106 protein-coding genes and 1 tRNA gene (2 of these 107 cut by a window edge) are annotated in these 115343 nt (G+C 71.7%); 66 read left to right on the top strand and 41 right to left on the bottom strand.

Annotated elements, in window-relative coordinates; translation table 11 throughout:
- On the bottom strand, positions 1-2094 hold the 5' portion of the coding sequence (locus FB391_RS16865) for a transglycosylase domain-containing protein (RefSeq protein WP_246093585.1). 402 nt of this gene lie to the left of the window's left edge; only the first 2094 of its 2496 coding nucleotides appear in the window; the start codon lies at positions 2092-2094; the stop codon falls past the left edge of the window.
- A 153-nt stretch (positions 2095-2247) separates the two neighbouring features.
- Between FB391_RS16865 and FB391_RS16860 the strand changes: the two genes are divergently transcribed.
- Positions 2248-2784 carry a VOC family protein gene (locus FB391_RS16860; protein WP_141896250.1) on the top strand — a complete coding sequence of 179 codons (537 nt, stop codon included), beginning with the start codon at positions 2248-2250 and terminating at the stop codon, positions 2782-2784.
- Positions 2785-2963: 179 nt separating this feature from the next.
- Complete coding sequence (locus FB391_RS16855) at positions 2964-4199, top strand: amidohydrolase (RefSeq protein WP_141896249.1); 1236 nt, start codon at positions 2964-2966, stop codon at positions 4197-4199.
- Positions 4200-4264: 65 nt separating this feature from the next.
- Here FB391_RS16855 and FB391_RS16850 read toward each other — a convergent pair whose 3' ends face one another.
- Positions 4265-5173 (bottom strand): LysR family transcriptional regulator, encoded by a 909-nt coding sequence (locus tag FB391_RS16850; RefSeq protein ID WP_141896248.1) that lies wholly within the window; start codon positions 5171-5173, stop codon positions 4265-4267.
- Positions 5174-5246: 73 nt separating this feature from the next.
- Between FB391_RS16850 and FB391_RS16845 the strand changes: the two genes are divergently transcribed.
- Positions 5247-6197, top strand: coding sequence for an EamA family transporter (locus tag FB391_RS16845; protein WP_246093584.1), 951 nt, complete (start codon positions 5247-5249; stop codon positions 6195-6197).
- A gap of 4 nt (positions 6198-6201) precedes the next feature.
- Here FB391_RS16845 and FB391_RS16840 read toward each other — a convergent pair whose 3' ends face one another.
- Complete coding sequence (locus FB391_RS16840; protein WP_185843145.1) at positions 6202-7500, bottom strand: MFS transporter; 1299 nt, start codon at positions 7498-7500, stop codon at positions 6202-6204.
- Between the two features lie 112 nt (positions 7501-7612).
- Between FB391_RS16840 and FB391_RS16835 the strand changes: the two genes are divergently transcribed.
- Positions 7613-8284, top strand: coding sequence for a FadR/GntR family transcriptional regulator (locus tag FB391_RS16835; RefSeq protein WP_141896246.1), 672 nt, complete (start codon positions 7613-7615; stop codon positions 8282-8284).
- 53 nt (positions 8285-8337) lie between these two features.
- On the opposite strand, the gene FB391_RS16830 is transcribed toward FB391_RS16835, so the two are convergent.
- Entirely contained in the window at positions 8338-9117 is a 780-nt protein-coding gene (locus tag FB391_RS16830) for an MBL fold metallo-hydrolase (RefSeq protein WP_141896245.1), read from the bottom strand.
- Between the two features lie 70 nt (positions 9118-9187).
- Here FB391_RS16830 and FB391_RS16825 point away from each other — a divergent pair, with 70 nt between their 5' ends.
- Complete coding sequence (locus tag FB391_RS16825) at positions 9188-10162, top strand: GlxA family transcriptional regulator (protein WP_141896244.1); 975 nt, start codon at positions 9188-9190, stop codon at positions 10160-10162.
- A gap of 110 nt (positions 10163-10272) precedes the next feature.
- Positions 10273-11145, top strand: coding sequence for an LLM class F420-dependent oxidoreductase (locus FB391_RS16820; RefSeq protein ID WP_141896243.1), 873 nt, complete (start codon positions 10273-10275; stop codon positions 11143-11145).
- A 420-nt stretch (positions 11146-11565) separates the two neighbouring features.
- Here the strand turns inward: FB391_RS16820 and FB391_RS16815 are convergent, their stop codons facing one another.
- Both FB391_RS16815 and FB391_RS16810 read right to left on the bottom strand, forming a co-directional pair.
- Positions 11566-13170: an amidohydrolase gene (locus tag FB391_RS16815; protein WP_141896242.1), complete on the bottom strand. Its 1605-nt coding sequence runs from the start codon at positions 13168-13170 to the stop codon at positions 11566-11568.
- Entirely contained in the window at positions 13167-14615 is a 1449-nt protein-coding gene (locus tag FB391_RS16810; RefSeq protein ID WP_246093583.1) for a purine-cytosine permease family protein, read from the bottom strand. Before FB391_RS16810 ends, FB391_RS16815 begins: the two co-directional genes overlap by 4 nt.
- A 138-nt stretch (positions 14616-14753) precedes the next feature.
- On the opposite strand from FB391_RS16810, the gene FB391_RS16805 reads away from it, so the two are divergent.
- Entirely contained in the window at positions 14754-15386 is a 633-nt protein-coding gene (locus FB391_RS16805) for a TetR/AcrR family transcriptional regulator (RefSeq protein ID WP_342778211.1), read from the top strand.
- 11 nt (positions 15387-15397) lie between these two features.
- Here FB391_RS16805 and FB391_RS16800 read toward each other — a convergent pair whose 3' ends face one another.
- Entirely contained in the window at positions 15398-16378 is a 981-nt protein-coding gene (locus FB391_RS16800; RefSeq protein WP_141896240.1) for a squalene cyclase, read from the bottom strand.
- Between the two features lie 193 nt (positions 16379-16571).
- Between FB391_RS16800 and FB391_RS16795 the strand changes: the two genes are divergently transcribed.
- Positions 16572-18098, top strand: a complete 1527-nt coding sequence (locus FB391_RS16795; protein WP_141896239.1) for an MATE family efflux transporter — start codon at positions 16572-16574, stop codon at positions 18096-18098.
- Between the two features lie 189 nt (positions 18099-18287).
- Here the strand turns inward: FB391_RS16795 and FB391_RS16790 are convergent, their stop codons facing one another.
- Complete coding sequence (locus FB391_RS16790) at positions 18288-18806, bottom strand: putative immunity protein (protein WP_141896238.1); 519 nt, start codon at positions 18804-18806, stop codon at positions 18288-18290.
- 99 nt (positions 18807-18905) lie between these two features.
- Here FB391_RS16790 and poxB point away from each other — a divergent pair, with 99 nt between their 5' ends.
- The 4 genes from poxB to FB391_RS16770 all read left to right on the top strand — a co-directional run bounded on the left by poxB (position 18906) and on the right by FB391_RS16770 (position 23533).
- Positions 18906-20639 carry a ubiquinone-dependent pyruvate dehydrogenase gene (gene poxB, locus FB391_RS16785; protein WP_141896237.1) on the top strand — a complete coding sequence of 578 codons (1734 nt, stop codon included), beginning with the start codon at positions 18906-18908 and terminating at the stop codon, positions 20637-20639.
- A 159-nt stretch (positions 20640-20798) separates the two neighbouring features.
- Positions 20799-21161, top strand: a complete 363-nt coding sequence (locus tag FB391_RS16780) for an ArsR/SmtB family transcription factor (RefSeq protein ID WP_185843144.1) — start codon at positions 20799-20801, stop codon at positions 21159-21161.
- Positions 21162-21331: 170 nt separating this feature from the next.
- A complete protein-coding gene (locus FB391_RS16775; RefSeq protein WP_141896337.1) occupies positions 21332-22276 on the top strand; it encodes a cation diffusion facilitator family transporter in 945 nt (314 codons plus the stop codon).
- A 9-nt stretch (positions 22277-22285) separates the two neighbouring features.
- Entirely contained in the window at positions 22286-23533 is a 1248-nt protein-coding gene (locus FB391_RS16770) for an alpha/beta fold hydrolase (protein WP_141896235.1), read from the top strand.
- 68 nt (positions 23534-23601) lie between these two features.
- Here FB391_RS16770 and FB391_RS16765 read toward each other — a convergent pair whose 3' ends face one another.
- The 4 genes from FB391_RS16765 to FB391_RS16750 all read right to left on the bottom strand — a co-directional run bounded on the left by FB391_RS16765 (position 23602) and on the right by FB391_RS16750 (position 28036).
- Positions 23602-24927: a DUF1254 domain-containing protein gene (locus FB391_RS16765; RefSeq protein WP_141896234.1), complete on the bottom strand. Its 1326-nt coding sequence runs from the start codon at positions 24925-24927 to the stop codon at positions 23602-23604.
- Complete coding sequence (locus FB391_RS16760) at positions 24927-26369, bottom strand: DUF1254 domain-containing protein (protein ID WP_141896233.1); 1443 nt, start codon at positions 26367-26369, stop codon at positions 24927-24929. Before FB391_RS16760 ends, FB391_RS16765 begins: the two co-directional genes overlap by 1 nt.
- A 67-nt stretch (positions 26370-26436) precedes the next feature.
- Positions 26437-27450 (bottom strand): acetylxylan esterase, encoded by a 1014-nt coding sequence (locus tag FB391_RS16755; RefSeq protein WP_141896232.1) that lies wholly within the window; start codon positions 27448-27450, stop codon positions 26437-26439.
- 103 nt (positions 27451-27553) lie between these two features.
- On the bottom strand, positions 27554-28036 hold the full coding sequence (locus tag FB391_RS16750) for an ATP-dependent endonuclease (protein WP_246093580.1): 483 nt from the start codon (positions 28034-28036) through the stop codon (positions 27554-27556).
- A 29-nt stretch (positions 28037-28065) separates the two neighbouring features.
- On the opposite strand from FB391_RS16750, the gene FB391_RS16745 reads away from it, so the two are divergent.
- The gene (locus tag FB391_RS16745) at positions 28066-28896 is read left to right on the top strand and encodes a MerR family transcriptional regulator (RefSeq protein WP_246093579.1); all 831 of its coding nucleotides are present in this window, start codon (positions 28066-28068) and stop codon (positions 28894-28896) included.
- Between the two features lie 57 nt (positions 28897-28953).
- Here the strand turns inward: FB391_RS16745 and FB391_RS16740 are convergent, their stop codons facing one another.
- A complete protein-coding gene (locus FB391_RS16740) occupies positions 28954-29133 on the bottom strand; it encodes a CsbD family protein (protein ID WP_141896230.1) in 180 nt (59 codons plus the stop codon).
- 148 nt (positions 29134-29281) lie between these two features.
- On the bottom strand, positions 29282-29968 hold the full coding sequence (locus FB391_RS16735) for a type 1 glutamine amidotransferase domain-containing protein (protein ID WP_141896229.1): 687 nt from the start codon (positions 29966-29968) through the stop codon (positions 29282-29284).
- A 114-nt stretch (positions 29969-30082) separates the two neighbouring features.
- Between FB391_RS16735 and FB391_RS16730 the strand changes: the two genes are divergently transcribed.
- Positions 30083-30982: a LysR family transcriptional regulator gene (locus FB391_RS16730; protein ID WP_141896228.1), complete on the top strand. Its 900-nt coding sequence runs from the start codon at positions 30083-30085 to the stop codon at positions 30980-30982.
- Between the two features lie 52 nt (positions 30983-31034).
- A complete protein-coding gene (locus FB391_RS16725) occupies positions 31035-31829 on the top strand; it encodes an alpha/beta fold hydrolase (protein ID WP_141896227.1) in 795 nt (264 codons plus the stop codon).
- Positions 31830-31851: 22 nt separating this feature from the next.
- Here FB391_RS16725 and FB391_RS16720 read toward each other — a convergent pair whose 3' ends face one another.
- Positions 31852-32289, bottom strand: a complete 438-nt coding sequence (locus tag FB391_RS16720; RefSeq protein ID WP_141896226.1) for a hypothetical protein — start codon at positions 32287-32289, stop codon at positions 31852-31854.
- A gap of 137 nt (positions 32290-32426) precedes the next feature.
- Here FB391_RS16720 and FB391_RS16715 point away from each other — a divergent pair, with 137 nt between their 5' ends.
- The 3 genes from FB391_RS16715 to FB391_RS16705 all read left to right on the top strand — a co-directional run bounded on the left by FB391_RS16715 (position 32427) and on the right by FB391_RS16705 (position 35024).
- On the top strand, positions 32427-33809 hold the full coding sequence (locus tag FB391_RS16715; protein WP_141896225.1) for a pyridoxal phosphate-dependent decarboxylase family protein: 1383 nt from the start codon (positions 32427-32429) through the stop codon (positions 33807-33809).
- A gap of 163 nt (positions 33810-33972) precedes the next feature.
- Entirely contained in the window at positions 33973-34674 is a 702-nt protein-coding gene (locus tag FB391_RS16710) for an acyl-CoA synthetase (protein WP_141896224.1), read from the top strand.
- Positions 34671-35024 (top strand): amino acid transporter, encoded by a 354-nt coding sequence (locus FB391_RS16705; protein ID WP_141896223.1) that lies wholly within the window; start codon positions 34671-34673, stop codon positions 35022-35024. The genes FB391_RS16710 and FB391_RS16705 overlap by 4 nt, the downstream gene beginning before the upstream one ends.
- Positions 35025-35264: 240 nt before the next feature.
- Here the strand turns inward: FB391_RS16705 and purB are convergent, their stop codons facing one another.
- Together purB and FB391_RS16695 are read right to left on the bottom strand one after the other, a co-directional pair.
- Positions 35265-36647 (bottom strand): adenylosuccinate lyase, encoded by a 1383-nt coding sequence (purB, locus tag FB391_RS16700; protein WP_141896222.1) that lies wholly within the window; start codon positions 36645-36647, stop codon positions 35265-35267.
- 44 nt (positions 36648-36691) lie between these two features.
- Entirely contained in the window at positions 36692-37198 is a 507-nt protein-coding gene (locus FB391_RS16695) for a low molecular weight protein-tyrosine-phosphatase (RefSeq protein WP_141896221.1), read from the bottom strand.
- Between the two features lie 168 nt (positions 37199-37366).
- On the opposite strand from FB391_RS16695, the gene FB391_RS16690 reads away from it, so the two are divergent.
- The 3 genes from FB391_RS16690 (at position 37367) to FB391_RS16680 (ending at position 42095) form a co-directional block, all read left to right on the top strand.
- Positions 37367-40024, top strand: a complete 2658-nt coding sequence (locus FB391_RS16690) for an ExeM/NucH family extracellular endonuclease (RefSeq protein ID WP_141896220.1) — start codon at positions 37367-37369, stop codon at positions 40022-40024.
- Positions 40025-40179: 155 nt separating this feature from the next.
- Complete coding sequence (locus FB391_RS16685) at positions 40180-40488, top strand: hypothetical protein (RefSeq protein WP_141896219.1); 309 nt, start codon at positions 40180-40182, stop codon at positions 40486-40488.
- Positions 40485-42095, top strand: a complete 1611-nt coding sequence (locus FB391_RS16680; protein ID WP_141896218.1) for a hypothetical protein — start codon at positions 40485-40487, stop codon at positions 42093-42095. Before FB391_RS16685 ends, FB391_RS16680 begins: the two co-directional genes overlap by 4 nt.
- A gap of 1 nt (position 42096) precedes the next feature.
- Here the strand turns inward: FB391_RS16680 and FB391_RS16675 are convergent, their stop codons facing one another.
- Positions 42097-42486 carry a phage holin family protein gene (locus tag FB391_RS16675; protein ID WP_141896217.1) on the bottom strand — a complete coding sequence of 130 codons (390 nt, stop codon included), beginning with the start codon at positions 42484-42486 and terminating at the stop codon, positions 42097-42099.
- Between the two features lie 122 nt (positions 42487-42608).
- Between FB391_RS16675 and FB391_RS16670 the strand changes: the two genes are divergently transcribed.
- The 4 genes from FB391_RS16670 to FB391_RS16655 are packed head-to-tail and all read left to right on the top strand — an operon-like array spanning position 42609 to position 47284.
- Positions 42609-43742, top strand: coding sequence for a histidinol-phosphate transaminase (locus tag FB391_RS16670; protein ID WP_141896216.1), 1134 nt, complete (start codon positions 42609-42611; stop codon positions 43740-43742).
- A 28-nt stretch (positions 43743-43770) separates the two neighbouring features.
- On the top strand, positions 43771-44928 hold the full coding sequence (locus tag FB391_RS16665; RefSeq protein WP_141896335.1) for a thiamine pyrophosphate-dependent enzyme: 1158 nt from the start codon (positions 43771-43773) through the stop codon (positions 44926-44928).
- Positions 44925-45908, top strand: coding sequence for an alpha-ketoacid dehydrogenase subunit beta (locus tag FB391_RS16660; RefSeq protein ID WP_141896215.1), 984 nt, complete (start codon positions 44925-44927; stop codon positions 45906-45908). The genes FB391_RS16665 and FB391_RS16660 overlap by 4 nt, the downstream gene beginning before the upstream one ends.
- A gap of 11 nt (positions 45909-45919) precedes the next feature.
- On the top strand, positions 45920-47284 hold the full coding sequence (locus tag FB391_RS16655) for a dihydrolipoamide acetyltransferase family protein (RefSeq protein WP_141896214.1): 1365 nt from the start codon (positions 45920-45922) through the stop codon (positions 47282-47284).
- Between the two features lie 7 nt (positions 47285-47291).
- On the opposite strand, the gene FB391_RS16650 is transcribed toward FB391_RS16655, so the two are convergent.
- Entirely contained in the window at positions 47292-47936 is a 645-nt protein-coding gene (locus FB391_RS16650) for a DUF2238 domain-containing protein (RefSeq protein WP_141896213.1), read from the bottom strand.
- Between the two features lie 67 nt (positions 47937-48003).
- Between FB391_RS16650 and FB391_RS16645 the strand changes: the two genes are divergently transcribed.
- The 9 genes from FB391_RS16645 (at position 48004) to FB391_RS16605 (ending at position 56303) form a co-directional block, all read left to right on the top strand.
- Entirely contained in the window at positions 48004-48999 is a 996-nt protein-coding gene (locus FB391_RS16645; protein WP_141896212.1) for a metal ABC transporter solute-binding protein, Zn/Mn family, read from the top strand.
- On the top strand, positions 48996-49832 hold the full coding sequence (locus FB391_RS16640; protein ID WP_141896334.1) for a metal ABC transporter ATP-binding protein: 837 nt from the start codon (positions 48996-48998) through the stop codon (positions 49830-49832). The genes FB391_RS16645 and FB391_RS16640 overlap by 4 nt, the downstream gene beginning before the upstream one ends.
- A 13-nt stretch (positions 49833-49845) precedes the next feature.
- The gene (locus tag FB391_RS16635; protein ID WP_141896211.1) at positions 49846-50709 is read left to right on the top strand and encodes a metal ABC transporter permease; all 864 of its coding nucleotides are present in this window, start codon (positions 49846-49848) and stop codon (positions 50707-50709) included.
- 45 nt (positions 50710-50754) lie between these two features.
- Positions 50755-51195: a Fur family transcriptional regulator gene (locus FB391_RS16630; RefSeq protein ID WP_141896210.1), complete on the top strand. Its 441-nt coding sequence runs from the start codon at positions 50755-50757 to the stop codon at positions 51193-51195.
- A complete protein-coding gene (locus FB391_RS16625; protein ID WP_141896209.1) occupies positions 51182-52240 on the top strand; it encodes a permease in 1059 nt (352 codons plus the stop codon). The genes FB391_RS16630 and FB391_RS16625 overlap by 14 nt, the downstream gene beginning before the upstream one ends.
- Entirely contained in the window at positions 52233-53129 is an 897-nt protein-coding gene (locus FB391_RS16620; protein ID WP_185843143.1) for a TIGR03943 family putative permease subunit, read from the top strand. The genes FB391_RS16625 and FB391_RS16620 overlap by 8 nt, the downstream gene beginning before the upstream one ends.
- Positions 53119-54555, top strand: coding sequence for a hypothetical protein (locus FB391_RS16615; protein WP_141896208.1), 1437 nt, complete (start codon positions 53119-53121; stop codon positions 54553-54555). The genes FB391_RS16620 and FB391_RS16615 overlap by 11 nt, the downstream gene beginning before the upstream one ends.
- Positions 54556-54609: 54 nt before the next feature.
- Positions 54610-55305, top strand: coding sequence for a DNA-3-methyladenine glycosylase (locus FB391_RS16610; RefSeq protein ID WP_141896207.1), 696 nt, complete (start codon positions 54610-54612; stop codon positions 55303-55305).
- A gap of 62 nt (positions 55306-55367) precedes the next feature.
- A complete protein-coding gene (locus FB391_RS16605) occupies positions 55368-56303 on the top strand; it encodes a hypothetical protein (RefSeq protein ID WP_141896206.1) in 936 nt (311 codons plus the stop codon).
- Positions 56304-56397: 94 nt separating this feature from the next.
- Here FB391_RS16605 and FB391_RS16600 read toward each other — a convergent pair whose 3' ends face one another.
- Complete coding sequence (locus FB391_RS16600; protein ID WP_141896205.1) at positions 56398-61482, bottom strand: SCO7613 C-terminal domain-containing membrane protein; 5085 nt, start codon at positions 61480-61482, stop codon at positions 56398-56400.
- 358 nt (positions 61483-61840) lie between these two features.
- Here FB391_RS16600 and rpmB point away from each other — a divergent pair, with 358 nt between their 5' ends.
- From rpmB to FB391_RS16580, 4 genes are all read left to right on the top strand, one after another.
- Positions 61841-62077 carry a 50S ribosomal protein L28 gene (gene rpmB / locus FB391_RS16595; protein WP_141896204.1) on the top strand — a complete coding sequence of 79 codons (237 nt, stop codon included), beginning with the start codon at positions 61841-61843 and terminating at the stop codon, positions 62075-62077.
- The gene (gene rpmG, locus FB391_RS16590; protein WP_018173550.1) at positions 62077-62247 is read left to right on the top strand and encodes a 50S ribosomal protein L33; all 171 of its coding nucleotides are present in this window, start codon (positions 62077-62079) and stop codon (positions 62245-62247) included. Before rpmB ends, rpmG begins: the two co-directional genes overlap by 1 nt.
- A 3-nt stretch (positions 62248-62250) precedes the next feature.
- Positions 62251-62556: a 30S ribosomal protein S14 gene (gene rpsN / locus FB391_RS16585; protein WP_141896203.1), complete on the top strand. Its 306-nt coding sequence runs from the start codon at positions 62251-62253 to the stop codon at positions 62554-62556.
- Positions 62557-62691: 135 nt separating this feature from the next.
- Positions 62692-63768 (top strand): alpha/beta hydrolase, encoded by a 1077-nt coding sequence (locus FB391_RS16580; RefSeq protein WP_141896202.1) that lies wholly within the window; start codon positions 62692-62694, stop codon positions 63766-63768.
- A gap of 23 nt (positions 63769-63791) precedes the next feature.
- Here the strand turns inward: FB391_RS16580 and FB391_RS16575 are convergent, their stop codons facing one another.
- Positions 63792-64628: an alpha/beta hydrolase gene (locus FB391_RS16575; RefSeq protein WP_141896201.1), complete on the bottom strand. Its 837-nt coding sequence runs from the start codon at positions 64626-64628 to the stop codon at positions 63792-63794.
- A 109-nt stretch (positions 64629-64737) separates the two neighbouring features.
- Here FB391_RS16575 and FB391_RS16570 point away from each other — a divergent pair, with 109 nt between their 5' ends.
- The gene (locus FB391_RS16570) at positions 64738-65331 is read left to right on the top strand and encodes a TetR/AcrR family transcriptional regulator (RefSeq protein ID WP_141896200.1); all 594 of its coding nucleotides are present in this window, start codon (positions 64738-64740) and stop codon (positions 65329-65331) included.
- A 114-nt stretch (positions 65332-65445) separates the two neighbouring features.
- Here the strand turns inward: FB391_RS16570 and FB391_RS16565 are convergent, their stop codons facing one another.
- Entirely contained in the window at positions 65446-67389 is a 1944-nt protein-coding gene (locus FB391_RS16565; protein WP_141896199.1) for a right-handed parallel beta-helix repeat-containing protein, read from the bottom strand.
- Positions 67390-67689: 300 nt separating this feature from the next.
- Here FB391_RS16565 and FB391_RS16560 point away from each other — a divergent pair, with 300 nt between their 5' ends.
- On the top strand, positions 67690-67977 hold the full coding sequence (locus tag FB391_RS16560) for an HU family DNA-binding protein (RefSeq protein ID WP_018173542.1): 288 nt from the start codon (positions 67690-67692) through the stop codon (positions 67975-67977).
- Between the two features lie 118 nt (positions 67978-68095).
- Positions 68096-70075, top strand: coding sequence for a bifunctional copper resistance protein CopD/cytochrome c oxidase assembly protein (locus FB391_RS16555; RefSeq protein ID WP_141896198.1), 1980 nt, complete (start codon positions 68096-68098; stop codon positions 70073-70075).
- Position 70076: 1 nt separating this feature from the next.
- On the opposite strand, the gene FB391_RS16550 is transcribed toward FB391_RS16555, so the two are convergent.
- Complete coding sequence (locus FB391_RS16550; protein WP_141896332.1) at positions 70077-71135, bottom strand: hypothetical protein; 1059 nt, start codon at positions 71133-71135, stop codon at positions 70077-70079.
- Positions 71136-71381: 246 nt separating this feature from the next.
- Positions 71382-71609, bottom strand: coding sequence for a hypothetical protein (locus tag FB391_RS16545; RefSeq protein ID WP_141896197.1), 228 nt, complete (start codon positions 71607-71609; stop codon positions 71382-71384).
- 110 nt (positions 71610-71719) lie between these two features.
- Between FB391_RS16545 and FB391_RS16540 the strand changes: the two genes are divergently transcribed.
- Both FB391_RS16540 and FB391_RS16535 read left to right on the top strand, forming a co-directional pair.
- Positions 71720-72820, top strand: a complete 1101-nt coding sequence (locus FB391_RS16540; protein WP_246093578.1) for a DUF4832 domain-containing protein — start codon at positions 71720-71722, stop codon at positions 72818-72820.
- A gap of 146 nt (positions 72821-72966) precedes the next feature.
- Positions 72967-74349: an ATP-dependent DNA helicase gene (locus tag FB391_RS16535; RefSeq protein ID WP_141896195.1), complete on the top strand. Its 1383-nt coding sequence runs from the start codon at positions 72967-72969 to the stop codon at positions 74347-74349.
- A gap of 6 nt (positions 74350-74355) precedes the next feature.
- Here FB391_RS16535 and FB391_RS16530 read toward each other — a convergent pair whose 3' ends face one another.
- Positions 74356-75009: a biliverdin-producing heme oxygenase gene (locus FB391_RS16530; RefSeq protein WP_141896194.1), complete on the bottom strand. Its 654-nt coding sequence runs from the start codon at positions 75007-75009 to the stop codon at positions 74356-74358.
- Positions 75010-75068: 59 nt separating this feature from the next.
- Positions 75069-75395, bottom strand: a complete 327-nt coding sequence (locus FB391_RS16525; protein ID WP_141896193.1) for a DUF2470 domain-containing protein — start codon at positions 75393-75395, stop codon at positions 75069-75071.
- A gap of 80 nt (positions 75396-75475) precedes the next feature.
- Here FB391_RS16525 and FB391_RS16520 point away from each other — a divergent pair, with 80 nt between their 5' ends.
- The 3 genes from FB391_RS16520 (at position 75476) to FB391_RS16510 (ending at position 78827) form a co-directional block, all read left to right on the top strand.
- Positions 75476-76747 (top strand): serine hydrolase domain-containing protein, encoded by a 1272-nt coding sequence (locus tag FB391_RS16520; protein ID WP_185843153.1) that lies wholly within the window; start codon positions 75476-75478, stop codon positions 76745-76747.
- Positions 76744-77643, top strand: coding sequence for an EamA family transporter (locus FB391_RS16515; protein WP_141896192.1), 900 nt, complete (start codon positions 76744-76746; stop codon positions 77641-77643). Before FB391_RS16520 ends, FB391_RS16515 begins: the two co-directional genes overlap by 4 nt.
- A gap of 200 nt (positions 77644-77843) precedes the next feature.
- The gene (locus tag FB391_RS16510) at positions 77844-78827 is read left to right on the top strand and encodes a Gfo/Idh/MocA family protein (RefSeq protein WP_141896191.1); all 984 of its coding nucleotides are present in this window, start codon (positions 77844-77846) and stop codon (positions 78825-78827) included.
- Between the two features lie 5 nt (positions 78828-78832).
- Here the strand turns inward: FB391_RS16510 and FB391_RS16505 are convergent, their stop codons facing one another.
- Positions 78833-79939 (bottom strand): substrate-binding domain-containing protein, encoded by a 1107-nt coding sequence (locus FB391_RS16505; RefSeq protein WP_141896190.1) that lies wholly within the window; start codon positions 79937-79939, stop codon positions 78833-78835.
- Positions 79939-82014, bottom strand: coding sequence for a heparinase II/III domain-containing protein (locus FB391_RS16500; protein WP_246093577.1), 2076 nt, complete (start codon positions 82012-82014; stop codon positions 79939-79941). Before FB391_RS16500 ends, FB391_RS16505 begins: the two co-directional genes overlap by 1 nt.
- Before the next feature lie 160 nt (positions 82015-82174).
- On the opposite strand from FB391_RS16500, the gene FB391_RS16495 reads away from it, so the two are divergent.
- The 13 genes from FB391_RS16495 (at position 82175) to FB391_RS16435 (ending at position 96524) form a co-directional block, all read left to right on the top strand.
- The gene (locus FB391_RS16495; protein WP_141896188.1) at positions 82175-84172 is read left to right on the top strand and encodes a DUF2264 domain-containing protein; all 1998 of its coding nucleotides are present in this window, start codon (positions 82175-82177) and stop codon (positions 84170-84172) included.
- A 50-nt stretch (positions 84173-84222) separates the two neighbouring features.
- Complete coding sequence (locus tag FB391_RS16490) at positions 84223-85530, top strand: ABC transporter substrate-binding protein (RefSeq protein WP_141896187.1); 1308 nt, start codon at positions 84223-84225, stop codon at positions 85528-85530.
- 139 nt (positions 85531-85669) lie between these two features.
- The gene (locus FB391_RS16485; RefSeq protein WP_141896186.1) at positions 85670-86602 is read left to right on the top strand and encodes a carbohydrate ABC transporter permease; all 933 of its coding nucleotides are present in this window, start codon (positions 85670-85672) and stop codon (positions 86600-86602) included.
- Positions 86602-87564 carry a carbohydrate ABC transporter permease gene (locus tag FB391_RS16480; protein WP_141896185.1) on the top strand — a complete coding sequence of 321 codons (963 nt, stop codon included), beginning with the start codon at positions 86602-86604 and terminating at the stop codon, positions 87562-87564. The genes FB391_RS16485 and FB391_RS16480 overlap by 1 nt, the downstream gene beginning before the upstream one ends.
- 4 nt (positions 87565-87568) lie before the next feature.
- Complete coding sequence (locus FB391_RS16475) at positions 87569-88276, top strand: ferredoxin-NADPH reductase (RefSeq protein ID WP_141896184.1); 708 nt, start codon at positions 87569-87571, stop codon at positions 88274-88276.
- A 43-nt stretch (positions 88277-88319) separates the two neighbouring features.
- A complete protein-coding gene (locus FB391_RS16470; RefSeq protein ID WP_141896183.1) occupies positions 88320-89504 on the top strand; it encodes a glycoside hydrolase family 88 protein in 1185 nt (394 codons plus the stop codon).
- Complete coding sequence (locus FB391_RS16465; RefSeq protein WP_141896182.1) at positions 89501-90388, top strand: fumarylacetoacetate hydrolase family protein; 888 nt, start codon at positions 89501-89503, stop codon at positions 90386-90388. Before FB391_RS16470 ends, FB391_RS16465 begins: the two co-directional genes overlap by 4 nt.
- On the top strand, positions 90385-91149 hold the full coding sequence (kduD, locus tag FB391_RS16460; protein WP_141896181.1) for a 2-dehydro-3-deoxy-D-gluconate 5-dehydrogenase KduD: 765 nt from the start codon (positions 90385-90387) through the stop codon (positions 91147-91149). Before FB391_RS16465 ends, kduD begins: the two co-directional genes overlap by 4 nt.
- Before the next feature lie 51 nt (positions 91150-91200).
- Complete coding sequence (gene kduI / locus FB391_RS16455) at positions 91201-92046, top strand: 5-dehydro-4-deoxy-D-glucuronate isomerase (RefSeq protein WP_141896180.1); 846 nt, start codon at positions 91201-91203, stop codon at positions 92044-92046.
- A 137-nt stretch (positions 92047-92183) separates the two neighbouring features.
- Entirely contained in the window at positions 92184-93086 is a 903-nt protein-coding gene (locus FB391_RS16450; protein ID WP_141896178.1) for a sugar kinase, read from the top strand.
- Between the two features lie 33 nt (positions 93087-93119).
- Positions 93120-93773: a bifunctional 4-hydroxy-2-oxoglutarate aldolase/2-dehydro-3-deoxy-phosphogluconate aldolase gene (locus FB391_RS16445; protein WP_141896176.1), complete on the top strand. Its 654-nt coding sequence runs from the start codon at positions 93120-93122 to the stop codon at positions 93771-93773.
- A 56-nt stretch (positions 93774-93829) separates the two neighbouring features.
- Positions 93830-95566, top strand: coding sequence for a glycoside hydrolase family 35 protein (locus FB391_RS16440; protein ID WP_141896330.1), 1737 nt, complete (start codon positions 93830-93832; stop codon positions 95564-95566).
- 130 nt (positions 95567-95696) lie between these two features.
- Entirely contained in the window at positions 95697-96524 is an 828-nt protein-coding gene (locus FB391_RS16435) for a carbohydrate kinase family protein (protein ID WP_342778209.1), read from the top strand.
- A gap of 87 nt (positions 96525-96611) precedes the next feature.
- On the opposite strand, the gene FB391_RS16430 is transcribed toward FB391_RS16435, so the two are convergent.
- Positions 96612-97151 (bottom strand): GrpB family protein, encoded by a 540-nt coding sequence (locus FB391_RS16430; protein ID WP_185843141.1) that lies wholly within the window; start codon positions 97149-97151, stop codon positions 96612-96614.
- Between the two features lie 30 nt (positions 97152-97181).
- Here FB391_RS16430 and FB391_RS16425 point away from each other — a divergent pair, with 30 nt between their 5' ends.
- The gene (locus tag FB391_RS16425; protein WP_141896171.1) at positions 97182-97781 is read left to right on the top strand and encodes a uridine kinase family protein; all 600 of its coding nucleotides are present in this window, start codon (positions 97182-97184) and stop codon (positions 97779-97781) included.
- Between the two features lie 12 nt (positions 97782-97793).
- On the opposite strand, the gene FB391_RS16420 is transcribed toward FB391_RS16425, so the two are convergent.
- Positions 97794-98153 carry a DUF4406 domain-containing protein gene (locus FB391_RS16420; protein WP_185843140.1) on the bottom strand — a complete coding sequence of 120 codons (360 nt, stop codon included), beginning with the start codon at positions 98151-98153 and terminating at the stop codon, positions 97794-97796.
- A gap of 65 nt (positions 98154-98218) precedes the next feature.
- Between FB391_RS16420 and FB391_RS16415 the strand changes: the two genes are divergently transcribed.
- On the top strand, positions 98219-98986 hold the full coding sequence (locus FB391_RS16415) for a DeoR/GlpR family DNA-binding transcription regulator (RefSeq protein WP_141896169.1): 768 nt from the start codon (positions 98219-98221) through the stop codon (positions 98984-98986).
- A gap of 47 nt (positions 98987-99033) precedes the next feature.
- The gene (locus tag FB391_RS16410; RefSeq protein WP_141896166.1) at positions 99034-99510 is read left to right on the top strand and encodes a hypothetical protein; all 477 of its coding nucleotides are present in this window, start codon (positions 99034-99036) and stop codon (positions 99508-99510) included.
- A gap of 5 nt (positions 99511-99515) precedes the next feature.
- On the opposite strand, the gene FB391_RS19810 is transcribed toward FB391_RS16410, so the two are convergent.
- Entirely contained in the window at positions 99516-101510 is a 1995-nt protein-coding gene (locus FB391_RS19810; protein ID WP_221886319.1) for an acyltransferase, read from the bottom strand.
- Positions 101511-101622: 112 nt separating this feature from the next.
- On the opposite strand from FB391_RS19810, the gene FB391_RS16395 reads away from it, so the two are divergent.
- Positions 101623-102051, top strand: coding sequence for a hypothetical protein (locus tag FB391_RS16395; protein ID WP_141896164.1), 429 nt, complete (start codon positions 101623-101625; stop codon positions 102049-102051).
- A 29-nt stretch (positions 102052-102080) separates the two neighbouring features.
- On the opposite strand, the gene FB391_RS16390 is transcribed toward FB391_RS16395, so the two are convergent.
- Both FB391_RS16390 and FB391_RS16385 read right to left on the bottom strand, forming a co-directional pair.
- A tRNA-Gly gene (locus FB391_RS16390) sits at positions 102081-102154 on the bottom strand.
- A 103-nt stretch (positions 102155-102257) separates the two neighbouring features.
- Complete coding sequence (locus tag FB391_RS16385; protein ID WP_185843139.1) at positions 102258-102848, bottom strand: HAD-IA family hydrolase; 591 nt, start codon at positions 102846-102848, stop codon at positions 102258-102260.
- Between the two features lie 157 nt (positions 102849-103005).
- On the opposite strand from FB391_RS16385, the gene dcd reads away from it, so the two are divergent.
- Positions 103006-103611, top strand: a complete 606-nt coding sequence (gene dcd, locus FB391_RS16380; RefSeq protein ID WP_141896160.1) for a dCTP deaminase — start codon at positions 103006-103008, stop codon at positions 103609-103611.
- Between the two features lie 24 nt (positions 103612-103635).
- Here dcd and FB391_RS16375 read toward each other — a convergent pair whose 3' ends face one another.
- Complete coding sequence (locus FB391_RS16375) at positions 103636-104532, bottom strand: fructosamine kinase family protein (RefSeq protein WP_141896159.1); 897 nt, start codon at positions 104530-104532, stop codon at positions 103636-103638.
- A gap of 280 nt (positions 104533-104812) precedes the next feature.
- Between FB391_RS16375 and FB391_RS16370 the strand changes: the two genes are divergently transcribed.
- Complete coding sequence (locus tag FB391_RS16370) at positions 104813-108751, top strand: metallophosphoesterase (RefSeq protein ID WP_141896158.1); 3939 nt, start codon at positions 104813-104815, stop codon at positions 108749-108751.
- A gap of 63 nt (positions 108752-108814) precedes the next feature.
- On the opposite strand, the gene FB391_RS16365 is transcribed toward FB391_RS16370, so the two are convergent.
- The gene (locus tag FB391_RS16365; protein WP_141896157.1) at positions 108815-109678 is read right to left on the bottom strand and encodes a hypothetical protein; all 864 of its coding nucleotides are present in this window, start codon (positions 109676-109678) and stop codon (positions 108815-108817) included.
- Positions 109679-109884: 206 nt separating this feature from the next.
- Here FB391_RS16365 and FB391_RS16360 point away from each other — a divergent pair, with 206 nt between their 5' ends.
- Positions 109885-110535 (top strand): PadR family transcriptional regulator, encoded by a 651-nt coding sequence (locus FB391_RS16360; RefSeq protein ID WP_141896156.1) that lies wholly within the window; start codon positions 109885-109887, stop codon positions 110533-110535.
- Between the two features lie 6 nt (positions 110536-110541).
- Here the strand turns inward: FB391_RS16360 and FB391_RS16355 are convergent, their stop codons facing one another.
- The 6 genes in view from FB391_RS16355 to FB391_RS16330 are tightly spaced (each overlapping or abutting the next) and all read right to left on the bottom strand, a layout consistent with a single transcriptional unit that may run on beyond the window.
- Positions 110542-111498 carry an NAD(P)/FAD-dependent oxidoreductase gene (locus FB391_RS16355; RefSeq protein ID WP_141896155.1) on the bottom strand — a complete coding sequence of 319 codons (957 nt, stop codon included), beginning with the start codon at positions 111496-111498 and terminating at the stop codon, positions 110542-110544.
- Entirely contained in the window at positions 111491-111820 is a 330-nt protein-coding gene (gene fdxA, locus FB391_RS16350) for a ferredoxin (protein WP_141896154.1), read from the bottom strand. Before fdxA ends, FB391_RS16355 begins: the two co-directional genes overlap by 8 nt.
- Positions 111817-113238 carry an FAD-dependent oxidoreductase gene (locus FB391_RS16345; protein ID WP_141896152.1) on the bottom strand — a complete coding sequence of 474 codons (1422 nt, stop codon included), beginning with the start codon at positions 113236-113238 and terminating at the stop codon, positions 111817-111819. Before FB391_RS16345 ends, fdxA begins: the two co-directional genes overlap by 4 nt.
- Positions 113235-114035, bottom strand: a complete 801-nt coding sequence (cobA, locus tag FB391_RS16340) for a uroporphyrinogen-III C-methyltransferase (RefSeq protein WP_141896150.1) — start codon at positions 114033-114035, stop codon at positions 113235-113237. The genes FB391_RS16345 and cobA overlap by 4 nt, the downstream gene beginning before the upstream one ends.
- Entirely contained in the window at positions 114032-114958 is a 927-nt protein-coding gene (locus FB391_RS16335; protein WP_141896148.1) for an ABC transporter permease, read from the bottom strand. The genes cobA and FB391_RS16335 overlap by 4 nt, the downstream gene beginning before the upstream one ends.
- On the bottom strand, positions 114948-115343 hold the final stretch of the coding sequence (locus FB391_RS16330; RefSeq protein ID WP_141896146.1) for an ABC transporter ATP-binding protein. The gene runs 486 nt beyond the window's last position; 396 of the gene's 882 nt are visible here — the last part of the coding sequence; its start codon lies off the right edge, out of view — the gene reads right to left on this strand; it ends in the stop codon at positions 114948-114950. The genes FB391_RS16335 and FB391_RS16330 overlap by 11 nt, the downstream gene beginning before the upstream one ends.

The raw sequence follows: 115343 nt of genomic DNA, 5'->3' as shown, positions 1-115343 counted from the left end.
CGGCGTGCCGTCGTTCGGGTTGCCCCCGGCGCCCGTGCCTCCGCTGCGGGTGACGCCCTGCAGCGCCAGCGCCGCGGCGGCCGCCACCCCCGGATCGACGACCTGCGTGCAGCGATCGCCGGGCACCGCGATCTCGGTGCCGTCGGCGTCGGTCACCCGCTCGATCACGCGCGGCACGCAGTAGACGCCGTTGTTCGCGATCGCGGCGTACGCCGACGCCAGCGCGACGGGCGCGATGTTGTTCGTGCCGATGATCGCCGCCGCGCCGTCGATGTCGACGGGCGTCCCGTCGCCGCGGGTCACGCCCAGGCGCGCGGTGACCTCCTCGATGTCGCAGAGGTCGAGCTGCTCCGCCATGCCGATGTACCCGCTGTTGAGGGATTGAGCGGTGAACTGCAGCGGTGTGCCGGTGTAGCCCGGCACGCCGCCGAAGTTGCGGACGATGTGCTTCTCCTGGTTGATCCACGGGCCCTCGCACCGGTCGGCCATGCGCGGGATCATCCGCAGAGTGCCGTTGACGCTCTGCGTGAGGGTGTGCCCCTTCTCGAGCCAGTCGACGAGGGTGAACAGCTTGAAGGTCGATCCCGTCGGGAAGCCCTTCGAGGCGCCGTGCACGAGATCACCCGCGTAGACGAGCGACGTGTACGCCGGGTTGGTGGCGGCGAGGTCGCGATCCTCGGTGAAGAGGTTGTTCTGGCTGATCGCCAGGATGCGTCCGGTGGCCGCTTCGATGCTGACGCTCGCGGCGCCGAAGTCCATGCCTCCCACCGACTGGGGGACGTAGCGCTGCATCGCGTCCTGCGAGACACTCTGCAGCCGCCAGTCGAGCGTCGTGTAGATGTTGAGGCCGTCGCGGGTGAGTGAGCGCTGACGGTCCTGGGCAGTCTCGCCGAAGGTGCTCGCATAGTCGGGGTCCGAGCGCACCGTGTTCACCACGTACTGGCAGAAGAACGGTGCGCCGGTCGCCGCGCATCCGGTGAGCGCCGGCTGCAGCACCGGGACGATCGGCTCGAGGGCCGCGGCCACGTACTGCTCCTCGGTGATGCGCCCGTCTTCTCGCATCCGGTCCAGCACGTACAGCTGGCGCCCCTTGGTGGCACTGTAGCCATCCGCCGCGGCGAGGTACTGCTCCTGCGTGATCGCTCCCTTGGCGAGCAGCGTGTCCAGCGCCGCGAGCGTGCCGGGGGTGACGTCCTCGACCGAGCCGTCGGCAGCCTTGTTGAAGGCCGCCCCGTCGGCACCCGGGATCGAACCTCCGGGCCGGTCGATGCGGAACGTGTTCGGGTTCTGCACGATCCCCGCCAAGGTCGCCGCCTGCCCGAGCGTGAGCTGTGCGGCGGTGGTGCTGAAGTAGTAGCGCGCGGCGGCCTCGATGCCGTACGTCGTCCCGCCGAAGTTGGCGATGTTCAGGTAGCCCAGCAGGATGTCGTTCTTCGAGTACTCCTGCTCGACCGCGACGGCGTAGCGGATCTCCTGCAGCTTGCGCTGATATCCGTCGACGCCGCTCGCGTCCGTCGCGTCGAGCCAGCACGCGCGCAGCACCTCGTCGCGCGTGGCGGTGTCGGTGGCGGCGGCATCCCGCTCGCACCGCTGCACCAGCACGTTCTTGACGTACTGCTGGCTGATCGAGGAGCCGCCCTGGGTCTGCCCGCCCTGGACGTTGCTGATGAGCGCCCGCGTCGTGCCGAGGATGTCGACGCCGCCGTGCTCGTAGAAGCGCGGGTCCTCGGACGCCAGGATCGCGTCGTACATGACGACCGAGACCTGGTCGAACGAGACCGGAACGCGGTTCTGGTCGTAGAACGAGGTCAGCTCGACGTCCTGTCCGGTCTGCGGATCCCGCGCGTAGATCGTCGTGGGCAGCATGAGCCGATCGATCTCGAGGTAGCTCGGCATGCTGTCGAACAGCGAGACGGCGGTGCTCGCCGCGGTGCCCGAGATCGCGATGGCCGGCGCCAGGGGCGCCACGATCAGGACCCCCGCGATCGCACTGAGCCCCAGCAGCCCGATGATGCCGCCGAGCACCCCGGCGACCGTGCGCCGGGTCCGCGGTATCGACGCGACCGGCGAAGAGACCTCTGATGGTTGCTTCACGGCGGCTACCTACCTGCTGAGCCCAGGATGACAGACGTCCGGTCCGACCGCGAGAGGGTGCGACCGTGACGCGTTCGACGGGTGCGTCGCGGATGAGGACACGCGGTGTCCGGGATGCCTCCTACCGTCGTCTCATCGACGAGAGGAGCCGCCATGGCCACGACTGGATCCGCTACTCCCCAGGGCTACACGACGGTCGCACCGTGGGTCGTCACCGACGACACCGGAGCCCTGCTCGACTTCGTCTCGGCGGCTTTCGGCGGGGAGGAGCTCGCCCGTGTGCGCACCGAGGACGGCTCCATCGGTCACGCCGAGACCCGCATCGGCGACACGGTCGTGCTGGCGTTCGACCGGCGCCCGGAGTGGCCGGTCATGCCGAGCCTGCTGCGCGTCTGGGTGCCCGACGCGGACGAGGCGTTCGCCCGGGCGCTCGATCGCGGGGCGAGTGTGGTGACCGCGCTCGGCGACAACGCCTTCGGTCAGCGCGGCGGTCGCCTGAAGGACCCGTTCGGCAACATCTGGTGGGTCACCCAGCAGGTCGAGACGGTGCCCGAGGACGTCATGTGGCAGCGCCTGCGGCAGCCGGCCCACGCCGAGAACATGCGCTACGCGCAGGAGTCCCTCGACGCCGAGCTCAGCGGGTCGACGGTCGGGCGCAGCAGCGCGCCGCGGCAGACGGCGACGGACTGAGCGGCCCTCCGCCGAGCGTCGTCCGCAGCCAGCCGAGGATGGCAGCTGAAGCCTCGGGGTCGAGACGTCTGCCATCGGCGTTGCTGCCTGGAGAGGATCGCCGTCGGCGCGCACGTCGATCTGCGCGTCCTCCCGCACGACGCCGCTCCCGTCTCGGGTGCAGGCGTAGTTTGGAGGGCATGGCTCGCATCCTCGCCGTCACCGGCGGCTACGTCGTCCCTGTCAGCTCCGACCCCATCGAGAACGGCACCGTGATCGTGACCGACGGGCGGATCAGCGCCGTCGGCGGATCCGACACCCCGGTGCCCGACGGCGCCGAGGTCGTCGACGCATCCGGCAGCTGGGTGGTGCCCGGCTTCGTGGAGTCGCACGGGCACATCGGGGTGCACGAGGAGGGCGAGGGCTGGTCGGGCAACGACACGAACGAGATGACCGACCCGAACGGGTCGCGCTTCCGTGCCCTGGACGGCATCGACATCGAGGAGGAGGGCTTCCGCGACGCCCTCCGCGGCGGCGTCACGACGGCCGTGATCAAGCCCGGCTCGGGCAACCCGATCGGCGGCCGCACGGTCGCGATCAAGACGTGGGGCGGCCGCACGGTCGACGAGCAGATCCTCGCCGCCGACGTGTCGGTCAAGTCCGCGCTCGGCGAGAACCCGAAGCGCGTGTGGGGCGACAAGGGCAAGACGCCGCAGACCCGGCTGGGTGTGGCATCCGTCCTCCGCGACGCGTTCGCGGCGGCCCAGGCCTATGCCGAGAAGCGGGACGCGGCGGCCGAGAAGGGCGAGCCCTTCGAGCGCGACCTCGGCAAAGAGACGCTGGCCGCGGTGCTCGCGGGCGACCTGCTGTGGGACCAGCACTGCCACCGCCACGACGACATCGCCACGGCCATCCGCATCGCGGAGGAGTTCGGCTACACGCTCGTGGTGAACCACGGCACCGAGGCGCACAAGATCGCCGACGTGCTGGCCGAGAAGCAGATCCCGGTGATCTTCGGACCGCTGCTCACCTCGCGTTCGAAGGTCGAGCTGCGCGACCGCGCCATCGGCAACCTGGCGCTCATCGCCGAGGCCGGCGTCAAGGTCGCGATCACGACGGACCACCCCGTGGTGCCGATCGACCAGATCCGCCTGCAGGCGATCCTCGCGGTGCGCGACGGGCTCCCCGCGACGACCGCGCTCGAGGCGCTCACCGCGAACCCGGCCGACATCCTGCGCCTGAACGACCGTGTCGGCGCGCTCGACGTCGGCCGCGACGGAGACGTCGTGGTGTGGTCGGGCGACCCGCTCGCCGTCGACTCGCGCGTGCAGCGCGTCTTCATCGAGGGTCGCTCGGTCTACGAGCCCGCCGCCGACGGCTCGGGCTCGCGCACGGTCGAGCGCTGGGAGCGCTTCGGCCGCACCGCCTGGAACTGATGCAGACACGGACGGAGGGGGTGGATGCCGGGCCCCGGCATCCACCCCCTCCGTCGTGTCCGCAGTCACATGTCGTGCGCGTGCGCGGCGAAGGCGTCGAGGGCGGTGCGCAGGGCGGGCGAGTCCTCCTGCGAGCGGCGGTGGACCGCCAGGACGTCGCGGGTCGAGGCGGGCCCGGCGGTGGGGATCGCGACGAGGTCGGGCCCGAGGTCGCGGCGCCCCAGCCGGGGCACCAGGGCGACCGCGAGGCCGGCGCGGGCGAGCTCGACATGGTTCTCGAACTCCATCGACTCGTGCACGATGCGCGGCGCGTTGGGAACGCCGTCGAAGAGCCGCCGCAGCCACTGACGGCAGATGGTGGCTTCGAACGTGGCTACCCAGCGCTCCCCGGCGAGCTCTTCGGGATGCAGCTCGTGGCGGTCCGCGAGCGGGTGATCCCGCGGCAGGATGACATCGGCCACGTCGGTGAACAGGGGCGTCGAGACGAGGTGGTCGGGCATCGCGAGAGCGACACCGCCCCAGCGGTGCACGATGCCGAGGTCGCGTTGACCCGACGCGACGAGCGCGATGGTCTCCCATGGCTCGCTCTCGCGCAGCGGCAGGGTGAGCGCGGGGTGGCGCTCGGCGAGGTCGCTCAGCACGGGGATGACGAGCCCGCGCACCACGGTCGAGAACGCGGCGATGCGGATCTCACCGGTGATGCGGTCCTCGTCCCCGGCGAGCTGCAGGTCGGCGCGCAGGCGCTCGAGGTCGGCGAGGATCGGCGTGGAGGCGACCACGAGGCGCGTGCCCGCCTCGGTGAGGATGACGCCGCGCCCCGCACGCTCGAGGAGCGCGATGCCGGTCTCGCGTTCGAGTCGCTTCACCTGCTGCGAGACGGCGGAGGGCGTGTAGCCGAGGGCGGTCGCGGCGGCGACGACGCTGCCCTGCGTGGCCACGGCGCGGAGCGAGACCACCGCTTCGAGATCGATCATGAAGCAAAGCTACAAGATTCCATGAGAAAAGGGTTGCTTGTGCTTCATCGATGGTCGCGGTGAAGTGGAAGACATGAATCGGCGTGACATGGTGCTGGCGGCGGCCGTCGCCACTTTCTGGGGCTTCAACTTCGTCGTCATCGACTGGGGCATGGACGGCATCCCACCCCTGCTGTTCGTGGCGATCCGCTTCGCGGTGGTCGCGCTCGCCGCCGTCGTGGTACCGCGGCCGCGGACCACCTGGCGGACGATCATCGGCGTCGGCCTCTTCATGAGCCTCGGGCAGTTCGGGCTGCTGTACACGTCGATGGCGCTGGGGCTGCAGCCGGGCCTTGCGGCACTCGTGCTGCAGGCGCAGGCGGTGTTCACGATCCTCATCGCCGCGGCGGTGCTGCGTGAGCGGCCGACGGCGGCGCAGCTGATCGGTGTCGGCCTCGGCATCGTGGGGCTGTCGATCGTGGCGGCCGGCCGCGGCGGCGACGCTCCCGCACTCGCCGTGGCGCTGGCGCTCGCCGCCGCGTTCTCGTGGGGCATCGGCAACGTGATCTCGCGGCGGGCCGGCACGGTCACCGGGCAGGGAAGGCTCGGTTCGCTGTCGCTCACGGTGTGGTCGGCGATCGTCGTCCCGATCCCCGCACTCGGGCTGTCCTTCGCGGTGGAGGGCTCCAATGCGATCGTCGCCGGCCTCGCGGCGTTCGGCTGGCAGTCGGCCCTGTCGACGCTGTACACGGCGGGTCTGTGCACGATCATCGGCTACTCGATCTGGAACGCGCTGCTCGCCCGCAACCCCTCCGCCGCGGTGGTGCCGTGGACGCTCCTCGCCCCTGTCGTGGCCATGGCGTCCGCCGCCCTGCTGCTCGGGCAGATCCCCACGCCGGCCGAGGTGGTCGGGGGCGTCCTCCTCGTCGGTGGCGTGCTCGTCACGGGGCTGCGCAGCCGGCGGCGGGCGTCCGGCGCATCGGTGGCGCCGGTGCCCGCCCCGGTGCCCGCGCCGGCGCCCGCCCCCACGCTGCGCGGCGGGTGAGAGGTCACACCCGCGACCCGGATGCCTCGGGCGCGGCGGCTGCAGGGGTCGAGGCATCCACATCCTCCCCGAGGTCGGTGCGCTCCCGGAGGAACAGCGAGCACACCAGGGCGGCGGCGATGACCGCCGCGATCACGACGAAGACCGCGCGTGGATCGACGGCGTCCGCGAGCACGCCGAGCAGAGGCGTGAGCAGGCCGCCGAGAGCGGTCGCCATGCCGAGGGTGACGCCGCTCGCGGTTCCGAGATGGCGCGGCAGGTACGCGTGCGACAGCGTCACATGCAGGGCGAACGGCAGGAAGAGCGCCCATCCGAGCACCCCCGCGAGCACGATCGCGGTGACGTCGGTGGCCGCGAAGACATAGCCGACCGCCGCCGCCGTCGCGAGCGCGTAGCCCAGCACGATGACGCGGATGCGGCCGAACCGGTCGGCGAAGAACCCGCCCACGAGCGTGCCGAGCGCCGCCGCCGCCGAGAACACCGTGAGGGCGACGTTGCCGACGTCGGTCGTGGTGCGGAAGCGGTCGATCACATCCAGGGCGACGAACGACCGCGCCCCGACGTACGCCACCGACCACAGGCTCACGATCAGCAGCAGCCACGCGAACCTCGACCACAGGTCGCGAGGACCGGGAGTGGATGCCGCCGCCGCCGTCTCTACGGAGCCCGCAGCGCTTGCGGAGGTCTCGGAGCCCGCAGCGCTTGCGGAGGTCGAGGCCCCGGTGGGCCGAAGCGCCGCGCGTCGGTTGAGCACGAGGTAGACGGCTGCGACCGCGATCGTCGGGATCAGCAGCAGCGGCGTGGCCCGAAGTCCGAGGATGCCGACGGTGACCCCGACCCCGATGGGCGCGATCGCGGCGCCCACGTTGCCGCCGACCGAGAAGATGCTCATCGAGCGGTTGGTGCCGCCCCCCGCCTCTTTCGCGGCGACCGTGGCGGCCGGGTGGTATGCGGCGACGCCGAGCCCCGACAGCGAGAACACGATCCACGTGAGCCAGTAGTTCGCCGAGGTGAGGCCGGCGACTGCGATGCCGAGCGCCGCGACGGCGAGGCCCACCACGATCAGCGGACGCAGGGCGAAGCGGTCGGTGAGCCAGCCGAACACGGGCTGGAAGACGCTCGACAGCGAGGTCGCGGCGAGGGTCAGCCCGGCGACCGCCGCATAGTCGTAGTGCTGCTCGAGCACGAAGTACGGCAGCAGTGCTGCCGCGGCGCCCGTCTGGAAGTCGTTCATCAGATGCGTGCCCACGAGCGACCAGAAGAGGGCGCGACGCGGCGACGGGACGGAAGAGGCGGAAACCATGGCGGCCACCTTACTCCTCAGACAAGTTGATAAGTCAAGTCCGCTGGACAGGTCTCCCGGATATGCTGTGCAGGGGTTGCCCCGCTGCCCGTCCGACAACCGGAGGTTGAGAATGGCCGCGATCGTCCACCGTGCGCCGCTCGCCGCGCAGGCAGCGGAGATCCTGCTCGGCCGCATCCGCGCCGGCGAGTTCGCGCTCGGGCAGCGTCTGCCGGGCGAGACGACCCTCGCCGCACAGCTCGGCGTCGGGCGCTCGACGATCCGCGAGGCCGTCCGCGAGCTCGCCGGCAGGGGCGTGCTCGACTCCCGCCAGGGTGCGGGGGTGTTCGTCACGGCGCTCGACGTGGCCGACGACTGGGACACCGTGCTGCGCCGCGCCTCCATCACCACCGTCATCGAGGCGCGCATCGCGATCGAAGCAGAGGCCGCCGCCCTGGCGGCCGAACGCCGAACCCCCGCCCAGCTGCGCGGGCTGCGCGCGGCGCTCGCCGCCCGTGCGTCCGCCGACCCCGCACCCGAGCCGCACGTCGACGTCGATATGGCACTGCACCGGCTGATCGTGGCGGCGTCGGGCAACGAAGTGCTGGTCGAGCTGTTCGACGGCTTCGTCCCGCGCGTGCGCTCGGCGATGGTCGACATGCTCAAGATCCGCCCGACGGCGTCGCACGAGGCGGATCAGGCGGCGCACGCCGCCGTCGTCGACGCCATCGCGGCGCGTGATGCCCGCGCCGCCGCCGAGCTCACCCGCGCGCACTTGAACACGCTGAAGTTCGCGTTCGCCTGACACGGCTGAGAGGGAGTGGATGCCTCGGCCCGAGGCATCCACTCGCTTGCGGTCTACGCGACCGTCAGCCGCTCGCCCCGCACCGGGACCCGCAGGCGCCCACCCTGGCCGGCGTAGCCGAACACCCGCTCGAGGCGCTCGAGCGTCTCGCTGAAGTGCGCCCACCCCTCGCCGTGCACCGGGACGATGAGCGCATCGCCGAGCGCCTCGGCCGCCTGCAGTGCGGTGTGGGCGTTGAGCGTCACATCCGTGTCGCCGAAGCGGCCGGGGTTGGCGGCGCCGACGAAGAGCACCGCCACGTCGATGGGCGCGAATCGTGCGGCGATCTCGCGCACGAGGGCGACCGAGGCGTTGTCGCCCGAGACGTACAGGGTGGGCTCGCCGGCGGCGCGCAGTACGAAGCCGGTCACCACGCCGCTCAGCGCCTCGGCGCCCTCGGGTCCGTGCAGGGCGGGCACGGCGGTGATCTCGACGGCGCCGACGGCGGTCGTCTGCCACGGCTCGAGGCCGACGACGCCGGGGATGCGGCCTGCGGCGTCGGGGGTCGACAGGACCGTGGGAACGCGCTCGAGCAGGGCCCGACCGGCGTGGTCGAGGTTGTCGAAGTGCTGGTCGTGCGAGAGCAGCACCACATCGACGGCGCCCAGCGCCTCGACGGGGACAGCCGGTCCGGTGAGCTTGTGCAGCACGACGGGACCGTCGTAGTCCTGGGGCTCGTCGAACGTCGGGTCGGTCAGGAACGACAGCCCGGCGTAGTCGAACTGCAGCGTGGGGCCGCCGACGAGCAGCGCGGACAGCGTGGTCGTGGGGGTTTCGGTCGTCGTTTCGGTCATGACCCGATGCTCGCGCGGCGCGCGCCACGGCAACAGTGGCCCGAAGGCAGTAATTCGCTAAGATCGGGCCATGCCGGATGCCGCTCCTCTGCGCTGCGTGGCGGTGCTCGCGTTCGAGGGCATCAGCCCGTTCCACCTGTCGGTGCCGACGCTCGTGTTCGCCGCCGCCGGGCTCGACAGCGCCGATCCCCTGTACGACGTGGTGGTGTGCGCCGAGGAGCCGGGCTCGCTCATGAGCGGGGCCGGCTACCGCATCGCCGTCGACGCCGGGCTGGAGGCCTTCGCATCGGCCGACATGATCGTGCTGCCCAGCTGGCGGCAGGGCCGCGCGCCGTCCGGCGCACTGCTCGACGCCGTGCGCGCGGCTCACGCGCGTGGAGCGCGGATCGTCGGGCTGTGTCTCGGCGGGTTCGTCGTCGCCGCCAGCGGCATCGCCGACGACCGCGAGGTGGTCACGCACTGGGCGGCGGCCGATCGGCTGGCCGCCGAGCATCCCGCCGTGCACGTTCGCCGCGACGTGCTCTGGCTCGACCATGGCGACGTCATCACGTCGGCAGGCGTCGCGGCGGCACTCGACTGCTGTCTGCACATCGCGCGCCTCGACCACGGCGCCGCTGCCGCCAACACGCTCGCCCGAGCGTTGGTGCTCGCGCCGCATCGCAGCGGCTCGCAGGCCCAGTACATCCCGGTGCCGCTGGCGGATCCGGTCGGTGGCGAACCCATCGAAGAGGCGATGGCGTGGGCGCGGGCCCGCCTGGCCGAACCGCTCGAGCTCGACACCTGGGCGGCGGCCGTGCACCTGTCGCGCCGCACGTTCACGCGCCGCTTCCGTGAACGGACAGCGACGAGCCCGCAGCAGTGGCTGCTCACCCAGCGCCTCGATCACGCGCGGCTGTTGCTCGAGACCGACGACACCCCCGTCGAGCTGGTCGCCGAGCAGTCCGGCTTCGGCAGCGCCGTGACGCTCCGCCACCACTTCGCGCGCCGCCTGGGGGTGAGCCCCGCGGCGCACCGCGCGCAGTTCCGCGGTCGCGCGCACGTGTGACGCGCCCGGTGCGCCGGCCGGCCGGTCGCGGGCAGTCCACTCACGATCCTCTGGCGTGAATGACCCTGCGAAGTCCTGGATCGCCCCGATCAGGAGCAGAGTAGAGGTCGATGGCCCCTCCAGAATCCTCTGATCCCTCGACGCCGATCGCGCGCGACCGCCCCATCCGCATCGGGGTGCAGCTCAAACCCCAGCACGCGACCGCCCATCGGCTCCGCGAGGCGCTGGTCGCGGCGGAAGATCTGGGCGCCGACGTGGTCTTCACGTGGGACCACTTCTTCCCCCTCTCGGGCGACCCGGACGGTGCGCACTTCGAGGCGTGGACGATGCTGGCCGCCTGGGCGGAACGCAGCGATCGGGTCGAGCTGGGCGTGCTCGTGAGTTCGACGGGCTATCGGAATCCGAACCTGCTCGCCGACATGGCCCGGACGGTCGACCACATCAGCGATCGCGGTCAGGGTGGCCGCTTGATCCTGGGCATCGGAGCCGGTTGGGCCGAGCGGGACTACGACGAGTACGGGTACGCGTTCGGGTCCGCCGGAGACCGCCTGCGGCAGCTGGATGCCGACCTCACGACGATCCGTCGTCGCTGGGACGTGCTGACGCCGCCTCCGACGCGACGGATCCCCGTGCTGATCGGGGGCGGCGGTGAGAAGGTGACCCTGAAGATCGCCGCGCGGCACGCCGACATCTGGCACGGGTTCGGGGATGCCGAGACCATCGCCCACAAGCACCTCGTGCTCGACGACTGGTGCCGACGCGTCGGACGGGACCCCGCCGACATCGAGCGCTCGGCCGGAGTCAGCCCGAAGCCCGGAAGGTATCCGGAGGACCTCGACGACTACCCCGCCCACGCCGAACGGCTGTTCGAGGTCGGCACCCGGCTGTTCACGGTCGGGGTCGAGGCTCCGCGATGGGACCTCGGACCCGTTCGGGATCTCGTCGCATGGCGCGACAGCCGCAACGCGGCCGGTGGCGCCTGAGGACCTGCGGGCGCGCCCCCGCCTGTCCGCGCCAACACGCCCCTCTCCGCCATGCCCATGCCCTCCTCCCCACGCCGATGCCCTGGGCTGCGCGACCATGCCCTTTCCACCGCGACCGCACCCGTTCCGACGCGACCATGCCATTTCCTGCGTGACCGTGCCATTTGCTGCGTGGCCATGCCCCGCTCGACAAGAGCATGGTCGACGGCGGGAGGGCATGCTCGGGCGTGAAGGGACATGGTCGAGCGGAACCGGGCATGCTCGCGCGGGAAGGGGCATGGTCGGCGCTGGAAGGGGCATGGTCGGCGCTGGAAGGGGCACGGTCGGCGCCGGGAAGGCATGGGCGGCGGCGCCGGCAGGGCCGGCGGGGGTGGAGTGGATGCCGGGGGCCCGGCATCCACTCGCCCGAGGTCTGTGCGGCTAGGCCTGGTGGACCGTCCGGCCCGCCACCACCGTGCGGACCACCCTCGTCTCGAGCAGCTCGTCGGGGTCGGCGGCGAAGATGTCGCGGTCGAGCACGATGAAGTCGGCGCTCAGCCCCGCGGCGATGCGGCCGTACGCGCCCTCCGCACGGCTCGCCCAGGCGGCGTCGCGCGTCGCATGCTCGATCGCGGTCAGGAGCGGCAGCGCGTAGGCCGGCACGTTCGCGGGCAGCGACGGGTCCAGCGCCGAGCGGCGGGTCGCGGCGATGAACATGTTCGGCAGCGGCGCGTGGGGCGACGTCGGCGAGTCGGTGCCGAACACGAGCGGGGCGCCGGCGTCGGTCATCTCGGGCCACGGGAAGCCGCGGTCGACCCGGTCGTCGCCGAGCATCGCGCGCCAGTTCTCCTGGATCGCGGGATCGGCGTGCACGGGCTGCATGCTCGCGGTGATGCCGAGCGTGGCGAGGCGGTCGATGTCGGCGCGCTCCACGACCTCGAGGTGCTCGATGCGGTGGCGGCGCTCGCGCGGGCCGTTGACGGCGATCGCGTGCTCGACCGCCGAGATCGCGATGCGCACGGCCTCGTCGCCGATGGCGTGCATCGCGACCTGGAGGCCTGCGGCGTCCGCGGCGGCGACGACCGGGGCAAGCTCCTCGAGGCTCCACACCGGGTCGGGGGCGCTGCCGTCGGAGTACGGATGGCCGACCGCCGCCGTGCAGCCGTCGACCGTGCCGTCGATCATGACCTTGATGCCGACGACGCGCAGCCACTCGGACGTGTGCGCGGCGGCGAGGTCAGCAGCGCGCGCGACCTGCGCGACGTTGTGCGCCTCGTCTCCGGTCGGCTGCACGCGCCAATGCCCGGCGATGTGCGCGGTCAGGGCGCCCGCCCGTTCGGCGCGCACCATGGCGGCCAGGTCGGCCTCGTCCAGGCCCATGTCGGTCGCCGCCGTGACGCCGGTCTCGGCGTAGCCGCGCAGGGCGGCCGCCAGGGCCGCATCGCGATCGTCGTCGGTCGTGAAGCCGGCGAGGACCGGCTGCACCAGCAGGTGCATGGCGGTCTCGTCGACGAGCCCCGACGCGCGCCCGTCGGGGTCGCGGTGCACCATGCCGCCCGCAGGATCGGCGGTGTCGTCGTCGATGCCCACCTCGGCGAGAGCGGCGGTGTTGAGCCAGATCGAGTGGAAGTCGTACGCGTCCGCGTACACCGGACGGTCGGCGACGACCGCGTCCAGCAGCTGCCGCGTCGGTCGCCCGCCGACGGCGGCGTGCTGCCACCCCTGCGCACGGATCCGCGGGGTGTCGGGGTGCGCCGCGGCGAACGCGCCGATGCGGCGCTGGATCTCGTCGAGGGTCGTGGCGCCCCACAGGTCGACCTGCCCTGCCGCCTCGCCGGTGCCGACGATATGAGCGTGACCGTCGACGAACCCCGGCAGCACGGTGGCGCCCCCGAGGTCTACCTCTGCGGCGTCCGCACCGGCGATGCGCCGCGCGGTGGCGTCGTCGCCGACGTAGGCGACGAGGCCGTCCCGGACGACGAGGGCGCCGGCCCACCGGCGGGCATCGGCCGTGAAGACGTGGGCGTTCGTGTACAGGGTCGTCATGGCCGACCGTCCTTTCCGAGCGGGGTGCGCAGCAGCGCCGCATAGATGAGCACCGAGACCAGCATCCCGGCGGGGACCGACAGGTCGATGTAGCCGAGGGCGGCCGAGACGGGGCCCGTCCACACCGTGGTCGACAGGCACGCCGCCGTCGCGATGCCGCCGAGGAGCACCGCCGCCACGCCGGGGACGCTCCAGCCGCCGCTGTACCAGAACCGGCCGCGGCGGTCCTCGTCGAACAGCTCTTCACCGTCGTACCGGTTGCGGCGCAGCACGACGTCGGTGACGAAGACGGCCATCGTCGGCGCCGACACGATGACGAGGAACTGCAGCATCAGGTTGACGGCATCCAGCAGGCTCGTCGACAGCGCGAGGTAGATCGTGAGCGCCGTTCCGATGACGCCGACGACGATCGCCGCCGGGATGCGGCGCAGCGGGATGCCGATCGCCTGCAGCGCCATGCTCGAGGTGTACGTCGTCATGCCGTTGAGGGCGACGGTGTTGACGATGACGCCGATCACGAGGACGGGTCCGAGCCAGCCGGGCAGGATGCCCAGCAGAGCGGATTCGATGCCGGCATCCATCCCGCCCAGGACGACGGTCGCCAGCAGCACGCCCACGAACGTGAAGACCATGCCGGGCAGGGCGCCGCCGAGTGCCGTCGCGGCGATGATGTGCGACGGCTTCGTCGACCGCGGCAGGTACCGGGCGATGTCGGGGCTGTTGATGTACGAGATCGGCCCCGACGCGATGAGCGTGAACCCGATCGTGATCGACGACCACAGCGCCACCCCCGAGAGCGGCTCGGCCGCCTGGTACGCCCAGTCCACCTGCGGCAGGATGAACGCGGTCACGGTCACGAAGATGACGGCCAGGACGATGGCGAGCCACGAGTAGACGCGCAGGATCAGCGCGTGCCCGTACACGGCGACGAGCACCGTGAGCGCCGAGATGACGAGGGTCACCGCGATCGGCACGACGACGGGATCGGTGAGCCCCATGCCGGCGAGCAGGTCGGCGCCGAGGAACGACGAGGCCAGCCAGTTGAGCGCCAGGAACACGGCGCCGATGAGCCAGCCGGTGAACGCGACGACCGGCTTGTTGCCGATGATGCCGTAGATGGCGCGTGTGATGACCGAGCCCGATGTGCCCGCGGCGGGTCCGCTGATGGCGATGATGCCGGGGAACACCCACATGAGCGAACCGGCGACGACGACGAGCATGGCCTGCCAGAGCTCCAGCCCCAGCAGGACGAGCGTCGCGCCGACGGTGAAGTTCAGGATGCTGACGCTCGGCGCCGCCCAGACGAAGAAGAGGTCGCGGGCGCGTCCGTGCCGCTCCTCCGCCCCGATCAGCTCGATCCCGCGGGTCTCGGGCTGGGTTGCGGCATCCACGAATCCGTCTGCGGGAGTCGGTGGGGCCTTGGTGGTCGGTGCTTCGTGTGACACGGGGGTCCTCTCGGGGCGGCAGGACGTCGTCGTCGTTCGCCGGCGGCTTCGTTGCTTCGGGAAGTGATGAGTGGATGCCAGTCCTATTGGCCGCGGGGCCAATAGACTATTGGTCACACATCCAATAACATGACGGGCATGGTGTCAAGCGGTTCAGAGCGGCGGATCCGCAAGCGCCCCGAGGAGCGGCGCGAAGAGATCCTCGGCGCCGCCGCGGCCATCGCGCTCGCCGAGGGGCTGGAGCGCGTCACCCTGCGTGCCGTCGCCGACCGGCTCGGCGTGCGCCCCGGGCTCATCACCCACTACTTCCCTGCCGCAGAGGACCTCGTGGCCGCCGCGTTCGCCCGTGCCGCCGCCGGCGAGCGCGAGCAGCTGTTCGCCGGCGAGGGCGACCCGCTCGCGCGCCTGCGGCGATTCGTCGAGGTGATCGGAGGCGACCAGTCGCGCGACCTGTCGCGGCTCTGGCTGAACGCGCGGCACCTGTCGCGCTTCAGTCCCGTGCTCGATGCCGCCGTGATCGAGCAGGAGGCGCGCAACGACGACGGCATCGTCGCGCTCATCGAGGACGGGGTGAGGGCCGGCGTGTTCACCGCCGACGACGCGCTCCGCGCCGGCGTGCGGATCCTGATGGCGGTCGACGGCCAGAGCGCCTACGTCAACAACACCCGCGAGGCGGGTGGCGCGGCCTACCGGGATTTCGTGGCAGAGACCGCCGAATGGACCCTGGGGCTGCGCCCCGGCACGCTCACGCCGGCACGCGGCGAGCGCTGATCCGCGCTCGCTCAGCGACCGGTCGCGGCATCCCACCACTCCAGCACGCGGGTGCCCGACAGCGTGAGCCAGCGGGATGCCTCGCCCTCGGCCGCATCCACGTCGAACCACGTGCGACCGGGCAGCGGCGCCGTCTGCAGCCACGTGCCGTCGGGCTGCCGGGCGTCGCGGACGACCTCGACCGCCTCGGCCAGTCGCGGATCGGGCGGCGTGCCTTCGAGCAGTGACACGTCGCGGAAGTGGTCGAGCGCGTACAGCGCGCTGTAGCGGTGGCGGTTCGGGTGCACGAACCGCGTCACGAAGTCGCCCACGACCTCACCCGTGCTCGCGCGGAACATCAGCCGCCGCGACAGCAGGTACTCCTCACCGCCGTGCCGTGCCTCGCGCATGCTGGTGTCGCCCGTGATCCGCTCGTACGCGAGGATGCCGCGCGCCGCGTTGAGCGTCGAGTGGAACGACGAGCGCACCGAGTCGCCCTCTTCGGCCTCGCAGTTCCAGCCGCCGTCGGCCAGGCGGTGCGCCGGGAACCACTCGACGAGCCGGGACACGTCGGCGCCCAGCCAGGCGCCGCTGGCGAGCGTGTAGGAGTTGATGCAGACGTCGACCTCGCCGCCCCAGTACGGCATGTCGTCGTACTCCCAGCGGCTGTGCGCGGCGATGCGCTCGGCGGTGTCGCCGAGCACGGCGGCGTCGACGCCCCACTCGCGCAGGTCGCGCAGCGACCACGTGGTCGCCACCCACGGCTGGCCCGGCTCCTTCGCCTCTGCGGTGTCGAAGAACGCCGTGCCGCCGGGGAAGAACGCGCCGCCCGCCCACTGCCCGTCGGGATCCTGCCTGGCCAGGAGCGCGGCGCCGAACCCCTCGGTGGGCACCCGCGCCCGTGTCGCCTGCCACACCTCCGGCGGTGCGCCCGCGACATCGCGCTCGACCTGCCAGCGCAGCGCGGGGTCGGAGTCGAGCAGCCATTCCAGCACCTGCGGTTCGACGGCCATGCGCGGCAGGCTACGCCGCTCCTCCGACACGCGGAACCCGGGCCGTCGTCGGGCCCCGGCCGCCGGCATCCACCCCGCCGTTTTGCGCAAAGCACAAGATTCGTCCAGACAAGTCCGAATCGATTCGATAGTATGATCGGCAGCCGTTTTCCGGCCCTTCCGTCTTCGCCGTCTCCCTCGAGAGTTCGCCTTCATGTCCACCGCCCTGACGACGGGCCGCCCCTGGCGCGTCATCGTCCTGTTCGCCGTGCCCCTGCTCATCGGCAACGTCGTCCAGCAGCTGTACCAGTTCGTCGACGCCGTCGTCGTCGGACGCCATCTCGGCGTCGACGCGCTCGCCGCCGTCGGCGCGACCGGCAGCATGCTGTTCCTGCTGCTCGGCTTCGCGTGGGGCCTGACGTCGGGCTTCGCGATCCCGACCGCGCAGGCGTTCGGCGCCCGCGACTACGCCGCCGTCCGCCGCTCGGTCGCCGCCGGCACGATCCTCACCGCCGTGTGCACCGTGCTGATCACCGTGGGCGCGCCGCTGCTCGCGGGTCCGTTGCTCTCGCTGCTGCAGACGCCGGCCGAGCTCATGGACGACGCGATCGTCTTCGCGCAGATCAGCTTCCTCGGCGCGGGCGCCATGATGTTCTTCAACTACCTGTCGGCGATCATCCGCGCGATCGGCGACTCGCGGACGCCGCTGGTGTTCCTCACGCTCGCGTGCGGCCTGAACGTGGTGCTCGTGATCCTCATGGTCGGCACCTTCGGCTGGGGCGTCGGCGGTGCGGCCCTGGCGACCGTCGTGTCGCAGGCGATCTCGGTGCTGCTGTGCCTGGAGTTCGTGCGCCGTCGCGTTCCGGTGCTGCACCTTCATCGCCAGGACTGGCGGGTCAGCCGCGCCGACCTCGCCGAGCACCTGCGACTCGGCCTGCCCATGGGCTTCCAGGCCTCGATCATCGCGATCGGCACGCTGTCGGTGCAGGTGGCACTCAACGAGCTGGGCGCCGAGGCGGTCGCCGCCTACACCTCGGCCTCGCGCGTGGACGGCCTGGCCGTCGCGCTGCTGCAGTCGCTGGGGCTCGCCGTGTCGATGTTCGTCGCGCAGAACCACGGCGGGGGACGCCCGGACCGCATCCGCAAGGGCGTGACCCAGGCGACCTGGATCTCGCTGGCCGCGGCCCTCGTGCTCGGCGCGCTGCTCATCGCCTTCGGCGCGCACCTCGTGCAGCTGTTCGTCGGCGACGCCGCGACCGAGGTCATCGACCTCGCCGCCCAGATGCTCGCGATCAACGGCGCGACCTACTGGATCCTCGCCGTGCTGTTCGTGCTGCGCGGCGCGCTGCAGGGACTCGGGCACACGCTCATCCCCACGGTCACCGGGGTGATCGAGCTCGTCATGCGCGTGGCGGCCGCCGTGGTGCTGGGAGCGATCTTCGGCTTCATCGGCGTCGCGGCGAGCAACCCGCTGGCCTGGCTCGGCGCGGTGGTCGTGCTCATCCCCGCGTACGTGGCGGCCCATCGCAAGCTCGCGCACGAGCCGATCACCCCCGCCGTCGCCACCCCGACGACGCCGATCGCGATCGTGGGCCCGACCGACGGCTCGATGGTGGTGGATGCCGTCGTCACGGCGCCGATCGTGCTGCCGACCGCCGCGCAGACGGCGAGCCCGACGCCGCCGCGTCGGCGCCGCCGCTTCCCGGTGCGCCGCCCGCGCGACCGCACTCCTCGGGCCTGATCCGCGCCCCCGAGCCCGTGTCTCGTCGAGACGGGGGATTCGCGCCGAGACCGAGGGCGACGCCCCGCGTCTTGCGGTGAATCCCTTGCGTCGACGCAGAGATCCCCGGTTTCGGCGAGTGGATGCCGGATCCCGGTCTCGGCGGCGTCGACCCCGTCTCACCACGGCGGCCGTGGCCGCCGGCATCCGTCAGTCGTCGAAGACGTTCCAGCAGATGGGGCTGCGCAAACGCTGGTCGTCGAGCACGAGCTCGCGGATCGCGTCGGGCAGCTGGGCGCGCTGCCAGTCCCGCTCGTGCCGGCGCGCCGCGTCGGCCTCGGTCTCGGGTGCGGATGCCGCCACCGCCCTGATCGCGTAGGCCGCGGCGCCGAGCTCGTGCGCGGGGACGTGGGCGACGGCCACGGCCTGGCCGGCGGCCAGCGCGACGAACCGCGCGGGATCGGGCAGTCCCTTGCCGGCGGCGTTCGCGACGAACGCGCGCTGGTGCGCCTCGCGCATCGGGACCTCGCCGCGGATCCACGCGCGGCTGAGCTCGAGCGTGTCGGTGAGCACGGGGTCGCCGGGCCGCTCGGCCTCGAAGAGCGGCAGCACGTGCTCCACGCACGCGATCGCCCACTCCGCCAGCAGGTGGTGGTCGGCATCGGTGAGCGTGCCACCCCTCCGGACGGTGATGAACCGGGGGTCGCGGACGGCGGGGAGGATCGGCATCCCCTCATCATGCCGTTCCGGCCCCCCGGCAACCCGTGCACCTTGCGCCTGCGGGCGCCCGCTGATTCGCTGAAGGGAGACCCCGGACGAGGAGCGAGAATGGCCACCAGCATTGCGGACGTGTTCGTGCAGACCCTCGTGGATGCCGGTGTCACGAGGGTGTGGGGGCTGCCGGGGGACTCGCTCAACGCCTTCACCGACGCGCTGCGGCGAGACGGACGCCTGCGCTGGCTGCACATGCGGCACGAGGAGTCCGCGGCGTTCGCCGCGGGTGCCGAGGCCGAGATCACGGGCGAGCTGGCCGTCGTCGCCGGCAGCTGCGGTCCGGGCAATCTGCACTTCATCAACGGCCTGTTCGACGCGCAGCGCTCGCGCGTGCCGGTGCTGGCGATCGCGTCGCACATCCCGTCGGCCGAGATCGGCAGCGGGTACTTCCAAGAGACGCATCCGCAGGAGCTGTTCCGCGAGTGCAGCGTCTACTGCGAGATGATCTCGGACCCGTCGCAGATGCCGTGGGTGCTCGAGATCGCGATGCGCGCAGCGGTCGAGAAGCGCGGGGTGGCGGTGGTCGTCGTGCCCGGCGACGTGTTCTTCGCGGATGCCCCGTCCCGCCGCCCCTCGGCGCCGATCCGCGCCGCACAGCCCTCGGTCGTGCCGAGTGACGCAGAGCTGCGGGCGGCCGCTGACATCCTCGACGGCGCAGGGCGCGTCACGATCCTCGCCGGCGCCGGCGTCGCCGGCGCCCACGACGAGGTGCTGGCGCTGGCCGAGCGGCTGCAGGCGCCGATCGTGCACGCCTTCCGCGGCAAGGAGCACATCGAGTACGACAACCCGTACGACGTCGGCATGACCGGCCTGCTCGGCTTCGCCTCGGGCTACCGCGCCATGGAGAAGTGCGACGCGCTGCTCATGCTCGGCACGGACTTCCCGTACCGGCAGTTCTACCCGTCGAAGGCGAAGATCGTGCAGGTCGATCTGCGCGGCGAGCAGCTCGGCCGGCGCACGCCGATCGACCTCGGGCTCGTCGGAGACGTCGGCGTGACGGCATCCGCTCTGCTGTCGTATCTGCGCGGCGACCGCGACGACGGGCACCTGCGCGACGCCGTCTCGCACTACCGCAAGACCCGCAAGGATCTCGACGACCTGGCCGTCGACGACGGCAAGCAGCCGCTGCACCCGCAGTTCGTGGCGCGGCTGCTCGACCAGCTCGCCGACGACGACGCCGTCTTCACGGCCGACGTCGGCGAACCGGTCGTCTGGGCCGCCCGCTACCTCTCGATGACGAAGGAGCGCCGCCTGCTCGGATCGTTCACCCACGGCTCGATGGCGAACGCCATGCCGCAGGCGCTCGGCGCGCAGGCGGTCGATCGCGATCGCCAGGTGATCGCACTGTCGGGCGACGGCGGGATCGCGATGCTGCTGGGCGACCTGCTGTCGATCCGGCAGAACGACCTGCCGATCAAGGTCATCGTGTTCAACAACTCGGCCCTGGGCTTCGTCGAGGTCGAGATGAAGGCGGCGGGGATCGTGAACTTCGGCACGACGCTGGACAACCCCGACTTCGCCGCCGTCGCGACGGCGATGGGGCTCACCGGCATCCGCGTCGAGCGCGGCGACGAACTGGAGCCCGCGCTGCGGCGTGCGCTGCAGGTGCCGGGACCGGTGCTGGTGGACGTGAAGGTGGCGCGTCAGGAGCTGTCGATCCCGCCCGCCATCACCGCGGCGCAGGCGAAGGGCTTCACCCTGTGGGCCCTGCGCACGGTGCTGTCGGGTCGCGGCGACGAACTGCTCGACCTGGCCGATACGAACCTGTGGCGCCGCCTCTTCGGCTGACGTCGCTCGTGCTCTCGTGAGGCCGGGGATTCTGGCTGAGACCGCGGGCGCCGTGCCCCGGCTCAGCCGGAACGCCGGGGCTCGGCGGCGTGGTCCTCGGTCTCGCGACGCGGTGCGGCCGGTCGCGGGCGATGAGGAGGCTTGCTAACGTATTTGCGTATGAGCGCAGATACGCAGGGTTGCGGCTACTCGGTGGACAGCACGTACGTCGAACTCGCCGTCGAGGTCTTCGCGATGCTCGCGGATGCGACCCGTGTGCGCATCGTCCTCGCGCTGCAGGATGCCGGCGAGCTGTCGGTCAACCACCTCGCCGACATCGTCGACAAGTCCCCGGCCGCCGTGTCGCAGCATCTCGCGAAACTGCGCCTGGCGCGCATCGTGTCGACCCGGCAGGAGGGGCAGCGCGTCTTCTACCGCCTCGAGAACGAGCACGCATCGCGCCTGGTCGCCGATGCGATCTACCAGGCCGAGCACTCCCTCGGCGGCATCCCCCGGCACCACCACACCCGCGGCGGGTCGTGACCGCCGCGACGACGGGTCGTCACGGGCACGACGACCACGGGCACGACGACCACGGGCACGACGACGGGCACGGAGACCACGGGCACGACCACGGGCACGACCACCCCCATCCCCACGATCACCACGACGGTCACGGGCACGCGCATCACCACGCGGGCGGGCTGCGCGGTGTGCTGCACGAGGTGTTCGTTCCGCACTCGCACGACGCTGCCGACGCGATCGACGACGCCATGGAGGCGAACGCGGCCGGCATCCGGGCGCTCAAGACCAGCCTCGTCATCCTGCTCGCGACCACCGTGCTGCAGGCGATCGTGGTGGCCTTCAGCGGTTCGGTGGCGCTGCTGGCGGATACGGTCCACAACCTGTCGGACGCGCTGACGGCGGTGCCGCTGTGGATCGCGTTCGTGCTGGGCCGGCGGGCGGCATCCCGTCGCTACACCTACGGCCTCGGCCGCGCCGAAGACCGCGCGGGACTGTTCATCGTCTTCGTGGTGGCGCTGTCGGCGGTCGTCGCGGCCTGGCAGGCGATCGACAGGATGCTGCACCCTCAGCCGCTCGACCACCTCGGGTGGGTGATCGCCGCGGGCGTCATCGGGTTCGCGGGCAACGAGGCCGTGGCGGTGTACCGCATCCGCGTGGGCAGGCGCATCGGGTCGGCGGCGCTCGTGGCGGACGGCGTCCACGCCCGCACCGACGGGTTCACGTCGCTCGCGGTCGTCGTGGGCGGGATCGGCGTACTGCTCGGCTTCCCGCTCGCCGACCCGATCGTGGGGCTGGTCATCGCCGCCGCGATCTTCGTGCTGCTGATCGGCACCGTGCGCAGCGTCGGCCGGCGGCTCCTCGACGGCGTCGAGCCCGAACTCGTCGACCGCGCCGAGCACGCCCTGGAGCACGTCGACGGCATCGAGCGCATCGACCGGCTGCGGCTGCGCTGGGTCGGGCATCGCCTGCAGGGGGACGCCCTGGTCGCGGGTCGTCGCGGCACCGACGCCGACGCGGTGGCGCTCGCCGCCGAGGCCAGCGTGCGGACCCACCTGCGCAACGTCGACGACTTCACCGTGACGGTGCGCTCTGCCCGTGATGCGAACGCGGAGCGCGTCGGGAGCACCCCCTAGGCTCGCAACATGTCTGTGACGACGCGCCGCCTCCAGGATCTGACCGTCCACGACCACACCCTCGAGGTGCCGCTGGTGTGGGCCGACCCGGACGACGGGCGCACGATCGACGTGCACGCCGCGGTCGTGGCGCGCGAGGGCGGCGAGGATCTGCCGTACCTGGTGTTCCTGCAGGGTGGGCCGGGCCACGAGGCGCCGCGTCCGTTCCATGCTCCGGCCGCGCCGTCCTGGCTCGACGCGGCGCTCGAGCACCACCGGGTCGTGCTGCTCGATCAGCGCGGTACCGGCCTGTCCACGCCCGTCGGCGACGCCGACCTCGAGCGCGGCACCGAAGCGCTCGCCGAGCACATCACGCACCTGCGGGCCGACAGCATCGTGCGCGATGCCGAGGCGGTGCGCCAGGAGCTCGGCGCCGGCACGTGGAGCGTGCTGGGCCAGTCGTTCGGCGGGTTCACGGCGCTGTCGTATCTGTCGACGGATGCCTCGTCCCTTGAGCACGTGTACCTCACCGGCGGGCTGAGCGCGGTGGGGCGGCATCCCGACGACGTCTACGCCCTCACCTACGCGAAGCTGCGCGACGCGTCGGAGCGGTACTACCGCCGCTTTCCGGAGCATCGCGACGCGGTGCGGCGCCTCGTCGACCTGGCGGCAGAGGGGGCGCTCGTCCTGCCCGACGGCGAGGTCGTCTCGCCGTCGCGGCTCCGATCGATCGGGCATCTTCTCGGCTCGAACGACGGCTGGCAGACCCTGTGGGCACTGCTGGAGCTCCCGCCGCACTCCAACGCGTTCCGCTACGACCTCGCCGCCGCGATGCCGTACGACGCGCGCAACCCGCTGTACTTCGTGTTCCACGAGTCGAGCTACGCCGACGGACACGCCACCCGCTGGTCGGCCGAGCGCAGCGAGCCCGAGGACTTCCGTGCTGACCCGACGCTGCTCACCGGCGAGCACGTGCGTCGCGAATGGCTCGACACGGTGCCCGGGCTGCAGCCGTGGCGCGACGTGACCCTGGCGCTCGCCGACCACGAGTGGCCGCGGGTCTACGACGAGCAGGCGCTGCTGGCCTCGGGTGCGCACGGCGCGGCCGCCGTCTACGTCAACGATCTCTACGTGCCGTTCGAGTACTCGATGCAGACCGCCGCCCTCCTCCCCGGCGTCACGCCGTGGATCACGAGCGAGCACGAGCACAACGGCCTGCGGGCCGGAGACGTGCTGTCCCGGCTCATCGACATCGCCCACGGCCGCGCGGTGCGCTGATTCCGCGAGACCGAGGAGCAGCTCACGATTCCGGCGTGTGCGTCCACAACGCGGGCCGTCAGTCGGCCTCAGCCGTCCATCCGGGTGATGGGCGGAGGAGCATACGAGCCGTCGAGCACCGCGTCGCCCGGCATGTACATGCGCAGGATCGGCCGGAAGGCGCCCGCGGGCGCGGGCAGCCAGTTGGCGGCGGCCTGCGCATCCGATGGCCGCGTGCGAGCGATGCGGATGGTGAGACCGCCATCGCCATCGGTCATGGTCCCGGGCGTGCGATCGCCCACCGAGTAGCGGTCGATCTCGTTGTCGACGAGGTAGAACTCCGGCAGCGAGTACATCGTGACCGACCAGAACGCACCGACCGGCGGAGGTGGCGACAGCCGCAGTTCGTACTCGCGCTCGCCGGTGAGTGGCTGCCCGTCGGCATCCTGGAACGTCATGACGTAAGCGGCCTCATACCCGTGGTTGCCCCACAGCCCGGCCTTGGCGGCGACGGCGCGCGCGCCGATCCTCCGCTCCGGGTCGGCGATCTTCCAGGCCGCGTCGTCCTTCGCGCCCACCTCGAAGAAGTCGAGGTTGTAGTCGAACGCGTGGAGCGTCTGCGACCACGCGCCGGGCGTCGCCCCCGCGGCGGCACCGGCCATCGCCTGCGCGATGATGCCTTCGCCGCCGCGCGCGCCCGCGCGCAGGGCTTCCTGCTGATCTTCCGGCAGCCGGCTCACGGGCACGTCGCCGGTCAGGCCGAGCGGCGCGAACGACGCCTGCAGCGCCTCGTCGCGCGCCGCGGGCGGGAACGCCTGCGACCACAGGCGGTACTTCTCCCAGAAGTCGAGCACGTCCTCGCCCTGTGGCGCGGCGTCCGGGATGCCGGCGGCCACCGCGTCCGGGTTCACCGGTGTGAGGGTCGTGGCGTCCTGCAGGGCATGGACGGCCGGAAGGTCCTCGACGCCGGCGCAGGACCAACGGCCCACGATCGAGACGACGCGGGTCGGGGCGTGGATGACGGTCAGGCCGCCGGAATCCCCCTCCCATCCCGGCGCGACGATCAGGAACTCGCCCGCCGCGTCGCCGGTGCCGCGCGTGCCCACATATGCGAAGTTGTCGGTCCACGCGTCGACGAACTGCAGCACGTAGTAGCGGTCGGATGCCGGCACCGAGAGTCGCACCGGTCCGACGCCCAGATCCAGCGACGCCATCGAGTACACCGTGTCGTTGTTGATGGACACGAAGGTGTCGGCCGCCGAGGCGAGCGATCGCGCGTGAGAGAACGCGTTGAAAGCTGCCTGCGGATTCGCGCCGACCCCGGTGGTCGTATAGCGCACGACCTGCTCGAGGTCGAAGACGAGCGGGAAGCCGTAGAGATAGGCCCGTGCGGCGAGTGTGCTGAGGTCGGTCATCACGCCTCCTTCTGGATCTCGGGCAGCCGCCAGGTCTTGTCGAACCAGGACTCCAGCGGGCCGTACAGCCGGAACATCGGGAAGAAGGCCTTGCCGGGGATCGTGGGGATCCAGTTGGACTCCCTGCCCGCGGGCGCCGCGGGCCCGAACCACACCACGTGCGACCCGTCCTCCTCGGCATGCACCTCGCCCCCGAGGCTCGACAGCGCCGGGTAGGGCGTCGACTGCAGCAGCGAGCGCGTCTGGGTGTCGTACAGGTCCACCGACCAGAAGTTCTTGGCCGGCGCGTCGGCGGGGATGCGCAGCGAGTACGTCGAAGACCCCTCGAGCACGTGGCCGTCGGCGTCCTCTGCGGTGTACGCATAGGCCGATCCGGCGCCGACCTGCGCGTGCGCCATCGCCGGCGTGATCACCGTCGCGAAGTAGTGGAACTGCGTGCGGGCGTCGAGGTTACGGGCGCCGCCCTGCAGGAATTCGTAGCTGCCGCCGACGAACGCGTTCTTCCACGAGTTGCCCTCCCAGAAGAAGGCCTCGGGATCCCGCGGCCTGTAGACGAGGGCGCGGGCGATGGCCGCGCCGATGCGGGCGGCGTCGTCGAGGATGCCGCGCAGCCGGTCGTCCGGGGCGAACGGCGTGCCGTGCGCGATGCCGACGGCGGCCAGCGTGCCGGCGCGCTCGGGGTCGAGCGCCGAGACGGGCTCCTCGGCGACGAGCTGCGCGATCTCTTCGAAGAACGTGAAGTCGTTGGCGTGGACCGTGTTCTGCAGCACGTCGGCGATGTTCACGAAGGTGTTCTCACGTGGGGCGTCGGCCTCGGCCAGCGGATAGATGCGGGTCTGCTTCATCGCCGGCACGCCGCCGAGGGTGCGCAGCACGACCCAGTTCGCGTACGTCGGCGACTCGAACGTGTAGTACCCGTCGGGGCGCTCGCCGTCGTAGCCCGGCGGCAGGAACAGGTACTTGCCGCCCGCGCCACGGTCGGGACCGGGGATGCCCATGTCGGTGACGTAGCGGAACCAGAAGTCGTCTATCACGCACAGCGACTGCGGCGGCGCTTCGATGACCGTCGGGCCCCACGCCTTCAGGTCGAGGAACGTCGTGCCGTAGGTCGTCTCGGTGTTGGGCGTCAGGTAGAGGCCGCCCGAGTTCGCCCGCGGATCGGTGAACCCGATGATGTCGGGCGACGTCACGCCCGCCGTCCGCAGTCCGCGGCGCATCGCGACGAGTGAGGCACCCGGCACCGCGGTGAGGAACGCATCGATGCCGCGCAGCAGATCGAGCGCGTCATAGATCGACTGCACGGACTCCGCTCGCGGCACGCCGTCGAAGAACTCGAGGTCACCGAACGGCGTCTTCAGCAGGTCCGGTGTCGAGAGGTGGGTCACCTCCTCCGCGAGCTGCTCCTTCGTCAGTCCTGCACCCGGCGCTCCGTCGATGGCCATGCGTGTCCCTTCGTCCCCATGCGAATCCCGCCGCGCGTTCGCGCGCCGGACGTCTGCACGCAGTCTTTCAGGCGCGGGTCTGCGCCGCGGCGAGGCTGGCCGCGATGTGCGCCCGGGTCGCAGCCGCCGCGGCGGCGACCACGCGCAGCATGCCCGGGTACTCCGCGTGACCGGCGGGCAGCACCTCGAGTTCGAGCCGTGCGCCCGTGCCCGCGGCCTCCGCCTGCGCCACGGCGTTGGCGACCGCGAACTGTCCCGGCGCGGGCACGTTCGCGTCCCACAGGGCAGCCTCGACGCGGACGGGCACCCGGGCGAAGGTCGCGGCCGTCGACGCGTCGAACAGCCGCAGGACCTCGCGCGCTTCGGGGTGCGCCGCGACGTACCGCCGCAGGGGCTCGCCGCTGCCCGCGCACGGCACCTGGAGCCGGATGTCGTACTGGCCGAAGCTCGGCACGACGAGCGTCGCACCGGCGACGCGGTCGTCCCACGGAAAGGCGAGCGCGCCGACCCCACCGCCGAAGCTCTCGCCGACGACATAGAGCGGCACGTCGCCCGCGAGCTCGACGAGCACGTCGCCGGCGGTCCACAGGTCGACGGCGCACCGGCCGATCGCGTACGTCTCGGCGTCGCCGATGCCGTGCAGCACGTGGCGCTCGGACGTCGCCGGCGCCCCGATCCCGACGTTGAGCGCTCCGAGCCCGCGCGCCACCGGAAAGATGACGGCCGCATCGGCGGGCACGCGTGAGAAGTCGGGGGCGTCGCGGCCGCCGTACCCATGACTGTGGACCACGCCGACCCGAGCGGGCCCGGTCGCCGGCATCCCGAGCCAGCCTCGCAGCCGCAGCCCGTCGACCGTCGAGAACGCGACCTCGGACACCTCGTGCGCCCCGCGCCGCCCGAGCGGTGTGACCGCGGGCGCCGCGGCGACGGCAGCTGCCTCGCGGCGCCAGCGCCGCCACGTGTCGGCGAAACCCGGCGGCGGGGGCACCGGCGCGACCGTTCGCAGCGCCTCGAGGTCGTACCCGTAGGTGCCGTCGATGGGTGCGCCCGGGAACCATTCGTCGTACGGCGGCGTGATCACGGCTTCCTCCCGTTCGGCGTGCTCGCCTTCGACTCTGGCATCCCGGCCGCCGCACGCGCATCCGCCGGTTCGCTCGCGCGCGTGCGATGACCGTCGCGCAGAGTCACAGTGCTGCGAGCAGTCCGGCGAGCGGCGGCGGCACTCGGTCGAGCGGCACCGCCTCGGCCAGCAGCCGGGCGTAACGGGCCTTGTTGCCGCTGCGGCCGCCGAAGAACCGGGCGAGCTGGGCCTCGGGCGGTCGACCGCGCTGGAACGGCTGCTGCTGCAGACTCCGGAACGACCCCAGCTCACCCTGCGCGGCGATCACCGCCTCGACGCCCGCGACCCCCAGCACGCGCACGAACTCACCCTCCAGGTCGGGGTCGCACACGAACACCGTGTCGAGCACGCGCTCGAAGTCGGCGCGCTCGCCGACGTCGACCAGGCCGATGAGCCGCTCACCGGCCGAGGCCAGGGCCGCGCGGCGCGCACCCTTCGACCCGCCGACGACACGGACGGCCGGCATCCCGATCCCCATCCGGGCGGCGAGGGTCTCGAGGGCGACACGGTCGCTCTCGCCCTCGACCAGCACGACCACGGGCCTCACAGGGACATTGTTCCCTTGACCCTCACACTGTGTCATCGTCGAGCGTGGTCCTCACCATGTACACCATCGGACAGTTCGCCGCCCTCGGACGCGTCAGCGTGCGGATGCTGCGGCACTACGACGCGATCGGCCTGCTCGTGCCCGCCGACGTCGACGAGCGCACCGGCTACCGCCGCTACTCGCCGCAGCAGCTGTCGCCGCTGCTGCGGATCGCGCAGCTGCGCGACCTCGGCTGCCCGCTCGACGACGCCCTCGACGTGCTGCGCGCCGACGACGAGACGGCTGCGCTGCGGCGCGTGCTGGAACGCCGCCGGGCCGATCTCGTCGCGAGCGTCGCCGCCGACACCGCACGCCTGGCGCGCCTGGACGAACAGCTCCGGCACCTCGAAGGAGAAACAGAGATGACCACCATCGAATACCGCCGCATCGAACCCGTGACGGTCTACGCCGCCTCGGCGGTGGCGGCCGGGAGCGAGAACGTGCCCGCCGCCGTCGACGAAGTGCTTCCGGGACTGCACGACGCGCTCGAGTCCACGGGTGTCGCCTACCGTGAGCCCGGCATCTTCTGGTACGAGCCGATCGCCGACACCGACGACCTGCGGGTGTGGGTCTCGTGGATCGCCGACGGCGATCCCGTCCAGAACGCCGCCTGGCAGGTGGTGGAGCTGCCGGCCGTCGAACGTGCCGCCGTCACCACGTACCGCGGTGAGATGAGCGGCATCGGGGCGGCGTGGGGTTCATTCATGCAGGCTGTCGTCGCCGACGGGGCCGAATTCGCCGGCCCCTGCCGCGAGGTGTACCTCGAAGCGGAGGGACCGCAGTCGACCTGGGTCACGGAGCTGCAGCAGCCCGTCGTCTGAAGCGGACACGACGATGCCCGGGGGACCTCGCTGAACCCCGGGCACCGTCGCGGCAGATCACCGATCGTCGGTGAGCGCGTCCTTCACGTCGTCGCCGGCCTTCTTGACCTTGGCGCTGGCCTGGTCGGCCACGCCCTCAGCCTGCAGACGCTCGTTGTCGGTCGCGTCTCCGACCGCCTCCTTCGTCTTGCCCTTCATGTCTTCCATGTTGTGCTTGATGTCGTCTCCCAGACCCATGATGGATCTCCCTTCGTGTGGCGGATTCGATCCAGCGATCCAGCGGCGGGCGGGTGGCCCGACGCGATTCGCGTGAACACGACGTTAGGCACGATGCCGCAAAGCATCAGGAGGGTTGTCAGGGCTTACCGGTTGTGTTAGCGGAGGTTCAGCGGGCGGCCAGAGCCTCGACGAGACGCGCGGCGGTCGCGACGCTCGACTGCGGATTCTGCCCGCTGACCAGGGTGCCGTCGCGCACGACCTCCACCGACCACGGCGCCGCCGGCGCGATGACGGCGCCCAGTTCGGCCAGGCGCGACGCCACGAGGTACGGCGCACCTGCGCCCAGCCCGCCCTCGCGCTCCTCGTCGTCCGTGAACACCGCGAGCCGCCGGCCCACGAACGCGAACGACCCGTCCGCGCGCACCGCGCTGAGCAGGCCTGCCGGCCCGTGGCACAGCACGCCGACCACGGCGTCGCGGTCCGCGGCGTCCACGAGCAGCCGACCGAGGTCGGGGTCGACGGCGAGATCGACCATGGGGCCGTGGCCGCCCGGCAGCACGATCGCGTCGTACTCCCCCTCGCGGACCTCGGCGAGTGCGCGGGGGCGCGCGAGCAGGCCGTCGATCCCGGCGAGGTAGGCGCGCAGCGCGTCGGCGGACTCCCCGGTGAGGCTGCCCGGGTCGACGGGCGGCCGCACGCCGCCCGGTGTGGCGATGGTCACGTCGTGGCCGGCCGCGACCAGCCCGCGGTGCAGTTCGACGAGCTCCTCCGCCCAGAATCCGGTCGGGTGCGACGTGCCGTCGGCCAGTCCGATCGCGTCGGCGCCGGTGACCGCCATGAGTACGTGTGCCATGTCTCCTCCTGTTCCACGGCTCGCGCGAGCCGCTGATCGGAGGAACGAGGCATCCATCGCGTTCATTTCGTAGGCTGTCATCCAGTCATAGATTTCTTGATGGGTGGATGCCGCATGCAAGAGCTCGACCTGCTTCACACGTTCCTCGAGGTGCACCGTGCCGGCTCGATCACGGCCGCCGCCGCCCGGCTGGGTGTCAGCCAGCCCGCGGTCAGCGAGCGGATCGCGCGCCTGGAGTCCGAGCTCGGCGTGGCGCTGCTCGTCCGGTCGGCGCGGGGCGTGACGCCCACCGAGGCGGGCGACGCGCTCGCCGCCCGCGTGTCCGAGCCGGTCGACCGGCTGCGGGACGTCTGGGCGGCCCCGGTGGCGGTGCCCGCAGAGCCCGTCCGCATCGGCGGCGCGAGCGACGTCACGGCGGCGCGGATCATTCCGGCTCTCGCGCCCCTCGCGCAGGCGGATGTGCGGATCGTGTTCACCCTCGGCCTCGCGCACGACCTGCTGCGGCTGCTGGTCGCGGGCGAACTCGACGTCGTCGTGTCGTCGGTGCGGGCGCCGATGCGCGGCATCCGCTACCGCGGACTCGTCGACGAGGAGTTCGTGCTGGTCGGCGCGCCGGCCGCCGCGCGCTCGATCGATCCGGTGAGGTTCGCGGCGGACCCCGCCGCCGCGCTCCAGCACCTGTCGCTCGTCGCCTACGACGCGGACCTGTCGATCGTGCGGAGGTACTGGCGCAGCCGGTTCGGGCACCGCCCGTCCAATCCCGTCTCGATGGTCGTGCCCGACCTGCGGGGCGTGCTGGCGGCCGTCGTCGCCGGCGCGGGCATCTCGGCGCTGCCCCGCTATCTGGCGCAGCCGGCCGTCGACGCCGGTGCCGTCGTCGTGCTCCACCGGCCCGAAGAGGCGACGATCAACACGCTGCACCTGGCGATCCGGACAGGCGAGCCGCCTTCGTCCGGCGCCGCCCGCGTCATCGATGCGCTCGTCGACCGGGCGCGGGAGTGGGACGTCTTCTGACTCCACGTGGTGCGTGATGTCGGGGACGGGCGGGCGGGAGCAGAATGGCGGCATGGATGTCGTCGCACCGATCCTGCGCACCGAGATGCCCCATCCGAGCTACATCATGTCGGCGGAGGGCTACCAGATCGCGACCTACTCGTGGGGTGAGCCGGATGCCGACACCGTGCTGGCGGTGCACGGCTTCGCGTCCAGCTGCCGCGACAACTGGGTCGAGACCGGCTGGGTGCGCGCCCTCACCGGCGCCGGCTACCGCGTGATCGGGGTCGACCAGCGCGGCCACGGCCTGAGCGACAAGCCGCACGACGCCGAGGCCTACTCGATGGCCGCGTTCGTGGCCGATCTGATCGTCGTGCTCGACACGTACCTCGTCGACGATGTGCGCTACCTCGGCTACTCGCTCGGGGCGCGCGTGGGCTGGCAGCTCGCGGTCGACGCACCGGAGCACGTCGGGCGCGCGGTTCTCGGCGGCATCCCGGACGGACGTCCGCTGGGCAGGCTGCGCATCGAACAGGCCCGTGCGTACGCCGAGCAGGGCACCCCCGTCGAGGATCCCGTGACGCAGAACTACGTGCGCCTCGCCGAGCGCGTGCATGACAACGACCTGCGTGCGCTCATCGGGCTCGCCGAGGGCATGCGGTTCGGCGACGCCGATCCCGACCCCGAGCGCCCGCCGGTGCAGCCGGTGCTGTTCGCCACCGGATCGGAGGACGCCATCCTGGAGCGGTCGCGTGCGCTGGCCGCGACCGCCCCGAACGGCACCTTCCTCGAGATCCCCGGGCGGCACCACTTCAATGCGCCGGGGTCGCGCGCGTTCCGGGACGCGGCTCTGGAGTTCTTCGCCTGAGTCGCTTCCTCGAGGCCGGCCCTCAGGAGGCGGCGGTCTTCACCAGATCGCGGAACTTGGCCTCGATGTCGGCGTTCCAGGCGAGGACGGCGTAGCTGACGGGCCACACGTCGCCGTCGTCGAGGTGCGCAGGGTCGTCGAAGCTGATCGTGCCGTACCGGGTCTTGAACTTGCTGGCCGGCTGGTAGAACACCACGACCTTGCCGTCGGCGTTGGCGAAGGCGACGAAGCCGTAGAACGTCCGCGGCATGAGCTCCGGCGCCACGTCGAGCACGATCTCGCGGAACTCCTCGGCGATCTGCTTGTCGAGGCCATCGAGCTTGTCGATCGCCTCCTGGATCTGCTTCAGCCCCGCCTCGCGGTTCTTGCCCGCCTTCGCCTGCTCGCGCAGCTCCTTCGCGCGCTGCTTGACGGCCTCGCGCTCGATCTCGGACAGGGTCTCGGATGCCTTCTCGGCCATGATCCACTCCTTCACGCTCGGGGCGCTGTGCGCCTGATGTCCCTCACGCTACGGGCCGCGGGATCGGCTCGCTTCTCCATTCCTGCCCGATCGCCTAGCGTGATCTGCAGCCCGTCACCGTCGACCGAGGAGCCGCCATGCCTGCGACGCCGCCCGACCACATGCACGCGATCTCGTCCGACACCGAGCGCGCCGTCGACGACGTGCTGGACTACGCCCGTCGGCGCGCCCTCTACCAGGACGTGCCGCTCGACAAGCCGATGACCCCGCGCGACCTGGAGCGACTGGCCTCCGGCTCGATCACCGCCGGCGGCATCGGCGCGCGCCGCGCCATCGCCCTCTTCGAGAACGTCCTGGCACCGGCGTGCATCTCGACCGACCACCCGGGCTACCTGTCGTTCATCCCCTCGGCGCCCAGCAAGGCGTCGCTCGCGTTTGACGTCGTCGTGTCGGCATCCGCTGTCTACGGAGGATCGTGGATGGAGGGCGCCGGCGCCGTGTTCGCCGAGAACGAGGTGCTGCACTGGCTCGCGCGGGAGTTCGGGATGCCGGCGGCCGCGGGCGGCGTGTTCGTCCAGGGCGGCACGATCGGCAACCTGTCGGCGCTCGTGACCGCCCGCGACGCCGCGCGCCGCCGGGCGGCGTCCGACGGACGGCAGGCGCCCGCGCGCTGGATCGTGGTGTGCAGCGCCGAGGCGCATTCGTCGATCGCGTCGGCCGCGGCCGTCATGGACGTCGACGTCGCGACGGCCGAGGTGGATGCCGACGGGCGACTGCGCGGCGAGGCTGTCGCCCGTGTGCTCGACGAGCACGGCGCCGCCGTGTTCGCGGTCGTGGCGACGGCGGGCACCACGAACTTCGGCATCGTCGACGACATCGCGGGCATCGCCGAGGCCGCCCGGGAGCGGAACGTGTGGTTCCACGTCGACGGCGCTTACGGGCTCGCGGCCATGCTGGTGCCCGAGCTGCGCCCGGCGTTCGACGGGGTGGGCCTCGCCGACTCGCTCATCGTCGACCCGCACAAGTGGCTGTTCGCGCCGTTCGACGCGTGCGCCCTGCTGTACCGCGACCCCGAGCTGGCGCTCGGCGCCCACACGCAGAAGGCCGAGTACCTCGACACCCTCACCGGCAAGCCGGACTGGAATCCGTCCGACCTCGCCATCCAGCTCACCCGTCGGGCCCGCGGTCTGCCGCTGTGGTTCTCGCTCGCGACGCACGGCACCGATCAGTACCGCGCCTCGATCGCGCACGGCGTGGAGCTCGCCCGCCGCATCGCCGACGAGATCGAGGCCCGCGACGGGCTGTCGCTCGTGCGGGACCCGCAGCTGTCGGTCGTGGTGTTCCGCCGGGACGGCTGGAGCCTCGCCGACTACGAGGCATGGTCGGCGAAGCTGCTCGACGACCAGCAGGGCTTCGTCGTGCCGAGCTCGCACCGCGGCGAACCGGTGCTGCGGTTCGCGATCATCTCGCCGCTCACGACCTTCGAGCTGCTGACCGGGATCCTCGACACGCTGGAGTGACCGTCCCCACGCCCCCTCCAGTCGCCGCTGGCGCGTCGGCTGGAGCCTCCGGGCGCGTGGGCCCAGCCGGCGGCCCGGCACCCGGGAGGCTCGGAGGTCGCGCACACGTAGACTGGAGGCATCCGCTTCCCAGTTCTGGGAACCCGCCGCTCGCAGGATCACCGTGACCACAGCCGAATCCCGCACGTTCGACGTGCGCCATGTGCAGCTCGCCCGTGCCGCGTTCGCGGCCATCGCGGCGCTCATGATCACGTTCTCGTCGGATCACTCCGCGGCAGTCGGCGCCGCCGTGTTCAGCGGCTTCGCGATCGCGACGGCGTTCGTGCACCTGCTCGCGGTGTGGCTGGTCTATCCGGCGGGGCGGCGCTGGCCGTCGCTCGCCCTCGGCATCGTCACGATCGTGGCGGGCATGGCGAGCGGGCTGTTCCCGCTGCGCACCGTCACCGGCTACTTCGTCATCGTGATCGCGTGGGCCCTCGCCAGCGGCATCCTCGAGCTCGTCGCCGGCTGGCGCGGCCTCTCGACGCGCACTGCGCGACGCGAGATCGTCCCCGGCGTCGCCGACGCGCGCCCGATCGTTCCCGCCGGACCCCGCACCGAGAGCCGTGACGCGGTCGTCGTCGGCGCCGTCACCATCGTGCTCGGGCTCGCGCTGCTGTTCGTGCAGCCCGCGTACGCGCTCACCTATCGCCTGGACGAGGCGGGTGTCACCGGGACGCTCACCGGCATCATCATCGGCGTCGGACTGTTCGGCGGCTACGCCGCGATCGTCGCCGTCTACCTCGGCATCGCGGGCTTCTCGCCGCGCGTCGCCGCGCCTGCGCCCACGAGCGCCCCGCAGGCAGACCGGAAGGACTCCCTGTGAGCCACGAAAGCCCCACCCGCCGCGACCTCCTCAAGCCCCTGCAGCTGCTGGGCATGGCTTTCGGCGCCGCGCTGTTCGCCGGCGTCGTGACCCTCGTCTCGATGGGGTTCTTCCAGCAGCGGTCGCCCGACCAGGCGTCGCACGCCGTGATCACCGCGCTCGTCATCGCCGGTGTGAGCTTCATCGCCGTGCTGCTGATCGTGTCACTGCTGCTGCTGGCGGTCGACCCGGCGCAGATCACCAAGCAGATCGACAAGCCCGTGCTGCTTCCGGACGAGCCCGCCGCGGGCGAGAAGGCCGCGACGGAGGAGAAGCCGGGCGACGCGGCATCCCCCGACACGAAGGCCTGACCGACACCGGATCCGCTCCCGCAAGGCCGGGCCGCTCCGGCCCGCACCGACACGCACGGCGTTGCCGAGAACGGCGGGTTGCGCAGAGCCCGTTGTCGTCTGCACATTCGTGGCGAGTCGCCGCGAATGACCAGTGTGGTGCGCGGGTCTTGGCGACTCGCCGGATCGGCGCACCGCACTGCACCGCAACCGCGACCGGCCGCGGCAGACGGAACGCCCGACCGCGGCCGCCGTGCGGGGTCAGCCCAGTTCGTCGACCAGCTTCGAGGCGAGTCCGTCGTACGTCGCGGGCGTGAGGGCCAGCAGGCGCTCCTTGGCGTCGTCGCCGATGTCGAGGCCGCGCACGAACTCGGCGAGCTCGGCGGCGCCGACCCGGCGGCCGCGCGTGAGGTCCTTCAGCAGGGCGTAGGGGTCGCTGATCTGCGAGCGGCCCGCGGCGATCTCGGCGCGCACGACGGTCTGGATGGCCTCGGCGAGCACCTCCCAGTTGCCGTCGAGGTCGTCGCGCAGCACGCTCTCGGCCAGCGAGATCTCGCCGAGGCCGCGCTGCAGGTTGTCGAGCGCGAGCAGCGAGTGCCCGAACGCGACGCCGATGTTGCGCTGCGTGGTCGAGTCCGTCAGGTCGCGCTGGAGCCTCGAGGTCACGAGCGTCTGTGACAGCGTCGCGAACAGGCCGCCGGCGATCTCGAGGTTGGCCTCGGCGTTCTCGAACCGGATCGGGTTGATCTTGTGCGGCATCGTCGACGAGCCCGTGGCGCCCGCCACCGGGATCTGCGTGAAGTACCCGATCGAGATGTAGGTCCAGATGTCGGTCGCGAGGTTGTGGAGGATGCCGCCCGCGTGCCGCGCGCGGTCGTACAGCTCGACCTGCCAGTCGTGCGACTCGATCTGCGTCGTGAGGATGTTGAAGTCGAGCCCCAGCCCCTCGATGAACTCTCGCGAGACCGCCGGCCAGTCGACGTCCGGGGCGGCCGACAGATGTGCCGACCACGTGCCCGTGGCGCCCGAGAACTTCGCGAGGTACTCGCCTCTCTCGATCTGGTCGGCGACGCGGTTCAGGCGCCACGCGAAGACGGCGAGCTCCTTGCCCATCGTCGAGGGGGTGGCCGGCTGACCGTGTGTGCGCGACAGCATGGCGGCGTCGCGGTGCTTCACGGCCAGGGCCGACAGCGTCGCGGTCACCTCACGGAGCTTCGGCAGCCACACGCGCTCGACGGCGCGGCGCACCGTCAGCGCGTACGAGGTCGAGTTGATGTCCTCGCTGGTGCACGCGAAGTGGGTGAGCTCGGCGACGGCGTCGAGTCCGAGCGCCGAGAGCCGGTCGCGCACGAGGTACTCGACGGCCTTGACGTCGTGACGGGTCACCGCCTCTTTGTCGGCCAGCCAGTCGATCTCGGCCTGCCCGAACTCGCGGTACAGGGCGCGCAGCTTCGCCTTGTCGTCGTCGGACAGCGGCGACGTGCCGAACAGCGAGCGGTCGGTGAGCGCGATCAGCCACTCGACCTCGACCTCGACGCGTGCGCGGTTCAGACCCGCCTCGGAGAGGAACTCGCCGAGCTGGCCGACGGTCGCGCGGTAGCGCCCGTCGAGGGGGCTGAGGGGCTGCGGAGGAAGAGAGGTCACGGTGGCTCCCGTCGATGTCGTCGAAGACGTCGCGGCACCCCCGGTCAGGACACCGGGCGGATCGCGGGTTCGAGTTGCCGGAAGAGCGACCGGCTCGCGCTTTCGATCATACCGAGCACCTCGTCGAACATCCCGGGCCCCGCATAGTACGGATCGGGGACGTCCAGGGTGTGCGACGACGGATCGAACGACATCAGCAGTGCGATCTTGTCGGCGTCGGCCTCGTTGCGCGCCCAGCCGCGGAGGATCCGCTCGTGGCTGCGGTCGAGAGCGACCACCAGGTCGCTGCGGGCGAAGTCGGAGTGCGTGAACTGCCGCGCGCGGTGGTGCGATCCGTCGTAGCCGGCGCGCGCGAGGGCGTCGATGGTGCGCTGGTCGGCGCGCTCGCCGACGTGCCAGTCGCCGGTCCCGGCACTCGTCGACGCGACGCGCGGACCCAGGCCGGCGGCATCCGCGAATCCCCGGAAGACCACATCGGCCATCGGCGAACGACAGATGTTGCCGGTGCACACGAACACGACACGGAAGGGTGCCACGTCGCCGGCGGTCATGGCCTCCATTCTGGACCGAGACGACACCGAACGTTAAGGGTTCGTGTCCCTGAGGTCTTCCGGTGAGGGATGCCTCGGACATAGCTTGTCTCGTGGCGGGGAGGCGACCGGCTTGCCCGTGAACTCCCAGCGCGGTCCACCGACCGCCCGATCTCATGTGGAGGTCCTGTGTCCCATTCGCCCCGCAGACTCGTCGCCGCGCTCGCGGCGCTGACGCTCGGCGCCGCCGGCGCCGTCGCCGTGGTCGCACCCGCGGCCGCGGCATCCGGCGATCTGCTCATCAGCGAGTACGTCGAAGGCTCCGGCTTCAACAAGGCCGTCGAGGTCTACAACCCGTCGACGTCGACGGTGGATCTCGCCGCGGCGGGCTACTCGCTGCGCGTGTATTTCAACGGCGCCACCGCGTTCACCAGCATCGCCCTGACGGGCATGGTGGCCGCAGGCGACGTGTTCGTCCTCACCCAGGCCACCAGCGGGTCGAACGTCGTCTCGGCAGACCTCCTGGCCCGAGCCGATCAGTCGACGACCGTCAGCCTCTTCAACGGCGACGATGCGGTCGCCCTGGTCAAGGGCAGCACGGTGGTCGACGTCTTCGGGCAGATCGGGGTCGACCCGGGCACGGCGTGGGGAACCGGTGACACCAGCACGGTCAACCACACGCTGCGCCGCCAGCCCTCGGTCGCCGTCGGCGACGCCGACGGGTCCAACGCCTTCGATCCGTCGCTCGAGTGGGCCGGGTTCGCGCAGGACACGTTCGACGGGCTCGGATTCCCCGGCCTCGGAACCGGCCCGGGCACCGACCCCGATCCCGACCCCGTAGCCGACTGCGCGGCCACGCCGGTGACCATCGGGTCCGTGCAGGGATCGGGTGCGGCCACGCCCGTCGCGGGCCGGGACGTGCTCATCGAGGGCGTCGTCGTGGGCGACTTCCAGCAGGGCGGCTTCGCCGGCTTCTACGTGCAGGATGCCGGCGACGGCGATCCCGCCACGTCCGACGGCATCTTCGTCTACGCGCCGGACGGCCCCGACGTCCAGGTCGGCCAGTCGGTGAGCGTCGCGGGAGCGGCCAAGGAGTTCAGCGGTCTCACCGAGGTGGAGGCGGCGGACGTCGAGATCTGCGCCAGCGGTGTGACGCTTCCCGAGCCGACGCCGTTCACGCTCCCGGCATCCGACGCCCAGCGCGAAGCGCTCGAGGGCATGTACGTGACGCTCCCGCAGCAGCTGACCATCGGCGAGACGTTCGAGTTCGGCCGCTTCGGCACGGTCACTCTCACCGACGGACGCCAGGACACGCCGACCGCCGTGGTGGAGCCGGGGGCCGACGCGAACGCGCTCGCGGCCGCGAACATCGCGGGGAGCATCATCCTCGATGACGGCCGCAGCACCCAGAACCCCGACCCGGCGATCCACCCGGACGGGCAGGTGTTCACGCTCGACCACACCTTCCGCACCGGCGACCTCGTGCAGAACGCGACCGGCATCCTCGACTACCGCTTCGGCTGGAACGTGCAGCCCACGCAGGGCGCGGACTTCACGGTCGCCAACGCGCGGCCCGAGGTGCCCGAGGTCGGCGGCGACGTGAGGATCTCGAGCTTCAACGTGCTGAACTACTTCGAGACGATCGACCCGACGCCCGAGAACTCGGACGACGACAGCTACACCCGCGGCGCCGACTCGGACGAGGAGTTCCAGCGCCAGCAGGACAAGATCGTCTCTGCGCTCGCCGCGATCGACGCCGACGTCTTCGGGCTGCTCGAGATCGAGAACAACGGGCACGCCGTCCAGACGCTGGCCGACGCGCTCAACGCGAAGGTCGGCGCAGGCACCTACGTGCCCGTCACGACCGGCGTCATCGGCTCCGACGCCATCGCGACCGCGCTCATCTACAAGCCGTCGGCGGTGACGCCGGTGGGCGGCTTCCAGCTCATGACGAGCGCCGTGGACCCGACCTGGCTCGACAACCGCAACCGCCCGGGGCTCACCCAGCGGTTCGCGTCGACCGAGACCGGCGAGGAGTTCGTGGTGTCGGTGAACCACCTGAAGTCGAAGGGCTCGGCGTGCAGCGAGAGCCCCGACCTCAAGGACGGTCAGGGCAACTGCAGCGCGACCCGCACCGCGGCCGCGAAGGCGCTCACGACGTGGCTGAACGAGACGGTGGCCCCCGACGGGCGCGCCATCGTGATCGGCGACCTCAACTCGTACGACCACGAGGACTCGATCGACGCGTTCGTGAACGGCGGCTTCACCGATCTCGAGAAGCAGTTCGGCGGTGAGCACGCGTACTCGTACGTGTTCGACGGCCAGTCGGGGTACCTCGACTATGCGCTCGCGCAGCCCGCGCTCGCCGCGGATGTGACGGGCGCCGAGGCGTGGCACATCAACGCCGACGAGCCGAGCCTGATCGACTACGACATGTCGTTCAAGGCCGACGCGCAGGACGCCCTGTGGGCACCCGACCCCTACCGCTCGAGCGACCACGACCCGGTGATCGTCGGCCTCCGGCTGACGCCGCCGGATGTGACGCCGCCGACGATCGAGGTGACCGCCGACCGGTCGGTCATCATGCCGCCGAACAAGAAGGCCACGACGGTGAACTTCTCGGTGGATGCCGCCGACGAGAGCGCCGGTGACGTCCAGGTCGCGCTCACCGACGTCGAGGTGACGGGCGGCGGCTCGTGGACGCAGACCGGCGACCGCACGGTCGAGGTCACGGCCGTGAACGGCGCGGTCTACCGCTTCACGTGGACGGCGACGGACGCGGCGGGCAACACCGCGACCGACACGGTCACGGTCGTGGTGGGCAAGAAGGGCCAGATGGCCGTGTGATCCCGCGGCCGGGGCGATCGCTCCGGCCGCCGCGACGGAGGCGTCGCACCCCGGTGGGGTGCGGCGCCTCCTCCACATGTGCGCGCGGGCGCGGTCCGTCCCCAGATGGCCGGATGCGCAGGCCGCGCCGGCCCCGCACGGACGACGATGAAGCGGTGACACCCTACGCGGCCGGGGACCCGGCATCCCTTCAGCTGGCCATCGTGACGCGCGAGCTCTCACACCTCGTCGAGCGGCTCGAGGATGCCGCGGTCCTCGCCCGCCGCCTGTCGGGCGAGACCGCCTGGCACGCGAAGGCGGCCACGGCGTTCCACGAGCGCGCCGACGAGTGGGCGGTGGTCGTCGCGGCGCTGCCGGGGCTCGCCGAGGCGGCCTGCCGGGCGGCCGCGCACGCGCGTGACCGGGCCGCGTTCGTCGAGTCGGCGCGTGCAGTGTCGCTGCAGGTCGCCGGGAGCCGGCCATGACCGCGGGCGGGGCCGACGGGCCCGGGGCGCCGCCCGAGGGCCCCGCGTCGACGGTCGACGGGTGGCGCGACCCCGCGAACGCCTGGCGCGACCCGGCGACCGCCTGGCAGGGCGACGGCGCCCCGCCACGGAGCTCGGGACCCGAAGGACTCGTCTCGCTCATCAGCGACAACTGGCCGCGAGCCGACGCCGGCCTGCAGATCACCGGCGGCGGGGCGATCGCGGTCGACACCGACACGCTGCGCACGACCGCGACCGCCTTCACCATGGCCGAGGCCGAGCTGAGCGCGATCGACCTGCGCCTGGGCGCGCTGCAGAACATGCTGCTGGGGACGTGGCACGACACGGGCGAGGTGGTGGCGGCCGCCTCTGCGCTCGGCACGCGTCTGCGTGAGACGCAGGCCGAGGCCACGGGGATCGCCGAAGCGCTGCGGGAGGCGGCGGCGGTGTACGAGGTCGTCGAGCTCGACACGGCGCTGCGAGCCGCCGTGGCCGCGGGCGACGCCGATGCCGTCGCGCGGCTGGACGCCCGCCGCACCGACCTGCTCTCGCGGTACCCCGAAGCGGGCGGACGTGCCGTGCTGGCCGCCTTCGACCGCGGCATCATGTGGCCGGGCGAGCTCGTGCGCCAGGGCACGCAGTGGGGCGTCGGCGTCGGAGGAACCTTCAGCGAGCCCGGCGCGGTGTGGGGCGGACTCGTCGTCGGACTCGGGGCCGTCGGTGGCACCGCGCTGGTCGGCATCGCCGGGACCGGGCTCGTGAGCCGGGATGCGCGCCTCACGGGGACGGCGGGACCGGTGACCGTGACGGCGGTGGCGCCGGAGGGCATGAGCGGCACCCGGTCGGGCGTCGCGCCCGGTGCCGCCGCCGCAGGTGGGGCCGGCCAGGCAGCGCCGACCTCCTGGCGACCGCCCGCTGCCGTCGCGCCGCGGAGTCTTGCGGCGGCGGCATCCCGGATCCCCGGCGACGGCGCAGCCCGTGTGCGCGTCGAGAAGTACACGATGGCCGACGGCTCGACGCAGTTCGCGCTGTACATCGCAGGGATGCAGTCAAGCGATGTGGCCGGCGGTGACGACCCGTGGGACAACGAGTCGAACCTGCAGCTGTACTCCGGGCAGATGTCGGACTCGTATGTCGCCACCCAGGCCGCGCTCGCCGCCGCGGGCGCTGAGGCGGGTGATGCGGTCCACGTGGTGGCGTTCTCGCAGGGCGCGATGATCGGCTCGCATCTGGCCGTCGAGGGCGGGTACGACGTCCAGACGCTGGTCTCGCTCGGGTCGCCGGTCGAGGCCGATGTGGGCGCGGGCACACTGAGCGTCGCGATCCGCCACACCGACGACCCCGTCGCGGGGCTGGCCGGCGGCGGGGCGATGGACGGCGTGGGCGCCCCTGGCAGCTTCGTGGCCGAGCGGGTCTACGACCCCGCCACCGCCGCCGAGGATGCCACGCTGCCCGCGCACCGTCTGACCGCGTACGCCGAGACGGCGGCGCTCGTCGACGCGTCGGGCGACCCGCGGGTCGCGGGGGTGCAGGCGGTGTTCGACGACCTCGGCCGGGCGGCGTCGGTCGAGGTCAGCGAGTACGCCGCGGTCCGCGGCGGGGGCTGAGTCAGTCCTTCTTGGGGCGCAGGATGATGCCGAAGATCCAGTTGATGAGCGAGATGATGATCGCCGCGACGACGCCCCACCAGAAGTCCTCGACGCGCAGGCCCCAGTTCCACCAGTGCGTCAGCCACGCAGTGAACCACAGCAGGAACGCGTTGATGAGGAGGCCGATCAGCCCGAGCGTGAGGATGTAGATCGGGAAGGCGAGCACCTTGATGACAGTGCCGATGATCGTGTTCACCAGCGCGAAGATGAGCGCGACGACGAGGAGCGTCAGCACCAGCTGGAGCGTGCCGCCCGGAGGAAACGGCACGACGGTGACCTGGAGCGCCGGGATCAGAGTGACCACCCAGATCGCGAACGCGTTGACGACGATGCGGATGAGGAAGCCCATAGTCCGGCCAGTCTTCCACGGCGCGGCGCGCGCGGCGAGAGCAACCCCCGTGATGCCGTCGATCCAGCTTCGGACGGTCGCGGCGTCCCGGGCGTCGCAGCTCGACCCTCTCGACGATGCCGATGGTTCGTAGACTGGGCGGCGTGACCGACGCGCCTGACTTCCCCGTTCGCGTGCGCCCCGAGGTCGCCGCGCTTCCCCCGTACAAGCAGGGCAAGCAGGCCGGCGCCGAGGCGTTCAAGCTCTCCAGCAACGAGAACCCGTTCGACCCGCTGCCGGGGGTCCTCGGACGCGTGCAGGCCGCGACGGCGCTGAACCGCTACCCCGACGCGACCGCCGCGCGGCTGCGCGAGCGGCTCGGCGAGCGGTACGGCGTGGGTGCCGACGGCGTGCACATCGGCGCGGGGAGCGTGTCGATCCTCGCGCAGCTGGTGCAGGCGACCGCCGGGCCGGGCGACGAGGTCATGTACGCGTGGCGCTCGTTCGAGGCCTACCCGTGGCTGGCGGTGGTGGCCGGGGCGAACGCCGTGCAGGTGCCCCTCGCCGCGGGCGCGCGGCACGACCTCGACGCGATGGCCGCCGCCGTCACCGACCGCACCCGCGCGATCATCGTGTGCAGCCCCAACAACCCCACCGGCCCGATCGTCACGCAGGCCGAGTTCGACGCCTTCATCGCCGAGGTGCCCTCCGACATCCTGGTGATCCTCGACGAGGCATACGCCGAGTTCGTGACCGACCCCGACGCGGTGCACGGCGAGACGGTGCTCGCGAGCGGTGCCCACCCCAACGTCGTCGTGCTGCGCACCTTCTCGAAGGCGTACGGCCTGGCGGGGCTGCGCGTCGGCTATGCCGTCGGCCACCCCCGCATCCTCGACGCCGCGCGCAGCACCGCGATCCCGCTGTCGGTCACGGCGTTCGGCGAAGAGGCGGCGCTGGCGAGCCTCGAGGTCGAAGAGGAGCTGCTCGAGCGCGTCGGCGTCATCGCCGACCGTCGCGACCGCCTCGCCGCCGCGCTGCGCGAAGCCGGCTGGGACGTGCCGGTGGCGCAGGGCAACTTCGTGTGGCTCCCCGCCGGCGACGAGACGCTCGCCATCGCGGGGGCGTTCGAAGAGGCGGGACTGATCGTCCGTCCGTTCGCCGGTGACGGCATCCGGATCTCCGTCGGCGAAGAGGAGTCTGTCGATAAGGTCCTACGGATCGCGGCATCCGTTGTGAAGGACCTCCCAGAAGGCCACGCGGGGCGCGGGCTAGCGTAGAACGGTGACCCCGCCTGAAGACTCGGTGCTGACCGACGCCACGGCAACGGGCGCCGGTGCTGCTGACACCGACGCCCCCGTCGTCCGCTTCCTCGAAGCGGACGGGACCTTCGCGCCCACCCCCGCCGCCGAGCCGTACCGCGATGCCGTCGACGGACTCGCCGACGCCGATCTCGAGACGTTCTACCGCGACATGGCGGTCATCCGCGCGTTCGACGTGCAGGCGACCAATCTGCAGCGGCAGGGACAGCTCGCGCTGTGGCCCCCGAGCTACGGGCAGGAGGCGGCCCAGGTCGGCTCTGCCCGTGCCGCCCGCCCGCAGGACCACATCTTCCCCTCGTACCGCGAACACGTCGTGACGAAGATCCGCGGCGTCGACCCGATCGACATCATCCGGGTCATGCGCGGTCTGACGCACGGCGGCTGGGATCCGACCGACCCGAAGAACGGCAACACGCACATCTACACCCTCGTGCTCGGTTCGCAGACGCTGCACGCCACGGGCTACGGCATGGGACTCGTGTTCGACGGACGATGCGGCACCGGCGACCCCGAGCGCGACGAGGCCGTCGTCGTCTACTACGGCGACGGCGCCTCGAGCCAGGGCGATGTGCACGAGGCGATGGTGTTCGCGGCCAGCTATCGCACACCCGAGGTGTTCTTCCTGCAGAACAACCAGTGGGCGATCTCGGTGCCGGTCGCGACGCAGTCGCGCTCGCCGCTGTACAAGCGCGGCGAGGGCTACGGCATGCCGAGCATCCGCATCGACGGCAACGACGTGCTGGCCAGCTGGGCCGTCACGCGCGCCGCGCTCGACGAGGCTCGCGCGGGCGAGGGCCCGCGCGCCATCGAGGCGATGACGTACCGCCTGGGCGCGCACACGACGAGCGACGATCCCACGAAGTACCGCACCTCCGACGAGGAGGAGTCGTGGCGCCGCCGTGACCCGATCGCCCGCATGGAGGCGTTCCTGCGCGGCCGCGGTGCGTCCGACGCGTTCTTCGCGGATGTGGATGCCGAGGCCCAGGCTCTCGCGTCCGACATCCGCGAGCGCACGAACGCGCTGGACGGCCTCGAGGCCGACACGATGTTCGCGCACGCGTACTCCGAGGAGCACCCGCTGATCGAGCAGCAGCGTCAGTGGCTCGCCGCGTACGAGGCATCCTTCGAGGGAGGCCACGCATGACGGGCATCGAGACCCTCCCGCTCAGCCGGGCGATCAACGCGGGGCTGCGCGACGCCCTGGCCGGCAGCGATCGCGTGCTGCTGATGGGCGAGGACATCGGCCGCCTCGGCGGTGTGTTCCGCGTCACCGAAGGGCTGCAGGCCGAGTTCGGCGACCGGCGCGTCCTCGACACGCCGCTGGCGGAGTCGGGGCTCGTGGGCACCGCGATCGGCCTGGCCATGGCGGGCTTCCGTCCGGTGGTCGAGATCCAGTTCGACGGCTTCGTGTTCCCCGCCTTCGACCAGATCACGACGCAGCTGGCCAAACTCACCAACCGGCACGAGGGCGCGCTGCAGATGCCCGTCGTGATCCGCATCCCCTACGGCGGGCACATCGGCGCCGTCGAGCACCACCAGGAGAGCCCCGAGGCGTACTTCACGCACACCCCCGGGCTGCGGGTCGTCAGTCCGTCGACGCCGAACGACGGCTACTGGATGATCCAGGACGCCATCGCCTCGCCCGACCCGGTGATCTTCCTCGAGCCCAAGGCGAAGTACTGGATGAAGGGCGAGGTCGACACGAGCGCCCGCGCCCTGCCGCTGCACGCGTCGCGGGTCGTCCGCCGCGGCACCGACGTCACCCTCGTCGGCCACGGCGCCATGGTGACGACGATGCTGCAGGCCGCCGCGCTCGCCGAGGCGGAGGGCACCAGCATCGAGGTCGTCGACCTGCGTTCGCTGTCGCCCATCGACTACGGCCCGATCCTGGAGTCGGTGCGCCGCACCGGCCGGATGGTCTACGCGCAGGAGGCCCAGGGCTTCACCTCGCTGGGGTCCGAGGTCGCCGCGACCGTCATGGAGCAGGCGTTCTACGCGCTGGAGGCCCCGGTGCTGCGCGTGTCGGGCTTCGACGTGCCCTTCCCCCCGGCCAAGCTCGAAGGCGTCTACCTGCCCGACGCCGACCGCATCCTCGAGGCCGTCGACCGGTCCCTCGCCTACTGATCGGAGCTCGCATGAGCACGCAGACATTCGTCCTCCCCGACGTCGGTGAAGGACTCACCGAGGCCGAGATCGTCCAGTGGCGCGTCGCGCCGGGCGACGCCGTGGCCGTCAACGACGTGCTGGTCGAGATCGAGACTGCGAAGTCGCTCGTCGAGCTGCCGTCGCCGTTCGCGGGCACGGTCGGCGAGCTGCTCGCCGCCGAGGGCGACACCGTCGACGTGGGCGCCCCGATCATCACGATCGCCTCCGGTGCGGTGGTGGATGCCTCGTCCCCGGCGACCGTCGGCCAGTCCGAGCACGGCGCACCGGCCGAGCCCGCCGACGCCGGCGAAGGCGCGGTGCTGGTGGGATACGGAACCGGCGGGCACGTCCAGTCGCGTCGTCGCAAGCCGGCGGCGCCGGCCGAGGAGCGGGTGGCGGCATCCGTCGGGGTCGTCGCCAAGCCTCCGATCCGCAAGCTCGCGCGCGACCTCGGGGTCGAGCTCGCCGCCGTCACCCCCAGCGGGCCGGCCGGCGAAGTGACGCGCGACGACGTCGTCAAGCACGCGTCGCAGGCGAGCGTGTTCCGCAACATCGAGACGCCCGAGTGGGGCGACGTGCGCGAAGAGACGATCCCCGCGCCGGCACGCGTGGCCCCCGTGGTCGCGCCGTCCGCGCCCGCGCCCGATGCCGCGGGCCGCGAAGAGACCATCGCCGTCAAGGGCGTGCGCAAGGCCACCTCGTCGGCCATGGTGCAGTCGGCGTACTCGGCGCCCCACGTGTCGGTGTGGACCGACGTCGACGCCACGCGCACGATGGAACTCGTCAAGCGGCTGAAGGCCTCGCCGGACTTCGCCGACATCCGCGTCTCTCCGCTGCTGATCATGGCGCGCGCCGTGATCTGGGCGGCCCGTCGCACGCCGATGGTGAACGCGGCGTGGGTCGACGCCGAGGGCGGCGCCGAGATCCGCGTGCGCCGTTACGTGAACCTCGGCATCGCGGCGGCCACGCCCCGCGGGCTGCTGGTGCCGAACATCAAGGACGCGCAGGACCTGTCGATGCGCGAGCTCGCCCGGGCGCTCGAGAAGCTCACGCTGACGGCGCGCGAGGGCAGGACCAGCCCCGCCGACCAGCAGGGCGGCACCATCACGATCACGAACATCGGCGTGTTCGGGATGGACGCCGGCACGCCGATCATCAACCCCGGCGAGTCGGGCATCGTCGCGCTCGGAACGATCCGGCAGAAGCCGTGGGTCGTCGACGGGGAGGTGCGTCCGCGGTTCGTGACCACGGTCGCGGGCTCGTTCGACCACCGCGTGATCGACGGCGACGGCATGTCGCGGTTCATCGCCGACGTCGCGTCGATCCTCGAAGAGCCCGCGCTGCTGCTGGACTGACACCCGCTCAGCGCGCGGTCGGGGCTTCGTCCGCCTCGGCCGTGCGGCGGGTGGCGCGAAGAAGGGATGCCGGCGCCACCGTGCGCGGACGCCGCAGGACGAGCAGCAGGGCGATGGCGAACAAGCCGCCGAGACTGCCCGCCATGATGTCGCCCATCGTGTCGACGAGGCTGTCCAGCTGGGCCTTCGTGCCGAGGATGTGGTCGCTCGCGAACTCGCAGATCTCCCATGCCGCGGCGAAGGCCATCGGCGTCAGCTGGATGACGAGCAGCCCGAACCAGGTCGGCAGCGCGACCTCGAGCTGCTCCTCGACGCGCCGCAGCCACAGCATGCCGAGCCAGGCGAGTAGGACGCCCGAGTCGAAGTGGATGAGGGTGTCCCAGTCCGCGATCACCCAGTACACGTGCAGCGCGCTGCCCAGGAAGGGCCCCGCGACGAGGAAGATCAGATAGTGCAGCTGCAGCGCCCGCGGGAGTGTCGTGCGGAACAGCAGCTCCGCCGCCGCCGGCGCCCACATCGACAGTGCGAGCAGCACCGTCAGCAGCACCTCGACCTGCAGGCCTGCCGCCGCGAGCACGACCGCCAGCACGATCGAGCCCACCTGGAACGGCAGCGCCAGGAGCAGGGATCCGCGGACGGCCTTCAGACGCACGGCCCGACCCTAGCAGTCGGGGTCTGACCGATTTGAGAATGATTCTCAATAGCTTTAGGGTCGATGTATGACCTCGAAGCGACACGCGACGACCCTGCTCGCCCTGGCTGCGGCATCCACCCTCGTCCTGGCCGGGTGCGCCAGCGCGGCGCCCGCGGCCGACGACGGGCGGATCCGCGTCGTGGCGTCGACGAACGTCTACGGTCAGATCGCCTCAGAGGTCGGCGGCGACCTCGTCGACGTCACCTCGATCGTGACGAACGCCTCGCAGGACCCGCACTCGTTCGAGCCCAGCGCGCGCGACCAGCTGGCCGTGTCGAAGGCCGACCTGCTGATCGAGAACGGCGGCGGCTACGACGCATTCCTCGATGCGCTGATCGAATCCAGCGGCACCGAGGCCCCCGTCGTCACCGCGGTCGAGCACTCGCACGCGTGGGAGGACGCCACGGGAGAGGCGCACGACGAGAGCGACGAGGAGGGCGGCGCGACCGAAGCGGCCCATGACGACGAGCACGATCATGACCACGACCACGTCGAGGGGTTCAACGAGCACGTCTGGTACGACCCCCACACCGTCGCGCACGTCGCCGAGGCGATCGCGGAAGAGCTCGCCGCGCTGAGCCCCGACGACGCCGACACGTTCACCGCCAACGCCGAGGCGTTCGCGGGAGAGATCGGCGGCCTGGAGGCCTCGCTCGCGGAGATCGCCGCCGCGCACGAGGGCGAGCAGGTGTTCGTCACCGAGCCGGTCCCGGTCTACCTCATCGAGGCGGCGGGGCTCGTCAACGCGACGCCGGAAGCGTTCAGCGAAGCGGTCGAAGAGGGACAGGACGTGCCGCCGGCGACCCTGCTGGAGTCGCAGCAGCTGATCCGCGGCGGCGGCGTGAGCCTCGTGATCATCAACGAGCAGACCGGCGGCGCCGAGACGCAAGCGGTCGTCGACGAGGCCGACGGGCTCGGCATCCCGGTGATAGCGTTTTCTGAAACGCTCCCCGAGGGGGAGACTTACATCTCGTGGATGCAGGCGAACATCGAGGCGATCAGCTCGGCGCTGCAGGCGTGACGCCCGGCGCACGCGGCTCGGAGCGCCCGGTCATCCTGAGCATCCGGGATGCCGCCCTGCAGCGCGGCCCGCGCGAACTGTGGTCCGGACTCGACCTCGACGTCCACGCCGGCGAGCTCGTGGCCGTGCTGGGCCCGAGCGGATCGGGCAAGACCACGCTGCTGCGCGCCATCCTCGGTCTGGAGCCGCTCTCGCGCGGCAGCATCGAGGTGGGCGGCGCCCCGGTCGCGCACCGCGGCAACCGGCGCATCGGCTACATCCCGCAGGCCCGGCCGCTGCCGCGCGACACCTCGCTGCGCGGCCGCGACCTCGTGACGCTCGGCGTCGACGGCCACCGCTTCGGCCTGCCGCTCCCGCGACGCGGTGACCGCGCCCGCGTCGACGCGCTCATCGAGGCGGTCGGCGCACAGGGCTTCGCCGAGCGGCCGGTCGGCGAGCTGTCGGGCGGAGAGCAGCAGCGACTGCGCGCCGGGCAGGCCCTGGCCGACGATCCGCCGCTGCTGCTGTGCGACGAGCCGCTGACGAGCCTCGATCTCGCCAACCAGCAGGCCGTCATCGGTCTCATCGACCGCCATCGGCGCGAGCGCGGGGCGGCCGTGCTCCTCGTCACGCACGACATCAATCCGCTCCTCGGCAAGGTCGACCGCATCCTGTACATCGCGAACGGGCGCTTCACGCTGGGCACGCCCCAAGAGGTGCTGCGCTCGGACGTCCTCACCGCTCTGTACGGCGCGCACGTGTTCGTGCTGCGCGCGGGCGACCGGCTCGTGGTGGTCGGCGCACCGGACGCCGAGGCATCCCATCACCATCACGAGGGCGAGGCGCACGCGTGAACGAGGTGATCTCGTGAACTGGAACGACATCGCCGACGCCATGTTCGGCGGACTGCCGTACTACGGCGAGATCCTGGCGCTCGTGTCGAACTCGGTGTGGGCCGGTGCGGTGCTGGGGCTCGTCGGCGGGCTCGTCGGCGTCTTCGTCATGCAGCGCGACATGGCGTTCGCCGTGCACGGCATCAGCGAGCTCTCGTTCGCGGGCGCCGCGGCCGCGCTCCTCATCGGCGTCGACGTCGTCACCGGCTCGATCGTCGGCTCGATCCTCGCCGCCGCGATCATCGGGCTGCTCGGCGCCAAGGCGCGCGATCGCAACTCGATCATCGGCGTGCTGATGCCGTTCGGGCTGGGCCTGGGCATCCTGTTCCTGTCGCTCTACGACGGCCGGAGCGCCAACCGGTTCAGCCTGCTGACCGGCCAGATCGTGTCGGTGCAGACGGGGCAGCTGGGCTGGCTCATCGCGATCAGCGCCGTCGTGCTGCTGGGGCTCCTGCTCATCTGGCGACCGCTGCGGTTCGACTCGCTCGACCCGCAGTCGGCGGCCGCGCGCGGGGTGCCCACCACGGCGGTGTCGCTCCTGTTCATGCTGCTGCTGGGGCTCATCGTCGCCGTTGCGGTCCACATCATCGGAGCCCTGCTCGTCATGGCGCTCCTGGTGACGCCCGCCGCCGCGGCGATGCGCGTCGCCTCGGGGCCGCTGTCGGTCCCGTTGCTGTCGGCCCTGTTCGGCTTCGTGTCGGCGGTCGGCGGCATCCTCCTCGCCATCATGGGCACCCTCCCGGTGAGCCCGTACATCACGACGATCTCGTTCGCGATCTATGTCGTGTGCCGCCTCGTCGGCGCCCGGCGCGGCCGCGTCACGCGGGCGGCCGCCTAGCCCGTGCCCGGCTCGCGCACAGGGGCCCCGGGTAGACTCGCCGGCATGGTCCAGCGCAACACGTGGCAGCGCGAACGCGTGCGCGAAGCGCTGACGGACGCCCGAGGATTCGTCAGCGCACAGTCGCTGCACGCGACCCTCCGCGACGAGAACACGGGCATCGGCCTGGCCACCGTGTACCGCGCGCTCGCGGGCCTCGCCGCGCAGGGCGAGGCCGATTCGCTGCAGAGCCCCGAGGGCGAGGCGCTCTACCGCGCCTGTGTCAGCGCCGGACACCACCACCACCTCATCTGCCGCTCGTGCGGACTGACGGTCGAGATCGAGGCCACCGACGTCGAGCAGTGGGCGCGCGCCACCGCGGAGCGCCACGGCTTCCGCGACGCCGAGCACGTCGTCGACATCTTCGGGCTGTGCGCCCAGTGCGCGGCAGTGCGCGGTGCCGCCACCGCCGACGACCCGCGCACCGAGAAGCGTGACGCGCACTGATCCGACGCAGCGCACGGCGGCCTCGCGCTACGAGCCTGCCACTGCGCGCCTCGGCCCGTCGCCGCAGGCCCGTGCCCTGCTGTGGCTGGGGGTGGGCCTCGCCGTCGTCGCCGGCCTGTTCCTGATCGACTGGCTGGCGCCGACGCTGTTCCCGGCATCCCTGCCCACCCGCGCGCAGGACGGCCTCACCCTCGCGATCAGCGTGCTCATCGAGTCGCTGCCGTTCGTGGCGCTGGGCGTGGTGCTGTCGATCGTCGTGCAGGTGTGGGTGCCGCCCGGCGTCATCGAGCGATGGATGCCGCGCCGGGCGTGGGCCCGTCGCGCCGTGCTGTCGCTGCTCGGCATGATCGTGCCGGTGTGCGAGTGCGGCAACGTGCCGTTCGCGCGCGGCCTTCTCATGCGCGGATTCTCGGTGCCAGAGACGCTGACATTCCTCATCGCGGCGCCGATCGTCAACCCCATCGTCATCATCACGACGCACCAGGCGTTCGGGTTCAGCGACGGCATCCTCATCGCGCGCATCCTCGGCGGGTATGCGATCGCCAACCTCATCGGATGGCTCTACTCGCGGCATCCCTCGCCCGACGCGCTGCTGACCGACCGGTTCCGCGACACCTGCGAGCTCGTGGTGCACGAGCCGGGCGGCAAGTGGCGTCGCACGATCGCGCAGTTCGTCATCGAGCTGCGCGCCGTCATGCCCGCCCTGATCATCGGCTCGGCCCTCGCCGGAGCGGTGCAGGTGCTCATCCCGCGCGAGGCGCTCGTGGCCATCGGCTCGAACCCGGCGCTGTCGATCGTCGCGATGATGCTGCTCGCGATGGTGGTCTCGATCTGCTCGAACGTCGATGCGTTCTTCGCGCTGTCGTTCGCCTCGACCTTCACCCCGGGCTCGATCGTCGCGTTCCTGCTGGTCGGGCCGCTCGTGGACGTGAAGATGTTGGCGCTGCTGCGCACCACCTTCACGTGGCGCACGCTCGGCGGCATCGTGGCGGTCGTCGTGCTGTCGGCGTTCGCGATCGGAGCGGCGGTGAACCTCCTTGCGTAAGTCGGGGTACATCGGCACGCGGTGGCTGGGTGTCGGGCTCGCCGCCGTGCTCGCCGTCGTCACCGTGGGACTCGCGGCGACGGGCCGGCTCGGTCTCTACATCAACCCCGACTCGGCCTGGTTCGCCGTGTCGATGTCGGTGTTCCTGCTGCTCGGGGCGGTCGCGTCGTTCGCGCTGCCGCTCGGTGCCGAGTCCGACCACGGCCACGATCACGGCGACGGCCGTGCGCACGCGGACGGGCGCGCGCACGAACCTCGCAGAATCGCGCCGAGCTCGCAGGAATCCGCCGAGAACCTGCGAAGTACGCGCGCTTCTGCGAAGTCTGTGAGCGGCAGCGGGCACGACCGCGACAGCGACCACGACCACGCCCACGAGCACCCGCGGCACCCGCTCGCTTTCGCCGCGACCGTGGCCGGCGGGGTCGCGGCGTCCGGTGTCGTCGTGCTGACGCTCGTGCTGCCGCCCGCGTCGCTGAGCGCCGAGCTCGCGATGTCGCGCGACGTGGGGGCGACGCCGCTGTTCGGCGGGGCCGACACGATCCAGCTGGCCTCGACGGGCGACACGTCCTCGTTCGGCGTGGGCGAGTGGGCCACGGCGTTCGCGACGGCGACCAATCCCGACGCGTTCGACGGCGACCCCGTCCAGCTCACCGGGTTCGTCACGCCTGGCGCCGACGGCGGCTTCGACCTCACGCGCCTCGTGATCACGCACTGCGTCATCGACGCGCAGCCCGCGAGCCTGCCGGTGGTCGCCGCGTCGGACGTGCCCGACACCGGCCAGTGGGTCACGATCACCGGCACCGTCCGCTCGTCGTCCGACGGCCGGCTCGTGGTCGACGCCGCGAAGGTCGACGAGATCGCGGAGCCCGAGGACCCGTATGAGTACTGAGCAGCCGACGCGTCGCGCCCGCACGCAGCGTCGGCGCGGCCGCACCTTCGCCGCGGGCTTCGGGATCGTGCTGGGCCTCCTGGCGGTGCTCGGGCTTGCCGGCGCGGCCGCGTCGGTGGCGCAGGGCCCCCGCGTGACGGACGTCTTCGTCGATCCTGCGGCGGCGGCCGCGGCATCCGGATCCCGTCTCATCGTGACCACGACGCAGTCGCTCGCCGACGTCGATCCGTCGCAGGTGACCGTGAGCCCCGAGACGCCGTTCCAGGTCGACACGTCGGGACGCAGCGTCGGGGTGCGGTTCACGCTGCCGCTCTGGGACGACACCGAGTACACGGTCCGCATCGCCGATGTCGCCTCTCTCGGAGGCGGGCCGACGGCGACCCTCACCCAGACGTTCCGCACGCCGAAGTCCGAGGTGTACCTGCTGCAGCGCGACGGTGACGGCGCGGACGGCAACGGCGGCGACCTCATCTACCGCACCGACCTCAGCGGGCAGGAGGCCGTGCCGATCTTCCGCCACGAGCACATCGAGGACTTCCGCGCCACGGCGTCGCATCTCGTCGTGTCGGTGCGCACGGACGACGACCAGGCGGGTCTGATCGTCACCGACCTCGACGGTGAGAACCCGCACCAGCTGCCCTTGCCCGGGGACGGGTTCGTGTCGAATCTGCAGAGCGCCGACCGGGGCGAGCGGATCGGCTACACGTTCTCGGACGCGCAGCTGACCGCGGACTCGGGACGCGAGAGCCGCCTGTACACGGCCTCGCTCGGCGATCCCGCCGCCGACCCGGTGCCGATCCAGGTGAAGGGCGCCGATCCGCGGGTCGCGGAGTGGCGCTTCGTGCCCGACACCGACAGCATCCTGCTGCTGTCGTTCGACGGCTCGCTGCTGCTGACCGGGTCCGGCGGTTCGGATGAGGCGACCGCCCTGGGCGTCGCCCTCGGTCTGGACGGCATCGCCCGCGGTTCGAACGAGGCCGTGGTGGACCGCGCCGATCACGCGGCGGTCATCGACCTCAGCGACGCGAGCGAGCAGGAGCTCGTCGCGCCCGAGCAGGACCTCGGCGGCACGACGTCGGTCACCCCGCTGCCGGATGGCTCGACGATCCGCACCGCCGCCGTGCTCGACGCCGACGGCATCCCCACCGGCCGCACCTCGGTGGCGCTCGTGGCCGCGGACGGGGCGACCCGCCTGCTCACCGAGATCGAAGACACGGATGCCGCCCTGCAGGTGTGCGTGTCGCCCAGTGCCCGCTACGTCGCGGTGCAGGTGGCGCCGGACGCCGTCACGAACGCGTACGACACGTACCAGCTGCCCCTCCCCGAACGCCCCGAGACCCGCGTGCTCGAGATCGCCGACGGTGCGCAGGTCGTGGCGCTCAAGGGCTCGTCGATCTCGTGGTGCCAGGTGCCGCCCGCCGCGTGACCCCACCGCGGGGTCGCCGGTTTCCGTGTCGTGCCCCCGACGTAGACTCGCGGCATGGCGCAGGAGAGGTGGCGGGCGGCGACGCGCGCCGACCTCGAGGCGCTTCCTGCGGAAGTCGCGCCGCGGCTGCTGGGCGCGCGTCTGACCACCGTGGTCGGCGGTGAGACGGTCGTCCTGCGGATCACCGAGGTCGAGGCCTATCACGGGCGCGGCACCGGGGCCGTACCGGACCCGGGCTCCCACGCGCGCATGGGTCCGACGGCCCGCAACGCCACGATGTGGGGCAAGCCGGGGCACCTGTACGTCTACCTCAGCCACGGCATCCACTCGTGCGTGAACGTCGTGTGCGCACCCGACGGCCTCGCCGGAGGTTGTCTGCTGCGCGCCGGCGAGGTGATCGAGGGCGTGGATGCCGCCTTCCGGCGCCGCCCTGCCGCCCGGACCGAGCGGGACCTGGCGCGAGGACCCGGGCGCTTCGGGGATGCGGCCGGCTTGCGGCATCCCCTCCACGACGGCATCGACGCGATCACCGGAGCTCCGTGGCACGGCGCGCAGGCGCAGCTGGACCTGCTCGCCGAGCCGCTGACCGACATCGCGGCCGGACCACGGGTGGGGGTCGCCGGCGTGGCGGGCACCGAGGTGTTCCCGTGGCGGTTCTGGGTGCCCGGCGACCCGACCGTGTCGCCCTTCCGCTGGGGCCGCGGCGCACGCGAGGTCGCCGAGGGCGGCGCGTTCCCATCGCATTCTTAGGTTCCGCTGATCCGGCACATGAGCACCGTCCCTAGCGTCATGGCGCGAGAGGAAGGAGCCGCATGGCGCAGGTCAAAGTGGACAGGAGCCTGCTGGAGGGCATGACCAAGCGCGAACGCCAGGCGTTCGTGCGCGAGCTGGCCCGCCAGGAGCGGGAACGACAGGCTCGGCAGCGACGGCAGCGGCGCATCGCGGCATGGTCGGCGGCAGGCGGCGTCGTGGTGCTGGCGATCGCCGGCGGGATCACGGCAGGCGTCGTCTCGGCGAGCAACGCCGCAGCCGCCGAGGCGGCGAAAGAGGCCGAGGCTGCCGCCGACGCGGCGCGTGGTCCGGTGAACATGCTGACCGACGGGCTGCTGCTCAAGGCCGCGGGTGACGGATCGACTGTGACGCCCGTCAGCACCGGAGCACTCGAGGGCGGCGCGACACCCACCACGAGCGCATCCGAGGTCACGACGACCGGCGTGCTCGACGTGCAGCTGTACGTCGATCCGACGTCGGCCGATGCCGCGGGGTTCTGGGCGGCGAACGGCGCAGCGATCCAGAGTGCCCTCACCGCCGGCGACCTGACGCTCGAGCTGCACCCGATCGCGCAGACCGGCAGCGCGGACGCGCTCGCCGCGGTCGACGCCTTCGGCTGCTTCGCCGCGCTGCAGCCGGATGCCGCGCTCGCCGCCTGGAATGCGATGCTCCAGGTGACCATCGACGGCGCAGCGGCGGGCACGACCCTCACGGAGGGCGACCTCACGGGCGTCATGACGACGGCCGGCGCGACGGACGACGTCGTGGACTGCGTCGGCGACGACACCTACGCGCAGTGGGCGGATGCCGCGAGCACGCGCGCGACGACCTCGATCCCCTATGCGACCGAGGCCACCGCGGCCACGTCCGGTGTCACCGTCGTCGCCGCAGGCTCGGTGTACACGGGCTCTCTCGAGGATGCCGCCGCGCTGTCGTCGTTCTTCACCGACGCCCTGTCGGGAGCGACCACCGGCTGACCGGGCCCTCGGGTGTCACGACGCGCGGCATCCCCCGAGCGGAAGCCGCGTGTCGTGACACCCGAAACCCGCGGGAGCACCCGGGCTCGGGCGCTCAGCGCAGCGACGTCACGGCGGTGATCGCCGCACGCAGCTGCTGGATGCGCCGCTCGTAGCGTGCCGCGATGAAGATGAGCACGGCACCGCCGATGCCCAGCCACAGCCACCAGGGCACGGCCACGTACGAGGTCGAGATCCACGGCCACAGCTGGGCGACGCCGTGCACCAGCACCACCGCCGACCCGATGATGAGAGGCGCCTGCAGCTTGAGCACGGCGCCGGCCACCACGAGCGAGACGGCCACCACGCCGAGCGCGACGACGCGCCACAGTTCGGTGTCGCCGACGAAGTCGTACATCAGCGAGGGGAGCAGCAGGAGCGCGAGCCACGGCCCGATCGTCGGCCACGTGCGGGACGCGGGCCGCAGCCGCAGCGTGCGGACGCCGTAGGCGAGTCCGCCGACAGCCGCGGGCACGGTCACGACCTCGACCGGGTCGACGCCGAAGACGAAGAACGCGAACGCGCCGAACACCGCCGCGGTCACGGCCGCGACGACGGCGAGCAGCGGCCCCAGCCGATCGCGTCGCACCGCACCCGCGTACGCGGCGGCGCTCAGCAGCGACATGGCGAGGGCCGCTCGCAGGTCATCGAAGTCCGACGCCGCGGCGAGCAGATACGACTCGGCGACCGCGAACAGCACGCTCGTCACGGCGAGGCCCGTTCCGACGGCGAGCGAGACGACGCGGGCCGGGGTGGCGCGCAGCGCCGCGAGGGCGACGGCGGCGGTGATCGCGGCGCCGACGATCACCCAGAGGTCCGCCTCGAAGCCCGGCTCGTACGCGACGGCGACGAAGCGCAGCCAGCACGCGATCGCGACCAGTGCGACACCGCCCACCGCGAGCACGGCTCCGAGTCGCGCCCAACGGCGAAGCCCGAGCGCGGCCGCCCCCGCCACACCGCCGGCGCCGGCGAGTGCCACGGTCACCGCCGCAGAGATGACGTCCTCGGCGCCGTCCTGCACGAGTGCGAGGGCCACGAGGGCGATCCCTGCGGCGCTGACCGCGGCCGCGGCCCGAGCCTCAGGCAGCCTCACCGCCGTCGCGGTGAGGATCACCGCGACGACCACGGCTCCGGTGGCTGCGACGATCGCCGCTGCGTCGGCCGCGGCGAACCTGGGATCGTAGAGCGCGCGCAGACCCATCGCGAGCGCCGCCGCCGACAGGATGATCGCCGACGGCACGCGCACGCGCCACTCATCGGGGATCGGCGTCGCCGCGATAGCAGCGGCGAGGATCAGCCCGATGCCGATGAGCAGCCACACGCGCGCAGGCTCGGGGGCCGCGAGCAGGCTCGGCAGCGTGGCGAGCACGAGCGCGGCCGCCCACACCCATTGTTCGCCCGCCGGCCAGGCGCTGCCGGCGCGACGTCGGCGCAGCACCGCGAGCACCGCGCCCGCGGCGACGGCGGCGGCGATCGGGAGCGTCACGAACTCGATCTCGCGCGTTCCACCCACGAGCACGGCGACCACGGCGACCAGCAGCGCGGCACCGAGCGAGGTCCAGCGGGTGGCGCGCCCGAACGGCGCCCGCCCGACCGCGGCGGATGCCACGTGCGCGGCCAGCAGCAGGGTCAGTGCGACCGCCACGACGCCCCCGTCGTCGAGGGATCCGAGTACGGCCACCGATGCCAGACCGAGAACGATGGGCGGGATCGCGACGGCGTACCCGAGGGACGACGCGCGTGCGGGGCGGGCGAGCGACAGCCCCAGGCCGGACGCGTAGGCGACAGCCGCGAACAGCGCGAGCCACGCGACCCGCCCGCTCGAGGCATCCGGTTCCCACGCCGTCGCGCGGTCGACGGCGACGATGCCCACCGCGGCCACCGCGACGATCGCGCCGACCACGGACGGCGGACGGATGACGCGCAGGGGCGTGAGCGCGAGCGCCAGGCAGATGGCGGCCGCGACGACCGCCGTGATCGTCGCGCGCGACACCGGCTCGGCGTCGGACCCCGCGCCGAACAAGAGGGGTGAGACGCGGTCGGCCAGCACGGGGATCACCAGACCCGCGAGCAGGCCCGCGCCGATCGCGACGCTCGCCTCGGTGCGCCGGCGCAGCCGCACGAGCACCGCCGCGAACGCCACGAGGGCCGAGGCAGCAGGGACGGTGTAGGACTCGGGCGTGAACGCGACGGCCGGCGTGCCGTCGCCGAGCCACGTCCACCAGGCCGCGCACGCCGCGATGACGGCCGGCCACACCAGCAGGCGCCGCGGCGCCGTCGTCAGCGCGACCCCCTCGCGCCGCGTCGCGAACATGTCGTCGGCCGGGCCTGCGGCGGGCGCGATCCACCCGCGGGTGAGGGATGCCGCACTCCACGCCACCGCGGCCAGTGCGAGCAGCGCCCACACGAGGTCGGCGCCGATCCCCCACGCGACACACGCGCCGGTGGCGAGCGCGCCGAGGTCGGCGGCCGTGCGCGGCCGCACCTGCCGGAGCGGTGCCGGCGCGGGGGCCGTGGTCTGCGCAGTCACCGACGCAGCGGGTCCCGCCGCCCCGCCGGCGGCGGGAGCCGACGGCCGCAGCAGCGCGACGAGGCCGCCGGCCAAGACGACGAGCACCGGTCCCGCCACGAGGACGAGCGTCGCCCAGCCCTCGTCGCTCGCGCCCGCCATGTCGAGCGCGGCGTGGGCGATCGCCGCGAGTGCCGGCGCTGCGAAGAGCGCGGCCACCGCCACCGCGAGGCCTCGCAGGCGGGAGCGGCCGACGACGATGAGGGCGAGGAGCGCCGCCAGCGCGACGCCCCGGATGAGCGCCAGCACGGGCTCGCCGATCGTCGCGAGGAGGGCGGTGGTGGCGGCATCCGTGGCGACGTCGTCGGCCCCGGCGACCAGGATCCACACGAGAGTGAGAGCGATCAGGGAGTAGCCGGCGATCGCCAGGCCGACACGGCTCGCGGCGTCGAGAGGCGCGAACGCCGCGACCGCGAGCGTCGCGACGGCGAGCCACTGCAGCAGCGCAAGGGCGACCGGGGGGCCCGAGCCCGACAATCCCGTCGCCGCGCCCAGTGCTGCGGGCGCGATGACGGCGGCGACGATGCCGACGCCCACGGGTGCCAGGGCGAGCACGACGGCGAGCGGCCCGTCGGCGCGCCGGGCCAGGCGCAGCGCGACCGGGTACAGGAGCGCGACCGTGACGGCGCCGACCCACAGCCACAGGACCGCCGTCCCCGCGGCGAACCCGGCGACGGCCGCGATCGCGCCGGCCGCGCTCCATCCTTCGACGGCGCCGCGACCCGAACCCGACCGGATGCCGCGCCCGGCCGCGAGGACGGCCGCAGCGGCCGCGACGGCCGCCGTTCCGACGAGCACGGCGGGAACCGACGTGTATGCCGCCGCGGTCAGAAGCATCACGGTGATCACCAGGGCGCGGATGTCGCGCAGCACCGGCCGCGCGAGCGTGGGCGCCGCGAACAGCAGGCCGCCCAGGATCGCGGCCGATGCCAGTGGGAGGAACGGCGCATCGGGCGCCGCGGAGGTCACGGCGACGGCATCCGTCCGCCAGAGCGTCCACCCGGCCGAGATCGCAGCGATCGCGGCCTCGGACCACATCACGAGGGCGGCCGCGAGCGAGCCGACCGCGACGACGGCGGCCACGACCGCCGCCGGAAGCAGGCTCCGAGACGCCCGGCGTGCGCGCACCAGATCGAGGCCGACCGCGACGATCGCGGCGAGCACCGGCGCGACGAGCAGCCACAGGACCGGCTCGTCCACGCGCCAGGCGAGCTGCCATCCGGCGACGCCCACCGCCGCTGCCGCGACGCCCGACGCGACGCCCGACACGATGCGCGCGCCCGGCAGCGCCTCGACGCCGCCACGCGGACGTGCGCACCAGGCATGAGCGGCCCCGACCACGCCGACGAGCGCACTCGACCACACCACCACTGCGGCGGCGTCGCCGGTCGCGACGGCGGTCGTCACGACCGCGGCGATCAGCGACGTCACCCCCGCCAGTGCGAGCACCAGACGCTCGGGTTCGCCGGCGGCGCCGCGGCGGGCGGACGAGAACGGCGCGGGGAGCGCATGGGCGAGTCCGCCGGCGGCGGCGCCGATCAGACCCGCGGTCAGTGCTTCGCCGGCGGGTGCGTCCAGCAGGCCGCCGACGAGGAAGCCGACGCCCGCCGGCAGGGCAAGAGAGGCGGCGAGGTCCGGCCCTCGCAGTCCCGACAGCCGAGCCCACGCGCGGCAGACGACGGCCACCGCGAGTGCGGCGATCCCGGTGTAGACGGCGGCGTCCGTCGCGGCCGTGCCGAACAGGTCGTTCGCTCGCACGGCCCACGCATCCAATGCGATCAAGCCCACCCCGAGAGCGCCGATCCCCTCGGCGGTCGCGCCGAGGTCGCGACGGCGCAACCACGACGCCAGCACGATCGTCGCGAGAGTGATGCCGCCGATGATGAGCGCCCGCACCGCGATCCCCGCGACGAACCACGCCAGCAGCAGGAAGAACACCGCCGCGATCCCGACGAGCGAGACGCCCACGATGAGCAGAAGCACCGGGACGGTGAGCCGGCGACGAGGAGCGGCAGCAGCCGCCGTGGCCGCGGCTGCAGGCGGGCCCGGCCGCCACGGCACGTCGGCCGGCGCCGGCAGAGGCGCCGAAGCCGGTGCCGCCTCGGCGGCCGCCTCCGGAGCCGGCGCCGCAGACGCGACCGGCGCGGCCACCGGGACGGGGACCGGCGGACTCTCACGCAGAGGCGCCTCGACGCCCGGACCCGTCGCACCTTCGGGCGCGATGCTCGGCGTCCCGGCGGGCGCGGCCACGACGGCCGCAGCGAGTGACGCCGCCGGCTCCGGGAAGGGGACCTGGACCGGCGCGAACCCACGGGCGGCGGCATCCGTCACCCCCGCAAGATCCGGCGACAGGCGGATCTCATCGATCAGTCGCTGGCGCGACAGCTCGGTGTCGAGCAGACGCTGACCGAGCGCCAGCACCAGCGGCGCCCGCGCGTCCGTGAGGAAGAACCCGCACGCGGGGCAGGTCGGGGCGGTGACGACAGAGAAGCACGACGGGCAGCGGTGGGCGTCGGCGAAGTCGTACGGCGACGACGGCCATATCCGGGCGGTGGCGCGCGGCTCGGTCATCTCGGTCCTCTCTCGTGCGGAGTGAGCAACATGGTCCCATCGCGCGAGCCGGCGCCAGAAAAGTTGTCAACAACGGCAACGGAGAGGGGATGCCGGCGGCCGTCGTTTGGATGACGTCCCCAGAGCCATTCCTGCCCGGGAATATGCGCTGACCGGGGGTTCGCTGCACCCGAGAAGTGCTGCCGTCAAGGTGGACACGCCGTGCGTGCTAGACTGACTCTTCGTCTGCGCGCACTCCAGCACGCAGTTCGCATCCCACACCAGATCCGGGCCTTCGCGGGCCGGTTCGAACGCGGGGTGCAGACAAGGGATCTTGGGTGAGGCCGTCCGGCCTCACGGTACTAAAGGAGACATCACCATGGCAGCAGTGTGCCAGGTGACTGGAGCAGTTCCCGGCTTCGGTCACAACATCTCGCACTCGCACCGCCGGACGAAGCGCCGCTTCGACCCGAACGTGCAGAAGAAGACCTACTACGTTCCGTCGCTGGGTCGCAACATCAAGCTCAACGTCTCGGCCAAGGGCATCAAGGTCATCGACGCCCGCGGCATCGAGGCGGTCGTGCGTGACCTTCAGGCGAAGGGTGTGAAGCTCTAATGGCCAAGAAGGCACAGGACGTCCGTCCGATCATCAAGCTGCGTTCGACCGCCGGCACGGGGTACACCTACGTGACGCGCAAGAACCGCCGCAACAACCCCGACCGCATCGTGCTGAAGAAGTACGACCCGGTCATCCGCAAGCACGTCGATTTCCGAGAGGAGCGTTGATCCATGGCTAAGAAGAGCAAGATCGCGCGCAACAAGCAGCGCCAGGAGGTTGTCGACCGCTACGCCGCGAAGCGCCTCGAGCTGAAGAAGGCGCTCGTTTCGCCGTCCTCGACCGACGAAGAGCGCGAAGCCGCTCGCGTCGGCCTGCAGAAGCTGCCCCGCAACGCGTCGCCGGTCCGCCTGCGTTCGCGTGACGTCATCGACGGCCGCCCCCGCGGTGTCCTCACGAAGTTCGGCATCTCGCGTGTCCGCTTCCGTGACATGGCGCACCGTGGCGAGCTGCCCGGCGTGACCAAGTCGAGCTGGTAAGCCAGCACACAGACAAGCACTGTCGAGCTGGTAAGCCGACAGCTTTCACAGAAGGCCCGGAGTTCCTCGGAACTCCGGGCCTTCGTGCGTTGTCAACCTCGTGCGCGGCGGATGCGCGGGCGAGAGGATGGCGGCATGCGCCTCGACCCGTTCTTCGACGAGCGCCTGCGCGTGCACCGCAAGTACATGTTCGACCAGGCCGTCGGCGTGCTGCGGACGCGCGTCTCGGCGCTGTGGCCGTTCGCCCGCACGGTGGTCCCGGCGGCGGCGGCGCCCAAACCGCCGACGAAGGCCGACAAGGCTCTCGGGCCCCATGCGCGCGCCCGGGCCAAGCACCGACGCTCGGCGCTCGCGTGGGATCGCACCGAGCTCAGCACCGTCGGCACCGCGGGACCCGACGTCCGCATCACCGAACATGAGGTCGCCGTGCCGGGGCATCCGTCCGTGCACGTGCGCGTCTACCACCCGCCGGTCGCCGGCGACGCGCCGGTTCCCGGTGTGCTGGCGTTCTACGGCGGAGCGTTCCGCATCGGCGGCATCGACTATCCGACGACGGATGCCTCGTACCGCCGCCGGTGCGTCGACGCCCATGTCGCGATCGTCGCCGTCGCCTACGCACTGGCGCCCGAGCACCGCTATCCGACGCAGATCGAGCAGGCCTACGCCGCGCTGGACTGGCTCGTCGGCTCGGCGGGCGAGCTCGGGATCGACCGCAGCCGTATCGGCGTGCAGGGGATCTCGGCCGGCGGCTGCATCGCCGCCGCCCTCACGATCGTCAACCGCGACCGTGCGAACCATCCACTCATGCTGCAGCTGCTCGAGGTGCCGGTCGTGGACCTCACGGGGTCGCACCTCGACCTCGGTGCGATGCGGGCGCTCGGCATCCCACGGTTCTTCACGGTGCGCGAGCTGCGCTCGGTCGCCCGCACTTATCTCACCCGTCCGCAGGATGCGCGCGAGGCGTACGCCTCGCCGCTGCGCGCTGCGTCGCACGAGGGGCTGCCGCCCGCGGTGATCCTGACGGCCGAGTACGACCCGCTGCGAGGTGACGGCGATGCCTACGGCGCCGCGCTCCGTGCCGCGGGCGTCGACGCGAGCGTCGTGCGGTACCAGGGCGTGACGCACGACACCGTGATCTTCACGGGCGTCCTGCCGGCCGCGCGCCGCTGGCACGACGACGCCGTGACGGCGCTGCGCCGCCTGCATCGCTGACCTCGTCGCCCCGCTGCGGCCCGTCAGACCGCGGCCTCGGGCTGGCGGACCTGGCGCTCGGTCGCCCAGGTGAGCGCGTAGTCCGCGATCTCTTCCCAGCCGTCCTGGCTGACCAGCCGGTGGGTGCGGCCGGCGTATTCCTTGTACTCGACGATCGCCGGGCTGGCTGTCGAGGTGTACTTCTTCACGATGGCCTTGCCGATGGCCGGCGGCACCACGTGGTCGATCTCGCCGGTGATGACGAGGAAGGGCGCGCGGTCGGGACGGGCGTAGTCGACGTGCGTGACGCCGCCCTTCTCGTTGAGCACAGAGGTCACTCCTTCGAAGAAGACGCGGTTGTACGAGTTGACCGCGTACTCCTCCCACAGCCCGTCGGACTCGGCGCGAGGCAGGTCGTTGCCGAACGTGAAGTGGAAGTGGCGCTTCGAGAGCGGCTTGGCGCCGTTGCGGCCGAAGGGGTTCGAGAGGATCGGGGTGCCCGTCCACAGGGTCGACAGCGGCAGTGCCGTGACTCCGGCGGTCTGTCCGGGGGCGACGCCGACATACGCGACGCCGAGGCCCCGGTCGGCGAGCATCTGCGTGATCACACCGCCGAACGAGTGGCCGATGATGATCGGCTTCTCGGGCAGCTCCCGGATGATGCGCTCGTAATTGTCGGCGATCTGCGTGAGTCCGATCCCCTTGAGTGCCGCGGGGTTGCTGCGGATGTCTTCGACCGTGCGGTCGTCGATGCCGGGCCATCCCGGGACGATGACGTCGTGGCCGGCGGCGCGGAAGCGCTCTGCCCACGTATCCCAGCTCTTCGGGGTCATCCACAGTCCGTGGATGAGGACGATCGGGGTCTTGGTCGAGGTGTTCATGTCAACTGCTCCTTGGTTGTCCGGCTGATGTATCGTGATGGTAGACCGAACGTTCTATCTACGCAAGAGTATTCCCGCATGGCACGATGGAAGGACTGGAGGGGGATCCATGAGCACCACCACCGCCGCGTCGGCCGCGGCATCCCGCCCGTCGCCGGCCCGTGAGCGACTGCTCGCCGCGGCCACCGAGCTGTTCTACAACGAGGGGATCCACTCGGTCGGCGTCGACCGCATCATCGAAGAGGCGGGCGTCACGCGCGCCACGATGTACAAGCAGTTCGCCGGCAAGGAAGGGCTCGTTCTCGCCTATCTCGAGGGCGAGGACCAGGGGCTGCGCGGACTCTTCGCACAGGCGGCGCAGGCGTCGGACGACCCCGCCGTGCTGCTCGACCTCGTGATCGACGGCATCGAGGCCGACATCCGCGACCGTCACACCCGCGGGTGCCCCTTCATCAACGCGGCCGCCGAGTACCCCGACGAAGGCCCCGTACGCGAGCTCATCGCCGACCACCGCGAGTGGTTCCGCGAGACGCTGCGGCAGCTGGCCGAGGGAGCAGGGCTGCGCGACCCCACCCCGGTGGCGGCATCCCTCGTCCTCCTGCGCGACGCCGCGCTCGTCGGCGGCTACCTCGACGGCCAGGACAGAGTCGGCCCCGCCTTCGCGCGCACGGCCCGCGACCTCATCGCCGCGCACCGCTCCTGAGACGCCGAAGAGGCCGGAACCTCGTGGGTTCCGGCCTCTTCGGGTGCGCGGCTGATGTGCGGACGGCGGAGGGAGAGGGGATGCCGGAGGCCCCGGCATCCACTCTCCACAGGCTCAGCGGCGGGCGCCGGCCGTCCAGGCGGGCGCGCCGTACTGGAACGCGCCCAGGCTCGGCACCGCGTCGGTCGAGCCGTCGGTGTACGGCGGCAGCGGGGTCGCGACACCGCGGGCCGGGGAGCCGGCCTGCAGACGGTAGTCGTGGTTCGCGGGGTCGACGAACAGCGGGTCGCCGTCCATCAGGTTGTTCGACAGCGTCAGCCCGCCGTCCGTGGCCCCGGTGAGCCCCTTGATCGGGCCGATGTTGTTCGTCACCACGCTTCCCGTCGACTGGCCAGGACCCTTGACGTAGAACAGCGTCATGCCGCCGGTGTTGTTGTAGACGAGGTTGTCACGGCTGCCCGAGCCGAGGCCGTTGAGCTCCACGGTGCCTTCGGGGTTGCCCCAGCCGACGTTGTTGTGGATCCGCAGGTCGCTCTGGCCGTTGTCGGCGTAGATGCCCGACATGCCGAACGGATACACCCCGCCCGGTCGTGCGTTCGGGTCGTGCAGCACGTTGTGGTCGATCTGCGTCCCCTCCATGCGCGACGAGCAGCAGGTGTAGATGGCGGCGGTGTCGACGCTGAGGCTCGCGTAGCCCGAGATGTCGTTGTGCGCGATGCGGTCGGGTCCCGGCACGGTGCCCGCCACGCCGTTCCACTGCAGGTTGACGCCGCTGCGGCCGACGCGGGCCATCGTGTTGTACATGACGGTCTGGCTGTGGCCCTGCACGGCGACGGGCGCCGCGTACGTGCCCGCGTAGTCGACGTCGGTGATGACGTTGTCGATGGCGGTGTTGCCCCAGCCGCGCAGCGCGATGCCGTTGCCGGCGCTGTACTGGATGGTGCTGTTCTTCACCGTGTTGCCGGTGCCGTTGAGCACGATGCCGGTGTCGCCGACGCCGCGGGTCACGTTCTCGCCGCAGTTCGTGGCGCCGCGGGTGACGTCCCAGTAGTGGCTGAGGTATTTCGCGTCGACGCCGTCGAGCACGACGCCCGTGCTCGAGGTGCCCGTCTGCACCGACGACGCGAACAGGCCGAGACCTTCGAGATGGATGCCGGAGGCCGAGGTGAGATCGAACGCCAGCTGCCGCTTCTTCGCCTCGATGAAGTGACGGTTGGGATTGTCGTCGCTGTAGAGGTAGAGGCGCTTCGCGACCGGGTCGTAGTAGTGCGCGCCCGGGTATCCGAGCTCGCCGATCTTGCCCGACAGGCGGTACCAGGTGTCTGTCGGCACGACTTTGTGCACGCACAGCGGCGCGGTCTGCAGTGTGATCGAGCCGACGTCCGAACTCGCGACGGCGCCCGTGGTCGTGATGTACCAGTACGCCGTGAGCGCGCGGGCACCGTCCCAGTACCCGGCAGGCCGCGTCATCTGCGGGTCGACGATCGTCGCATCCGCCGAGCCCGCCTGGGCGCGGCGGATGTCGGGGTCGAGCAGGTCGGTGCCCGGGTACGGGTACGACGCCTCGATCGACATCGTGCTGTCGAGGAACACCTGCTCCTCGCCGCCCTTGTCGCCGAGGTCGACGGGGACGCTGTAGATCTTGCGCTGCGCCACGGCTGCGCTGAACAGCGAGTCGACCGCGTACGGATCGGCCGCCGTGATCGCGGCCAGGTCCTTCGGCAGCACGGGGGTGAAGCCGGTGAGCCGCTCGGTGCCGTTGACGACGACGTCGGCGCCGGGCGCGGCGCGGAACGTGATCGGCCGGTCGGCCGTGCCCGACGACGTGACCGTGACCGTCTCGCGGTAGGTGCCCGAGGCGATCTCGCACGTGTCGCCGGCGACCGCGACGTCGGCGCACTCCTGGATGGTGCGGAACGCCGACGCGGGTGCCGCGCCGTCGCCCCCTTCGCCCGCGGTGGCCGCCACGTAGAGCGTGCGCGGTGCGTCCGCGGGTGCAGCCGCCGCGGCTCCCGCCGCGGCCAGCGCCGCCGCGAGCCCGAGGGTCGTTCCTGCCATGATCTTCCGCCGTGGGGACGGGTTCGTACGAAGCATCTTCGCTCCTATCGATGGTGAGTAATCGATAATCTATCGACCGAACTCGATCGATGTCCATGGTCTCGGGCGGGCACATTGGCCACTTTCGTCACTCTGATCACAGGACACGCGGTCGTAAACTCCAGAAATCCGCAGAAATACGCGGAACTGTCGGTCGTGTCGGGTACATTCGGTCCCGGTCGATCCGACCAGCCGGGGGGCGCCAGCCGTCCGGACCGAGCAATGACAGGACGGCAGTCGTCGTCTTTGGAGGACAACCACATGGCCGACAAGACCATCACCAAGACCGAGCTCGTCGCGAGCATCGCGAGCGCGACCGGCCAGAGCCAGTCCGCCGTCTCGGGCGTGCTCGACTCCCTCTTCTCGACCGTGTCCGACGCTGTCGCGGCCGGCAACAAGGTCTCGATCCCGGGCTGGCTCGCGTTCGAGCAGGTCGCCACCTCGGCTCGCACGGGCCGCAACCCGCAGACCGGCGAAGAGATCAAGATCCCCGCGGGCAAGCGCGTCAAGGTCACCGCGGGCTCGAAGCTCAAGGCTGCCGTCAAGTAATCCCGACGCAGACCTCCGGAGAGGGGATGCCGCGACCCGCGGCATCCCCTCTCTCGCTGTACAGGCGCCGCAACTCCGCCGGACCGGGCTGCCAGGTACGGCGACGTAGGCTTGGGGGGTGAATCCCCGCGCTCTGCGGGCCGCCGGGCCCGCGCTCCTCGTCGTGACCGCGCTCGCGGCGATGGTGTGGGCGCTCGCCTTCGGCGGGGGCGCGGCGGCACTCGCCCTCGGCGACCCCGGGCCGTTCGTCCGGTGGGCGCTGCCCACCGTGACGCTGCTGGTCAACGTGTCGGCGGCCGGCATGGTGGGCGTCCTCGTGACGGCCCTGTTCACGCTTCGGGCGGGCGAGCGCGAGTTCGATGTCGCGCTGGATGTCGCCTCGATCTCGGCGGCCGTGTTCACCCTCGCGGCCGCGACCACCGGCATCCTCACCTTCATCGACGCCTTCAACCCGGTCGTCGGCCTCGGCCCCGAGTTCGGTGCGCAGCTCGGCCGGTACATCGTCGAGACCGAGCTCGGCCGCACCTGGCTCATCACGACGATCGCCGGCGCGGCGCTGACGGTGCTGACCTTCGCCGTCCGGTCCTGGACGGCCACGTTCTTCGTCGCACTGCTGGCCGCGGCATCCCTCGTCCCGATGGGCACGCAGGGGCACTCCGGCGAAGAGGCCTTCCACCACGAGGCCATGACGGCGCTGATCCTGCACATGATCGGCGCCGCGGTGTGGCTCGGCGGCCTGCTGCTGATCGTGATCGTCCGGCCGCTGCAGACGCGCGAGCGCAGCGCCGACACCGTGGGCCGCTACTCCAGCATCGCGATCGCCGCGTTCGCCGTCGTCGCCGTGTCGGGCGTCGTGCGCGCGGCGATCGGCCTGCAGACCTGGTCGGCGCTCATCTCTCCCTACGGCGCGATCCTCGCCGTCAAGGTCGTGGCGCTCATCGCCCTCGGCCTCTTCGGCGCCTGGTACCGCACGCGCCTCATCGGCAGGATGCGGGCGCAGGATGCGGCCACCCGGTCGTTCTGGACGCTCATCGTCTTCGAGATCGTCCTGATGGGCATCGCGAGCGGCGCTGCGACGGCGCTCGCGCGCACGCCCCCGCCCGTGGCGCCCCTCATTCCGGCGGCTCCGACGCCCGCCGAGCGCCTCACCGACGCGCCGCTGCCGCCCGAACTGACGATCGACAAGTGGTTCACGGCATGGAACATCGACCTGCTGTGGGCTGTGGTCGCGGGCTTCGCGATCTTCTTCTACCTCGTCGGCGTGTGGCGCCTGCGCCGCCGCGGAGACGCGTGGCCGGTCTACCGCACGATCATGTGGGTGATCGGCTGGCTGCTGCTGGTGTGGGTCACCGGCGGCGTCATCAACGTCTACCAGGACTATCTGTTCAGCATGCACATGGTGGGGCACATGCTGCTGACCATGGCGATCCCGCTGCTGCTGGTGCCCGGTGCGCCCATCACGCTCGCCGCGCGCGCGATCCACAAGCGCGACGACGGCACGCGAGGTGGGCGCGAGTGGATCCTGTGGGCAGTGCACTCGCCGGTCGCCCGCATCCTCACCAACCCGTTCGTCGCGGCGGGCCTTTTCGTCGGGTCGCTGTGGGTGTTCTACTTCACCGATCTGTTCCGGTGGTCCCTGTACGACCACCTCGGCCACGAGTGGATGGTCGCGCACTTCCTCATCACGGGCTATCTGTTCGTCATGACCCTCATCGGCATCGACCCGGTGCCGTTCCGCCTCCCGTACCCCGGGCGTCTGCTGCTGCTCATCGGCGTCATGGCGATGCACGCGTTCTTCGGCATCGCGATCATGATGCAGGAGGGCCTCATGGTGGCCGAGTGGTTCGGCTCGATGGGCCGCACGTGGGGCGCGAGCCCGATCGAGGACCAGTACACCGGCGGCGGGGTGGCATGGTCGATCGGCGAGATCCCGACGCTGATCCTCGCGATCACCGTCGCGATCCAGTGGAGCCGCAGCGACGACCGCGAGACGAAGCGCCGCGACCGGCACGCCGACCGCACCGGCGACGCCGAGCTCGAGGCCTACAACGCCCACCTGGCGGAGCTCGCCGCGCGCGACGCCCGCACCGGCGGCTGACCTACTGCGTGTCGGGGCCGGTCACGACGATCGACGCGGACCCGTCAGGCTGCACGGTGATCGTGCCCTTGACGATGAACGGCACGTCCTCGCTCAGCGGGCGCACGCGTCCGTCGAAGATCGAGCGGATGTCGACGTCGAGGTGTGCGACGGCCTCGGCCGGCAGGATCCGCCAGCCGGCGCCCTCGGGCTCGACGGCAACGGTCGGCTGCGTCACGATCGACCAGGTGGGCGTGTCGTCGATGCGGTCCTGCACGAAGTAGCCGAAGGGGCACGCTGTCGGCTGCAGCACCTGCTGCGTGGCGCACTCGGTCAGGAACTCTTCGACCCTGTGCTGGACGACGTCTACGAACTGCTTCGTCGCCTGCGCCTCGACCTCGATCGGGATCGCGTGGAACGGGCTGTCCGACAGCACCGCGACGCCCGGCGTCGACGAGATCGCCGTGTCGACAGACACCGAGTACAGGCCGGGCGAGAACACCAGCATCGCCACGGGCGCGAGGGGGTCGGCATCCATCCCGTCCGGCGAGACCTGGCGCTTGTCGACCTGGAATCCGTTGACGTCGAAGCTCATCGACCCGGTCACGGTGAGGTTCATGACCGCGAGCGGGCTCTTCGCGAACCGCCACGTCGGGGCCGGCCCGACCGAGCCGTCGCGTTCGACGCTGAACGTCGTGCTGCCCTCGTAGCCGCGGGCCGTGTAGGCGACCGTCACGCGGGTGATGTCTCCGTCGGTCTCTTCGGACGTCACGCGCACATCGTCGATCGCGGCCAGCGCCGCGCTGCGCAGGAGTGCGTCCGACGCCGTCGGAGGCAGCCCGGCGTCCTCGAGGTCGGACGAGTTCACCGCGACACCCGGCATCGCGAGGGCGTCCGAGGCCCGACCGTCGGCGAGGAGACCCACGTAGCGCTCGACGAACGCCGACGGGCTGTAGAACTCCCGCTCGATCACGCCCCACGCCGCGAACACCGCGGCCACCAGCACCGCGCCCACCACCCCGAGGAGCGTGAGGTCGAGAGCGAGGCTGCGGCGCCGGCGCCGCTTCGCGGGTGGCTGCACCAGCTGCGGCACGGCCGGCGTCGGAGGAGCCGTCGTCGCGGCGGACGCCGTCGTCGCGGGGGTCGCGTCAGAGACCGGGGCGCCTGCACCTCCGGATGCCGCGTCCACGTCCGCCCGATCCACCCGACCAGTCTAGAAACCCCAGGCCGGGAGGCCACTGTGTGTCGTCTTGCGTCCTGTGGACGACGTTCTGCGGCTGATGCGGAGGCACCGGCGGGCATCACGCCGCGTGCCCCCGCATCAGGATCAGGGACGGACCGCGGTGCGCCCGAGCGTCAGCCAGCCGGCGACAGTGGCGTCCTGGTCGGCATCGGCGAAGCGTACCGGCTGACCCGAGGGCAGCGGATTCGTTCCCTGGATCAGCACGGTGTACCGGCCAGGCTTGACCGACGAGGTGCTGAGCTGTGCCGTGAACCGCTGTTCGGCGCCCACCGCGATCGTGTCGAGCGTCCAGTCGGTCGTCCATCGCTGCACGATGCGGCCGCGGGGGTCGGCGAGCGCCGGGCTACTACACAGACCACTTCGTCGCCGATCCTGCGAACCCGGGTGTCGTCACCGACGCCGACTGGGCGAACCGCACCGCGGTGACCGCAGCGCTGCTGGCCGCGCTCCCGGAGTCCCGGTCCGTGCAGGTGCGCACGATGCTCTCGAAGCAGCAGGCCTTCGACCGTCCGACGGGTGCAGCGGGCGCCCTGACCGAGGCCGAGGGGTTCTCGGGGACTCCTGTCAGCCGGGTCGGCCACCACAACGACTGCTTCCTGGCCGCGCCGGACGACTGGGGGACGTTCCTCTCCGACCCGCTGAGCCTCGACCAGGAGTACCTGGAGGCGGACACCCGCTTCGTGCCGATGGGCGGCGAGACGTGCAACGTGAACCCGCCGCGGTCGCAGTGGGCATCGGCGTCGGCCGAGATGGCGCGCTACCACTACAGCTACCTGAACCGCGACTACAACCAGGACGTGCTCGACTCGTGGCGCGCGGACAACCTCGTCGAGGTCGCGAAGAACCTCGGGTACCGGTTCGTGCTGGAGGAGTCGCGCGTCACGGGCGGACCCACGCCCACGCTCGAGATCGACGTGCGCAACGAGGGCTGGGCGGCGCCGTATAACGAGCGTCCGGCCTACGTCGTGCTGGACGGCCCTCAGGGCCGCGTGACGCTCCCGCTCGGCGACGCGCGCACGTGGGCGCCCGGTGAGACCACCACCGTCTCGGTGTCTCTCGCGACGGTTCCTGCCGGCCGGTATGCGGCGTCGCTCGCTCTTCCTGCGGCCGAGCCGTCGATCGCTGCCGACCCGCGGTTCGCGATCCAGACCGCCAACGTCGGCACCTGGGATGCTGCCGCCGGCGTGAACGACCTGCAGCAGACGATCGAACTGTCGACGCCGGCCGCGGTGGCCAAGCCGCGCATCGCGGCCGACGGCTCGGACGTGCGGGTGTCGTTCGCCGCGCCCTCGTCGGAGGGTTCGTCGCCGCTGTCGGGCTACCGCGTCACACTCACGTCGGCGAGCGGTGATTCGCGCACGCTCGAGGTGAGCGCGACGGCGTCGCAGGCGACGTTCGAGGACGTGCCCGCGGGCCGCTGGCGCGCCACCGTCACGGCGGTCAACGGCCAGGGTGACGCCGAGGCGTCGCCGCGATCGGCGACCGCCGTCGTCCACCCGGGCGATCGCGCGCACGGCGACTGAGTCGCACGGCCTTCGGCAGAGTGGATGCCGGAGCCCGCGGTCGACGCCGGGCTCCGGCATCCGCGCGCCTGTGGAAAGAGCGGACGCCGTCCACAATCGCCGACGGGACCGGCCGGATGGCGGCATCCGGTCGTTAGCATGAATCGGTGACCACAACGCCTCCCTCGCCCGCCGGCCTCGCGCTGTCGGCCGAGCAGGAGGCGCTGTTCCGGCTCATCGAAGACACCCGCGAGCATGTCTTCGTGACGGGCCGCGCCGGCACCGGCAAGTCGACGCTCCTGCAGCACCTCGCGTGGCACACGAACAAGCAGATCGCGGTGTGCGCGCCGACGGGCGTGGCGGCGCTGAACGTCGAGGGGCAGACGATCCACTCGCTGTTCAAGCTTCCGCTGGGCATCATCGGCGGGCACGACGAGCCGCAGTCCGACGCGACGCGCAAGCTGCTGAACGCGATCGACACGCTCGTCATCGACGAGATATCGATGGTCAACGCCGACCTCATGGACGCCATCGACCGCGCGCTGCGCCAGGCACGGGGCCGCCGGTCCGAGCCCTTCGGCGGCGCACAGATCGTGATGTTCGGCGATCCGTACCAGCTGGCGCCCGTCCCGCCCCGCGGCGACGAGCTGCGGTACGTGCAGGACCACTACCGCTCGTTCTGGTTCTTCGACGCGAAGGTGTGGGTCGGCGAGGCGGCGACCGACGGCATCCTCGACGTCGGCACCTACGGCACCGAGCTCAACATCCGCGAGCTCATCGACATCCACCGGCAGAACGATCCGGCGTTCAAGGCGATGCTCAACGCCGTGCGCTACGGGCGCGTGACCGCCGACATCGCACAGGTGCTCAACGACACCGGCGCACGTCGTCCGCCGGATCCGTCCGACGGCGAGCATCCCATCATCACGCTCGCCACCCGCAACGACATCGTCAACAACATCAACCGCCGGCACCTGAACGAGCTGATCGGCCGCGAGCAGACCGCGCGCGCGGAGGTGAACGGCGATTTCGGACGAGGGGATGCCGCCTACCCGGCCGACCTCGAGCTCAAGCTGAAGGTCGGCGCCCAGGTGATGTTCCTGCGCAACGACACCGGCTCGTTCGGCGAGCCGCCGCGGTGGGTGAACGGCACCATCGGCACCGTGACCCGGATCGCCGGAGAGTCGGTGCGGGTCGATGTCGAGGGCGAGGAGTTCGACGTCGAGCCGTCGGTGTGGGAGAAGTACCGCTACTCGTACAACCCCGGCTCGAAGACGCTCACACGCGACATCGTTGCCGAGTTCACCCAGTTCCCGCTGCGCCTCGCGTGGGCCGTCACGATCCACAAGTCGCAGGGCAAGACGTACGACCGGGCCATCATCGACCTCGGCTCGGGCGCCTTCGCTCCCGGACAGACCTACGTCGCGCTGTCACGGCTGACCTCGCTCGACGGCCTGTACCTGTCACGCCCGCTGCGCCCGCGCGACATCCAGGTGGATGCCGACGTCCAGCGCTTCATGCGCGACGCCGTGCGGGGCCCCGCGGTCTGAGCCCGCTCAGGCGACCTGGGCCGCCTTGGCGGTGGCGAGATCCTCGAACAGCTCCGTGTTGAAGCGGTAGGCGAGCAGCACCTCGTCGATGACGCGCTCCTGCTCGGCGGCATCCCACGGGGCGGCGTCGAGCTGCTCCCGGTAGACGTCCTTGAAGGCCTTGGGGTCGGCGATGTCCTGGAACAGGTAGAAGCCGATGCCGTTCGTCTCGAACCCGAAGCGGCGGGCCATCAGGCGCCCGATGAACTGGCCGCCCGACAGGTCGCCGAGGTAGCGGGTGTAGTGATGGGCGACGAAGCCGCCCGCCCACGTCGCGCCGACCTCGTTGATGCGGTCGACGTAGCGCCGGGTGGTGGGCAACGGCTCGATGCGCTCGCGCCAGTCCGGTCCGACCAGGAACTCGAGATCGGCCTCGAGCGCCGGCAGTCGCGTCAGCTTGTCGGAGATGAAGACCTTCGCGACGGGATCGTTGCGCATCTGGCCGGCCGTGCGCTCGAGCGCCTCGTAGATGAACCAGTGCTGCACGACGAGTGCGACGTAGTCCTCGCGGGTGCCCTCCCCTTTCATGAGGTCGGCCATGAAGCCGGCGTGCTCGCTCGAGGAGTGCGAACGGCTGGACCGCTCGCGGAGCGCAGTGGAGAACGGGATCGGGTCGCTCATACCTTCATGCTAACTGAAGATAAGGGCAACCTAACAAAAAAGCTCGCCGAGAAGGCCGCTCAGGCGTGCGGTCGCGGCTCGATGCCCAGACGGCGGCACGCCTCGTCGTACAGTGCGACGATCTCACGGCGCACCTCCCGGCGCTCCGAGATCATCCCCGACGGCCACGGCACGGGCACCTCGACCGTCGATCCGTCATCGAGCGTCGCCAGCCACACCCCGCCGGCGCCGTCGAACCCGGTCATGCTCGAGGCCGTGACGACGGCATCCGCTCGTCCGCTCTCGGGAAGGAAAGCGCGGGCGATCAGCAGGTTGTCGTCCGCGTGGTCGCCGTTCATGTGGCCGAGCACGCCGGCGAGGGCCGCGTCGTCGAATCGGTGGATCATGCACACACCCTACGGACCGCCGTACCGCGAGGACGACTCTGGTGTGTTTGAATGCATTGCACGATCATCGGGGGGTGAGCATGCGGACCCGCTCCAGAAGTCGCCGCGCCATCGCGGTGATCGCGGGTGCCGTCATGTCGGCCCTGGTCTTCGCCGGGTGCTCATTCGACTCGAGCGCCGCGCAGCCCGATCTTCCCGCGCAGGTGGACGTCGCGTTCCCGGACGACATCGTCGCGCAGCTGCAGGATGCCGCGACGCGGGCGATGGGCACGTCGGGGTCGTCGGGCGCCATCGTCGGCGTCTGGGCGCCGTGGAGCGGCGCATGGATCGCCGGCCTCGGCACGCAGCGACCGGACGGCGGCGGTGACGTGAAGGCCGACCAGACGTTCCGGGCCGGCAAGGTCACCCGTGCCATGACGTGCGACGCGCTGTACGGGGCGGTCGCGGACGGCAAGGTCGAGCTCGACGATCGGGTGACCGGCTACGTGTCGGGGGTGCCCGACCTCGGCGACATCACGCTGATCGAGCTGTGCGACGGCACCTCGGGCATCGGCTCGTACACGGACCAGCTCTACGGCTCGTGGATCAGCAACCCGAAGCGCAACTGGGACCCGCGGTACCTCGCGAGCTTCGGTCTCGGCGAGCCCCGCACGAGCGCACCCGGCGATGCATACAAGGACTCCGATGCCGGCTACGTCCTGCTGGGCCTCGCGCTGCAGCGCGCCACCGGGCTGTCGGCCGCCGACCTGCTGCGCACCTACGTCACCGGCCCGCTCGGACTCCAGGCGACCTCGCTGAGCGATCTGCCGTCATCCGGCGCCCTGCAGGGCGGTCAGTCGATGCCCAACGCCGAGGGCGCCCTCGACTGCGCTGCGCCCGTCGACCTCACCGGCGTCTCGTCGAGCAGCGGCTACACCGACGCGGGCGTCGTCACCGACATCCGTGACCTGGGTCACTACGTGCAGGCCCTCGCGAGCGGATCGCTGGTCGACGACGACACCCGCTTCGCGCATCCGCTGCCGGTGGCCGCCGACGCGCCGTCCTGGTACACCGCCGACGGCGGCGCGCTCATCGCGGGCTCGCTGATCGGTCAGTTCGGCAAGACTCCCGGGTATCTGACCGCCGCGTTCGCCGACCCGAAGACGGGCCTCACCGTTGCGGTCGTGCTCAACAACTCCGCCGGCGACGGCCGCGTCGCCGAGTATCTCGCGTGGCAGCTGGCCGCGATCGCGTCGAAGGCTCCCGCGGCCGAGGGCGAGACCGCCCCCGAGGCGGGCCTGCCGTGGACCGCCGAGCAGTACGGCGAGGCCGTCGCGTCGCTGGCGGTGTGCACACCGCCCGCTTCCGAGTGACCCCGGGTCCGGGCGCCGCGGCGGGTTCGCGCGGCGGGACGACCCCGGCGATCCTTCTCGTCATCGCCGGCCTCGCGTGCCAGGAGGTGGGCGCGTCGCTCGCGGTCCTGCTGTTCCCGCAGGTCGGGCCGCTCGGCATGGTGATGCTGCGCCTCGTGTTCTCGGCGCTCGTGCTGCTGCTCATCGCCCGCCCACGGGTGCGCGGCCACTCGCGGCGGGACTGGACCTCCGTCGCGCTGTTCGGGCTCGTCCTCGCGCTCATGAACAGCCTGTTCTACCTGGCCTTGGAGCGGCTGCCCCTCGGCGTCACGGTCACCATCGAGGTGCTCGGGCCGCTGGTGCTGTCGATCGTGGCCGCCCGCCGGGCATCGGCGTGGCTGTGGGCGCTGCTCGCGCTGGCCGGTGTGGTCGCGCTGGGCGGCGGCGGATGGGACCGACTGGACCCCCTGGGCGTGCTGTTCGCGCTCGGCGCCGCCGGCAGCTGGGCGTTCTACATCCTGGCCTCGGCGCGCGTGGGCCGGGCGTTCCCGAAGCTCGACGGTCTCGCGCTGGCGATGGCGGTCGGCGCGGTCATCTCGCTCCCGCTCGGGATCGTGGATGCCGGCGCCGCCCTGTTCAGTATCCAGATCGTGGCACTCGGTGCAGCGGTCGCGGTGCTCTCGTCGACCATCCCGTACGCGTTCGAGCTCATCGCGCTGCGCCGTCTGCCGGCCGCCGCATTCGCGATCCTGATGAGCCTCGCGCCGGCGACCGCCTCGCTCGCCGGATTCATATTCCTCGGCCAACATATGACCTGGCTGGAGCTCGCGGGCATCGCGCTGGTGATTGCTGCGAGCATCGGAGCGGTGCGCTCGTCGGCCCGAGCCGCGCGTGAGGCGGCCGAGCCGATCGCGTGAGCCCGGCATCCCCGTTCGCACGGCGGTCCCCGCTCTGCGGCATCCTTCGACCGTCCGAGATCAGGAGATCTGGCGAGAACAGGACAATCTCGCCGGAATCGTCCTGTGTCCGCCAGATCTCCTGATCTGGGAACGCACGGAGGCGGACCGAGACGGGCCCCGCCGCCGGCCGCGCGTCGCGGCTCTGTAGCATCGGGGCCATGACGCCGACGAGGTGGGCCGTGCTCGGCCCGGGAGCGATCAGCCAGGACTTCGCGGTGGGCCTTCGCGCGTCGCAGCACGGGGTGCTGCACGCGGTGGGCAGCTCGTCGCCGGAACGGGCCGCGGCGTTCGCCCGCACCCACGGCGCCCAGGCGTCGGGGACGTACGACCAGATCCTCGCCCGCGACGACGTCGACGCGGTGTACGTGGGCACAGTGCACACGACGCACGCCGACCTCGCGATCCGCGCGCTCGAGGCGAGCAAGGCCGTGCTGTGCGAGAAGCCCGCGGCCCCGACGTTCGGCGACGTGGAGCGGATGCTCGACGCGGCCGCGCGGGCGCGACGGCCGTTCCTCGAGGCGTTCAAGACCCGGTTCGGGCCGTTCGCCCAGACGCTGCGCGACCTCGCGGCAGGCGGCGAGCTCGGTGCGCTGGAGCGCTTCGAGGGCGCGAGGGGGTCGGCGGCGACGGCGCGCACGGGGCGCCTGTTCGATCCGGCGCTGGCGGGCGGGGCGATCCTCGACATCGGCTGCTACCCGCTCGCGCTCGCGATCGATCTCGCCGCGGCGGCGGGCGAGCCGATCGACGCGCCCGAGTACCGGCGGTTCGAGGCGCAGCAGGTGGGCGGCGTCGACGGCACCGCATCCGTCGAACTCGCGTTCGGCCGCGTCACCGCGGCGATCGCGACGTCGATCCTCGAGGATCTGGACGAGGTCGTCACGGTGCGGTTCGCCCACGCCGAGGTGGTGCTGCCGAATGCGTGGGGCAACCGGACCGAGAGCGCATCCCGCCTGATCGTGCGCCGCGACGGGCAGGAGCAGATCATCGAGGTGCCCACGGTGCAGCCCATGGCGGCCGAGGCCGACGCCCTTTCGCTGGCCCTCGTCGAGGGCAGGCTCGAGGTGCCGCAGATGCCGTGGTCGCACACGCGGGCGGCGGCGCGCGTGCTGACGGACTGGCGCGCTGCCGCGGTCTCGGGCTGATCGGGTCAGGCCCCGCGCGGCGGGGCGGTCGACCCGCGAACGTTGAGGGTGGGGTTCAGCACCACCCGGTGCACGGGACGCGTCGGGTCTTCGAGCCGGCGGATGACGAGGTCGACGGCGGCGCGGCCCACCTCGTGACGCGGCGGCGCGACGGCCGTCAGCGGGGGTGTGAAGATCTCGGCGACCTCGTCGTCGTAGGCGACGACCGACAGGTCGCCGGGCACCGAGATCCCCCGGTTGAGCGCGAGGTCGACGAACGCCATCGCCTCGGGGTCGGAGTGCACCAGGATCGCGGTGACGCCGTTCGAGAGCGCGGCGTCGAGCGTCGAGTCCACGACGGACGAGAAGTCCGGGCTCGTGCGCGGCGGCAGGCTCGTCTCGAACTGATCGGCCGGCGTCAGCCCGAGCTCGGCGCACGCCGCATGCCAGCCCGCGGCGATCTTGCGTGACGTGGGCGAGTCCCGGGCGATGATGAGGCCGACACGGCGGTGACCGAGCGACGCGAGGTGGCGCGCGGCGAGGACGGCGCCGAGCGCGTGATCGGTGGTGACGTTCTCGACCGGGCTGCCCTCGGGCAGGAGCACCGCGTCGCGCTCGACCAGCACGCTCGGGAGCCCGCACTCGGCGAGCCACTGCACGACGTCCTGCGCGTGCGGGGTGTCGGTGTTGGGGGCGAGCACCAGGCCGCGGACGCCCTCGGTATGCGCCAGGCGCTCGAGTACGGGCCGCTCGTCCTGCAGCTCGTACGACGCGCCGCGCACCACCACCGGCATGCCGTGGCGGGTGGCCTCGGCCTCCGCGCCGCGCACGACGGTGGGGTAGTAGAACGTCAGCGACGGCACGAGCATCGCGATCGACCCCGCGCGGGCGGCGGTCGCGACGGCAGCCGAGTCCATGTCGTCGAGCGACCCGGCGGTCGGCACCGCGCCGCCGTGCACGCGGACGAGCAGCCCCTCGCGCTCCATCTGCGCGAGGTCGCGGCGCAGCGTCACCGGGGCGACGCCGAGCTCGTCCATCAGCTGAGCGACCCGCACGGCGCCGTCGCGCTCGAGCGAGGCCAGCACGTGGGCGCGCCGTTCGGCGGCCAGCAGTGCCGGTGTCTGGTCGGTCATCAGGCGTCCTCCGCGTTCGTCTGGTCCAGTTCTACCGTGACCGCGATCCCGTCGCGGGAGGTGACGTCGAGATCGAGCCGGGTGAGCTTCGCGCCCCACACGCTCGACAGCACCGGGTCGTCGAGCTCGCGGACGAGGAGTGCCGCCTCGACGCCCGCGGGCCACGAGATGCGCACCGGCGTCGCGCCCTCGAGCGGCGTCACCACGACGGCATCCTCCTCCCGCCGCACCTCACCGGCGAGCAGCAGACGCACCTCGGTGCGCCCCGGGTGCGCAGAATCGGATCCGCTGATGCGGAGGTCCGACGAGACACGCGGGTCGGCGGCATCCGTCCCCCGGCGCGTCGCCTCGTCGGTCCGCACACGCGGATCCGATTCTGCGCGCGCCGGCGTCCAGTCGTCGGCCACCACGACGCGCGCGGCCGCACGGTCCAGCCGCACGGTGCGGCGCCACGGGCCGGCGGCCGGGTAGGCGCCCGAGAGCTCCGCCGAGAACACCGAGTCGTCGCCGACGTGCACCTCGACTCCGGATGCCGCGTACTCGGCGCCCGGCGGCTGCTCCTGGCCGTCGATCACGGGCACGTTGTGCCAACCGCTCTGCATGGTCCAGATGTCGTACCGGTCGGGCCCGAACGTCTGCAGCGTGTAGGTCGGGCGCCCGGCATCCACCACCACCGGCACGCCGTCGGAGGCGACGATGAACGATCCGACGTCGTTGTGGTTGTGGTGCTCGCCGTTGTGGCCGCCCTTGGTCGCCACGGCCAGCCCCCGGGACGTGCCGCGCTGCGATCGGGCGAGCAGCACCTGCGTGGACGGCAGCCACACATCGCGGGGGAAGGGCGAGGACTCCTGGGATGCGGCGATCCAGGCCGGGTCGGTGATGCCGCGCAGCAGCCTCCCGAAGCCCGGGTGCTCGATCGCCGCCGGAGAGCCCGGCGTGCGGTGCGATGCGGCGTGGGCGGCGGCATCCCGATCGCCCACGGCCAGCGCGGCGCGATGCAGCGCGTGCCACGGCTGAGCCGCGGACACCCGCGCCTGGCCGTCAGCGAGGTTCAGGTACCAGTCGGCGCCGAGGTGCATGCGATGCGGGAACGCCACGGTCTCGCGCAGGGCCGTGATGCCCGACGCATCGAGCACTCCCCCGGTCGCGTGACGCACGACGTCGAGGGCCTCCAGCGCTCGGCAGGCGCCGTTCCACCAGTACGCGTAGCCCTCGTCGATCGCGCCGTCCTCGGGCAGCACCGACACATAGCGGTCGATGCCCTCCAGCGCCAGCGCGACGATCGCGGTGCGCTCGTCGGCCTCGGCCGGGTCGTCGAGCAGGCGCAGCGCGGCGACCAGCACGTTGCCGTGGATCCAGGGGTTCCAGTTGTGCACATCGCCGTCGAGGCCGAGCCAGTGCCAGTCGCGACGACGCGTGAAGGGCTCGAAGATGCGCACGCGCATCTCGTGACGGACACGTGAGCGGATGCCGGGGTAGCGGGCCTCGAGCCGGTCGCCGATCAGCTGGTCGACCCAGGCGAGCAGGCTCGCGACCTCGCCCGCGCCGAGGTCGAGGTACGGGGCGGTGACGACGGGGAGCACGGAACCGCGTTCACGGAAGGCGTCGTCGTGCGCCGGCCAGCACCACGAGCTCTGCTCGCAGAACAGCCACACGCCGTCCAGCACCTCGGCGAGGTAGCGGCGCCCGCGCACGGGATCGTCCGCGTGCACGGCCGCGGCGACGGCGGCACGTGACAGACGGCGCTGCCGCTCGTAGAGCACGCTCTCCCAGCCCTCGCGGTTGCCGTCATCGTGGAGGCGGGCCGCCGCCGAGGCGAGCGGCACGGGCCACGGCTGATCGAGGTCGGCCTCGGCGCGCTCGAGGATGCCGTCGATCGAGACCGCATCGGCGCTGCCGCCGGGAGCCCACACCGAACGGTCGTCGGCCGAGGCGACAGGAAGCGCGCGCGAGGGCGGCGCGAGCACGCCGGCGAGGGCGGTCGCGAAGCCGGCGGCGTCCGTGCCTGCCTGACGTTCGTACGTCTCGGCCAGGCGGCCCCGAAAAGTCCGGGTCGCGGGGACGGTTGCGGTCACAGGGGATCCTCCTCGTTGATTCACCATACTCGCAAAGCGATCATAAACGATCATAACGAATCCAAAACAGTCTTGCAATGAACGAAATGGGTTGATACAGTCCCAAACGTTCGCTCTTCACGCGGGGCGGACGGCGACAAATCGATCAAGGGAGATCCCAGTGACGTTCCAGCAGCCCGGCACATCCGCACGCACCGCGGTGGATGCCGACTGGACCCGGGACGAATGGATCGCCTTCGCGGATCGCCTGCTCGACACCGCCCGCTCGTACGCGTCGCCGGGCCACGGCCGCATCCACTTCCCCGGCGCCGAGGGCGGCTACGGCCACGACGTCGACGGCCTCGAAGGGTTCGCCCGCACGTTCCTGCTCGCCGGCTTCCGCATCGCGGGTGCGCGCGGTGAAGGCACCGAAGAGCTCGCCGACTTCTACCGGCGGGGCATCGTCACGGGTGTCGACCCGGATGCCGCCGACCGCTGGGTGCGGCTCGACGAGCACGCGCAGGCCAAGGTCGAGGCCGCATCGCTCGCGCTCGTGCTCGACATGACCCGCCCGTGGATCTGGGACCGCCTGGATGCCGTCACGCAGCAGCGCGTCGTCGACTACCTCGCGCCCGTCGTGGGCGACACCACGTACCCGAAGACCAACTGGCTGTGGTTCCGCGTCGTCGTGCAGACGTTCCTGCGCTCGGTCGGCGGCCCGTGGTCGGCCCAGGACATCGCCGACGACCTGACGCTGCACGACTCCCTCGTGCGCGATGACGGCTGGATCTCGGACGGCTTCGAGCGCTCGTACGACCACTACGTCGGCTGGGCGCTGCACACCTACCCCGTGCTGTGGTCGCGCATGCAGGGCGCGGACGAGCTCGCGGGCGGCCGCACCGCCGGCGACGTCGTGCGCCTGGACCGCTTCCTGCAGGATGCCGTCGCGCTGGTCGGCGCCGACGGCTCGCCTCTCGTCCAGGGCCGGAGCCTCATCTACCGCTTCGCCGCCGCGGCCCCGTTCTGGGTCGGGGCGATCGCCGAGGTGCCCTCGGTGCCCCTCGGGCAGCTGCGCCGCGCCGCGAACGCCGTGGTCGCGCACTTCACTGCGCACGACGCGCCGGGCGAGGACGCCGTGCTCACGATGGGCTGGCACCACGAGTGGCGCGAGCTCGCGCAGTCGTATTCCGGCCCCGGCTCGCCCTACTGGGCCGTCAAGGGCCTGCTCGGGATCTCGCTGCCCGCAGACCACCCGGTGTGGGCCGCCGAAGCCGCAGCGCTGCCGGTCGAGACCGGCGACGACGTGCGCGTCGTCCGCGCGGCCGGCTGGGCCGTCTCGGGCACCGCGGCCGACGGCATCGTGCGCATCGCCAACCACGGCAGCGACCACGCTCCCGACGGCGCCCTCGTCGGCGACTCCCCGCTGTACGCCCGCATCGGCTACTCCACCGCCACGAGCCCGCTCGCGAACCAGGCAGCGTGGGAAGAGCCGCTGGAGCAGTCCGTCGCGCTCGTCGACGCCGCGGGCCGCGCCACCCATCGCGCCGCCATGGACCTCGTCGACGTTCGTGTCGACGGCGAAGGCGACGCACGGGTCGCGATCGCGGCATCCGTCTCCCGTGCGCATTGGATCACGCCGCGCCCCGCGGCCCACCGCCACGGGTCGGGCATCGAGGGTGACGTCGAGCTCGCCGGCGTCGTCACCGTCCACTCCCTGCTGCGCGGACCATGGGAGGTGCGCCTCACGCGCGTCGACTCCCTCGAACCCGGCGTCGACGCCGGTGCGCTGCGCCTGCGCGTCGGAGGATGGGCGCTCGCCGCCGGGGCCGTCGAAGGACGGGCTCGGGATGCCGCCGCCTCGGCCGTCGCCGACGGCCTGGCCTCCGGCATCCACTCGATCCTCGGCGACGGCGTCGCGAGCGTCGAGGAGCGCTTCGACGCCAGCCCGCTCGGGCCCGTCGCGATCGTGCCGGTCGTGACCTACCCTGTCGAGCCGAGTGCGTGGATCGCCACGCTCGTCGAGCTCACCACCGAAGACCTCGCATCGCCCGTCGATGCGACCGCGGCCGCCGTCGTCGAGACCGACGACCGCACCACCGTCACGGTCACCTGGCCGGACGGGACGGCGACCACCAGTCGCCTCGCGAACCCCGGACCCGCGCCCGACGCGGACCGGTGAACCCGATGGGCCCGAGGAAGGGTCCGCAATCACAAAGGAGTACCCACAGTATGAAGCGCTCATACGCTGCCGCGGCCGGGATCGCCGTGGTCGCCACGCTCGCCCTCGCCGGCTGCAGCAGCAGCGGCGACGACGCCGCCGCGCCGGAGGAGTCGTCGGGCCCGGTCACCCTCACGATGTCGGGCTGGAGCCTGGACACGACGCCCGAGTTCCAGAAGCTCGCCGACGCGTTCCACGAGAAGAACCCCGACGTCACGATCGAGCTCAAGGGCTACGACCCCACCGAGTACAACACCCTCGTGACCGCCGACCTCGCCGCCGGCTCCGCGCCCGACATCATCACGCAGAAGGAGGTCAAGTACGTCCCGACCTTCGTGAACGGCGGCCAGCTGCTCGACGTGTCCGACGTCGAGCTGCCCGACGGCATCAGCGGTGCGAAGTCCTACGAGGTGGACGGCACCGCCTACGCCGTGCCGTACCGCAACGACTCGTGGGTGCTGTACTACAACAAGGCCCTCTTCGACCAGGCCGGCGTCGAGTACCCCGACGGCAGCTGGACGTGGGACGACTACGCCGACGCCGCCGACGCTCTGACCGCGGGCCTGACCTCCGCGGGCAGCGCCGCCAAGGGCGCCTACCTGCACAACTGGCAGTCGACGGTCCAGGGCTTCGCGAACGCGCAGACCGACAGCGACATCCTCAAGGGCAAGTACGACTACATGGAGCCCTTCTACGAGCGTCAGCTCGCCATGCAGGATGCCGGCGACCAGGTCGACTACAACACCGCCAAGGCGAACCAGCTCACCTACCAGGGCGAGTTCGGAAAGCAGAACGCGGCCATGATGCCGATGGGCACGTGGTTCGTCGCGACGCTGATCGCGCAGCAGGCGTCGGGCGACGCCGACTCGTTCGACTGGGGCATCGCGCCGATCCCGCAGGAGTCCTCGAAGACCACGGGCCTGGACAACACCCCGGTGACCTTCGGCGACCCGACCGGCCTCGCCATCAACGCCGCGATCGACAAGTCCAAGGTCGCCGCCGCCAAGGAGTTCCTCGCCTTCGCCGCCGGTGAAGAGGGCGCCCAGGTGCTCGCGGGCATCGGCATCACGCCGGCGCTGCTGACCGACGCGGTCGTCGACACGTACTTCTCGGTCGACGGTGCACCCACCGACGACCTGTCGAAGTTCGCGTACTCGACGCACGAGGTGCACCCCGAGAACCCGACCTCCGACAAGGCTGCCGCGATCCAGGGCATCCTCGGCGACATGCACACCGCCATCATGTCGGGCTCGCAGTCGCCGGCCGACGCCATCAAGGAGGCGCAGGACCGCGTCGCCAACGAGGTCGGCACCGACTGATCGATCCCCTTCGACCGCTCAGGGACCGCGGTTCCTGAGCCCGTCGAAGGACTGATACCCGGTGCCCGGTCCGCTCCCCGCGGGCGGGCCGGGCACCGCACCAGCACCCACTCCCGACAGGCCCCTCTGGAGGTCCGCCATGGCGACCATCACCGCCACCGAGGCCGGCACCGCGCCGCCGCCCGCGCGCCGCCGGCGCTCGAAGCTGCGCCTGCGCAACACCCTCATCGGGTGGAGCTTCATCCTCCCCAACTTCATCGGCTTCGGCGTCCTCACGCTCGTGCCGATCGTCATCCTCTTCTACATGGCGTTCACGAACTGGAACGTCTTCGGCAAGGCCGACTTCATCGGGCTCGCCAACTTCACGCGCCTCATGGGCGACGGCAGCTTCCGCATCTCGGTCGTCAACACCCTCTACTACTCGGTGATGCACATCCCGCTGACGATCGTCGTCTCGCTGGGCCTGGCGCTGCTGCTGAACAACAAGCTCCGCGGTGTCGCGTTCTTCCGCACCGCCGCCTTCTTCCCCTACATCACCTCGATCGTCGCGATCGCGGTCGTGTGGAACCTGCTCTTCAGCCCCGAGTACGGCCCGATCAACGAGTTCCTGAAGTTCATCGGCATCCAGAACCCTCCCGGCTGGCTCACGTCGCCCGAGTGGGCGATGCCGGCCGTGGTGATCGTGTCGACGTGGCGCGACATGGGCTACTACATGATCCTGTTCCTCGCGGGCCTGCAGACGGTGCCGCGCGAGCTGCACGAAGCGGCGCGCATGGACGGCGCGAACACGTGGCAGCGGTTCACCAACGTGACCCTGCCGAGCCTGCGCCCGACGATGTTCTTCGTCACCGTCATGCTGACGATCAACTCGTTCAAGATCTTCGACCTCATCCTCGTCATGACCGACGGCGGTCCGGGTCAGTCGACGCTCGTGATGTCGCAGTTCATCTACCGCAAGGGCTTCGAAGAGAGCCAGTTCGGCTACGCGTCGGCGGCCGCGGTGGTGCTGTTCTTCATGTGCATCATCGTCACCATCATCCAGTTCCTGTGGAACAAGAGGGGGAACAAGTGATGGCCGAGCAGCTCGAGAAGGATGCCGCCGACCGCCTGGTCTCGGACTTCACGCCTCCCACCGCCGCCGTGCGGAGCCTGCGCAAGTTGGCCGACGGCAACGAGCCCAAGCGCGGCCGGGACGGCGAGAAGCTGACCCCGGGACGCCGCATCGGCCGCATCCTGATGTACATCGCCCTGATCATCTTCGCGATCGGCCTGCTGACGCCGTTCGTGTGGATGGTGCTGAGCTCGTTCAAGTCCTCGAACGAGGTGTTCTCGGTGCCCATCAAGTGGCTGCCCGAGACCTGGGTGTGGCAGAACTACGTCGACATCTGGACCCAGTCGAACATGCTGGTCTGGATCCGCAACACGCTGTTCCTCGCGGTCGTCGTGACCTTCCTGCAGGTGCTGACGGGCTCGTTCGCCGCGTACGGCTTCGCCCGCATGCGCTTCCGCGGCCGCGACGTCCTGTTCCTGCTCTACGTCGGAACGATCGCCGTGCCGTGGCAGTCGTACATGATCCCGCAGTTCATCATGCTGTCGAACTTCAAGGTGTCGAACACCCTGTGGTCGATCATCCTGCTGCAGGCGTTCGGCGCGTTCGGCGTGTTCCTGATGAAGCAGTTCTACGAGACGATCCCCGAGGAGCTGTCGGAGGCCGCGCGCCTGGACGGCCTCAGCGAGTACGCGATCTGGCGCAAGATCATGCTGCCGCTGTCGATCCCGGCGCTGGCGAGCCTCACCCTGCTGACGTTCGTCAACACCTGGAACGACTACCTCGGGCCGCTCATCTACCTGCGCAACCCCGACCTGTGGACGATCCAGCTCGGTCTCAAGGGCTTCGTCTCGAACCTGTTCGACACCAACTACGCGCTGCTGTTCGCGGGTCTGACGATCTCGGTCATCCCGATCGCGGTCATCTTCCTGCTCGGCCAGAAGTACTTCGTCGAGGGCATCGCGACGAGCGGGCTGAAGGGGTGACGCCATGAGCAAGAACGGCTTCCTCTCCAAGCTGAACGGCCTCGTCCCGCACGACACGTGGGCGTCCCTCATCGGGATGATCTACCTCGGCCTGATCGTGAACCTGCTGCTGGTGATCTCGTGCCTGCCGCTCGTGGCGCTGCTCGTGACGACCGACCCCGCCTACTCGTGGCCGCTGCTCGCGCTCGCCGCGCCGCTCGCCGCGCCGGGTGTCGCCGCCGCGTTCCGCGCGTTCCGCGAGCACGGCGCGGGCGGGCTCGGCCCGATCCGCGCGTTCGTCGCCGGCCTGCGCGACACCTGGTGGCGCGCACTCGTGATCGGCGCAGCCGTCACCGCGGTGATCGTCGTGCTGCTGGTGGACGTGCGGATGCTGGCGGCCTCGCCGGCAGCCGTGTTCACGGTCCCGCTGCTGGGCGTGCTCGGCCTCCTCGCCCTGGGCGCCGGCCTGCTGTCGCTGGTCGCGTTCGCGGAGGTCCCGCAGGCGCGGTTCCGCGACGTGCTGCGCGCGAGCCTGCACCTGGGCCTGCGGCGCTGGTACCTGACGGCGGTGTCGCTCGTCGCGTTCGCGGTGCAGGCCGCGGTGTTCGCCACCGCGCCGGCGCTCGGCCTCGGGCTGACGGCATCCGCCGCCCTGTACCTCGCGTGGACGAACTCCCGCTTCACCCTCCGACCTGTGCTCGATCTCGACGAGACGGCCGCCGCACGCGCCTGAGGCCGCGGCATCCACTCCTCCTCCAACTCCGAAGGATTCCTCCATGACGTCCACCTCGCCTGCTTCGGGCACGAAAGCCCCCCAGGTCGACGACGCCATCGCCGACGCCCTGTCGACGATCCGCCGCAACATCGCGAAGTTCGGCCCCGCGTACCCCGACGACACCACGGTCGACGACCGGTACGAGCCGCGTCCTGCCGAGGGCGGCATCCCGCTCGGCGGCAACCGCGGCTGGACCACCAGCTTCCGCACCGGCATGCTGTGGCTCGCGTGGGAGCTCACCGGCGCCGAGGACTACCGCGAGGCCGCCCTCGTCGACGTGGCCGACTTCGAGCGCCGCGTGCGCGCCGAAGAGGACCTCGACACCCACGACCTCGGGTTCCTTTACACGCTGTCGACCGTCGCCTCGTGGCGGCTCGGCGCCGACGAGGCCGCGCGCGACGCCTCGCTGCTGGCCGCCGACCACCTGATGCGCCGCTTCCTGGAGCCGGCCGGCATCATCCAGGCGTGGGGCGACCTGTCGGACCCTGCGCAGCGCGGTCGGACCATCATCGACAGCCTCATGAACATGCCGCTGCTGACGTGGGCCGGCGAGCAGACCGGCGAGCCGCGGTTCGACGACGCCGTGCGCCGCCACACCGCCCAGCTGCGCGAGCACATCCTGCGCGAGGACGACTCGACCTTCCACACCTTCTACTGGGACGCCGAGACCGGCGAGGCCCTGCGCGGCGGCACTGAACAGGGTGCGGCCGACGAGTCATGCTGGGCGCGCGGTCAGGCGTGGGGCATCTACGGCTTCGCGATGAACTACGCCGTGACCGGCGACGAGCAGCTGCTGGAGGCATCCCGTCGCTGCGCCGAGTACTTCCTGCGTCACCTCCCCGCCGACGACGTGCCGTTCTGGGACCTCGTCTACACGGACGGCAGCGACGCCCCGCGCGACAGCTCGGCCGCCGCGATCGCGGTGTGCGGCCTGATCGAGCTCGCCTCGGTGGAGGTGGATGCCGGCCGCGCCGCCGAGTGGACGGCCCGGGCGCACGCGATCCTGGCCTCGCTCATCGCGAACTACACGCCCGCGGCCGCCGAGGACTCGGACGCCCTCATCCTGCACTCCGTGTACGACCTGCCGAAGGGCAACGGCGTCGACGAGGGCACCCTGTGGGGCGACTACTTCTACCTCGAGGCCCTCATGCGGGTCGCCAAGCCCGAGTGGAAGAAGTACTGGTGAGACTCGTCACGTACGCCGGCGAGACCGGGCCCCGGCCCGCCGCCGTCGTCGGCGACCGGCTGCTCGATCTCGGTGGGCTCGCCGGATCCGTCGCGGAGCTGCTCGCGGATGCCGCGGCCCTCGATGCGGCGCAGGCGGCGGTCGACGCGACCGATGCCTCGTCGCTGCCGCTTCTCGATGACGGCGCGCTCGTCGCCCCCGTCACGCCCGGCAAGATCCTGTGCCTCGGGTACAACTACCGCGGGCACGTGCCCGACGGCGTGGACCCGACGGCCAACGACCCCGAGTACCCCGACGTCTTCGTCAAGACCTCGAACACGCTCGCCGGACCGACCGAACCGGTCGTGATCCCGCCGGGCGCGACCGATGTCGACTACGAGGGCGAGGTGGGGGTCGTCATCGGCCGCCGGGCCCAGCGCGTGTCGCTCGAGGAGGCGCTCGACCACGTCGGGGGCTACACGATCCTCAACGACGTATCCGACCGCGCGTGGCAGCGGCGGCAGAGCCAGTGGGCGCTCGGCAAGTGCTCCGACGGGTTCGCCCCGCTCGGCCCCTGGGTCGTCACGCCCGACGAGGTCGGCGACCCGCAGGACCTCCTGGTCGAGGTCGTGCGCGACGGGGTCGTGACCGTGTCGCAGTCCACCTCGACCACGATCTTCAGCGTCGCGTACGTCATCCACCACCTGAGCCAGGTGCTCACCCTCGAGCCGGGCGACGTCGTGTCGACCGGCACCCCGCAGAAGCTCCCCGACGCCCAGGAGGCACACCGCCCGCTCGCTCCCGGCGACGCCGTCACCGTGCGCATCTCGGGCATCGGCGAGCTCACCACCCGTTTCGTCGCCGCCGCGCCGGCGACCGCCGACGCCCAGGAGGCCATCGCATGATCCTCGACTCGTTCCGCCTCGACGGAAAGGTCGCCCTCGTCACCGGCTCCAGTCGCGGGCTCGGCCAGGGCGCGGCTCTCGCGCTGGCCGAGGCCGGCGCCGACGTCGCGCTGCTCGACCGCGGCGACGCGTCCGACACCGCCGCGCTCATCGAGCAGACCGGCCGCCGCGTGCACCGCGTGCAGCGCGATCTCGTCTCGGCCACTCCGGACGAGCTGTCGTCGGCGGTGGACGAGGTCGTCGCCGAGCTCGGCGGTCTCGACATCCTCGTGAACAACGCCGGCACGATCCGCCGCTCCCCCGCCGTCGACTACCCGATGTCGGACTGGGACGACGTGCTCGCCATCAACCTCGACGCCGTGTTCCACCTGTCGCAGGCGGCCGGTCGGCACATGATCGCGCAGGGTGGCGGGCGGATCGTCAACGTCGCCTCGATGCTCTCGTTCCAGGGCGGCATCCTCGTCCCCGCCTACACCGCCTCGAAGCACGCGGTCGCCGGTCTCACCAAGGCGCTCGCGAACGAGTGGGCCGCCGCCGGCGTGACCGTCAACGCCGTCGCGCCGGGCTACATGGCCACCGACAACACCGCGCCGCTGCGGGCAGACGAGGACCGCGCCGCGTCGATCCTGTCGCGCATCCCCGCCGGCCGCTGGGGCACGCCGTCCGACCTGCAGGGCGTCTTCGTGTTCCTCGCGTCGGACGCCGCGGCCTATGTCACCGGCGCCATCATCCCCGTCGACGGCGGCTGGCTCGTCCGCTAGGCCGCCGGCATCCTCACACCCGAACAGAACACGCAGAACCAGGAGAGACTCGTGACCGAGCAGCACATCCCGCAGCGCTACGCGACCAACCCCGCCCAGATCCCGGGCATGACCACGCAGGACCTGCGCGACACCTACCTGATCCCCGACGTGTTCGTGCCGGGCGAGATCCGCCTGACCTACACCCACCACGACCGCATCGTGCTGGGCGGCGCCGTCCCCGCCGGCGGCGTGCTCGAGCTCGGCGGCTACCCCGAGATCCGGAGCGACTACTTCCTCGAGCACCGCGAGGTGGGCATCATCAACGTCGGCGGCACCGGCACGGTCACCGCCGACGGCGAGGTCTACACGCTCGTCAAGGGCGCGTGCCTGTACCTCGGCCGCGGCATCAAGGACGTCTCGTTCGCCGATGCCGACCGCGAGACGGGCGCGCAGTTCTACCTCTTCTCGGCGCCCGCGCACACCGCGTACCCGGCCGCGCTCGTCTCGCCCGGCGAGGGCACCGTGCGCGAGCTCGGCGACCAGGTCACCTCGAACCGCCGCACGCTCAATCAGTACATCCACGAGAACGGCGTGAAGAGCTGCCAGATCGTCATGGGCGTCACCGAGCTGCACCCGGGCTCGATGTGGAACACCATGCCGGCCCACACGCACGACCGCCGCACCGAGTGCTACCTGTACTTCGACCTGCCCGAGGACGCCCGCGTCATCCACCTGATGGGCGAGCGCGAAGAGACCCGTCACCTCGTGATCGCCGACCGTCAGGCCGTCATCTCGCCGTCGTGGTCGCTGCACTCGGGCGTCGGCACGTCGGCGTACACGTTCATCTGGGCGATGGCCGGCGAGAACCAGGCCTTCGACGACATGGACGCCGCGCCCGTCACCGACCTGCGGTGACGCGCGCGCACCGCGCCACGCTCGGAGAACCCGCGAGACTCGGACGAATCGGCGCGATCCGTCCGAGTCACGCGGGATCTCCGACTTATCCGCGCATCGGGAGGTGAGGGATGCCGCACCCTGACTACGCTGGCGGAATGCCCCGCACTCTGCTCGCCATCGGCGAGACCATGGCCATGGTCGCGCCGGTGGTCGCCGTGCCCGTCGCCGACGCCGGCGAGTTCCTGCTGGATGCCGGCGGCGCCGAGTCGAACGTCGCCGCCCATGTGGCCGCGCTCGGGCACCGGGCGGTGTGGTTCAGCCGGCTCGGCGCCGACGCGCTCGGCCGCCGCATCGCCCGCCAGCTCACGGCCCGCGGCGTGGACGTGTCACGCGTCGTCTACGACGAGACGCGGCGAACGGGCCTGTACGTGAAGGACCCCGGCAATGGCGTGCTCTACTACCGCGACGGCTCGGCCGCCTCGGCGCTGTGCGAGCTCGATGCGGAGTCGGTGTCGTTCGACGGCGTCGACCTGCTGCACGTGTCGGGCATCACCGCGGCCATCTCCTCCTCCGCGGCCTCCTTCCTGGCCCGGGTCATCGATCGGGCGCGCGCGCATGGTGTGCGCGTCTCGTTCGACGTCAACCACCGCGCTCCCCTGTGGGATGCCGCCACCGCCGCCCCCGCGCTGCTCGAACTCGCCCGCACCGCCGACATCGTGCTCGTCGGCCGCGACGAAGCCGAGACGCTGTGGGGCACGGTCGCCGCTGACGACGTGCGCGCGCTGCTGCCGGACGTCGACGAGCTTGTCGTGAAGGACGGCTCGATCGGCGCCACGGTGTACACGGGCGCCGACGACGTGTTCGAGCCCGCGCTCGTCGTCGAGGTCGTGGAGGCCGTCGGCGCAGGAGACGCCTTCGCCGGCGGGTATCTCGCCGGCCGCCTGTCGGGCGACTCGCTCGCCGACAGCCTGCGCGCCGGGCACGCCCGTGCCGCCCGCACCCTGCAGACCACGACGGACTCGATCGACGAGCCCTCCGCCACGGCCGCGACCGCGTGACCCACACACGACTCTTCGACAAGGACACCGCTCATGACTCCTGAAACGACCGAAGTGGATGCCGCCGCGCGCGGCGACTGGTTCGACACCGCCTTCGCGGGCGCACCGCTGATGGCGATCCTGCGGGGCATGGGCGTCGAGCGCTCGGTGCGCCTGTCCGAGACGGCGTGGGACCTGGGCATCGACTCGGTCGAGGTTCCGCTGCAGACCGATGAGGACGAACGCGCGCTGCGCGCCGTCGTCGCTGCGGCCCGGGAACGCGGCAAGATCGTCGGCGCCGGCACCATCATCACGCCCGCGCAGGTGGCGCTCGCCACCGACGCCGGCGCTGAGTACCTCGTGTCGCCGGGCCTGGATCCGGTCGTGGTGCGGGCGGCGCAGGCCGCCGGCATCCCGATCCTCCCCGGCGTCGCGACGCCCAGCGAGGTGCAGCTGGCCGTGGCGCTCGGCCTCACCTGGCTGAAGGCTTTCCCGGCGACGTGGCTCGGGAGCGGCTGGTTCAAGCACATCCGCGGCCCGTTCCCGCAGGTGCGGTTCGTCGCCACCGGTGGGCTCGACGCCTCGAACGTCGAGGAGTTCCTCGCCGCCGGCGTGCGCGTCGCGGCGGTCGGCTCGGCGCTCGAGGACGCGTCGCAGCTGGAGCGCCTGGCCGCCGTGCTGCAGGCCCGCACGGGCTCCGCGCAGTGACCCCGACGGTCGACGGCGACTCCCCTGTCGCGTTCGGCGACTCGACACAGCAGAGCGTGACCGGCGAACCACGATCCTTTGCGATCGGAGAGACCGACTTCCTGCTCGACGGAGAGCCGTTCCGCGTGCTGTCGGGCGCCCTGCACTACTTCCGCGTGCACCCGGGCCAGTGGGCGGACCGCATCCGCAAGGCTCGGCTCATGGGGCTGAACACCATCGAGACATATGTCGCGTGGAACGCCCACGAACCGGTGCGCGGCGAGTGGGACGCGACCGGGTGGAACGACCTGGGCGGGTTCCTGGACCTGGTCGCGGCCGAGGGGATGCACGCGATCGTGCGGCCGGGACCCTACATATGCGCGGAATGGCATAATGGCGGGCTGCCAGTGTGGCTGACCGGGATGCCGGGCATCGGGCTGCGCCGGTCGGAGCCGTCGTACCTCGCCGAGGTGACGGCGTACTTGCAGCGCGTGTACGACATCGTCGCGCCGCGGCAGATCGATCGGGGCGGACCTGTCGTCCTGGTGCAGATCGAGAACGAGTACGGCGCCTACGGCTCCGACACCGCCTACCTCGAGCACCTCGTGCGTGTGACGAGGGATGCCGGCATCACGGTGCCGCTCACCACGATCGACCAGCCGACCGATCAGATGCTCAGCGACGGCAGCGTCGACGGGGTGCACCTCACGGGCTCGTTCGGGTCGCGCGCTCCGGAACGCCTCGCCACCCTGCGCCGCCACCAGCCGACCGGTCCTCTCATGTGCGCCGAGTTCTGGGACGGCTGGTTCGACTGGTGGGGCGCCACGCACCACACCACTTCGGCCGCCGACTCCGCCGCCGAGCTCGATGCGCTGCTGTCGGCCGGCGCGTCGGTGAACTTCTACATGTTCCACGGCGGCACGAACTTCGGTCTGACCAACGGTGCGAACCACAAGGGCCGCTACCTGCCGATCGTCACGTCGTACGACTACGACGCCCCGCTGGACGAAGCCGGACGCCCGACGGAGAAGTTCTTCGCCTTCCGCGACGTGATCGCCCGGTATGCGCCGGTGCCCGACGAGGTCCCCGTGGTCGGTCACGCGGCACCCGTGTTCGAGGTGCCGGTGCTGCCGGTGGACGCGGCGCTAGAGGCATCCACGGTCCGCCACGACACGCCGCCGACTTTCGAGGAGCTCGGGCACCTGAGCGCGCTGGTCGCCTACGAGACCGACCTGCCGGCCGGGGGAGTGCTGCGCTTCGGCGAGGTGCGCGACCACGCGTGGGTGTCGCTGAACGGCGCGCCGGTCGGTACGCTGTCGCGCACCCGCGGCGAGGATGCCCTCGTCGTACCGGGCGCCGGACGCCTCCGCGTGCTGGTCGAGGAGCAGGGCCGGGTGAACTACGACGTACGCCTCGGCGAGGCGAAAGGCCTGGTCGGTGGCGTTTTCCTGGACGGCGCGCCGGTCACCGACTGGACGGCGGCGCCGATCGATGTGGCGCGGCTCGGGGAGTCGGGCACGGTCGCTGCGGACGGTCGGGCGCCGGTCGGTCCGTTCGTGCGTCGCGGTTCGTTCGCGCTCGACGCACCCGCCGACCTGTTCCTCGGCACTGCCGGCTGGGGCAAGGGCTACGCCCTGGTCAACGGCTTCCTGCTCGGCAGGTACTGGTCGAACGGCCCGCAGCGCACCCTCTACGTGCCTGCGGCAGCGCTGCGCGCGGGGGAGAACACCGTCGTGATGGTCGAGCTCGACCGCGTGGCCGAGCTCGTGGTGCGCTTCGTCGCCCAGCCCGACCTCGGACCGCGCGAGGAGTAAAGCCGGCCAGGACTGCAAGCGCTTACACTTCGGGGCGGAAACCTGGTTTACTGACCGGATGCATCCCGCCTCCGGCTCTTCCTCCCCCGCTCCGAGGATCGCCGTGTGCGGCCCGGCCTCATGGAACCACGTGATCACCCTCGATCGGCTGCCCGAGCCGGTGCCCCACATGCAGTTCGCGCTCGGCGACCACCACACCCTCGGCGGGACGTCCGCGGGCAAGGTGCTGCACCTCGCCGATCGGGGTGCCGACGTGGTGCTGCACGCACTGATCGGACACGACGACGACGGGCTACGAGTGGCCGCCGCGCTGCGCGCGGCGAATGTGCCCGTAGAGGCATATCACTCCGAACGGACCGAGCGTCACGCGAATCTCATGACGCCGACGGGGGATCGGGTGAGCCTCTATCTCGCCACGCCGTCGTCGCCGACGGCCGCGGATCTCGAGCGCATCGAGGCCGCGCTGGGTGAGGCCGAGGTCGCCGTCGTCGACCTGAGCGAGCTCGGTGCGGCCCTGGTCGAGCGGCGGCGGGAGGGCGCCGCCGGAACTCCGATCTGGACCGACCTGCACGACTACGACGGTGCGTCGGCGTTCCACGAGCCCTTCCTGCGCGCGGCCGACGTCGTCTTCATGAACGACGACGGCACGGACGACCCGTGGGGGCTGATGCAGCGCTGCCTCGACCGCGGCCCGCGCCTCGCCGTCTGCACGCGGGGCGCGGAGGGCGCGATCGCTCTGTCTGCGAAGGGGGAGCGGGCCGCGGTGCCCGCCGTTCCCGTCGAGGTCGTCGACACGAACGGCGCCGGCGACGCGTTCTTCGCCGGCTTCCTGGCAGCGTCGCTCGGCGGCGCAGGCCTGGAAGAATGCCTCGCCGCCGGTGCGCGCCAGGCGACGGTCGCACTCGCGTCCGAGCACCTGCACCCGGCGGTGGCCGCGGCGCCGGCGCACGGTCGTTGACCGTATGCGCCCGGGCTCGCCCGCGCGGCCGGGGCGTTTCGTCTCGCTCCTTCGTCGCTCGCTCAACGGCCGGGAGCCCGGGCGGCGTCAGGTGCCGGTGTTCAGGCGCAGGATCGCATCCTTCTCGGCGTCCGTGAGGTCCGATTCGGCGAGCACCTCCTGCAGCACAGGGGACTTGCCCGCGAGGTATGCGCCGATCTCGAGGTCGGGGTCCTCCGCGAGCGTCGTCTTCACCGCACCGTAGCGGTCGCGGAGGTCGGGCCTGCGACGCAGGATGTCGCGCACGGCGAGGTGGTTGCGCACGTGCAGCGTGCCCTCCACGCACACGTACACATTGCGTCGGGGCTCGTCCGGCTCTGCCATCGACTCGCGGTCGGTGACGCCGAGGTCGCCCCGATGCGTGTAGCCCGCCGCGACGAGTGCCGCGATCGCAGGGGCGACGTTCTCACGCCGGACGATGACGTCGACGTCGATGATGGGCTTCGCGGCCAGCCCCGGCACAGACGTGGACCCGACGTGCTCGATCGCCACCACGGGAACGTCGGCCAGCGCGTCCGCGAGGTCGGCGGCGATGCGGGAGAAGAGCGCGGGCCATTCGGGGGAGGAGGGGACGACGGTGACGGCCACGCCTCCAGCATTCCAGTTAGCCTGGGCGGGATGGATCTCGACGAGCTGACCGGCGCCATCCAAGACGCGGCGGTGGCGGCATCCCGTCCCGTGGTCATCGGGGTGTCAGGCTTTGCGGGGTCGGGCAAGTCCACGCTCGCCCGCGCACTCGTGGCGCGGTTGGACGACGCCGTGCGGATGCGCGGCGACGACTTCCTGGACCCGGCCAGGTCGCATCGACGTTCGACGGACTGGGATGGCGTCGAGCGCGAGCGACTGGTCGCCGAGGTGCTCGAGCCTTTCCGTGCCGGGACGCCGGGACTGTTCCGCCGCTACGACTGGACGGCGCGCGCCCTCGGCGCCCCGGAGCCCGTTCCTGCCGGCCGGATCATGGTGGTCGACCTCATCGGCCTGTTCCATCCCGCGGCTCTGCCCGCGCTCGACCTCACCGTCTGGTGCGACGTGGACCTCGCGTCCGCGCAGCGGCAGGGGATGGCTCGGGATGCCGCGCTCGGCCGCCACCACACGTCGCTGTGGAACGAGGTCTGGGTGCCGAACGAGCGGGACTTCGCTGCTCGCTTCTCGCCGCGCGAGCGGGCCGACTTGCGGTACGCGGGGCTCGCGCGCGCGACGCCGCCCGAGCCCCGCTGACTCCGGGGCCTGTCAGGCGGCGATCCCGGGCACCTCGTCGAGAGAGCGGTAGACCGGGATGCCGCGTGCCTGCGCGATGGCGACGTCCTGGTCGGCGCCACGGGACTCGCCGGGCAGACGCAGGACGGCATCGCAGTGCTGCAGCAGGCGTTCGGCGGTGGGGTACATCACCTCGGCTGCGAGCGGATCGCCCGGTCCGTCCGCGCTGGCGCTCGCCAGCACCGGCAGCGCCACCCACTCGCCGATCATCGGCACGTGTCCGGCGCGGAAGATCGGCCAGGCGGCCTCTTCGAGACGCGTGAGGTTGCGGGCCATCAGTTCGGGATCGCCCCCGGTGCCCGATGCGTAAGGGCCGGCGATGAGAATCAGCATAGGGTGGGTCATAACAGGCAGAATAGTGCACAAACGTGCACAAACAAGAAAGCGAGGGATGCCGCATGCTGGCCGCCGCACGCAAGGACCTCATCCTGGAACGGCTCCGGCGCGATGGACGCGTCGTGGCCAAGGAGCTCGCGGGCGAGCTCGGCCTGTCCGAAGACAGCATCCGGCGGGACCTGCGCGAACTCGACGCGCAGGGACTGGCCGTCCGCGTCTACGGGGGAGCCCTGCCGGCGTCACCCGCGGTCGCCGACTACGCCACGCGCACCGGCGTCGCGCCCGACAGCAAGAGGCGTGTGGCCGCGGCGGCTGTCGCGCTGATCGCGCCCGGTGCCACGGTGATCCTCGACGGGGGCACGACCACGCTGGCGATGGTCGACGCGCTGCCCAGGTCGTTCCCGTGCACGATCATCACCCACAGCCCCACGGTCGCGTCCGCGCTGCTCGAGCACGCGGCCGAGGTCTTCCTCATCGGCGGGCAGTTGTTCAAGCACTCAGCGGTGGCCAGCGGCGCCGCCGCCGTCGAGACCGCGAACACCATCAGCGCCGACGCCTTCTTCCTCGGCGTCACCGGAGTGCATCCCACCGCGGGTCTGACAACCGGCCACCCCGACGAGGCGGCGATGAAGCGCACCCTCGCCTCGCGCGCCGCCGACACGTATGTCCTGGCCAGCTCCGACAAGATCGGCGCCGCCTCCCGCTTCGGCGTGCTCCCCTTCGACGCCACCGCCGGCATCGTCACCGACACGCCCGCCGATGCGCCGATCGCGCGCGAGCTCATCACCGCGGGCGCCGTGCTCATACCGGCAGCCGGAACCGCGGCGTGACGGCATCCACTCTTCGTCCGGGCCGGGCCCGAGGCCATACTCGTCTCATGCGCCGCCGACGGCTGATCCCCGCATTCGTCATCGGCGTGCTCGCCACCGCCGCGCTCACGGGTTGCATCGGTCCGATCGGCGAATCGCACACCTGCGTCGACTGGGTGTGGTTCGACAGTCCCGGCGATGCGGCGGAGGAGGCGGATGCCGTCGTCGCGGGCCACATCGTCGGTCAGAACGGCACCACGCAGCTGTACGGCGAGCAGGCGCCGATCTGGACGGTCGATGTCGACGAGTGGATCACGGGGGACGGCGACGACGAGCTCGAGGTCGTCTCTACGCCGGCGACGTGCGAGGCGACGACGCCCGCCGACCCGGTCGGGGCGCTTGAGGACGACGCCCGGGTGATCGTGTTCCTGCACGACGATCCCGACGTGGGCTGGCGCACCATCACGCCGTTCCATGGCATCACGCCGGCGGGGCCGGACGGTGGCATCCCCGAGCTCTGGCCTTCGGATCAGACCGGGGAGTGACGGCCCTACGGCAGCGTGAGCGCTGCCTCGGGCCGGTGCACACCGCGGGGGCGATAGCCGAGCGCATCGGCGACGCCGGCGAGGTCGGCGAGGTACCAGAGGATCGCGAGCCACATCTCGGTGCCCTGCAGCCCGGGCTCGGTCTCGGCGAGCCCGCGCGCGGCGGGTGAGGGCTCGCGGAACGAGAACCCGGCGCCCGGCACCCAGGTCTGCAGCGCGTCCGAGAGCAGCCTGGCGGCCAGTGCGCGCACCTCGTCGCCGCGATATCCGGTGCCGCGCGTGAGCCACAGCGGGTGGGCGACGTCGAGGACGTTGCAGGCGTTCCGCGCGCCGGGTGCGAACCACCGCGGCGACCGCGCGTGACGCAGCACGGTGTCGATGACGCGCTCAGGACGGGGGAGCGGCACGCCGAACTGCGCGAATGTGCCGCGCGACGCGCGGTAGAAGCCGTTGACGACCGGAAGCAGATCGCCGTCGGCGGCGGGCGAGCCCCACATCCCGGTGTGCGGATCGGTGTGCAGCAGCAGCCAGCCGAACAGCGCCTCCTCCACACCAGGCGCGATCGCGTGCCCCGCGCGCTTCGTCCACAGGATCGCCGTGCCGAAGCCGTCGATGTGGTGCCCGGCGCCCCACGCGTCGGTGGCCCACGGCAGACTCTCGCAGAACGCGACGACCCGGTCGGGCGTCGCCGCCGTCACCCACGTGAGAGGAGCCGCGAACGAAGACCCCAGCAGATCCAGCGCGTACCCGACGCTCAGCACGTGGTACGCCACATCGGGGTGCGAGAAGCCGAGGCCCGCCTGCGGATGCCCGTCCGCACCGAGGGGCGCGACACCGCCCGTCGCGGCATCCTGCCACTCCTGAAGCCTGCGGATCTGAGCGGCCGCGGTCGCCTGCGCCGGCGCGCTGTCGCGGAGCAGATCCGAGATCTCGATCGCGTCGCCCTGCGCGCGCACCGTCGGCGCCACGCCGGGCTTGTCGGCGAAGAGACCGAGGTCCTCGCGCCATGCGCGCTGGAGAACAGCGGATGCCTCGGCCTTCGCCTGCGCGGCGAACGAGGCGACGCGCTCGGCGAGGCCGTCGGCGTGGTGCGCGGTCGCGGGGTCAGGAGTCATCAGTGTCGGCGCGGTGGCAGGCAGGAACCTGCGCGCCGCGGGTTCGACGTCGGGTTCGGGTTCGGCGTCCGGTTCGGGTTCGGCGTCGAGTTCCGGTTCGGCTCGCGGTTCCGGCTCGGCCTCGGGTTCCGGTCCGGCCTCGGTCGCGTGCGCTTCTGCCGCAGTGCCCGGATCCGACAGGGCGTGGCCGGGGTGACCGCCGGCGAGGGCCGGCAGCAGGCCGAGGGCGGGGGCATCCACCTCTTCCTCGACGGGTGGGGTGTCGTCTGTCGCCCGGGCTGCCGCACCTGCCGCGGCGTCGGGTGCGATGCCGGTGTCGTCCGGCTCGACGCGCCAGCGGATGAAGCGCGCCGGATTGCCTCCGACGACGGCGCCCTCGGGAACGTCCTTGGTGACGACGGCGCTGGCCGCGAGCACGGCGTGCGATCCGACGCGCACGCCGTCGAGGATCACCACGTGCGAACCGATCCAGACATCGTCGCCGATGACGATGCCCTTCGATGTGAGGGGCTGGCGGAACACGGGCGTGCCCGACTCCATCGAGTGGTTGAAGCCGAGGATCGACGTGTGCGCGCCGATGCGCACGCCCTCGCCCATGCTCACGCGCCCCCGGATCACGGTGTACGGGTTGACGCTGCAGTCCGCCCCGGTGACGAGATCGCCCGTGAGGTACGCACCCGCAGCGACGTAGGTGCGGTCGCCGAGCCGCAGCGAGTCGTTGTCGATCGACGCGAGGCCCGAGATGTAGCACTCGTCGCCGAGCTCATGATCGGGGTGCCCGTCGACGAGTGCGCGCTGCAGTGCGAGCTGAGCCTCGCGGTCGTCGACGGAGGCTTCGCGCCAGAAGTCCCAGGGCGAGTATTCGTGGGCGGCGATGGCGGGCATATATCCCAGTATGGTTCGACCACGCCGCACCCACGGGGCCGAATCCCCGGCGCAGACCGGATCGGCGCCGTGTCGTCACCCCGGGACCCGCGCCGGCCGCTAGGTTCGTGGCGTGCCTTCGTCCCCCCGGTTCGAGTCCTTGTTCGGCGACTGGACAGGAGAGGAGGAGCTCTTCCCGACGGCCTGGACGGCAGCCGGGACGGCGCAGGCCTCGATCTCGGTGAGACCAGGGCCCGACGGCATCCACTTCGACTATGTCGAGACCCGCGAGGGCGGGCGACTCGACGCGCACGCCGTCGTAGCCGGCGGGGGCTTCTGGTGGTTCGACTCGTACGGCTTCACCCCGCAGACGCCGGGCACTGCCGCTTGGGACGGCGACACTCTCGTGCTCGATCGGCGATCGGACCGCGGACGCACCGTCATGCGGCTGCGCGTCGACGATGCGCGCCTGATCGTCGAGCTCGACACGGCCGCCCCCGCCGATGCCGACCTGTCGCCGCTGGTGCGCGGCGTGTACGACGCACAGCCGGCCGCCGAATGAGGAAACCCCCTCGTTCGAGGGGGTTCCGCTGGAGGGGCTGACGGGAATCGAACCCGCGCTGTCTGCTTGGGAAGCAGAAGTTCTGCCATTGAACTACAGCCCCGAGACGCCGGAGGATCCTGCGCCGCGCTCCATCATACGTGTCGAACGCGATGTTGCCGCGACTGACGCCGTGCTGACGCGCGGGCGGGCCTGTCGCGTCCGCCTCACAGGGCCCTATCAGCCCCGACCCCGTACCGCTCGAACACGTCGAGCAGCCTCGGGAGCCCTTCGCTGTGAGTCCAGCACTCCGCATTCAGGCCAGCGCGCCGTGCGCCGTCCACGTTCGCCGGCTGGTCGTCGAGAAAGAGCAGCCGCTCGGGCGCGATGCCCAGATCCGTCGCGATGTGCACGAAGAACGCAGGGTCCGGCTTGGCCACGCCGACATCGCACGAGTAGTACGCGCCGTCGAGGAGGTCGTCGTACGGTGCCTTGTCTCGCATGCAGGCGGCGCGGTAGGCATCCTGATTCGTGGCGAGATAGCACCGCGTTCCCGCCGCCCTGACCTGCGCGACGGTGGCCAGCGAGGGGGCCAGCACGTCGAAGGTCCACCAGACGGAGAGGACGTCGTCGATGCGGTCGCCCAGGCCGACGGCGTCGGCCGCCCGCCGGATGGAGGCCTCATCGATCGGGGCGCCCCTCAGCGCGCCCGGGAACTGCGCGACCACCGTCGTGGCCAGTCCCCACACCTCCGGGGGAGTGTGCTGGAGAACGCCGTCGGCATCCCACAGCACGGCGTCCACCGACGGACCGGACATGACTGACCTCCTGGTGGGCTGGTAAGTGGCGCATGCCGAGGCGTCCGCTTCTGCTGCGGAAGCGACCTCCTCAGGATGGTGGGCGAGTCGTCCCCCGCGCAACAACGGCCCGCTCGCCGGGAGACGCCCGCGCGGCGCGCCCCGATAGGCTGGCCCCGTGCTGCTGAGTGACCGCGACATCCGGCTCGAGATCGACGCGGGACGGATCGGGCTCGACCCGTGGGATCCCGCCATGGTGCAGCCGTCGAGCGTGGATGTGCGCCTCGACCGCTACTTCCGGCTGTTCGACAACCACAAGTACCCGTTCATCGACCCGGCCGAGGACCAGCCCGAGCTGACGCGGCTCATCGAGGTCGACCCTGACGAGCCGTTCATCCTGCACCCCGGTGAGTTCGCGCTGGGCTCGACGTTCGAGCAGATCACGCTGCCCGACGACGTCGCCGCGCGTCTGGAGGGCAAGTCGTCGCTCGGGCGGCTCGGTCTGCTCACGCACTCCACTGCCGGCTTCATCGATCCGGGGTTCACCGGGCACGTCACGCTCGAGCTGTCGAACGTCGCGACGCTGCCGATCAAGCTGTGGCCCGGCATGAAGATCGGCCAGGTCTGCTACTTCCGGCTCACCTCGCCCGCCGAGAACCCGTACGGCTCTGGCCCCTACGGCAACAGGTATCAGGGTCAGCGCGGCCCGACGGCATCCCGTTCGTTCCAGAACTTCCACCGCACCGACGTGGGGATCCTGGATGCCGGCAGCCGCGGCGCCTGAAAGTCATCGCCGCACGGACTGACGTCAGGACCCGTCGGCGGCGGCGTTCCGGCGACCTGCGGGTGAGCCCGCGTACGCGTCGATAAGCTCGCGGATCGCGTCGACGATCGTCGGGATCGGGATGCCGGCGGCCAGCATCGCGAGCAGCTGTCGGAGGTTCAGGATGCGGGCATGCGTGCGCCACTCGGGGTCCAGCGGGCGGAGCTCGCCGTACGCGGCGAAGAAGGAGTCCGGCACACCGCCCGAGCAGAGCATGTGGGCGAGGTCCACTTCGGCCCACATGTAGCTGACGGCGGGGTCGATGAACGCCGGTCCGCCGGCATGATCCGCGATGACGTTGTTGCGCCAGAGGTCCCCGTGGGTGAGGCGGGCACCCGTGTCGGGCACCAGGTCGGGCAGGCGGCTGCAGAGCCGCTCGATGCCGGCTCGGTCGCGTGCGGTGAGAGCGTCGTCCACGCGCGGTTCGTCGAGGTAGCGGAGGACGCGCTTCTCGGCGAAGAAGCGGTGCCCGTCGCGGTCCCACCCGTTGCGCTGCGGGAGCAGGCCCAGCCACCCGTCGTGATCCCACCCGAAGCGGTCGTGGGCGGTGGTGCTGTGCATCCGTGCGACGAGGCGGCCGGCGGCCGCCCAGAATCCGTCGTGGTCGGGATGGTCGGAAGCGAGCGCCTCCAGTGCGATCGAGCGCGATCCGACGGCCAGCACGCGAGGAGTGGGAAGGCCGCCGATCCGCGAGAGCGTGTCCAGGCCGGCCGCTTCGGCGGCGAACATGTCGGAGCGGTCCTCGTCCGAGGCTTTGATGACGACATCCTCTCCGCCCTCCAGTGTGCACAGCCACACCGGGTTGGCGAACCCGCCCGTCAGCCGGCGGACGGACGCTGCGCTGCGACCGGGAGGAAGAAGATCGTCGGACCATTCGGACATGGAGCCTCCTTTTGTTGTCCGATCCTACAAACTTCCGAGGGTGGAACCACCTGGGGGAGAGCGGTTCCCGTCGCGACGCCGGGACGACTCCTCGCGCTCGCATAGCGTTCACATAGCCCCTCCACAGTCGACCCTGGGCGCGCCTCCCCACTCGCTCGTGCGCCCTCCTATCGAAGACGAGGAAGGACGCCTCCCCATGCGGCCGATCGGTCAGAGCCCCCGCGAACAGAGAACCGAGCACACGAGAGGGGGAGGGAGGGCGCTCGCCGTCGCGGCGGCCGTGGCCGGCGCGCTCGTGCTGTCGACCGTCGCCGCCCCCGCCGCCTCCGCTGCGCCGCCCGACCGGCCGGCACCCACGCCGCCGGCCGCCCCCACGCTCGCCCCCGACGACGGGGTCTACCTGCAGGGCGCCGTGACGGTGGCATCCGACGCGACGACGGCCGGCGACGCGGTGTCGAGCCTCACGATCGACGGCGTGCCGATCGGCGCGGCGCCGACACCGGGGATCTCGCACCTGAGCTTCGAGGTCGGCAGCAACTCTGCGGCGCTGAGCTTTCACAACGACCTCGTCGTGAACGGCCACCGCATCGACCAGGACCGCACGTGGGTGTCGGAGCGCGTCGACATCCCCGTGCCGAACGACTGGCTGGTGACCGGCGAGAACACGGTCGAGATCTTCGCCGGAACGGCCGACGCCGCGTGCGGCGTGAACTACGACGACTTCGTCGTCACCGACGTCGGCCTCGAGCTGCTGGGCGAGGTCGCCGACGGCGAAGAGAACCCGTTCACGTTCTCGTTCGGCGACGGAGACTGCGGCACCCAGGCCGGCGACATCGTGCACGCTGAGCTCACGTTCTTCGTGCTCGGCGACCCGCTCGCCTCGCCCGGCCTGTCTGCCGAGGTCGACACCACGACCTTCGCGAACGGCGCGCACGAGATCGTCGCGACGACCGCCGCGGGTGGTCGCGTGGCTCACGCGGTGACGGTCGACAACGCGCCCGTCGGCGCACCGGGCGTCGCTCCCGAAGACGGCACGCTGGCCCACGGCACCCAGACCGTGTCGGCGGCACGTCCCGCCGCCGCGGCCGGGGGTGTGGCATCCCTCACGATCGACGGCGCCGAGCCCGCCGCCGCCCAGAGCCTCGGCGCGGGCTCGTCGACCTTCAGCTTCGACGTCGGATCGAACTCGATCGAGAACCGCTACCAGAACCACCTGCTCGTGAACGGGCACAAGGTCGACATCCTCGGCGACTGGGTCAACCAGCGCGTCGAGGTGCCCGTGCCGAACCGCTACCTCGTCCCGGGCGACAACGTGGTCGAGATCGTCGCGGGCGACATCAGCTCGACGTGCGGCGCGAACCTCGACGACTTCACCCTGTCGAACCTCGGCCTCGCCGTCAGCACCGGCACCGCCGCGGGCACCGACATCGCGGCGAGCTACGCCATGGGCGACGGCAACTGCGGCTCGTCCACGACGGCGCTGCGTACCGCCCAGACGCACTGGGCCATCGAGGCCCCGGGCGTCGCGGTGCTGCCGACCCTCGGCTCGGGCGAGGCGACGCTGAGCTTCACCGTGGGCTCGAACTCCATCGACGCGACGTTCGCCAACCTGCTCTACGTCAACGGCGTGCGCTACACGCTCGGCGGCGACTTCGTCAGCGAGCGCGCGAACGTCATCATCCCCAACGAGTGGCTCCTGCCCGGCTGGAACACGGTCGAGTTCGTGACCGGCACCACCGCCACCGGCTGCAACCGCGACGACTTCACGATCTCGGACGTCACGCTCAGCCCCGCCTCGGGCACCGCGACCGCGCAGCGTGCGAAGTCGTCCTACGCGCTCGGCGACGGCACGTGCGGCTCCAACATAAACCTGTTCCGCGAGGTGGATCTGCACTTCCTCGTGACGGATGCCACGGCTCAGGGCCTGCGCGCCGACGTCGACACCACCGCGCTCGCCGACGGTGCGCACGCGGTGGCGGCGGCATCCACCACCGGCGAGGTCGCGACTCGCACCCTGCTCACCGACAACTCTGCGCCGGTCGTGGCGTTCAGCGTCCCGGCCGCGGGCGGGACGATCACGCAGGCGGTCGCACTGGACGTCGAGCTCGCCGACGCGACCGGCCTCGTCGGCACCCCCGAGCTCACGCTCGACGGCGAGCCGATCACGCTGGGTGCGGCGGTCGGCCCGGGCCTCGACGCGGGGCCGCACACCATCGCGGTGAAGGCGGCCGACGCCCTCGGCAACGCGGCGACGCGCGAGATCGCGTTCACCTCGGCGGGTATCCCCGAAGCTCCGGCCGAACTCGCCCCGGCGGGCGGCACGACGGGCGTCTCGGGCAGCGTGACGCTGCGGGCGAAGGTGTCGGAGCCCGACGGCGGCGACGTGACGGCGATGTTCCAGCAGGCCGAGATCCTGACGCCCAACCGGGGCTGGCAGGGCTCGGCGGCAGAGATGCCGACGACGCTCACGGTCGCCGGTGAGGGCAACGTGGGCAGCACGAAGGCGCTCGCGCCCGGAGACGGACGCACGCTCGACGCGCCCGCCAGCGCCGACGTCGCATTCCAGCGGTTCGACGTGCAGATCAAGGGCCGCGTCGCCGACCCCGTGCTGCGCTGGGAGGGCGTCATCGACCCGACCCGCGTCGTCTCGCTGCGCGCCTGGAACCTGCAGACCTCGGCCTGGGACGTGCTCGCGAGCTCGCGCGGCGCGCTCGATGGCGACACGCAGCTGAGTGCCATCGTCGACGCGCGGTACATCGACCGGCAGCAGGTGCACGTCATGATCACGGGCGAGGACCCCTTCGCCGACGAGATCGACGCGGGCGCCGAGGGCTTCGCAGACCCGGCCTCGTACGACTTCTCGATCGCCCATTTCACCGACACGCAGTACCTGTCGGAGGGCGCCACCGAGCAGGAGACAGCGGCCGAGCGCGCCATCTGGGAGAAGGCGTACGGCGACATCACGAGATGGATCGCGTCGAACGCCGACGACCGCAAGATCGAGTACGTCGCGCACACCGGCGACATCATCGAGAACAACATCCGCACACCCGCGGACGCGGCGATGCTGCGCGAGGTGACCGGTGAGTTCGAGATGTCGTCTCGTCAGCAGGAGATCCTGGATGCCGCCGGCGTGCCCAACCAGGTCATCGCGGGCAACCACGACAACCGCTCGGGCACCGAGGACGGCCCGGGAGCGCTGTACAACCAGTACTTCGGACCGGATCGGTACGCGGCGCTGGACGACCAGTGGGTCAATGCCCAGTACGGCGGCCCGTGGCGCGAGGGCGACAACCAGAACAACTACACGCTGTTCTCGGCCGGTGGGCTGGACTTCGTGTCGGTGGGTCTGTCGTACGGCGTGACGCGTGAAGAGGCGGCATGGGCCGACTCGATCTTCAAGCGGTACCCCGAGCGAAACGGCATCCTGCTGTCGCACGACTACCTCGCCGCGAGTCCGCAGCGCGACGGTCGTGCGGCGCCGTACGCCGCACCGGACGGGTCGATGCTGTTCAAGACCGTCGTCGAGGGCAACCCCAACGTGTTCCTGGTGCTCGCCGGCCACGTGCACGGCGTCGGCACGAACGTGAAGCCCGAGGTGGGTCAGGTGGCGCACGGCGTGGTCGAGCTGCTCGCGGACTACCAGAACTACACGGTCTCGGCGGCCGATCTCGGTCTGACCGACATCGGCGGCTACGCGCCGACCGACCAGCTGCGGTTCGGCGCGAGCTATCTGCGCCTGCTGCAGTTCGACGTGGACCGCAGCGAGATGATCGTCGACACGTACTCGCCGTTCCTCGGCGATTTCGGCGCGGGCGAGCACGACCCGGCGATGCGCTACGACCCGTCCGCCGACAACATGGTGCTGCCGGTCGACCTGACCTCGCGCACCACGTCGTTCCGGACGGACTCGCTGGCGCTGTACGACCCGGTCGCGGTCGTCGGCACGTCGACGGTCGACTCGGGCGCCGTGGCGTCGGTGTCGTGGTCGGGTCTGAAGCGGGGCACGGCGTACGCGTGGCTCGTGGTCGCCGAATCGGCCGGCGGCGGGCGGACCGCGTCGCTGCCGAACGTGTTCGTCACGAGCGGTGCGAAGAAGGATGCCGTCACGCCGGACCTCGCGCCGTACGCGACGCCGACCCCGGTCGTCCCGACGCCGAGCCCGACGCCCTCGGGCACCCCGTCGCCGTCGGGCACGCCGACGCCGTCCGGCGAGTGACCGCGCGCCGTTGACGCAGAAGCGCCGCCCCGACCTCACGAGGGTCGGGGCGGCGCTCCGCGTTCAGTCGTCGGTCGGCGCGGACGATGCCGGCATCGTGTTCGGCGTCGCCCCGCCGACGCCCGGCGCCTTCGCGTACACGTGGACCTGGGACCCGTCGAGCACGAACTGCAGCGCCGTCCCGAGCGGGAACGCGTCGCGCAGCTCAGGGGGAGCGGTCTCGCTGACGATCAGCGAGGCGGCGGCAGGAAAGTCGACGGTGCCGCAGCCCCACGCTCCGATGTTGCCGGACCCGTTGGGCGTCGACTGCACCGACAGGCACACCTGGTCCACTCCGCCGCCGAAGCCCTGGCTGAGCCCGACGACCGTCAGCCCGTGGAAGTCCTCGAACTGCTGAGCGCCCGGCGGCTTGTCGCCGAAGCTCTGCGTCGGCCATTCGCCGTCCCGGTCCACCCCGAGCGTCGCGATCTTGCCCGAGGTGATCGACTGCACCGACAGCGTCAGCCCGACGCCCAGCAGCACGGCGAGCACGAGCGATCCCGCCCACAGCACGCGCCGTCGCCGCCACCACGGCCGACTGCTCCCCTGCTCGCCGGGGCCTTCGACGGAAGAGAGGGTGGCGCCCTGCGGCGCCGGGGGCTCGTCCGGCACGTCCCCGGTCGCGGCGGGCTCCGCCTCGCGGGCACGGGGGTCGTCCCCGTCGTCCCGCGTCACGTCGGATGCGAGTGGGAGCGCGCCGGTGTCTTCGAAGACGGCGAAGGAGGACGGCTCGTCGTCGACGGGCGCCGCTGCTGCGCGCTGCTGCTCCTCGAGCTGCTGCAGGCGGGCCAGCGCGACGGGGTCGTCGTGGATATCGGCATCGGGGCCGTAGGCGCGCCGTCGGAGTGACTGCAGCTCGTCGTGCGGAGAGTCGGTCGGCGTTGACATCGACACCATCCTGCCTCACGCGGTCGGCAGCGGCGCCGGCGTGCGGACGATCCATGTTGCGGCGGGCGCCCCCAGTCACGCCCGCCGCTGCGGCGACACCGGGCCCCCACGGCCGATCACGCCAGTTACTGCAATCTGCAGTATAGAGTCGAATCGGCGTTCGCGCGCTACTGTTTCTTGTCCGCCCCACGGAATGAGGACACGCATTGCCCGACCGCGAGCTCTCGACGACGGGATACCTCAGCCTCGGCCTGCTGGCCGCCCATGACTGGTCCGCCTACCAGCTGGCCGAGCAGCTGGGTCGCGGGGTCGCGGAACTGTGGCCCTCGGCCGACCGCGGCCGGTACGCGGTGCTGAACCGCCTCGCCGAACTGCAGTACGTCGACACCCGGCAGGAGCACACCGGCAAGCGCGCCCGCACGATCTACTCGATCACGCCCGCGGGGCGCGAGGCGCTCGCGGCTTGGCTCACCACACCGCCGCGTCCGCCGAGCGTCGAGTTCGAGGGCATGGTGCGCGTGCTGCTCGCCGACCAGGGATCGCTCGACGATCTGCGCATGACCCTGCAGCGCACGCGCGAGAGCGCACTGGCCAACCGCGAGATGTTCGCCCGGTACGCCGCGTACATCAGCGCCACGGGCGGGACGTTCCCGGAGCGCCGGCACCTGTTCGCCCTCGCCAACACGTTCATGATCGGCCACTACGACCACATCCTGGCGTGGACGGACTGGGCCGAGCAGCAGATCGCCGGCTGGCCCGACACGGTCACCCCGGCATCCGCCAACGGCGAGCAGGTGCGAGACATGCTCGCGCCCGGGCGCGACGTGTGGGAGCAGGGGCACCCCGACGGCGCCTGAGCCCGCTCAGTGCGCCGTGCGCACGCCGATCAGGTCGTGCACGAGCACCGCTGCGGCGCGGGCGCCCTGGCCCGCCGCGACGATGAGCTGCTGGGGGCCCGGCGAAGCGGCATCCCCCGCCGAATACAGCCCCGCGACCGACGTGCGCCCCGAGCGGTCGGTCACGAGGTTGCCGAACGGATCGCGCTCGAGGTCGATGCCGGTGAGGAAGTCGAGAGCAGGATGCCACTGCGGGCGCACGAAGCCGCCCTCGATGCCGATCCGCGTGCCGTCGACCAGCCGCACCGCCGCGACCGTCCCGCGGTCGCCTTCGAGGTCGTCGATGGCGCGGCGTTCGACCACGATCCCCGAGGCCGCGAGCTCGGCCTCCTCGACGGTGTCGACCGCCTCCGAGCCGTTCGTGAACACGGTCAGCCGGTCGGTCCAGCGGGCGATCAGCCGGGCGCGGGCCGCGAGGTCGGGCGTCTCGCCGATGAGGGCGAGCGGGCGGTCCTGCAGCTCCCACGCGTCGCACGCGGCGCAGCTGAACACCGTCATGCCGTAGAACGCGCGCAGGCTCGGGATGTCGGGCAGCGTCTCGCGCAGACCGGTCGCCACGAGCACCGATCGTGCGGAGAGGGCGGGAGGGATGCCGGCGGCCCGGCCGCTGAGCGCCGCGATGAAGCGGCCCTCGCCGCATTCGCGCTGCTGCACGGCGGTCACCACCGCGCGGTCGAGGATGCGGACGTTCGGGTACGCGGCGAGCTCGGCACGGGCCAGCTTGCGCAGCTCGAGCGGCGGCACGCCGTCGCGCGTCAGGAACCCGTGCGAGCGCAGCGTCGCCGCATTGCGCGGACGGCCCGCGTCCACCAGCACCACCGAGGCGCGGGCGCGACCGAGGTTGAGCGCGGCCGAGAGGCCGGCCGGGCCGCCGCCCACGATGACGACGTCGACCTCGGTCGGAGGCGCGGCCGCGTCAGTCATGGCCGTCTCCTTGCGGGGGCAGGGCCTCGATGATCGGGTGGTCCTTGTGGATCACGCCGACCTTGGCTGCGCCGCCGGGCGAGCCGATGTCGTCGAAGAACTCGACGTTGGCCTTGTAGTAGTCCTGCCACTCGTCGGGCAGGTCGTCCTCGTAGTAGATCGCCTCGACCGGGCACACCGGCTCGCAGGCGCCGCAGTCCACGCACTCGTCCGGGTGGATGTACAGCGACCGGTCACCCTCGTAGATGCAGTCCACCGGACACTCGTCGATGCAGGCGCGGTCCTTCACATCGACGCACGGCAGCGCGATGACGTAGGTCACGGGACGAGCGCTCCGCGCGAGATCTGCACCTGCTCGTCTCGCGGCACGACCTTGACGCGCTCGCGCGTGTGCTCGTGGGTCGCGCCCAGTTCGCGCTCGTGTGCGTCGAGGGCGAGCCAGCCGTCCCATGTGGTGAAGGCGACCTCGCGCTCGTCGAGCAGGTCCAGCACGTCGCCGTCGACGGCGGGCGGTGTCAGGCGTCCCGCCTCGGCGTCAGCCACGAGATGCGCGATCGTCTCCATCGCGTCGGACTTCGTGTGGCCGATGAGGCCGACCGGTCCGCGCTTGATCCAGCCGGTGGCGTACAGGCCTGCGATCACCGGGGCGTCGGTGTCACCCGTGGTTGAAGCATCCCTCACCCGTCCTTCGACGTTCGAGACGACGCCGGCGCGCTCGTCGAACGGCGCATCGATCACGGGCGTGCCGTAGTAGCCGACGGCGCGGTACACCTGCTGCACCGCGAACTCGCGGAACTCGCCGGTGCCCCGCACGCGGCCGTCGCCGATCGGCTCGTTCCGTTCGAAGCGGATGCCGCTCACGCCGGTCTCGGCGGACCCCAGGACCTCGACAGGCGAGTGGTAGAAGTGCAGGTGCAGGCGGCGGGAGGCACCCGTCGACTCCCGCGTGCGCCAGCTGTTCAGGATGCGCAGCATGACCTTGAGCTGGTTGTTCGCGGCGCCGGTCGGATCGGCGTCGATGAAGTCCTCGTCGTGGACCACGATGTCGACGTCGGGCACCTCGCCGAGCTCGCGCAGCTCGATCGGCGTGAACTTGATGTCGCCGGGGCCACGGCGGCCGAACACGTGCACGTCGGTGACGGCCGAGGACTCCAGGCCCGCCAGCACGTTGTCGGCGATCTCGGTCGGGCGCAGGTCGACGGCGTGCTTCGCGAGCACGCGGGCGACGTCGAGCGCCACGTTGCCGTTGCCGATGACCGCGACCTCACGCTGGTCGAGCGGCCATTCGGTGGGCACGTCGGGGTGGCCGTCGTACCAGGCCACGAAGTCCGCCGCGCCGAACGAGCGGGGCAGGTCGATCCCGGGGATGTCGAGTGCGGCGTCGCGGATGGCGCCGGTCGCGAGGATCACGGCGTCGTAGCGTTCCTGCAGCTCGGCGAGCGAGATGTCGCGGCCGACCTCGACGTTGCCGATGAAACGCGTCGTGCCGGCATCCAGCATCTCGTGCAGCGAGTTGACGATGCCCTTGATGCGAGGGTGGTCGGGTGCGACGCCGTAGCGGATGAGGCCGTACGGCGCCGGCAGCGACTCGAACAGGTCGATGGCGACGCGATATGAACCCGGTTCCTGAGCCTGTCGAAGGGCGGCGACCGTGTTGGTCAGGATGTTGCCCGCGTAGATGCCGGCGGGGCCGGCGCCGACGATCGCGACGCGGAGGGACGGGAGATTCGACGAGGTCACGAGAGAGGGGCCTTCCGGATCAGTGGGTCGTAGGAGTCGAGTGCGAGGGTCGCGAGCTCCGCGGGCGCGTACGGGCTCAGCCGGACGACGTCGCCCACGACGACGACCGCGGGCGAGCGCACGCCGCGCGCGGCGGCCTGGTGCGCGATGGTCGAGAGGGTGCCGACGGTGACACGCTGACCGCTGCCGTAGCCGTCCTCGACGATCGCCACGGGGCAGTCTCCGCCGCGGTCGCCGCGGGCGAGGGTGATCGCCGAGTTGGCGAGCGTGCCGACGCCCATGAGCAGGACGGCGGTGTGGTCGCGTCCGCCGCCGAGCGCCTCGATCTGGTCGTGCGCGGTCGCGACGGTGAAGGCCGTCGCGACGCCGCGATGCGTGAGAGGGATGCCGGCGACCGCGGGCACCGAGACGGCGCTGGTGATGCCGGGCACGACCTCGACGACGACGCCGGCCTCCTGGCACGCCAGCAGCTCCTCGCCGCCGCGGCCGAACACGTACGGGTCGCCCCCTTTGAGCCGCACGACGGTCTTTCCGTCCCGTGCGAGCTGCACCAGGAGGGCGTTGATCGCGTCCTGCGGAACGGCGTGGTGGCCCGGGCGCTTTCCGACGTCGACGACCTCGGCGGTCAGCGTCACGCCGTCGGCGGCCAGGCCGTCGAGCACGGCGCGGGCTCCGAGCCGGTCGGCGACGATGACGTCGGCGGCTTCGAGGGCGCGCAGCCCCTTGATCGTGAGCAGGCCGGCGTCGCCGGGGCCGGCCCCGACGAGCCAGACCTTTCCGGTGCGTGTGGTGGTCATCGTGCGCCTCCCGCGACGAGGAGTCCCCGGCGCTTCAGCATCCGCCGCTCCAGCGGCCCGAAGAAGACCAGCTCGATGAGGATGCCGATCGCGAGGATCAGGATGATGGTCGCCAGCACGCCGGCGAGGTCGGCGAGTTCGCGCGACTGCTGCAGCATCGAGCCGAGCCCGAAGCCGATCGTGCCGCCGACCGCGATGATCTCGGCCGCCATGAGAGAGCGCCACGAGAACGCCCAGCCCTGCTTGAGGCCGGCCAGGTAGCCGGGAAGAGCGGCCGGAAGGATCACCGACGTGGCCAGCTGCCAGCGCGAGGCGCCCAGCACCGTGCCGACGCGCCGCAGCTGCGGCGGCACCTGGTCGATGCCGGCGATGAGGCCGTTGACGATGGACGGGATCGCGCCCATCAGGATCACGAAGTACACGGTGGCGTCCGACAGGCCGAACCAGATGATCGCGGCGGGCACCCACGCGACCGACGGCAGCACCTGCAGGCCCGAGATGATGGGGCCGACGGCGCGGCGGATCGGCCGCACCTCCGCCAGCAGCAGACCGATGGGCGTGCCCACGACGATCGCGATGACGAAGCCGATGACGCCGCGCTCCAGGCTCGTGACGACCGCCTGCTGCAGGCGCCCGGCATCCCAGGCGTCGCCGAGGGCCGCGACGACGTCCGCCGGACCGGGGACGATGTCGGGACGGGGCTGCGCGAGCACGACGTACAGCTGCCACGCCACGATGAGCAGGATCACGAAGACGATCGGCGGCAGCACGCTCGAGGCGAAGCGGCGCCAACGGCCGGGACCGGTGTCGGCATCCGTCTGCAGCTTGTCCAGGCCGGACGCGAGGCTGCGCAGGTCGTCGGGGACGACCGTGGCCGGATCACCCAGCGAACGGCCCACGACGGTGGGGGTCTCAAGCGGCATTTCGGCGGATCTCCTTGCGCAGCTGGTCGGTGATCTCGACCGACAGGGCGGCGACCTCGGGCGACTCGATGCGCCGGCCGGTGGTCTTCGCGATCCGCCACTCCTGCACGATCCGGCCGGGGCGGCTGCCCATGAGCACGACGCGCTGCCCGAGGCGCGCGGCCTCGCGCACGTTGTGGGTGACGAACACGATCGTGCGGCCGGTGGCGCGCCACACGCGCTCCAGCTCCTCGTGCAGCAGGTCGCGCGTGATGGCGTCGAGCGCGGCGAACGGCTCGTCCATCAGCAGCACGGGCCGATCCTGCGCGAGGGCGCGCGCGAGGGCCACGCGCTGGCGCATGCCGCCCGAGAGCTCGTGCGGGCGCTTGTCGGCGGCATCCGCGAG

This window comes from Microbacterium kyungheense (assembly GCF_006783905.1).
Classification (GTDB): domain Bacteria; phylum Actinomycetota; class Actinomycetes; order Actinomycetales; family Microbacteriaceae; genus Microbacterium; species Microbacterium kyungheense.
The sequence above is the reverse complement of the archived record's forward strand: the minus strand, read 5'-3'. Positions and strand labels throughout refer to the sequence as shown.

Bases quoted from the DNA above. Each gene is read 5' to 3' on its own strand.
- FB391_RS16860 (WP_141896250.1), top strand. From the start codon at position 2,248: ATGGCCACGACTGGATCCGCTACTCCCCAGGGCTACACGACGGTCGCA.
- FB391_RS16855 (WP_141896249.1), top strand. From the start codon at position 2,964: ATGGCTCGCATCCTCGCCGTCACCGGCGGCTACGTCGTCCCTGTCAGC.
- FB391_RS16850 (WP_141896248.1), bottom strand. From the start codon at position 5,173: ATGATCGATCTCGAAGCGGTGGTCTCGCTCCGCGCCGTGGCCACGCAG.
- FB391_RS16845 (WP_246093584.1), top strand. From the start codon at position 5,247: ATGAATCGGCGTGACATGGTGCTGGCGGCGGCCGTCGCCACTTTCTGG.
- FB391_RS16840 (WP_185843145.1), bottom strand. From the start codon at position 7,500: ATGGTTTCCGCCTCTTCCGTCCCGTCGCCGCGTCGCGCCCTCTTCTGG.
- FB391_RS16835 (WP_141896246.1), top strand. From the start codon at position 7,613: ATGGCCGCGATCGTCCACCGTGCGCCGCTCGCCGCGCAGGCAGCGGAG.
- FB391_RS16830 (WP_141896245.1), bottom strand. From the start codon at position 9,117: ATGACCGAAACGACGACCGAAACCCCCACGACCACGCTGTCCGCGCTG.
- FB391_RS16825 (WP_141896244.1), top strand. From the start codon at position 9,188: ATGCCGGATGCCGCTCCTCTGCGCTGCGTGGCGGTGCTCGCGTTCGAG.
- FB391_RS16820 (WP_141896243.1), top strand. From the start codon at position 10,273: ATGGCCCCTCCAGAATCCTCTGATCCCTCGACGCCGATCGCGCGCGAC.
- FB391_RS16815 (WP_141896242.1), bottom strand. From the start codon at position 13,170: ATGACGACCCTGTACACGAACGCCCACGTCTTCACGGCCGATGCCCGC.
- FB391_RS16805 (WP_342778211.1), top strand. From the start codon at position 14,754: ATGGTGTCAAGCGGTTCAGAGCGGCGGATCCGCAAGCGCCCCGAGGAG.
- FB391_RS16800 (WP_141896240.1), bottom strand. From the start codon at position 16,378: ATGGCCGTCGAACCGCAGGTGCTGGAATGGCTGCTCGACTCCGACCCC.
- FB391_RS16795 (WP_141896239.1), top strand. From the start codon at position 16,572: ATGTCCACCGCCCTGACGACGGGCCGCCCCTGGCGCGTCATCGTCCTG.
- FB391_RS16790 (WP_141896238.1), bottom strand. From the start codon at position 18,806: ATGCCGATCCTCCCCGCCGTCCGCGACCCCCGGTTCATCACCGTCCGG.
- poxB (WP_141896237.1), top strand. From the start codon at position 18,906: ATGGCCACCAGCATTGCGGACGTGTTCGTGCAGACCCTCGTGGATGCC.
- FB391_RS16780 (WP_185843144.1), top strand. From the start codon at position 20,799: ATGAGCGCAGATACGCAGGGTTGCGGCTACTCGGTGGACAGCACGTAC.
- FB391_RS16770 (WP_141896235.1), top strand. From the start codon at position 22,286: ATGTCTGTGACGACGCGCCGCCTCCAGGATCTGACCGTCCACGACCAC.
- FB391_RS16765 (WP_141896234.1), bottom strand. From the start codon at position 24,927: ATGACCGACCTCAGCACACTCGCCGCACGGGCCTATCTCTACGGCTTC.
- FB391_RS16760 (WP_141896233.1), bottom strand. From the start codon at position 26,369: ATGGCCATCGACGGAGCGCCGGGTGCAGGACTGACGAAGGAGCAGCTC.
- FB391_RS16740 (WP_141896230.1), bottom strand. From the start codon at position 29,133: ATGGGTCTGGGAGACGACATCAAGCACAACATGGAAGACATGAAGGGC.
- FB391_RS16735 (WP_141896229.1), bottom strand. From the start codon at position 29,968: ATGGCACACGTACTCATGGCGGTCACCGGCGCCGACGCGATCGGACTG.
- FB391_RS16730 (WP_141896228.1), top strand. From the start codon at position 30,083: ATGCAAGAGCTCGACCTGCTTCACACGTTCCTCGAGGTGCACCGTGCC.
- FB391_RS16725 (WP_141896227.1), top strand. From the start codon at position 31,035: ATGGATGTCGTCGCACCGATCCTGCGCACCGAGATGCCCCATCCGAGC.
- FB391_RS16720 (WP_141896226.1), bottom strand. From the start codon at position 32,289: ATGGCCGAGAAGGCATCCGAGACCCTGTCCGAGATCGAGCGCGAGGCC.
- FB391_RS16715 (WP_141896225.1), top strand. From the start codon at position 32,427: ATGCCTGCGACGCCGCCCGACCACATGCACGCGATCTCGTCCGACACC.
- FB391_RS16695 (WP_141896221.1), bottom strand. From the start codon at position 37,198: ATGACCGCCGGCGACGTGGCACCCTTCCGTGTCGTGTTCGTGTGCACC.
- FB391_RS16680 (WP_141896218.1), top strand. From the start codon at position 40,485: ATGACCGCGGGCGGGGCCGACGGGCCCGGGGCGCCGCCCGAGGGCCCC.
- FB391_RS16675 (WP_141896217.1), bottom strand. From the start codon at position 42,486: ATGGGCTTCCTCATCCGCATCGTCGTCAACGCGTTCGCGATCTGGGTG.
- FB391_RS16670 (WP_141896216.1), top strand. From the start codon at position 42,609: ATGGTTCGTAGACTGGGCGGCGTGACCGACGCGCCTGACTTCCCCGTT.
- FB391_RS16660 (WP_141896215.1), top strand. From the start codon at position 44,925: ATGACGGGCATCGAGACCCTCCCGCTCAGCCGGGCGATCAACGCGGGG.
- FB391_RS16655 (WP_141896214.1), top strand. From the start codon at position 45,920: ATGAGCACGCAGACATTCGTCCTCCCCGACGTCGGTGAAGGACTCACC.
- FB391_RS16645 (WP_141896212.1), top strand. From the start codon at position 48,004: ATGACCTCGAAGCGACACGCGACGACCCTGCTCGCCCTGGCTGCGGCA.
- FB391_RS16630 (WP_141896210.1), top strand. From the start codon at position 50,755: ATGGTCCAGCGCAACACGTGGCAGCGCGAACGCGTGCGCGAAGCGCTG.
- FB391_RS16615 (WP_141896208.1), top strand. From the start codon at position 53,119: ATGAGTACTGAGCAGCCGACGCGTCGCGCCCGCACGCAGCGTCGGCGC.
- FB391_RS16610 (WP_141896207.1), top strand. From the start codon at position 54,610: ATGGCGCAGGAGAGGTGGCGGGCGGCGACGCGCGCCGACCTCGAGGCG.
- FB391_RS16605 (WP_141896206.1), top strand. From the start codon at position 55,368: ATGGCGCAGGTCAAAGTGGACAGGAGCCTGCTGGAGGGCATGACCAAG.
- FB391_RS16600 (WP_141896205.1), bottom strand. From the start codon at position 61,482: ATGACCGAGCCGCGCGCCACCGCCCGGATATGGCCGTCGTCGCCGTAC.
- rpmB (WP_141896204.1), top strand. From the start codon at position 61,841: ATGGCAGCAGTGTGCCAGGTGACTGGAGCAGTTCCCGGCTTCGGTCAC.
- rpmG (WP_018173550.1), top strand. From the start codon at position 62,077: ATGGCCAAGAAGGCACAGGACGTCCGTCCGATCATCAAGCTGCGTTCG.
- rpsN (WP_141896203.1), top strand. From the start codon at position 62,251: ATGGCTAAGAAGAGCAAGATCGCGCGCAACAAGCAGCGCCAGGAGGTT.
- FB391_RS16580 (WP_141896202.1), top strand. From the start codon at position 62,692: ATGCGCCTCGACCCGTTCTTCGACGAGCGCCTGCGCGTGCACCGCAAG.
- FB391_RS16575 (WP_141896201.1), bottom strand. From the start codon at position 64,628: ATGAACACCTCGACCAAGACCCCGATCGTCCTCATCCACGGACTGTGG.
- FB391_RS16570 (WP_141896200.1), top strand. From the start codon at position 64,738: ATGAGCACCACCACCGCCGCGTCGGCCGCGGCATCCCGCCCGTCGCCG.
- FB391_RS16565 (WP_141896199.1), bottom strand. From the start codon at position 67,389: ATGGCAGGAACGACCCTCGGGCTCGCGGCGGCGCTGGCCGCGGCGGGA.
- FB391_RS16560 (WP_018173542.1), top strand. From the start codon at position 67,690: ATGGCCGACAAGACCATCACCAAGACCGAGCTCGTCGCGAGCATCGCG.
- FB391_RS16530 (WP_141896194.1), bottom strand. From the start codon at position 75,009: ATGAGCGACCCGATCCCGTTCTCCACTGCGCTCCGCGAGCGGTCCAGC.
- FB391_RS16525 (WP_141896193.1), bottom strand. From the start codon at position 75,395: ATGATCCACCGATTCGACGACGCGGCCCTCGCCGGCGTGCTCGGCCAC.
- FB391_RS16520 (WP_185843153.1), top strand. From the start codon at position 75,476: ATGCGGACCCGCTCCAGAAGTCGCCGCGCCATCGCGGTGATCGCGGGT.
- FB391_RS16510 (WP_141896191.1), top strand. From the start codon at position 77,844: ATGACGCCGACGAGGTGGGCCGTGCTCGGCCCGGGAGCGATCAGCCAG.
- FB391_RS16505 (WP_141896190.1), bottom strand. From the start codon at position 79,939: ATGACCGACCAGACACCGGCACTGCTGGCCGCCGAACGGCGCGCCCAC.
- FB391_RS16490 (WP_141896187.1), top strand. From the start codon at position 84,223: ATGAAGCGCTCATACGCTGCCGCGGCCGGGATCGCCGTGGTCGCCACG.
- FB391_RS16485 (WP_141896186.1), top strand. From the start codon at position 85,670: ATGGCGACCATCACCGCCACCGAGGCCGGCACCGCGCCGCCGCCCGCG.
- FB391_RS16480 (WP_141896185.1), top strand. From the start codon at position 86,602: ATGGCCGAGCAGCTCGAGAAGGATGCCGCCGACCGCCTGGTCTCGGAC.
- FB391_RS16475 (WP_141896184.1), top strand. From the start codon at position 87,569: ATGAGCAAGAACGGCTTCCTCTCCAAGCTGAACGGCCTCGTCCCGCAC.
- FB391_RS16470 (WP_141896183.1), top strand. From the start codon at position 88,320: ATGACGTCCACCTCGCCTGCTTCGGGCACGAAAGCCCCCCAGGTCGAC.
- kduD (WP_141896181.1), top strand. From the start codon at position 90,385: ATGATCCTCGACTCGTTCCGCCTCGACGGAAAGGTCGCCCTCGTCACC.
- FB391_RS16450 (WP_141896178.1), top strand. From the start codon at position 92,184: ATGCCCCGCACTCTGCTCGCCATCGGCGAGACCATGGCCATGGTCGCG.
- FB391_RS16445 (WP_141896176.1), top strand. From the start codon at position 93,120: ATGACTCCTGAAACGACCGAAGTGGATGCCGCCGCGCGCGGCGACTGG.
- FB391_RS16425 (WP_141896171.1), top strand. From the start codon at position 97,182: ATGGATCTCGACGAGCTGACCGGCGCCATCCAAGACGCGGCGGTGGCG.
- FB391_RS16420 (WP_185843140.1), bottom strand. From the start codon at position 98,153: ATGCTGATTCTCATCGCCGGCCCTTACGCATCGGGCACCGGGGGCGAT.
- FB391_RS16415 (WP_141896169.1), top strand. From the start codon at position 98,219: ATGCTGGCCGCCGCACGCAAGGACCTCATCCTGGAACGGCTCCGGCGC.
- FB391_RS16410 (WP_141896166.1), top strand. From the start codon at position 99,034: ATGCGCCGCCGACGGCTGATCCCCGCATTCGTCATCGGCGTGCTCGCC.
- FB391_RS19810 (WP_221886319.1), bottom strand. From the start codon at position 101,510: ATGCCCGCCATCGCCGCCCACGAATACTCGCCCTGGGACTTCTGGCGC.
- FB391_RS16385 (WP_185843139.1), bottom strand. From the start codon at position 102,848: ATGTCCGGTCCGTCGGTGGACGCCGTGCTGTGGGATGCCGACGGCGTT.
- FB391_RS16375 (WP_141896159.1), bottom strand. From the start codon at position 104,532: ATGTCCGAATGGTCCGACGATCTTCTTCCTCCCGGTCGCAGCGCAGCG.
- FB391_RS16365 (WP_141896157.1), bottom strand. From the start codon at position 109,678: ATGTCAACGCCGACCGACTCTCCGCACGACGAGCTGCAGTCACTCCGA.
- FB391_RS16355 (WP_141896155.1), bottom strand. From the start codon at position 111,498: ATGACTGACGCGGCCGCGCCTCCGACCGAGGTCGACGTCGTCATCGTG.
- cobA (WP_141896150.1), bottom strand. From the start codon at position 114,035: ATGACCACCACACGCACCGGAAAGGTCTGGCTCGTCGGGGCCGGCCCC.
- FB391_RS16335 (WP_141896148.1), bottom strand. From the start codon at position 114,958: ATGCCGCTTGAGACCCCCACCGTCGTGGGCCGTTCGCTGGGTGATCCG.